The organism is Cryobacterium sp. PH31-AA6 (genome assembly GCF_030063195.1).
Classification (GTDB): Bacteria; Actinomycetota; Actinomycetes; order Actinomycetales; family Microbacteriaceae; genus Cryobacterium.
Map to the genome: position 1 here is coordinate 54,718 of NZ_JASISS010000002.1, position 114,571 is coordinate 169,288.

Consider the following 114,571-nt stretch of genomic DNA (forward strand, 5'->3'; position numbering starts at 1 on the left):
ACCGGGCGAGGCGCGTTCCCTCGACGCATACTGGGCGGCGATCTCCGAACTCCAGCCCGCGTAACCCGGATGCCGCTCCGCTGACTCGGCACGCGGCATCGGCACGCGAAATCTGTATAGTGGTCATCGACCCGCACGAGACAGAATGCAGGGGCCTTTAGCTCAGTTGGTAGAGCGCCACGTTTACACCGTGGATGTCATCGGTTCGAGCCCGGTAGGGCCCACATAATAGATACCCTGGATGGTTCTGAGGTTGTTGCGCTAAAGGGCAGCCACCGCCTGGGTGCAGAGCCGCTCGCACTGAATCGCTGGGCCCCGCCGCAATTGGCGCTGTCCCTAAGCCACGGCGACGAGTATGGTCGGTCCATGAAGCCGAGAATCAGATTCCTGTCCAGCGTCATCGCGCTCGTCCTCACCGCTTCGGGCATTGGTGCCGCCGGTGCTCTTCCGGCTACTGCCGCACCCAGCTCCCCGGTCAACAAATACGTCGCAATGGGGGACTCCTACGCGGCCGGGCAAGGAGGCGGTGACTACGCGAACGACTGCCTGCAGAGCCCGAGCGGCTACCCGGCACTCCTGGACGCGGTCAAGGGCACCAACCTTATACGCAACGTCAGCTGTCGTCTGGCGACGACCCTCGACGTCAACGCCACGCAGACCATGGCTCTGAACCGGGGAACCACGTTGGTCACCCTCACCGTGGGCGGCAATGACCTGAATGTCGCCGGCATCGCGGCGGCCTGTGTCTCCCCGGATGCCCTGGCCTGCGGAAACGCCATCTCCGCGGCAGGAGCCTTGATCTACTCCGGTGTGCTGGCGGGCCGCCTGGCCACAACGTACGCTCAGGTCGCGGTCGCGGCCCCGAACGCCCGCATTGTCGTCACCGGCTACCCGCTCCTGTTCGCCTCCTCGGCCGACCCGCGGATCGCGCAACTCAACGGTGCCACGACGGTGCTGAACCAGACCATCCAGGGCGTCGTCGCCCAGGCCCAGGCAACCCGCCCGAACGTGAGCATCGCCTACGCCGATGTGTCCGCTGCCTTCGCAGGTCACGCGATCGGCGATGTCGATTCCTGGGTCAACTTCGCCGGGCCGGATGCCTTCCACCCGACTCCAGCCGGCTATCGGGCCTACGCGGCGGCCATTGCAGCAGTCCTGTAGCGCCTGGGGCCGAGTCCAGGGCGGCAGCCCCGAGGAACCGCGCCAGGCCGGCTCCTCAACACGGTGGCGGCCAGGCGCGATACGCTGAATCCAGCGCAGTCATTCGTGTCGCTCCCAGCCACTGAGGAAGCCATTCGTTCCCTCGAGGAGCTGAGAGGTCGTGTCGGCCAATGATTCCCTGGCTCCCAGCGTGGAATTTCGCGTACGTCGATGCGCGGGCGGGGGTTCGGTGACGTCATTGGACCGCAGTGCGTTTGCCGCGGCCGCACTGGAGCTCTCCGAAACTGAGGAAAACAAGTCCAGTCTCTGCTGGCCATTCCTTCGTGCCCTCCCGATCACGGGCGCCGCGATTTCGACCCTCGGCTCCCCGTTCGGAACGGAAACCATCTGCGCGAGCGACGAGCAGGCGGCTCGGATCGACGAACTCCAGTTCGACCTTGGCGAAGGCCCGTGCTGGCAGGCACTCTCCACGCATCGGCCCGTGCTCAGCTCTGACATCCGGACCCCATCGGCGGCCTGGCCGATGTTCGCCCAGGCGATCGGAACCTCAGAGGTCGGCGGGCTGTTCGCCTTTCCGATGTTCATCGGATCGCTCAACATCGGAGCGGTCGACCTCTACGCCACCCGACCGGGCAGCCTGTCCGCGTCGCAGATCGATGACGCGACGGTGCTGGTGGCTCTCGCCGCTCGCCAGGTTCTCCGACGAGCCCTGCTGTCCCGTCCGGTCGTCACTGACGAGTCGGACGACGAGGGGTACTCACGTCGGGTCGTGCACCAGGCCACGGGAATGATTCTGGCCCAGCTCGACCTCCCGGCGGCGGATGCATTACTCGTGCTTCGCGGCTATGCTTTTTCTCACGGACGGACGGTGCGCGACGTCGCCACCGATGTGGTGGCGCGGAGAATCACCATTCCTACACAATTCGACGGCCTATAGTGCGGCGTCTATTCAGAACGGGTACATCGTGACCAAGACACGTGAGGGTCAATTAGTCGAGACGTTCGTCACGTTGGCGGACACCCTTGTCGTCGGCTATGACATCGTCGACCTGTTACACACGCTCGTCGACAAGTGCGCCCTCCTGTTCGAGGCCTCCGCCGTCGGCATCATTCTCTCCGCCGGCGAAAACGACGAACTCGAAGTCGTCGCGTCGACCAACGAGCGCAGCCGTCTCGTCGAGATTCTCCAGCTTCGTGCCGGAAAGGGCCCCTGTGTGGAGTGCTATACGACCGGAAAGCCCGTGGCGATCCCCGACCTCGACATCGTCGCCCCCAAGTGGCCACGATTCCGGGCCGGGGCGCTCGAACTGGGATTCATGTCGATGCATTCCGTTCCGCTGCGCCTGCGTCAAACGAGCATCGGTTCCCTTAACCTCTTCTGGGACCGGGTGGGGGGCCTGGGAACGGACGATCTCCTCACCGTCCAGGCCCTGGCCGACACCGCCACCATCGGAATCCTGCAGGAGCGGGCCCTGCGCGAAAGCGGCGTGGCCCGGGCGCAGCTGCAACACGCGCTCAACAGCCGGGTGCTGATCGAGCAGGCCAAGGGCGTTGTCGCATACACCCACAACTCCAACATGGAGGAGGCGTTCGCCGTGCTGCGGACGTACGCCCGCGAGAACGGCCTGCCCCTCGTCGAAGTGGCCGAAAGCATCGTCAGTCGTACGCTGAGTCTCTGAGTCTCTGAGTCTCTGAGTCTCTGAGTCTCTGAGTCTCTGAGTCTCTGAGTCTCTGCGTCTCTGCGTCTCTGAGCCGCGTCCAGGTCCGACCTGGGCCGTTCAATCCGACTTGTCCGGCACCTCAGAATTCCCGGTCAGGCCCTCGCCTTCAGGCTGGGATCGTCATATAATGATGCCGCGCCCCGGACCCCGGCTGCACCTTCTATTTGGTGAACTCGGGAGGCACGACCATGAAACGCATATTCCACCTGGGAGGGTCAGTCGTCACCGGCAGCGAAATCGCCGACGCCGTGATGCATTACGCCCAGTCGCTCAGTGGCCGCAGCCAGATTGGCACGGTGGATATCCCGATCATCACCGATACGGGCGAGCAGGGCAGGGCCCAGTTTCTGATCGGGGCCTCCAGCCAGCTGGTGAGCGTGACGAGCGGGTCGATCCTCTGCGAACTGGTCGAGGCGGCGACGACCGACGATCTGCGCCGACGGGCGCTGGTCGGCACGAATGCGTCGATGGTTGGCTGGACCGGTGACGGTTTCGAGTCCCCTCAGTTCGACGAATTCGACTACTGATCGGCTTCGTCTGCCCGTCGCGCGCCGGTCGTGCACCGAGCGCGCGCTCCGGCCGGGACCTAGGACTCTGGCCCAGGTGGCGCGTCCGGGAGAGCATGATTCCGTTGTAGGGCAACGGAGCCAGGCAGCGGAGGAGCGCGATGAACAAGCGGATTATGGTCGGACTGAGCGGACGTCCGACCGACGAGATCGCCATGCGTTGGGCTCTGGACTTCGCCAGGCCGCGTCGGTTGGACGTCGAGCTGGTCCATGTTGTCGATGAGACCTGGGGCGACATTCCGGCTGGATTTCGGGGAGCTGCCCGGGCCCAGGCGAAGACCGAACTGGCCAGGGAACTGGCCGAGGCGGTCCGCCTCGAACCCGGTCTGGCGGTCCAGTCCGCCGTGCTCGTCGGGTCGCCCACCGCGGCGCTGGCCGAACGGGCAACGGGTGCCGAACTCCTGGTCATCGGCTCCCACGCCCTCGGCCGGTTCCGCGACTATGTGTTCAGCACCCGGGCCGCCCAGATCGCGGCCCGTGCGCCCTGCTCTGTCGTGGTCGTCCCTGAACGCCTCGGGTCCATCGGGCGAGGCGTCGTCGTGGGGGTGGATGGGTCGGACGTGTCGCTGGCCGCTGTGCGGTTCGCCGCGGAGGAGGCCGACCGGCACGGTGAAACCCTGACCGTGGTGTTCTGTTGGACCGCCCCGACCCCGTGGACCGCGGAGACCGCATTGATCGACTGGCCGATGGCACCGGATGATTCCGACCGCCTCGTCCTGGCCGAGGCCGTCGCCGGGTTGGCCGGACAATATCCCGATCTCGACCTTGACCTGCGCCTGGAGCTCGGAACGCCCCCGGAGACGCTGGCCAGGGTCGCCACCGGGGCCAGGCTGTTGGTCGTCGGCAGTCACGGCAGGCACGGACTGCAACGATTTTGGCTCGGTTCGGTCAGTCAGGTGATCGTGCTCACGATGCCCTGCCCCGTGGCCGTGATCAGGCTCGTCGCGAGCGGGCCGGCAGCGGGGTGAGTCGCTCCGGAATCACTGGGCTGAGCGTGCGACGAGCACCGGCACCGTGATGTTCATCAGCACGTCGTGGGTGACCGAACCGATCACGGACCGCGTGATGGCGTGGGGGTGTGAGATCCCCAGTACAAGAAGGGACGCGCCGTTGCCGGCGTCCAGGAGCGCCTCGGCGGGTTCACGACGCACCACCCTGCGGCGCACGGCGACGTCCGGTGCGGTCTGTGCCGCGAGGTCGGCCGCATCGGCGAGCAGATGCTGGGCGGTGCCTGTCGTGCCCGGCAGGTCTGCCGAGGGAAGCGGGTGACTCACCGGCGGGGCGTGGACCAGCAGCAACTCCTGCCCCAGGCGGGCCGCCTCCCGAGCGCCTCGGACAACGGCAGCGGCCGATCCCTCGAATCGGTCAACGCCCACGACGACTCCCCGCCGGGTATCAAAGGTCGTGTCGGGAATGACGGCCACCGAGCAGGCGGCGGCGGATGCCATCTGCACGCTTCTCGAGCCGAGCACTCGCCCGTGCAGGAAGCCGGTCTTGTGGGTGCCGATGACCAGGAGGTCGTGCGCGGTCGGCAGCCCGGCCAGGGTCCAGGCCGGGCTGCCGCGCACGACGCGGGCACCCACGTCCACCCCGGCATGCCGGCGACCGGCCTCGGCCAGTTCGACGTCGAGAACGTCCCTGCCTCGACGCTCTGCCTCGGCCGCATAGCCGCCGCCGAGCAGACCCCATTCATCGTCGACGACGTGCACCAGGACGACCGTGCTGCCGTCTCCGGCCGCACGGGCCAGGGCCCAGCGGATGGCCGCGCGACTCGGTCCGGATCCGTCGGCCCCGACGTAACAGGTGGTCATGGTTCGACCGGGTTCGGCAGGCGATCCGGCCGGGGGATCACCGCCACGGGACAGCGCAGATTGAGGAGGACGTCGTGGCTGACCGATCCGAGGAAGAGGCCGCCGACCGCACCGCGGCCGTGCGTCCCGACGACGACCAGCTCGGACTCCTCCGACGCGTCGACAAGAACCCGTGCCGCGGGACCCTGTTCAAGCACCTCCCTGACCGTCAGCCCCGGGTTTGCGTTGCGCACGCGCCCGGCGGCATCGGCGAGGATCGCGGAGTGCGCCTGCCGAAGGTCGTCAAAGGGGAAGATCGCCCCGTATTCGACCGCGACGGTGGACGGAATCGACCAGGCGTGAACCATGTCGAGGACACGGCCGAGGCCGACCGCCTCGCGCGCCGCAAAGGCGAGTGCACCCTCCGCTGTTGCGTCGTCCTCCAACCCGACCAGGACGTTACCGGGGTGGGGCGACCACTCGGCGGGCACGACTACCACCGGGCAGTGAGAGTGTGCGGCGAGGCGCAGGGGGAGCGTGCCGTATACCGCCCCGGCCAGGGCCCCGGTCTTGTTCGTGCCGATGACCAGGAGGTCCGCGGACGCCGAGGCCCTGATCAGCTCCTCGGCCGGAACACCCCGGCGCACGAAGCTCGTCTTCTTGCAGTGGGGGAGCGCGCGCTCGACCTGCCGGGTTGCTTCGGCCAGCGCCCGTTCATAGATCGGCTGAAAGTCGTCCGTGGGCCCACCGGCGTGAGCCCACCCCAATTCGACGACGGTCGTCAGTTCGAGGGTGATGGGCTTCACCTTCGCCCGTTCGAGGGCCCATGCGAGGGCGGCGGAGCTGGCCGGCCCCCCGTCGATGGCAACGACGACTCTTTCGGTCATGACCGGACTCCGTCTCATTCAGGACTCCCGCAGCACACTCTGGAGTCACCACGGTACGCGGGCTGACTTGTGCCGGAAAAGGGCCGAACGTCCCACCCGAGTAGAATCCACGCTACAGACCGAGAGGCGACCGCGGCCATGCCCCCTGAACGCATCCAGAGCACCTTGACCGATCGGATTTTCCCCACTGACGGGGCCCCCGATGCCGAGGTGCGCCTGCGCAGTCTGATCCAGGCCAGCCAGTCCGTCGTGGAACAGCTCGAACTCTCCGTTGTCCTACGCCGCATCGTGGAGGTGGCGGTCGAACTGGTCGGCGCGCGCTACGGCGCCCTCGGCGTGATCGCGCCGGGCGGTGGGCTGGAACAGTTCATCCACGTGGGAATGGCGGACGACCTCGTGGAACAGATCGGCCATCTGCCGGTCGGGCGAGGCCTGCTCGGTGCCCTGATCGATGATCCGCAGCCGATCCGACTGGCCAAGCTGGGCGACGACGGCCGGTCGGCCGGGTTTCCCCAGGGACACCCCCCGATGGACAGCTTTCTGGGCGTTCCCGTTCGGATTCGCGGGGTCGTCTTCGGCAACCTCTACCTGACCGAACGAACCTCGGGGGCGTTCAGCGCCGAGGACCAGGACTTGCTCGGCGCGTTGGCCGCCACCGCCGGAATCGCCATCGAAAACGCTCGCCTCTTCGACGAGACCCAACGGCACCAACGGTGGTCTGCGGGCACCGCGGAGATCAGCGCGGCACTCCTGGCCGAACGGGCGGACGACCCGCTGGCGCTGCTGGCCGATCGGATGGCGTCGACGGCGGGTGCCGACCTTGTCTGCATCGTCGTGCCGGCAGAGGCCGGCACCCTCCAGGTGAGTACCGCGCGCGGAGTGCCGGCGGATGGGGTTCGGGGCTGGATCTTCCCGGCAGCAGACTCGGTGTCCGGTCGGGTCCTGGAGAGTGGCCAGCCGCTCCTGGCCACGGAAGCCGGCGACTGCTCTGACGCGGCGATCCTGATCGGACCGACGATGGTGATTCCGTTGCGCTCGGCCGGTCGTCCGACCGGTGTCCTCACGGCGTCGCGCGAGGCGGGACGGCCCGCCTTCTCATCCCGGGACCTCGAGATGGCGGCGGACTTCGTCGGGCAGGCCGGGGTCGCCCTCGAATTGGCCCGCGGCCGTTCGCTCCGCCAGCGACTGGCCGTTCTCGAGGATCGGAGCCGGATCGCCCGTGACCTGCATGACCGGGTCATCCAGAGGCTCTTCGCCGCCGGGATGGGGCTGCAATCCATTGCCGGGTCCATCGAGGATCCGGAGCAACGGGCTCGGATTTTTGAGCAGGTGGACGCACTCGACAGTGCGATCTCCGAGATCCGAACGGCCATTTTCGCCCTGTCCGCCCAGGGCCACGCGGACCATCAGACGGTGCGGCACCGCATCCTTGACCTGCTCGCCGAGCTCGGACCGCTCTTCGAACATCCGCCGGGGTTGACCTTCTCCGGACCGATCGACCTGCTCACCCCGGACGAGCTCGCGGACGACCTCGTTGCCGTGCTGCGAGAGGGACTGACGAACGTGCTCCGGCACGCCCGAGCCCGGACCACCTCGGTTGCCCTGGCCGTTCTCGGCGACACCATCACGGTGGACATCACCGACGACGGGATCGGGCCGGCCGGGGCCACCAGATCCAGTGGGCTGGCCAACCTCGCCGTTCGGGCCGGTCGCTGGCACGGCGCCCAGAGCCTGACCGCGAACGACGACGGGGGAAGCCGCCTCCGGTGGAGCGCCATGTTCGACACCGAACCAGAAGGGGTGGCACGATGACCCGGATCTTCTTGCTCGACGACCACGAGGTCGTTCGCCGCGGCATCGCCGACCTGATCAACGCGGAACCCGACCTGGAGGTCGTCGGCGAGGCCGCGACGGCCAGACAGGCGGTGGCGAGGATCGCCGCTACCGTTCCGGACGTGGCCGTGCTCGATGTGCGCCTGCCGGACGGCAGCGGGATCGACGTGTGCCGAGCCGTCCGGTCGAAGAATCCGACCGTGCGGTGCCTGATCTTCACGGCCTTCGACGACGATGAGGCAAGCTATGCCGCCGTGCTGGCCGGGGCTTCCGGCTATGTGCTGAAGGAGATCCGCGGGCAGCGACTGATCGAGAGCATCCGACGGGTGGCGCTCGGCGAGACGCTGCTCAACCGGGTGGTGGCGGACCGCGTGGTCACCGCGCTCGGGGCCGCGCGGAACGAACCGGCGGAAACCCTCACCACCAGGGAACGCCAGGTGCTCGAGCTGATAGCGGAAGGCATGACCAACCGTCAGATCGGCGACCGGCTCGACCTGGCGGAGAAGACGGTGAAGAACTACGTGTCGGGTCTGCTCGGCAAACTCGGGATGCAACGGCGCACCCAGGCTGCCGTATTCGGTGCGGAGCTGCACAACCACCTTCCGGACACGCCGACCCTGAACCGTCCGGTCGGTCCCGCTAGGCTGGCCGAATGAAGCCGGAACGACGCGAGCGAACGGTTCCCGGCCCCGGCCAGGAATCGGTGTGGGACTATCCGCGCCCACCGCGCATCGAGCGGAGTGCGGAGCGAATCGTCGTCAGGCTGGGTGGAATCGTCATCGCGGATACGACCGACGCCGTGCGGGTTCTCGAAACCAGCCACCCGCCGGTCTACTACCTCCCGCGGAGCGCGTTCCGCCCGGGGAGCCTGGAGCCCGCCGCCGGGCGGACGACCTGCGAGTACAAGGGAACGGCGTCCTACCTCTCAGTCGTGACGGCGGAGCGGCGTGAGGAGGCCGCGGCCTGGACCTATCCGGTCCCGTGGACCGGCTACCAGGAACTCGTCGACAGGGTGGCCGTCTACCCGGGCCGGATGGACTCCTGCACCGTGGACGGGGAAACCGTTCGCGCACAGCCGGGTGACTTCTACGGCGGCTGGATCACCTCGAGGGTTGTCGGTCCGTTCAAGGGCGCCCCCGGCACGCGCGGCTGGTGATCGGGTCCACGGTGGGTTCGCCGGCCCCGTTCGTCCGCCGGCCCGGAAGAATGTGAGCATTCGTCGCTAGGATGAGGTCATGCCCGAGTTCGGCTCGACGGGGCAGGACGCCCCCGAACCTTCCGGCATTACCGAATCCGACGGTCGTGCCCAGGACGGTCCAGCCGGAGAGCCCGGCGAGGTCGCGTCCATCGGGGTGGTGACCGGTTCTCAGGCCGTGATTCCGCCGGGGGTGGATGCCGACCTGCCCGACGACGCGGACGATGCGGCTGATGGTGTCCCGCCGCCACGCTCCAGCTCGCGGGTCACCCCGGATGAGGACGTGATCCCGGCGGGCAGGCGCCGGAAGTCGGTGCGCCGCCGCTGGTGGATGCGGCGCTGACGCGCGCCGCCCCCGCGGACCGCTTCTACCGGGTTCACCGGGGGACGGCAACCCCAGCCACCGGTAGGCTGGCGACGTGTCATTTTCGCTCGCCGCCGTTACCCGCACCGTCCACGAGCTGTGGCCGCTGGCCGGGGCAGAAGGCTGGGACGCACCCGGCCTGGTCAGTGGCGATCCCGAACGCGAGGTCCAGACCATTCACCTCGCAGTCGACGCCGTCGCGATCACCGTCGATGAAGCCATCGATGCGGGGGCAGACCTCCTCCTGGTCCACCACCCGCTTCTCCTGCGCGGGGTGACGTCGATCTCCGGCGATCGCTACAAGGGTGCGCTGCTGGCCCGCCTGATCCGGGCCGACTGCGGGCTCCTGGCGGCGCACACCAACGCGGATGTGGTTGCCGACGGAGTATCGGACATCCTCGCCAGGCGGCTCGGACTCGTCGACACCCGCCCGGTCATTGACGGCTCCGTTCCCGGGGCAGGGCTGGGCCGGGTCGGCCGTCTGGAGCAACCGCTCACCCTCGGCGAACTGGCCCGCCGCGTGGCCACAGTCCTGCCCGCGACGGCATCGGGCGTGCGCGTCTCCGGGGAGTATGGCCGCACCGTCGAGACTGTCGCCGTGTGCGGCGGCGCGGGGGATTCCCTCCTCGGCTCCCCGGCCGTGCTCGCGAGCGACGTGTACATCACCGCCGACCTCCGGCACCACCCGGCGTCGGAGGCCCGCGAACAGGCCGGACTCACCGGAAACACCCCGGCCCTGATCGATGTGTCGCACTGGGCCAGCGAATGGCTCTGGCTGGACACCGCCGCCGAGCAGCTTCGGGAGGCGCTCCCGGGGGTGCGGGTGAGTGTCAGCGATCTTCGCACCGATCCGTGGGACTTCGTCATCGTGCAGTAGCCTGCCCAGAACTCACCAACTCGTTCACTCCCATCACCCCCAGCCACTACCCCGAAGGTCAGGACCCCCCGTGAAGGCATCTCCCGCAGAACAGAAGGAGCTTCTCCGGCTTCAGGCTCTCGACATCAGGCTCCAGCAGGTCGAGTACCAAACGAAGTCTCTCTCGCAGCACGCCGAGCTCCGCGAACTTTCCGGAACCATGGAGAAGACGCGAATGACCCTGGGCACCCGAACGGGCGCCGTCGAGGACATTCAAACCGAACTGCACCGGATCGAGTCGGATGTCGACGTGGTCGAGAAACGCATTGCGCGGGACTCCGACCGGGTGCAGCACACCTCATCGGTGAAGGACGTGCAGGCGCTGGAGACCGAGCTCACCTCGCTCCGGAAACGCCTCCTTGCGCTCGAGGAGATCGAGATCGCCGTGATGGAACGGCTCGAGGAGGCCGAGGCCGCCGTCGCCAAGGTCGAAGTGGACCGCGACGCCATCGCGGTCAGTGTCGCCGAAGCGGAACAGGCGAGGGATCTGAGCCTCGCCGACCTCAACCGCCAGCTCGGTGAGCTGCGCCGCGACCGCGCCGCGATCGCCGGCAGCATCGCCGACGACCTGGCCGCCCTGTACGAGAAACGGTTCGTCTCCGGGAGAGGCAATGCGGCGGCGCTGCTCCGCGCCCGCACCTGCAGCGGGTGCACCATCACCCTGACCGGCAGCGACCTCGACGCCGTCCGATCGGCACCGGCCGACGATGTGCTGTTCTGCCCGGACTGTGGTGCGATCCTCGTGCGCACGGAGGAATCCGGGATCTGAGCGGGGAGCGGCCCCTGTAGGCTTGACGTGGAATGGGTCGGCAAGACGGTCGCGACATCCGATGCCCTCGGGCAGCGGATGCCGAGGAACGTCCGGGCTCCATAGAGCAGGGCGGTGGGTAACACCCACCCGGGGCAACCCGCGAGACAGTGCCACAGAAAGTAGACCGCCTCCGGCTTCGGCCGGAGGTAAGGGTGAAACGGTGGTGTAAGAGACCACCAGAGGCCAGGGTGACCTGGTCGGCTTGGTAAACCTCGTCCGGAGCAAGGTCAGACAGGAAACGCTAAGGCGGCTCGCCGAGTTTCCGGGTAGACCGCTAGAGGGCTGCGGCAACGTAGTCCCCAGATAGATGGCCGTCCATGGTGCCTCGCGCACCGGGACAGAACCCGGCGTATCAGCCGGCCCATTCCACCCCCTGTTGTTCCGGGATCAGTCGCGGTTCTTCACGGCGAGGGCGGCGGCACCGAGGATTCCCGCGTTGTTGCGGTGCACGGCGGGGATGATCGGCGTCTGCAGGTTGAGCAGCGGCAGGAAGTGCTGGTGGTGCTTGGACACGCCGCCGCCGACGATGAAGAGGTCCGGGGAGAAGAGCATCTCCAGGGTGGAGTAATACTTCTGCAGGCGGCCGGCCCACTTCTCCCAGCTCAGGTCGTCGCGCTCCTTCGCCGAGAAGGCCGCGCGGGTCTCGTAGTCCACCCCGTCGATCTGGAGGTGGCCGAGCTCGGTGTTCGGCACCAGGATGCCGTCGTTCAGCAGCGCGGTGCCGATGCCGGTGCCGAGGGTAGACAGCAGGACGACACCGGGAACCCCCTTGGCGGCGCCGAATTGGCCCTCGGCGTAACCGGCGGCATCCGCGTCATTGACGAAATGGATCGGGTGGCCGAGGCCCTTCTCGAAGAGCTTTTCCGCCGCAAGGCCGATCCATTTGTCGGAGACGTTCGCGGCCGACATGGTATGACCGTTCTTGACCACGGCCGGGAAGCAGATCCCGACCGGGAGGCCGGAGGCGCCCTCGTTCTTCGACACCGTCTGCAGCAGACTCTTCACCGTCTCGACGATGTCGGCCGGGCGGCCGCCCTTCGGCGTGTGCAACTTCACCCGATCGGAGAGGAGCGCGCCGGTCTCGAGATCGACAACGGCCCCCTTGATTCCGGTACCGCCAATGTCGATGCCAATTGCCGTGGTTGAACTCATGGTTAGAACCTATCGGTTACGGAAGCGTGAGAATTTCGGCACCGTTCTCGGTGACGACAAGGGTGTGCTCGAACTGAGCGGTGATGCTCTTGTCCTTGGTCGTGACGGTCCAGTCGTCGGCCCACATGTCCCAATCGGGCGAACCCAGGGTGAGCATCGGTTCGATCGTGAAGACCATGCCCACCTCCATCACGGTGTCGTACATCGGCGCGGAATCGTAGTGGGGGATGATCAACCCGGAGTGAAATGCTTCGCCGACGCCGTGACCGGTGAAGTCGCGGACGACCCCATAGCCGAAACGTTTGGCATAGGACTCGATGGTGCGGCCGATCACATTGACCTGGCGACCGGGTGCTACGGCCTTGATGCCCCGGGCGAGGGCCTCCCTGGTGCGTTCGACGAGCAGCGTCACATCCTGGCTGGCCTGGCCGACGATGAAGGTCACATTGGTGTCGCCGTGCACGCTATTTTTGTAGGCGGTGATGTCGATGTTGACCAGGTCGCCCTCTTCGAGAACCGTGGTGTCGGGGATGCCGTGGCAGATGACCTCATTGACGGAACTGCACAGTGACTTCGGGTACCCGCGGTAACCGAGCGTTGACGGGTACGCGTCGTTGGCGATCAGGTAGTCATGGCCGACCTCGTCGAGTTGTTCGGTCGTGACGCCCGGGCGGATCGCCCGGCCGACGGCCTCGATGGCCATGGCCGCGATCCGACCGGATTCGCGGATGAGTTCGATCTTTTCCGCGGAGTAGACGTCGGAGCCGGTAAACCGGGTGGGGGACTCCTTTCCGACGTACTCCGGGCGGGTGATCCGGCGGGGCACGGAGCGGGTCGGTGACACCGTTCCGGGGATCAGGTGACGATTGGAATCCTTAGGCATAGGATCAACCCTATGTCCGAAGACACGCGAGAGCAGTTCTGGTACAACATGCGCACCGGCGCCGTGGAAAAGGGTTTCGAGTCCCCATCGATCGACCGGGTCGGCCCGTTCGCCACCCGGGAGGAGGCGGCACACGCCCTCGAGAAGCTCCGCGCCAACAGCGCGAAGTGGGCCGCCGACGACGCGGCAGAGGATCGTTAGCGGCTACTCGTAGCTGTGCTCTGGGCCGGGGTACGCGCCGGTCTGTACGTCTTCCCTGAACCGGTGCACGGCATCCGTGAGCACACTGCGCACGTTCGCGTACTGGCGTACGAAGCGGGGGACCCGGCCGTCGGTCATCCCGGCGAAGTCGGTCCAGACCAGCAACTGTCCGTCGACGTCCGGACCTGCTCCGACGCCGATCGTCGGAATCTCCAGCCTGGCCGTGACCTGGGCGGCCACGGACGCCGGAACCATCTCCAGTACGACGGCGAACGCACCGGCATCCTGCACGGCCAGGGCATCCTCGATCAGGCGCTCGGCCCCGTCACCACGGCCCTGGATCATGTGCCCACCGAGGCCGTGCTCGCTCTGCGGAGTGAAGCCGATGTGGGCCATCACGGGGATGCCGCTGGAGACGATGCGGGTGATCTGCTTGACGCTGCGCACGCCGCCCTCGAGTTTGACGGCGTGGGCCTGGGCCTCTTTCATGAAGCGCACGGCAGTGTGCAGCGCCTCGGTCTGGCCGGTCTCATATGACCCGAACGGCATGTCTGCGACGACGAGCGCCCGGGTCACGGCGCGGGCGACCGCCCGGGTCAGCGGGATGAGTTCATCGACCGTGACCGGGAGCGTCGTCTCGTAACCGAAGACGTTGTTGCCGGCGGAATCACCGACCAGGAGGAAATCGATCCCCGCCTCGTCGAAAATCTGCGCCGTGAGCATGTCATAGCTGGTCAGCCCGGTGATCGGGATGCCCTGCTGTTTGGCATTGTGGAAATGCCTGGTGCGCACACGCTTGGGGCCGGTGGTCTCCGGCACGTAGGGGTTCTGCGGTGTGACGGCCGTTGGCGCGTCGGACGAGGTCGGCTCAGGCATGACTCAAGTGTAGTCAGCGCGGGCATTCCGGCGGCCGGCGGCCCGTTTCGCCGTGGATGCAGCCCTGGATGCCGCGGCAGACACTAGCCTAGAGACCAACAAGAAGGGGCGTGAATGGACAAGCAGCGCGATTTCGTTCTTCGGACCATCGAGGAGCGGGGCATCAAGTTCATTCGGCTGTGGTTCACCGACGTCGTCGGCACGCTGAAGTCCGTCGCTATCGCCCCGGCGGAGGTCGAGGGCGCGTTCGCCGAGGGCCTCGGTTTCGACGGTTCCGCGATCGAGGGTCTGACCCGGTCGTTCGAGGCCGACGTGCTGGCCCACCCGGACCCAACCACATTCCAGATCCTGCCCTGGCGCGGTGAGGTCGACCCGACCGCCCGGATGTTCTGCGACATCACCACGCCGGACGGCCAGCCTGCCGTCGCCGACCCACGCAACGTGCTCAAGCGCACCCTGGCGAAGGCTGCCGAACGTGGCTTCACGTTTTACACGCACCCCGAGATCGAGTTCTACCTGCTCAAGTCCTCCAAGTACGGCAAGAACGGGCCCACCCCCGTCGACAATGCCGGTTACTTTGACAACGTCCCCGGCGGCACAGCGCACGACTTCCGGCGCCGGTCCGTTCGGATGCTCGAGGACCTCGGCATCTCCGTCGAGTTCAGTCACCACGAGGCCGGCCCCGGGCAGAACGAAATCGACCTGCGCTACGCCGATGCCCTCACCACCGCGGACAACATCATGACCTTTCGCACGGTCATCAAAGAGGTCGCGATCGAACAGGGCGTGTACGCGACATTCATGCCCAAGCCGATGTCCGACCAGCCGGGCTCCGGGATGCACACGCACCTTTCCTTGTTCGAGGGGGACACGAACGCGTTCTACGAGGCGGGTGCCCAGTACCAGCTTTCCAAGACCGGCCGGCAGTTCATTGCCGGTCTCCTCAAGCACGCGCCCGAGATCACGGCGGTGACAAACCAGTTCGTCAACTCCTACAAGCGACTCTGGGGCGGGGACGAAGCGCCCAGCTTCGTCTGCTGGGGGCACAACAACCGGTCCGCGCTCATCCGCGTCCCGCTGTACAAGCCGAACAAGGGCCAGAGTTCCAGGATCGAGTACCGGGCAATCGACTCGGCAGCGAATCCCTACCTCGCTTACTCGCTGATGCTCGCCGCCGGCCTCAAGGGCATCGAGGAGGGCTACGAGCTGCCGCCGGAGGCCGAGGACAACGTCTGGGGGCTCAGCGACACCGAACGCCGCGCCCTGGGCTACCGAGCACTTCCCGCGAGCCTCGACCATGCCATCCAGTACATGGAGGACTCCGAACTCGTGGCCGAGACTCTCGGCGAGCACGTGTTCAACTATGTGCTGCTCAATAAGCGCCAGGAGTGGAAGGAATACCGCTCGCAGGTGACGCCGTTCGAGCTCGACAAGAACCTTGAGATGCTCTGAGGCAGGTTGAGGAACGGGACGCAATGAAGCGGGAACCGCTGACCCTGACCGATCTCGCCAAGGTCGGATTCGTCGAACTGGGCGAGGTCAGGGGGCGGCTGGACGAGGTCGAAGAGTTGGGCGGACCCGATTCGTTGGTTGTCCTCCCCATGCTCGCCCTCGTGGCGAGCCCGGATGGTGCGCTCACCGGGCTGCTTGCGCTGCTCCGCCAGGCGCCGGCGGAGGTGAAGGCCCTGATCGCCCGGCCGGGTGCGACGCTGCGCCTGCTCCGGGTGCTGGGCGCCTCCAGCGGCCTGGCGGAGTTCTTCCTTCAGCACCCGGACGAGCTGGGGGTGCTCGCGAGCGCCCTGGTGGAACTACCCGACGCTGCGGCGCTGACAGCCGATCTGCTCGAGTCGGTCGGGGCCGTCGACGGCTTCGCGAACGTCGTCGAGGATGCGGGCTGGATCGCCCTGCGGGTGCGCTACCGCAGGCGCCTGGCCGAGCTGGCGGCATACGACCTCGAGCAGGCCGATCCCGTGGCCGGACTGGATGAGGTCGCCCGGGCACTCGCCGACCTCGCGGCGGCGGCCCTGGAGGCCTCCCTGGCCGTTGCACGCAGCATGACGAGCGGTCCGGTGGCCGGCCCGGGCGTCTTCCCCGTGGCGGAGGTGCGGGCCACCCGGCTGGCCGTGATCGGGATGGGGAAGGCGGGTGCGGCCGAACTCAACTACGTCAGTGACGTCGACGTGATCTTCGTCGCCGAGGCCGATCCGGAAACCGAACTCGAATCGCCCAGGGCGGTCGACATCGCCACCCGGCTGGCCATCCTGATGATGCGGGGACTCAACCAGCCGACGACCGAGGCCGAGCTGTGGGAGGTCGACCCCAACCTGCGTCCGGAGGGCAAATCCGGTGCGCTCGTGCGTTCGCTCGAATCCCACCTGGCCTACTACGAACGCTGGGCCAAGAGCTGGGAGTTCCAGGCGCTACTCAAGGCCAGGCCCCTGGCCGGAAACCTGGACCTCGGCGAACGCTACGTTCAAGCCGTGGCACCCAAGGTGTGGACCAGCGCGAGCCGGGAGAACTTCGTCGAGTCCGTTCAGCGGATGCGGGAACGAGTCACCGACAACATTCCCGACGACGAGGTCGCGGTGCAGCTCAAGCTGGGTCCCGGCGGGCTGCGCGACATCGAATTCACCGTGCAACTGCTGCAGCTCGTTCACGGCCAGGCCGACCCGGACGTGCGGCAGGCCGGGACCCTCCCCGCACTGACCGCCCTGGCCGACAGCGGATACGTTGGACGGGCCGAGGCCGCGGAATTCGCGCAGGACTACCGCATCCTCCGGCTGATGGAGCACCGGTTGCAGTTGGAACGCCTGCGGCGGACCCACCTCATGCCACGCGACGAGGCGAGCCTTCGAATCCTGGCCAGGGCGACGGGGCTGGCCACCAGCGCGGCACAGCTCACCCTGCGCTGGGCTGAGGTCAAGCGGCGAGTCCGCGGACTGCACGAGCGACTGTTCTATCGTCCGCTGCTCTCCGCGGTCGCCGCGCTGCCGGCCGAAGGTCTGAATCTCACGAGCGCTCAGGCGGAGGCGCGGCTGGCCGCGATCGGATTCCGCAATACCAAGGGTGCCCTCGGGCACATCGCCGCACTCACCGGCGGGGTCTCCCGCCGCGCGACGATCCAACGTCACCTGCTACCCGTCCTGCTGCAGTGGTTCTCCGAGGGGGCCGATCCCGACTACGGCCTGCTGTCGTTCCGTCGGCTCAGCGACAGCCTCGGCACCACCTACTGGTTCCTGCGGATGCTTCGCGACTCGTCAGGGGCCGCCCAACGGCTCACCCGCGTTCTGTCCTCTTCTCGGTTCGTGGGGGAGCTCCTGGAGACGATTCCCGAGTCCGTGGCCTGGTTGGAGAACGAGGATGACCTTCGACCCCGCTCGCTCGCGACCCTGCAGGAGGAGGTCCGGGCCGTCCTGGCCCGGCACGGGAGCCCCGATGCGGCGGCGTCGATCATGCGCACTGCCCGTCGGCGAGAGGTCCTGCGGCTCGCCTTCGGTGCGATCCTCGGCCGGCTCACCATCGACGAGCTCGCGACCGGGCTGACCGACGTCACGGCCACGATCATCCAGGGTGTGACGGCCGCAATCCGCGGGACGACGCTCACGGGGGAGCCGGGTGGTCCCTCCGACGGCATCGAATTCGCGGTGATCGGGATGGGCCGCTTCGGCGGTGCCGAACTCGGCTTCGGCTCGGACGCCGACGTCATGTACGTCTTCCGTACCGGCACGCTCGAGGGCTCGGCCGCCCACGACCGGGCGAAGTTCATCGTCAAGGAGCTCAACCGCCTCACCGACGACAACCGGCTCCCGCTTGACCTGGACATGGACCTGCGTCCGGAGGGCAAGAACGGCCCGGTCGCCCGCTCCCTGGAATCGTACGAGGCCTATTACCGGCGATGGTCGTTGACCTGGGAGGCCCAGGCTCTTCTGCGCGGACGGGCCGTGGCCGGCGACGCCGACCTGCTCCACGATTTCGATCGGGTCGCCGACGCGGTGCGCTATCCGGAGAACATCGGCGCGCAAGAGGTGCGCGAGGTCAAGCGGATCAAGGCGCGGGTCGAGAGCGAGCGCCTCCCGCAGGGGGCAGACCCGAACCGGCACCTCAAGCTGGGCCGCGGGTCACTCAGTGACGTCGAATGGTTCGTGCAGTTGCTCCAGCTCCAACACGCGGCCCGCATTCCCGCGCTGCGAACCGAATCCACCCTGGGTGCGCTCAGCGCCGCCGTCGAGGCGGACCTGGTCAGTGAAGCGGATGCCGACATCCTCCGGGCGGCCTGGCTGTTCGCCTCGCGCTGCCGGTCCGCGATCACCCTCTGGACGAACCGGACCGCGGACGTGCTCCCCACCGACCGGGTACAACTCGAGGGCGTCGCCCGGGTGCTGGAGTACCCGCCGGGGTCGGCGAACCGTCTCGAGGAGGACTATCTCGCCGTCACCAGGCGGGCACGAGCCGTCTTCGAGCGTCGCTTCTACGGCCCCGTTGAGCGTGCAGGGCCGTTCGCCGGCTGACCGGCGCCGGGATTGACAACGACAGGGCCGCACTCCCGGAGGAGTGCGGCCCTGTCGTTGTCACCGTCGCGACTGGTTCAGCCGCGGCGGGGTTTCACACCGGAGCGACTTAGACGCCGTAGTACAGCTCGAACTCGAAGGGGTGCGGACGCTGAGCCAGCGGCTTGATTTCCATCTCGCGCTTGTAGCCGATCCAGGTTTCGATCAGTTCGGGCGTGAACACGTTCCCAGCGAGGAGGAATTCGTGGTCTTCCTCGAGGGCCAGCAGTGCGGCTTCGAGGGAGGCCGGAACCTGGGGGATGTTCTTGGCTTCTTCGGGGGGCAGCTCGTAGAGGTCCTTGTCGACCGGCTCGTGCGGTTCGATCCGGTTCTTGATCCCGTCGAGGCCGGCCATCAGCTGGGCGGCGAAGGCAAGGTACGGGTTGCCAGAGGCATCCGGTGCGCGGAATTCGATGCGCTTGGCCTTCGGGTTGGTGCCGGTGATCGGGATCCGGATCGACGCCGAGCGGTTTCCGGCCGAGTAGACCAGGTTGACCGGAGCTTCGAAGCCCGGAACCAGGCGGTGGTAGGAGTTGACGCTCGGGTTTGTGAAGGCGAGCACCGCCGGGGCGTGCTTGAGCAGGCCACCGATGTACCAGCGTGCGACGTCGGAAAGTCCGCCGTAGCCGGCCTCGTCGTAGAACAACGGCTTGCCGTCGGACCACAGCGACTGGTGGGTGTGCATGCCGGAGCCGTTGTCGCCGAAGAGCGGCTTGGGCATGAACGTGGCGGTCTTGCCCCACTCGGCGGAGGTGTTCTTGACGATGTACTTGAACTTGAGAAGGTCGTCGGCCGCATGCACCATGGTGTCGAAGCGGTAGTTGATCTCGCCCTGTCCGCCGGTGCCGACCTCGTGGTGGCTGCGCTCGAGGATGAGACCGGCATCAATCAGCTTGAGGCAGATGTCGTCGCGCAGGTCGGCGTGCTGGTCGACGGGGCTGACCGGGAAGTAGCCGCCCTTGAAGGGGGTCTTGTTGGCGAGGTTTCCGCCCACTTCTGCCTTGCCGGAGTTCCAGGCACCCTCGCTGGAGTCAACGGAGTAGAAGCTGGAGTGCTGGTTCACTTCGTAGCGGACGTCGTCGAAGATGTAGAACTCGGCTTCGGGGGCGAAGAACGCGGTGTCGGCGATGCCGGTCGACGCGAGGTATTTCTCGGCCTTCTTGGCCACCTGGCGCGGGTCCTTCGAATAAATCTCGCCGTTGCGCGGGTTGTAGATGTCGAAGAGCATGATCAGCGTACGCTCGGTGCGGAATGCATCGATGTACGCGGTGGTCACGTCAGGGATGAGCTGCATGTCGGACTCGTGGATCGACGCGAAACCGCGGATCGACGAGCCGTCGAACATCTGGCCGACCGTGAAGAATTCCTCGTCGACGGTTGACGCGGGGATGTTGAAGTGCTGCTGCACACCCGGCAGGTCGGTGAAACGGATGTCAAGGAACTTGACGTCGGTGTCCTTGATGAATTTGAGCACTTCTGACGAATCGCGGAACATGCGGTTTTACTCCAAACGACGGGGGCATTAATCTCGAAAAGTCGCGCACTGCGGCTCCATTGAGGTTAGTGGGGCGGCATTACCCGACAGTGACGCTTATGTTTCACACATGTTACAGCGGGGGCGGCTCGCTAGACTCATCGGGTGTCAGCCGCAGCCGCCAAACCGACCACATTCGGACAACTTCCACCGAGCAGGTGGCCGGGGGAGCGCCTCGGGCTTCCGGACACCGGACCCGGCTCGGTCGGCAGGGTCGGCCGTCGCATCGCGGCCCTGGCCATCGATCAGGTCGTCGCCACGGGGGTGGCTTTCTGGGCGTTCAACTACACGTTCCTGAATTACAGCGGTTTCGTCGTCAGCGGGGTGTTTGTGCTGCTTCAGATCGTCTTCATTCCCACGATCGGCGGCAGCATCGGGCACCGGCTCACGGGGCTCCGCCTCATCTCGCTGACCGGTGGGTGGGCCGGGGTCTGGCGCCCGATCGTGCGTTCGGTTCTGCTGGGTTTCGCGATCCCGGCGCTGGTCTGGGACTCGGACCAGCGGGGATTCCACGACAAGGTCGCCGGAACGGTGCTCATTCGCGGTTGACCCGCGATTGTTACTTGGCGGACAGCGGCGGAGAGCGGCCGACAGCGGCCGACAGCGGCCGACAGCGGCCGACAGCGGTCAGCGGGTCAGTTGCCGCGCTGAGGCCTGGCCTTCATCGGGTCGACGCCCTTGGGGATCGGGAGCTTCTTGGTCATCGACGACAAGCGGTTGTTGACCGCGAGAACCTCGGCCTTGGTCAGGGTCGGCTTGATCCGGGTGAGGCGACGGGCGAGCTTGTGCAGGGGAACGGCGTCGGCGTCGGGACCGACCGAGATGACCGTCACGGCAATACTGCCGCCCAGGCGGGTGACCATGCGGCGTTCCTCGTCGACCATTCGAGTCGTGCGGGTGCGGGGGCCCTCACTGATCAGGACAACCCCGCCCCGGCCAACCGCGCGGTAGACGGCATCCTGGGTCTTGCCGTTGACGGCGACGGGCATTTCACTGCCGACCCAGCCGCGTTTCAGCGAGCTGCGAAGCACGGCGCCGACCGCGCCCGGCTGGCCCTCGATCTGCGAGTACGCGGCCTTCTCGGCGCGGCGGCCCAGGATGATCAGCATCGCGAGCAGGCCACCGAGCACCCCGGACACCGCCCAGAGCACGACGGTGATGACGTTGCCGGGAGACAACAGCAGCGCGAGCAGGAGGCTGACCGCGACCGGGATCACGAACGCCAGAATCATGAACAGGACGATGTTCGAGTCGTAGCGTCTCGTCATCTGGAACACCTGCCACATTTGCTTCAGGCGGCCGGGTTCTTTGGGGGTGCGGGGAGACTTGTCCTTGCTGCGTGCCATGGTTCCAAGACTATCGAGTAGCTTGATCGCCCGGTGACCGTTTTTGGGTCAGCCGACTGCTTGGGCGAAGCCGAGCGTCGCATCCGCGAGGTGGCGGAGTTCGGCAGGGACCTCGCGGCCGGTCGCCAGCATGGACTGAGCCCACAGGCGGCCGGCGCGATAGGACGAGCGCACCAGAGGACCGGAGAGAACCCCGATGAAACCGATGGCCTCCGCTTCCTGCTTGAGTTCGACGAATTCCTCCGGCTTGACCCAGCGGGCGACCGGCAGGTGCCGGGCGCTCGGTCGCAGGTATTGGGTGATCGTGATGATGTCGGTGCCGGCGTCGTGCAGGTCCTGCAGTGCCTGGCTGACCTCCGCCCGCTCCTCACCCATGCCGAGGATCAGGTTCGACTTGGTGATCAGGCCCGCGGCGCGGCCCTGGCTGAGCACATCGAGCGACCGGTCGTACCGGAAGGCCGGGCGCACCCTCTTGAAGATCCGCGGCACGGTCTCGACGTTGTGAGCGAAGACCTCCGGCTCGGCCGAGAAGACCTCACCCAGGTGGTCTGGGTTGCCGGAGAAGTCCGGAACCAGGATCTCCACGCCGGTGCCGGGGCTCTGCTGGTGGATTTGTCGGATGGTCTCGGCGTAGATCCAGGACCCCTCGTCGGGCTGGTCGTCGCGGGCGACGCCGGTCACGGTGGCGTACCGCAGATTCATCTTGACAACGGATTCGGCCACCCGGCGTGGTTCGTCGCGGTCGTACTCGGCCGGTTTGCCGGTGTCGATCATGCAGAAATCGCAGCGCCTGGTGCACTGCGACCCACCGATCAGGAAGGTCGCCTCTCGGTCTTCCCAGCACTCATAGATGTTGGGGCAGCCGGCCTCCTGGCAGACCGTGTGCAGGTCCTCGCTCTTGACGAGGCTCTGCATCTTCTGGTACTCGGGGCCCATTTTTGCCTTGATTTTGATCCACTCGGGCTTGCGCTCGATGGGTGTCTCGGCGTTCCTGACCTCGAGGCGGAGCATCTTCCGGCCCTCGGGTACGGCGCTCACGCGGCGACCGCCACGGTGCGCAGGAAGCCGGCTTTGATCGGTTCGATCAACTCGGCGGTATCAACCTCGCGACCCAGAACGCGTGACATGGTCGTCACGCCGGCGTCCCTGATCCCGCAGGCGATGATCCGGCCGTACGGTTCCAGGGAATTGCTGCAATTGAGGGCGAATCCGTGCATGGTGACTCCTTCGGCGACGCGGATACCGATGGCCGCGATCTTCTCTTCGAAACCGTCTGGGCCGACCCAGACGCCGGAACGACCGTGAACCTGGCGGCCGTCGATGCCGAACTCGGCGAGCACATCGATCAGGATGCCTTCGAGCATCCGCACGTAACCGACGACGTCGATGGGTTCGACCAGGCGCAGGATCGGATAGCCGACGAGTTGGCCCGGCCCGTGCCAGGTGATCTTCCCGCCCCGGTCGACGTCGATGACGGGGGTGCCGTCGGTGGGACGTTCCTCCGGCTCCGTGCGTTTCCCGGCCGTGTACACGGCCGGGTGTTCGAGGAAGAGGACGGTGCCGGGTTTCTCACCCGAGACGACCGAACGGTGGACTGCGCGTTGGAGCTCAAGGCCCTCAACATACGGCACGGAGTTGGCGCTTAGCCCCGCGACGACAAAGTCGAGCATGACGCCAGTCTAGGTCAGCTCGTCCTCGGCATCTGCCGCCACGGACGGTTCTCCACGGCCTGCACGAAAACGCGTCGGAAATCCGTGCAGGGAGGCACTGTGTGGAGGGTGAGAATTCGTTGGCGTCGTCACCGCGATCCGGAATCGGACGGGACCGCCGCTGCGTCGGCCGAGCCGACCGATGACCGCAACACCATCGCTGGGTACCGGGTGGTCCGACGGCTCGGGACCGGTGAGCTGGCCGATGTGTACCTGGGTGTGCCCTCGGTCCGGGAACAAGGCGTGACGCGCGCGCCCGTCGCCCTGAAGATCTTTCGGTCGGAGGCATCGGGGGCCGCGATCGAGCGCGAATTCCGGGTACTCACCGAGGGCGCGGGCGCACGGTTCGCGGCGCTCATCGACGTGGCAACGCTTTCCGACGGGCGGGTCTGTTTCGTGCAGGAACACCTGACCGGGATCCGGCTCAGCCGGTGGCTGGGTGAGGGCAGCCTCCTCGAGCCCGGGGAGGCCGTGACGATTCTCGCGCCGGTCGCGGCGGCGTTGGCGGAACTGCTGGACCTGGGGTACCTGCACGACGGGCCGGGTCAGAGGACCGTACGCTTCGACGCGCGAGGCAGGCCGGTGCTGACCGGATTGGGCCGCCTGCGGGATCTGCCGCCACCCGGCCCCACCAGAAGCAGGGCGACGGAGGAGGCCGCCGACCGGTTCGCGGCATTCGCTCTCGGGGTGCTCGATCGGGTCGGGCCGGCCCTGGTCGGTGCTGGGGGACCCACTCCGGCGGCGTGGCTGGCCTCGGAGACGCCGAGGCTGCCCTTCCGCGGTCTGCTGGACGAGTTTGAGCACCGACTTTTCAACTGGGCGGCCGCGGCGGCGGTGCAGTTGGAGAGCCGGGCTACACAAATGGAGCAGGGGAGAAAATGGGACGCGAGCGAAAGCGTCAGGCGGATTCTGTTGCGCGGCGGCAGCCCGGGGATGGTGAGCACCTCCGGACCCGCCAGGCGCCTCCGACCGCTGTCGGCCGTCCGACCGGTGGCGCAGGCCCGGGATCGCCTCGCCGGCGCTCTGCGGGGGCACCGGAGGCCGCTCCTCGTAGGCTGGCTCGTGGCCGTCGCCGTGGTGGTTCTGCTCCTCACGTTCCTGAATCCGCCTGATTCGCCAGGGGGCGGCACGGAGACCGTCGACGTCCGAAGCCCGACGTCGGCACCCACTGCGCCGCCGCGTGCGCCGCCGCGTGCCGACGATGCGGAGGGCGACGGTGCTGACCTTGAGGGTGATGAGCCGGTGCGGGCGGTGCAGGTGTTGCTGCGGCGACGCGCGGGCTGTCTGGTGGCCGCATCCGTCGCCTGTCTCGACGGCGTCGACCAGGCCGGTTCCGTCGCTCTCGCGGCGGACGCCGAGGCCATCCGCACGGCGCAGCAGTCAGGCTCTGCTGTGGTCCCGGCCAGTGATGGCAACGGCGGCGATCCCGCCCTGCTCGAGCGCAGTGGCGATGTGGCCCTGGTGGGTGTGGTCCTGCGCGGCGGGCAGCCGGGAAAGCGCAAACCGGCCTCGGTCCTTGTGGTCAAGGGCGAGGCCGGCTGGCGGATCAGGCAGGTCTTCGACTACTGATCGTCGATTCTCCCGGACTGATTTCTCAGATGCCCAGGTTGGCTTCGAAGTCTCCGGCCTCGAGGCGCTGCTTCATCATGACGAGGAAACGGGAGGCATCCGCGCCGTCGATGATGCGGTGGTCGTAGGACAGGGCCAGGAAGACCGTGGAACGGATGGCAATCGAGTCGAGGCCGTCGGTGGTGACAACGATCGGCTTCTTGTACACGACGCCGGTGCCCAGAATCGCGCTCTGCGGCAGGAACACGACGGGGGTGTCGAACAGCGCGCCGCGCGAGCCGGTGTTGGTGAGCGTGAACGTTCCGCCGGACAGCTCATCGGGCTTGAGCTTGTTGTCGCGGGTGCGCTGGGCCAGGTCCGCGATCTGGGCGGCGAAACCGGCCAGATCGAGCTCGCCGGCATTGCGCACGACCGGGGTCAGCAGGCCACGCTCGGTGTCCACAGCGATGCTGATGTTCTCCTGGCCGGGGTACACGATCGAGTCGCCGTCGATCGTGGCGTTGATGATCGGGTTGGCCTGGAGTGCCTCGGCCGCGGCCAGGGCGAAGAACGGCAGGAAGGAGAGCTTGTTGCCGGTCGTGCTGTGGAACTCCGCCTTGACCTTGTCGCGGAGGATCGCAACGCGAGTCACATCGACCTCAACCACGGTGGTCAGCTGTGCAGACGACTGCATCGAGATGACCGCGCGCTCGGCGACAACCTTGCGGAGGCGAGACATCGGCACCGTTGTGCCACGCAGGGGCGAGACCTCGACGGCGGGTGCCGCAGCGGTCGCGGTGCCGACGGATGCCGTTGACCTGGCCGCTTCGATGTCTTCCTTGCGGATCCGCCCGCCGACTCCGGTACCGGAGACGGTGGAAAGGTCGATGCCGGCCTCATTGGCCAGCTTCCGCACGATCGGGGTGACGTAGCCGGAGGTGCCGGCGTGCGAGCCGCGGGACGCGACCGGCTCGGCGACCGCTGCGGGCGCTGCCACGGGCGGGGCAACCACTGCGGGCGGCGCTGCCACGGGCGGGGCAACCACTGCGGGCGGCGCTGCCACGGGCGGGGCAACCGCTGCGGGCGGCGCTGCCACGGGGGCGGGCGCTGCAACAGGTGCCGGAGCCTCGGGGGCGGGAGTCGGCTCGACGGGAGCTGCCGGCGCAGCTTCGGCCGGAGCTGCGGGTGCGGGCTCGGCCGGTGCCTCTGCGGCGGGGGCCGCGGCGGGAGCGGCTGCTGCCGAACCGTCGCCGATGGTCACCAGTGGCGTTCCGACCTCGACGGTCTCGTCCTCCTGGACCAGGATGGCCTCGATGATGCCGGCAATGGGGGACGGGATCTCCGTGTCCACCTTGTCGGTCGATACTTCCAACAGCGGCTCGTCGACTTCGACGTGGTCGCCCACGTTCTTCAGCCAGCGGGTTACCGTACCCTCTGTGACACTCTCACCGAGTGCCGGGAGGTTAACGGATTCGCTCATGCGTTTGTCTCCTTCAAAACCATTTGTCTGTAATTTTCTTACTGAGAGTCTGTGCGCCGGGGATTCGGCTACATTGCGTGCAGGGGCTTGCCGGCCAGGGCCAGGAAGGCCTCGCCGAGCGCTTCATTCTGGGTGGGGTGCGCGTGCAGGAACGGGGCGATGTCCTCGGGGTACGCCTCCCAGTTCACAACCAGCTGACCTTCACCGATCAGCTCGCCGACGCGGGCGCCGATCATGTGCACGCCGACGATGGGTCCGTCCAGGACTCGCACGAGCTTGATCGAACCGCTCGTGCCGAGGATGGAGCTCTTGCCGTTGCCGCCGAGATTGTATTCGTAGCTGGAAATCTTGTCTGCGCCGAACTTCTCGGCGGCCTTCGCCTCCGAGTAGCCGACGGAGGCAATCTCGGGGTCACAATAGGTGACCTTCGGGATGTTGAGGTCCTCGACCACGATCGGGTTCAGACCCGCGATTTCCTCCGCGACGAAGATGCCCTGCTGGAACCCGCGGTGGGCGAGCTGCAGGCCGGGCACGATGTCGCCGACGGCGTAGACGCCGGGAATGTTGGTGGCGAGGCGCTCATCGGTGATCACGAAGCCGCGGTCGACGGTGATGCCGACTTCCTCGAACCCCAGTCCGGCGGTCGCAGCTCCGCGGCCGACGGCCACGAGAAGGAGATCGGCCTCGACCGTGGTGCCGTTCTCGAGGGTGACGACGACGCCGTTCTCGTCCTGGCTGACGCTCTGGAATCGGATACCGAGGGAGTATTCGATGCCACGCTTGCGGAAGGCACGCTCCAACTGCTTGGAGATGGATTCTTCCTCGTTGGGAACGAGGTGCGGGAGCGCCTCGATGATCGTGACCTCGGCGCCGAAGGACTTCCAGACGCTGGCGAATTCGACACCGATCACCCCGCCGCCGAGGACGGCGACCTTGCGGGGCACGTAGTCGAGGTCGAGAGCCTGCTCACTGGTGATGACCCGTCCGCCAATTTCGAGTCCGGGCAGAGACCGGGAATACGAACCGGTCGCCAGGACAACGTTCTTGCCGACAATGGTGTCCTCGCCCACCTGCACGGTGGTCGGGGAGATCAGGCGGCCTTCGCCGGCGATGACCGTGATCCCGCGCGCCTTGATCAGACCCTGGAGACCCTTGAACTTGGAGGCGACGATGCCCTCGCGGAACGCCGTGACGGCCTGCATGTCGATGCCCTCGAACTGCGTCTTCACACCGTACTTGGCCGATTCCCGGCTGACGTCCGCGACCTCCGCGGAGTGCAGGAGCGCCTTGGTCGGAATGCAGCCAACGTGGAGGCACGTGCCCCCGAGCTTGCCCTTCTCGATCAGGCCAACGGTGAGGCCCAGCTGGACCGCACGCAGCGCCGCTGCGTATCCACCGCTTCCTCCACCGAGAACGACAAGGTCAAAATTCTGTTCCGACACCCAGATACTCCCTCGTGCATCACTAACTCGGTTGCCGGGCGTCGTGAAAGACGACACCGCAGGCATTCGCTGAGCGGCAAGCTTATCTCGCCACCTCGACTGTACTACGGGCGTGAAAAGTCCTCGGCCAGTCGCAGTAACGCCCGGAGCGAAATCCCGGTCGGCCCGGCATTGGTGAAGCCGAAGGCGCTGCCGGTGTTGTGCGCCGGCCCCGCGATGTCCAGGTGCGCCCAGGGGATCTTCACGGCGTCCTCGCCTTCGCCGCGGGTGCCGACGAATTCGCGGAGGAAAACCCCGGCCAGCAGCATGCCGCCGGCGGAGTTACCGATCTTGGCATTGGCGATATCGGCGACATCCGAGTTGAGCAGAGGACGGAGCTCGTCCGGCAACGGCATCGGCCAGGCCTGCTCGCCAACCGCCTTGCCGGCCTCGAGCACCCGGGCGACCATGGTGTCGTCGCCCATCACCGCGTAGTACCGCGTGCCGAGGGCGACGATGGCCGCTCCGGTCAGGGTGGCCACGTCGATGATGGCGTCGGGTGCTTCCTCACCGGCGGCGACGAGCCCGTCCGCGAGGACCAGGCGTCCCTCCGCATCGGTGTTGAGCACCTCGACGGTCTGCCCGCCGCGGATCCGGAGAACGTCGTTGGGCCTGATCGCGGAGCCGGAGGGCATGTTCTCGGCGATGCAGAGCCACGCCGTCACCTTGAGGTTGAGTCCGAGCCGTGCCGCGGCCAGTGTGGCGGCCAGAACCGTGGCGGCCCCGGTCATGTCGTACTTCATGCCCACCATCGAGGCCGGCGCCTTCAGCGAGAGTCCGCCGGTGTCGAAGGTGATGCCCTTCCCGACCAGGGCGAGATGCCTTGTCGCCCCCGCCGGTGAATAGGTGACCTTGACCAGTCGTGGCGGACGGGTCGAACCCTGTCCGACGCCGGTGATCCCACCGAAACCGTCCGCAGCGAGCTGGTCCTCGTCCCACACCCGCACCTCGATCGGCAGGTCGGCTCTCGCGTCGACCGCTTCGACGGCCAGCCGGGCCAGGGACTCCGGGTAGAGGTCCAACGGGGGAGTGTTGACGAGATCCTTGACCAGGCTCACCGCGTCCGCGATGATGCCGACCCGGGTCGGCGCGTCGCCCAGATCGAGAGCCGTGAACACCGTGATGTGCTCAGCGGGAAGCTTGGTGGCGGCGAGGGAACTGTGGCGGTAGGTCGTGAACGCGTACGCGCCCAGAGCCGCACCCTCCAGGACCGCCTCCGCCTCCGCGGCGGTTTCGGTCGGAAACGCGAAGGCGACCGAGGACACGCCGGTGAGCTGGCGGACGGCGGACCCTGCGGCGTGGCGGAGCGTGTCCGCCGTGGCCTCCGTGCCGATTCCGATGATGGCGATGCTGCGAGCCGCGCCCACCGCGGCCGGCAGCCGCACGAGGTGGTCGCGACCGCCCGAGACGCCGAGATCGGCGAGCACGCCGGCCAGACTGGCAAAGGCTGGGTCGGCGAACAGCACGGCGCTGTCGCCGGAGGACAGCGCCCCGACGACAAGAACGTCGACGGTTGAGTCGAGTGCGGGCTGTGCGGACACGGTAAGGCTGGGAACGGTCATCCCTTGATGCTACGGGGCAGCCTGTTCGCTCTCGGCATCACGGCGAGGTGATCGATTCCCCCGACCCACGGATATTGACGTTTAGAGTTAACGACATGCGCGATCCTGGTGACCTTTATGAGCTGACCGCGGACGCCGAGGGCGTCCCGGAGGGCCTGCACCTCGTCGCGGGTCTGACCGGCTTCGCGGATGCGGGCGGCGCGGTGTCCCAGTTCACAGAGTACCTGCGCAATACCCTCGATCATTCGGTGATCGCGGCATTCGACGCCGATGTTCTCCTCGACTATCGGGCGCGTCGCCCGATCATCTATTTCGACCAGGACCACCTGACCGACTATGAACCGCCGGCGCTCCGGCTCTATCTGGCCAGGGACGAGATCGGCCAGCAGTTCCTGCTCCTGGCCGGCTTCGAACCCGACTTCCGCTGGGAGCAGTTCACGGCGGCGGTGCTTGAGCTTGCCCGGCGTTTCAAGGTCTCGTCGACAACCTGGGTGCACGCGATCCCGATGCCGGTCCCGCATACCCGGCCAATCGGCGTCACCGTGAGCGGCAACCGTTCCGACCTGATCGAGAGCATGTCCGTCTGGCGGCCGCACACGCAGGTCCCCGCCAATGCCCTCCATCTGGTCGAGTTCCGGCTCCAGGAGAGTGGGGCATCCGTCGTCGGCTTCGTTCTGCTCGTGCCGCACTACCTCTCAGACACCGAGTTCCCGTCGACGGCGCTCTCGGCTTTGGAGAGCACGAGCGCCGCGACGGGTCTCATCTTTCCGTCCGACCAGCTCAGGGAACAAAACCGCGATTTCGTGGCGCGGATCGACGAACAGGTGCACGACAATCCCGAACTCGCCAAGCTCGTCGGGACACTCGAGGAACGCTACGACGCCTATATGGAGGGCAGCACCCTCCGGTCGCCGCTGACGGACGAGGCCGGAGAGCTGCCCAGCGCGGACGAGATCGCCGCCGAGCTGGAGAATTTCCTCCAGACCCGCCGCAGCCGGGACGACGGCACGCCCGCATAGCACCGGCCGCCGGAGCGGAGCCCATGCCGGCGCAGGGCTCCGAGCAGGTTGAGGACCCTGAGCAGGTTGAGGACCCTGAGCAGGTTGAGGACCCTGAGCAGGTTGAGGACCCTGAGCAGGTTGAGGACCCTGAGCAGGTTGAGGACCCTGAGCCGGTATGTTAGGGGCAATGAACTCGCGTCGCTCCTGGTTGATCTTCGCGATCGGTTCGTTCGCATACCTCTCGGCCGTCATGCAGCGTTCGTCGCTGGGAGTGGCAGGTGTCGCCGCGACGGAGCGATTCGGCGGCTCGGCCGCGGTGCTCTCCAGCCTCGCGGTGGTCCAGCTGGTCGTCTACGCCGCGGCGCAGGTCCCTGTGGGCGTCCTGATCGACCGATATGGTCCCCGCGTGCTGGTCATCTCCGGAACCGCGCTCATGGTCGGCGGACAGCTCACCCTGGCCTTCGCGCCGACCATCGGGGTGGCCGTGGTCGGCCGCATCCTGGTTGGAGCGGGCGACGCCACCATCTTCATCTCGATGATCCGGCTGGTCTCGTCCTGGTTCACGGGCCGCAAGGTGCCGCAGCTCTCCCAGTGGCTCGGCAACATCGGCCAATTGGGCCAGGTCATGTCGGCCGTGCCCCTGGCCTGGGTGCTGCACACCTGGGGCTGGACCACCGCGTTCGTGTCAGCGGCATCAGTCGCGGTCGTCGCGCTCGTCGTCGTGATCGCGGTCGTGCAGGACCGGCCTCCCGGCAGCACCGCAGAGGACCGCCCGACGAGTTGGGCTGCGGCGCTCGCTCTGCTGAAACACAGCTTCAAGCGGCCGGGTACGCAGCTGGGCTTCTGGTCGCACTACGTCACCCAGTCCTCCGGAACCGTGTTCACTCTGCTCTGGGGCTTCCCCTTCATGGTTTACGGCCTCGGCTATGAGGCCTCGTTCGCGGCCGGGATGCTCATGGTGTTGGTCGGGGCCGGGATGATTGCCGGGCCCATCCTCGGAATCCTGACGGCACGGTATCCGTTGCGGCGCAGCAACATCGTGCTCGGCTGCGTTGCCCTGATGGGCACGGCGTGGGCGGTCGTGCTCCTCTGGCCGGGGACGCCCCCGCTGTGGCTGATCGTCTTGCTGCTGGTCGCGCTTGGGGTCGGCGGGCCGGGGTCGTTGATCGGATTCGATTTCGCTCGCACCTTCAACCCGCAGCGCAGCCACGGCTCCGCCAACGGCGTGGTCAATGTGGGCGGCTTCACCGCCAGCTTCGTCATGGTATTCCTGATCGGCCTGCTGCTCGACCTTCAGGACGGCTGGCGGGTCGCCGCCGGCGGCGCAAGCAACCTCTATTCGCTGGACTCGTTCCGGGTGGCGTTTTCGGTGCAGTACCTGGTGATTGGACTCGGCGTCGTCTTCCTGCTGCGAGCCAGAGCCCGCACCCGCCGCCAGCTCTCGGACGACGACGGAATCGTGGTCGCCCCGATCTGGGTGGCCGTAGCTCGCGCCTGGCACAGGCGACGACGGCCGGAGTAGGTCTATCCTGGCTTGCCTCTTACACAAAGCATGCAATAATTGTCAATAGGGCCCGTTCTGGTCCTGGGAGCACTGACAATCTTGTCTCTGCGATTAGCCCGGGACTTGACATGGGTCCTAGTACTGCCCAAAATCCACACTGCCCAGGTGTCAATCCGGCCGTCTCTACTTGGCCGTGATCGCCCTGGCAGCGCCGCCGGCGACAGCGCCACGGCATGAGAGGTGTTCGAATGGCAACCCGCACAAAATCCGAGCCAAGCGAAGAAACTACAGCGGCCACGCCCGACGTGGCAGCGCCCGATTCTGCGGCCAAGGCGCCGGCCAAGGCGACTGCGGCTAAGACCCCGGCCGTGAAGAAGCCCGTCACCAAGGCCGCCGCCGCGAAGGCCGCTGCCGCCCTGGCCGCAGAGGCCGCCGGAGAGAAGCCCGCACCGCGCAAGCGCGCCGCGGCCACCAAGACCAAGGGCAAGGCGGCGGCGGGGTCCGATGACCACGACGAGCATGCTGCCGGCGAAGACGCAGATTCAGACGACGACGACGCCGAGGAACGCAAGAAGCGCGCGGCCGCGGCCGAACCGCTGCCCAGCGGTGCCCTGGTGCTCTCACTCGTTGACGACGACGACGAAGTCCCGGTCTACTCGAGCGCGATCACCGGCGCGACCGCTGACCCCGTCAAGGACTACCTCAAGCAGATCGGAAAGGTCGCGCTCCTGAACGCGGCCGAAGAGGTCGAACTCGCCATGCGGATTGAGGCCGGACTCTTCGCTGAGGACAAGCTGGCCGTCATGAGCGACGCGGAGAAGAAGAGTGCGCTCGGCCGCGAACTCCTGTGGGTAGCGAAGGACGGCGCCCGCGCCAAGAGCCACCTCCTGGGTGCCAACCTCCGCCTCGTCGTCTCCCTCGCCAAGCGCTACACGGGTCGTGGGATGCAGTTCCTCGACCTGATCCAGGAGGGAAACCTGGGCCTGATCCGTGCCGTCGAGAAGTTCGACTACACGAAGGGCTTCAAGTTCTCCACCTATGCCACCTGGTGGATCCGCCAGGCGATCACCCGGGCGATGGCCGACCAGGCCCGCACAATCCGCATCCCGGTGCACATGGTCGAGGTCATCAACAAGCTGGCCCGCGTGCAGCGCCAGATGCTGCAGGATCTGGGCCGCGAGCCTACCCCCGAAGAACTCAGCCGTGAACTGGACATGACGCCGGAGAAGGTCGTCGAGGTCCAGAAGTACGGCCGCGAACCTATTTCGCTGCACACCCCCCTCGGCGAGGACGGCGACAGCGAATTCGGCGACCTGATCGAGGACACCGAGGCCGTCGTGCCGGCGGACGCCGTCGGCTTCACGATGCTGCAGAAGCAGCTGGAAAGCCTGCTTGACTCTCTGTCGGAGCGTGAGGCCGGCGTGATCCGGATGCGTTTCGGCCTCGGCGATGGCATGCCGAAGACCCTCGATCAGATCGGTGACACGTTCGGCGTGACGCGTGAGCGCATCCGTCAGATCGAATCGAAGACGATGGCCAAGCTGCGTCACCCGTCACGGTCGCAGTCACTACGCGACTACCTGGAATAGGTCGCCGCGTGCGCTATGCACCGGCGATCCTCGTCGGCCGGATCGTTCGTCTCCTGGCCAGATGGCGCAAGCCGGGCGGGGGCTCCGCGGTTCCGGGTCTCGTTGTGAATACGATCGCGCCTGGGTTCCTGGCCCGGACGCTGAACGGTTTTCCCGGTGGCCTGGTCATTGTGACCGGCTCGAGCGGCAAGTCCACCACCACGAAGTTGTTGGTGGCCGCGCTCCGCGCGCACGGTCTGGGCGTATTCACGAACGAGTCGACGGCCAACATCAGCCAGGGACTCACCTCCGCGCTGCTCGAGCAGGCGAGCCTCGCCGGTCGGATCAGTGGCGATGTCGCAGTTCTCGAGATGGATGAGGGCCACGGCGCCCTGATCTCGGGTTCGCTGACGCCACGCGTCGTCGCGCTGACCAATGTCATGGTCGACCAGATCGATCGTTTCCACGATTCCGAGATGGTCGCGGCGATGCTCGCCAAGATTGCGTCCCGCGCCACCGGCACCGTCGTCGTGAACGCTGACGACCAGTACCTGCTCGACCTGGCGGTTCATCTCGACGCCCCCGTCGGGATTTCCCGCTTCGGAGTGTCGGCGGACGTTCTCGCGGCGAACCCGCGGGGCCTGGGCTACAGTGCGACCGCCGTTGCGCGGCTGGGCGCGGCAGAGGGAATGCTCCTGACCGCGGTCGACGGCCGGGAGGCCACCGTCCTGGTGGACGGCGCCCCGTATCCGATGGTGTTGCCGGCCCGAGGAACGCACTACGCCGTCGACGCGGTCACCGCGCTGTGCACTGCCCAGGCGGTACTCGGCGACCGGTTCGACCCCGCCATCGCGGCGGCGGCCATCTCGGCCATCCCGCCGGTCTTCGGCCGCGGCGAAATCGTCACGGTTCGCGGCCGCAAGGTTGAATTCGTGCTCGTACAGAATCCCGCGAGCTTCCAATTGAACGTGGACAGCCTCGCGTCCGGGACCGACCAGATCCTGATCGCAATCGGCTCCGACGTGCGTGACCCGTCCTACTTCTGGCCGGTCGATACCTCCGGCCTCGACCGGGTCGCGATCGCATCCGGTTCGAAGGCGCAGGAGATCGCCCTCCAGTTGGCCTACGACGACGTCACCGTCGACCGGATCGAGCTCGATCTCGGCAAGGCGCTCGACGACTTCCTCGCCTTGCCCGACCCGCAGGTCGGGTTGAAGACCATCATTTTCTCGGCGGACTCGATGCGCCGCACCAGGGCCCATCTGGGACTCGCCTCCAACAAGGCAGGGCGGGACTGATGCGCGCACTCACCATCGTGACGGTGCTCCCGGAGCTGCTCGGAAGCAACGGCGACGCCGCGAACGCCCGGGTGCTCGCCCAGCGAGCACGCTGGGCCGGTTTCGACGCCAGCATCGTGGAGGTGCGCGCTGCCGCGGACCTGCCGGACCAGATCGACCTCGTCGTGGTCGGTTCGGGCTCCGATACCTCACTGATAACCGTGCGGGACATCCTTGCGACGATGACCGAGCAACTGCGCACGTGGTGCACGGCAGGGATCCCCATTCTTGCCGTCGGCACCGGCTGGGAGCTCCTGAGCTGGGGGATCGAGCTGGGCGACGGGACCGTCGTCGAGGGTCTGGGAATCGTGGCCGGCCGGGCCGTTCCGCTGCCGGAGCGTGCGACCGACGACATCGTTGTCGACTCGAAGTTCGGCAGGCTGGTCGGGTTCGAGAACCATGCCCGCGGTTACACCGGCGCGGAAGCGTCTCCGCTGGGGAAGGTGCGCTCCGGCACCGGCAACGGCGCAGTGGCGGCGGGTACAGGTGTGGAGGGCCTCGTGATGGGCAACCTGTTCGGCACCCACCTGCACGGTCCGGTGCTGGCGCGCAACCCCGCCCTCGCTGATCACTTGCTGGCCACGGCCGTGACCCGTGCGGGCGGCGAGTACGTTCCGGGGGAGAGGGCAGCGTCCGTCGATGCGATTGCGAAGGCCGGACGCGATCAGCTGGCCGCGAGGCTCGGGCTCCCCTCGGAGTGACCGACGCGCCTCGGGGCACCGGGGCGCAGAGACAAAAAAGCGGCGCGACCGACCGAAGTCGAACGCGCCGCTGAGTGGTGGCCCGGCGCCTGGCTAGGAGCGCTGGTCCTCAAGGAGTCGGCTCGACTCGTCGTGCCAGCTCTCGGCGATGGCGGCGAGCTTCTCCTGGTGCTTGCGACCGTGGTGGGCGCAGAACATCAGTTCGCTGTTGTTGACGACGACCCGAATGTACGCCTGCGCGCCACACGCGTCACAGCGGTCTGCCGCGGTGAGCTGGTGAGGTGCGCTCTGCCCGTCGACGGAATTCTGGTCGATGGCACCATTTCCGGTTGCGATCTGGGACATGTTTTCCTCCTCCGGACTGATACCAAGTGATACCAATTTTGCTTGTGCTCCATGTAAACACGGTCGGCCCGGCTTTTCGACTGTGTTTGGTTGCATTTCGCTCACCGCGTAGACCATTCCGGCCGGGTGTTGGTGGGGGGAAGGAGGCCCTGCGGCCGGTATTCTTGAGCGTTGTGAGCTCTTCAGACTATTCCGCGCGCCACCTGTCGGTACTCGAGGGGCTCGAAGCGGTTCGCAAACGCCCCGGTATGTACATCGGCTCGACGGACTCCCGAGGCCTCATGCACTGCCTCTGGGAGATCATCGACAACTCGGTCGATGAGGCGCTCGGCGGGTTCGGCTCACGGATCGACATTGTTCTCCACCCCGATGAGAGCGTCGAGGTCCGGGACACGGCGCGCGGCGTCCCCGTGGACATCGAGCCCAAGACCGGACTGACCGGCGTCGAGGTCGTTTTCACCAAGCTGCACGCCGGCGGCAAGTTCGGCAGCGGCTCCTATGCGGCGTCCGGCGGACTGCACGGCGTCGGCGCGTCCGTGGTCAACGCCCTCTCTGAACGCCTCGACGTCGAGGTCGACCGCGACGGAAAAACCTGGGCCATGTCGTTTCACCGGGGCGAACCCGGTATTTTCTCGGACGCGGGGGAGAAGAGCCCCGACGCGCCGTTCACCCCGTTCGAGAAGCAGAGCGAGCTCCGGGTGATCGGCAAGGTGAAGCGTGGCGTCACCGGAACCCGGGTGCGCTACTGGGCCGACCGCCAGATCTTCACCAAGGGTGCCTCGTTCCAGACCGAGGAACTCCTCGACCGGGCCAGGCAAACCGCGTTCCTCGTCCCCGGCCTCGCCATCGACATCGACGACCGGCGCACCGCGGATGCAGCGCGGGAATCCTTCCAGTTCGACGGGGGCATCTCGGAGTTCGTCGACCACCTCGCGACCGACACGCCGATCACCGACACCTGGCGGCTGAGTGGGAATGGCAGCTTCACCGAGACCGTGCCCGTACTGACAGACAAGGGCGCCATGGTGCCGACCGAGCTGACCCGGGATTGCGCCGTCGACATCGCGCTCCGGTGGGGGACGGGCTACGACACCGTCGTGCGCAGCTTCGTGAACATCATCGCCACGCCGAAGGGCGGCACTCACCAGGCAGGCTTCGACGCCGGCCTGTTGAAATTTCTCCGTTCCCAGGTGGAGCTGAACGCCCGCCGGCTCAAGATGGGATCGGACAAGCTGGAAAAGGACGATGTGATGGCCGGCCTGACCGCCGTGCTCACCGTTCGACTTCCCGAACCACAGTTCGAAGGCCAGACCAAGGAAGTGCTCGGAACACCCGCGGTGCGCGCCATCGTGGCGAACGTCGTCGCCCAGGCCATGAACGAGCGTTTCGTGTCCCCGAAGCGCGACGACAAGACCCAGGCGGCCGTCGTGCTTGACAAGATCGTGGCCGAGATGAAGTCGCGAATTTCCGCGCGCGCACACAAGGAGACCCAGCGGCGCAAGAACGCGCTCGAGAGTTCCTCGCTGCCGGCGAAACTGGTCGACTGCCGCAGCAACGATGTGACCACGAGCGAGCTGTTCATCGTGGAGGGCGACTCCGCGCTCGGCACCGCCAAGCTCGCCAGGGACAGCGAACATCAGGCGCTCCTGCCAATCCGGGGGAAGATCCTGAACGTGCAGAAGGCGTCCGTGTCCGACATGCTCTCGAACACGGAATGCGCCTCGATCATCCAGGTCATCGGAGCCGGCTCGGGCCGTAGCTTCGACCTGTCGGCCGCCCGATACGGCAAGGTCATCATCATGAGTGACGCGGATGTCGACGGCGCGCACATCCGCACCCTCCTGCTCACGCTCTTCTTCCGGTACATGCGCCCCATGATCACCGAGGGTCGCGTCTTCGCCGCGGTGCCGCCGCTGCACCGGGTTGTGGTGATGAACCCCGGCAGCAAGCCCAACGAGACGATCTACACCTACTCGGAGACCGAGCTTCAGGGGGTGCTGAGCGGACTGAAGAAAAGCGGAAAGCGCTATCAGGACCCGATCCAGCGCTACAAGGGCCTCGGCGAGATGGATGCCGACCAACTGGCGACGACCACAATGGAACGGGCACACCGCACCCTGCGCCGGGTTCGCGTGGCCGACGCGGAGATGGCCGGAAAGGTGTTCGAGCTCCTGATGGGCAACGACGTCGCCCCGCGTAAGGAGTTCATCATCGACAGTTCGGACAAGCTCAGCCGCGACCGGATCGACGTCTGAGACGAGTCGGCCCCTGAGAGGGTCGGCGCGGGGTCAATCGCCCATCGCGAGGAAGGCCGTGCTCGGCACGTCACGTTCGCCGCCGACGATGGCTTCAACGAGGCGTTGTGCGACGGCGGCGGGCTCATGGCCCGAGGGGAAACGAGGCGCGGTCCCGGATATCGGGTGCGTGGACAGGGCCGTTTCGGTGTGCCCCGGACGTGCGTCCACGATTCGGATCCCCACGCGGCGCAGCTCCCGGGCGGCCGCCTGACCGAACGCCGCGAGACCGGCCTTCGAGGCGGAGTAGGCGGCCAGATTGGCTGTTGGGCTCTCGCTCACGACCCCGCTGATGGTGAGCACAAACGGATCCCGCCCCTGCTCCGCCGAAAGGGTCAGAGCCTCGATCGAGGCCCGCAGGAGGCGGATCGGCGCCAGGGTATTGACGGCGAAAAGCTCGGTCAGCGTGGCATCGCTCAGCGCGGAAGCCGGACCGAAAGCGACGACCCCCGCCGCGTTCACAATGCCGTCAAGGCGGCCGTGCACGCTGACCGCGGCGGCGACGAGGTCCCCGATCGCCTCGGGATCGTTGAGGTCTGCAACCAGAACGGTCCCGGGGATGCCGAGAGCCTCCAGTTTCGTGCGGTCACGCCCACTCAGGATGACGCGGGCTCCGCCGTCGGCGAGCAACCGCGCGATTTCCCGACCGAGACCCCCGGAGGCGCCGACGACAAGAACAACCGAATCCTGGATGAGCGTCATTTCCTCACCGTAGCGCGGTTCAGCCGATCTGCGCGCCGATCGAGCCGATCACGGCATCGAGCATCGCGCCGGATGCGTCCCGACGGGAGCCCGTCTCCGGAAGGGTCCGCGGGGAACCGTCCGGTCCCACGGCGCGAGCCGGAAGTGGTCCGACCCAGGCGACGGACACGTTGTCTTCGCCCTTGAGGAAGCGCTGTGAACGCACCCCGCCGGTGGCCCGGCCCTTGGCCGGGTATTCGGCGAAGTCAGACACCTTGGCGCTGCCCGGGTCTGTGCCGGCAAGCGTCTGGCTGCCGGTGGCGATGGTGGCGACGACCGCGGAATCCGCGCATTCGGGCGCCACGCTGGTGAAGTAGATGATCCGGGCGTCATCGACCAGCTTCATCCCGGCCATGCCGCCCGCGGTGCGGCCCTGCGGTCGAACGGAACCGGCCGGGAACCGCAGCAGCTGGGAATCGGAGGCGATGAAGACGAGTTCGTCGGCCTCCGACCCCTGCACGGCCCCGACGACCACATCCTTCGGCTTCAACGCGATGATCTCGAAGTCGGGTTTATTCGCCCAGTCTCCAGGGGTGACCCGCTTCACGACGCCCAGGCGCGTGCCGAGGGCGATCGCCTTGTCGGAGTCGAGGGAGACCAGGGCGAGCACCTTTTCGTCCCGGTTCGACAGGGCGAGGTAGTCACCGATGCGCACGCCCGCCGCCAGCTGGATCGAGGTCGGCGGCATCACGGGCAGGTCCACCGGCGAGAAACGGATGAGACGACCCAGGCTGGTCACCGCACCCACCTCGGTTCGGCTGGTGGCTGCCAGGCTGGAGAGGATCGCGTCGTGCTTGCTGCGGCGCTGAGCCGGGACGATCCGGTCGGTCTGAGCCTCGTCGGTGGTCGGCAGGTCGACCCGGGCGATCCGGCCGGTCGTGCTCAGGTAGATCCGGGTCGGGGTGTCGGTCACCTCAAGGATGGCGGCCGTGCGCTTGGCGGCCGCGCCGGCGATGCTCGGCCTGGCCTCGGTGAGCACGGTTCGCCGGGGGGTGCCGAATTTCTCGGCCACCGTGGCGAGCTCGTCAGAGACCAGGGTGCGGATGGCCTGCTTGCTGCCGAGCAGCTTTTCGAGCGCGGCGATCTCCGCGAGCAACTGGTCGCGCTCCGTCTCCAGCTCGATCCGGGAGAAGCGGGTCAGCCTCCGCAACCGCAGCTCGAGGATGTACTCGGCCTGGATCTGACTCAGGTCGAAGACGTCGATCAGGCGGGTGCGGGCCTGTTCGCTGTCATCGCTCGCGCGGATGACCTGGATGACCTCGTCGATGTCGAGGATGGCCACGAGAAGACCCTCAACGAGGTGCAGGCGTTCCTTGCGCCTGGCGAGACGATACGCCGACCGGCGTGTGACGACCTCGATCCGGTGGCCGACGTAGACCATGAGGAGTTCGCGCAGACCCAGAGTCTGCGGGCCGCCGTCGACGAGGGCGACGGCGTTGATGTTGAAGGAGTCCTCGAGCGGGGTGACGCGGTAAAGCTGCTCGAGCACGGCCTGCGGGCTGAACCCGGTCTTGATCCCGATGACGAGGCGGAGCCCCTTTGTCCGGTCGGTGAGGTCCGTGACATCCGAGATGCCGCTGAGCTTTTTGGAGTTGACCCCGTCCTTGATCTTCTCGATGACCCGCTCCGGGCCGACGAGATAGGGCAGTTCGGTGACGACCAGGCCGGCCTTCCGGGCGGTGATCGCCTCGACGGAAACCCGGGCGCGGGTTTTGAAACTGCCGCGTCCGGTGGCGTAGGCGTCCTTGATGCCGGCGAGGCCGACAATGGTTCCACCGGTCGGCAGATCGGGACCCGGAACGAATTCCATCAGGTCGTCGAGCGTCGCGTCAGGGTGCGCCAGGAGATGCCTGGCCGCGCCGACGACTTCGATCAGGTTGTGCGGCGCCATGTTCGTGGCCATGCCGACGGCGATGCCGCTCGCGCCGTTGACGAGCAGGTTCGGGTAGGCGGCCGGCAGGACATCCGGCTGGGTGAGCTGGTTGTCGTAGTTGGGCACGAAGTCCACGACGTCCTCGTCGAGGTGCTCCGTCATGGCGAGTGCCGGCGCGGCCAGGCGCGCCTCGGTGTACCGCGGCGCGGCCGGACCGTCGTCCAACGAACCGAAATTGCCGTGTCCGTCGATCAGGGGAACACGCAGGGTGAACGCCTGCGCCATTCGCACCAGGGCGTCGTAGATGGCGGTGTCGCCGTGGGGGTGGAGCTTGCCCATGACCTCGCCCACCACGCGTGCGCTCTTCACATGGCCGCGATCAGGGCGGAGCCCCATTTCGCTCATCTGATAGAGAATTCGACGTTGCACGGGTTTGAGCCCGTCCCTGGCATCGGGGAGCGCGCGCGAGTAGATCACGGAGTACGCGTACTCGAGGAAGGACCCCTGCATCTCGGTCGACACGTCGACGTCTTCGATGCGCTCGGTGATCTCGGCGGGCGGCGTGCTGCTTGAACGGCTCATTCGTGAATTCTGTTGAGGCGTGCCATGCGCTGGGCAGGCACTTTCGGGTGGGTGCTGGAACGTGCGGCCTGGGTCTATGTCAGAATTGGCCGGATGCCCCCCATGCTACCGGCCCGTCAATTCAGCACCCTGCGGCTTGCCGACGTTCTGACAAGTTCACTCTCCGCGATCCTCGACCGGCCCAATGCCCTCAGTCTGGGCTCTGGAGCCAGGACCGTCGTGGTCCTGGCCGACGGACTCGGGGTCGGCCAGCTCCGGGCGCGGGCCGGGCACGCGCGATTTCTCAGCGCACACCTCACCAAAGCCGGTGTGCTCGACGGGGTATTCCCAGCCACCACCGCCGCCGGCATCGCCACCCTCACCACCGGGGTCGAGCCCGGTCGTCACGGATTGGTCGGCTACCGCGTCCGGGATGCGGCACGGGACCGGGTTGTGAACCAGCTCACCGGCTGGGACGACGGCATGGATCCGGCCGTCTGGCAGCGGGAGCGCACGGTCTTCGAGCGCGCCGCGGATGAGGGCGTGCCCAGCTTTGCCATCGGCCCGAAACGGTACACGACCTCGGGCTTCACCCTGGCCGTGCTCCGCGGCGCCCGGTATGTCGCAGCCGAGACTCTCGCCGACCGCTTCGCGGCCGCCCGGGCGCTCCTCGATTCCGAACCGCGGGCACTCGTCTACCTCTACATCCCCGAACTTGACATGGCCGCGCACGCGCACGGCTGGGAGTCGGCGAGGTGGCTGGCTGAGCTGGAGGCCCTCGATTCCGCCATCGCCCGCTTCGCGGCCGGACTCAAGCGCGACGAGGGACTGCTACTCACCGCCGACCACGGGATCATCGACGTTCCCGCCACCCGGCACGTGCTCTTCGACACCGTTCCCGAACTCGTGGACGGTGTCCGCCACATCGGTGGAGATCCCCGGTGCGTGCAGCTTTACCTCGAGCCGGCCAGGGCCGACGAGGCGTCCGCCCTGGCCGAGTCGTGGCGAGACGTCGAAGGTGAACGCGCCTGGGTCTTCACCCGCGACGAGGCAGTGGAGGCCGGGTTGTTCGGAACGGTCGCGCCGGAGGTCGCGCCAAGAATCGGAGACCTGATCGTCGCCGCCCGCAAACTCGTCGCCTACTACGACTCGCGCGAGCCGAACCAGTCGGCACGAAACATGGTGGGCCAGCACGGGTCACTCACCGACGAGGAACTCCGGGTGCCGTTGATCAGGCTCGGCGCCCACGCGGCCTGACGACGTGGGTCCGCCCGGGCGTCCCTCGGGGACACGTATCCGGACGGGCACGGGTGGTCAGGCCGGGTACTGCCCGCGCTTGACCTGCGGTTTCGGCAGACGCATCGGACGCAACTGGAGCGCCCGCATCGCGGCATACCAGCGAACCCGCTCTGCCTTGCTCTCGCCGAATTTGGCCTTCACCTTGCGGGTGAGGCTGAAACCGAGAATGACACCATCGACGACGGCGACCAGGAAGAACGCCCACAGCGCGACGATGCCATAGGTCTGAACCATCGGGTCAGGAAAGAACGTCAGCAGGATGACGAGGAACATGATCGGGATCATGAATTCGCCCACGTTGAAGCGAGCGTCGACATAGTCCCGAACGTAACGCTTCTGCGGGCCTCGTTCGCGCTGCGGCAGGAAACGATCGTCGCCGGCGGCCATGCCGAGTCTGGCGCGGTCCCTGGCCTCTGCGGCCTTGCCCCTGGCCTGCTTGGCGGCGAGCTTGCGGTCGCCGGGCACCAGTGGACGCTTGTTCAACGCCTCCTGCTGTTTGCGGCTGGGCGTCGGTTGCCCTTTACCGGCCGCAAGGCGGGCTTTGGTCTCCTCCACGGACTCCATCGAGGGTTGTGCGTCTGGGTTCACAGGCTTAGCCACATCAGTTCCTTGCAATTGGTTGCCTTAAGATTACCCGATGACCGATATTCCAGAAACAGACCCGATTTCGTCGACCGCCGGCGATGCCGGCATCCGCGCCGCCGTGCTCCAAGGACTGCCATCGACGATCGCGGATCTCTGCGCCCTTGTGCGAGTGCCCTCGGTGTCCTGGGATGCCTTTGACCGCGGCCAGGTGGCCGCCAGCGCCGAGATGGTGGCCGAACTCGCCCGGGGCCTGGGCGTTTTCGACTCCGTCGAGATCAAGCAGGCCGGCGTCCCCGGCGGCACCGAACTGGGTCAGCCTGCCGTGCTCGCCACCCGGCGGGCCAGGAACGGGCGTCCGACCGTCCTTCTCTACGCGCACCATGACGTGCAGCCGCCCGGCAACGACGAGGACTGGGAATCGCTGCCCTTCGAACCGACCGTGCGCGGAGACCGCCTCTACGGGCGCGGTGCCGCCGACGACAAGGCGGGCGTGATGGCCCACATCGCGTCGATCCGAGCGCTCGTCGACTCGGCCGGCCCCGATTTCGACCTCGGACTCGCCCTGTTCATTGAGGGTGAAGAGGAATTCGGCAGTCGTTCCTTCGCGACCTTCCTGGAGGAGAACACCGAGGCGCTGCGCGCCGACGCCATCGTGGTCGCGGACTCCAACAACTGGGACATCGACACGCCGGCCCTGACCATCGCGTTGCGCGGCAACGTGACGTTCAGGCTCACGGTCCGCACGCTCGACCATGCCTCCCATTCGGGCATGTTCGGGGGAGCGGTTCCCGACGCGATGATGGCGACCGTGCGCCTGCTGGACACCCTCTACGCCGACGACGGCTCGGTGGCCGTGTCCGGACTGACCAGCCATGACGCCGCGACACCCGACTATTCGGAGGACCAGCTCCGTCAGGAGACCGGTCTGACAGCGGGGGTGCAGCCGATCGGACACGGGTCCGTCCTCAGCCGGATTTGGTCTCAACCGTCGATCACGATCACCGGAATCGACGCGCCGAGCGTCGCCAACGCGTCCAACACCCTCTCGCCCGTCATCTCTGTGCGGCTGAGCACTCGGATCGCCCCCGGCCAACCGGCAGCGGCCGCGTTCACCGCGCTGGAGAAACACCTGCGGGCCAACGCCCCGTTCGGCGCGCAGATCTCGATCGACGACGTCGACACCGGAGAGGCCTTCCTCGTCGACACCAGCGGCTGGGCTGTCACGGAGACTCGGCTGGCCATGGCAGAAGCCTGGGGACGCGAGCCGGTCGACATCGGCGTCGGCGGATCGATCCCCTTCATTGCCGACCTCGTACGCGTTTTCCCTGAGGCACAGATTCTCGTGACCGGTGTCGAAGACCCCGATTCACGGGCGCACAGCCCCAACGAATCACTGCATCTGGGAGTCTTCAAACGCTCCGTTCTCAGCGAAGCTCTCCTGCTCAACCGGCTCAATCAGAAGGTACGCCCGGAGACTCCCTGATCGCGCCGGAGCGATCGACGACCGGATCGGGAATTTCGGAGGTGCTTTAACCGTTTACCTAGGTACAATCGCGGTGGTGAATCGTGCGTCCCAGCCCAAGGCCGGAACGTGCGACCCCACCGACAGACAGCAGCGCCGTGACGGGACCCTACCGACGCGAAAGTAATGAGGAGCAGCATGACCGACACCATCGCCACCAGCACCGCAGCCCACGGCGTGGGCCTCAGCGACACTGCCGCCCAGAAGGTTCGCAGCCTGCTTGCCCAGGAAGGCCGCGAGGACCTCCGACTGCGCGTCGCCGTGCAGCCGGGTGGCTGTTCCGGCCTGATTTATCAGCTCTACTTCGACGAGCGCGTTCTGGAAGGCGACGCCCTCGTCGACTTCGACGGGGTTGAGGTCGTCGTCGACAAGATGAGCGTTCCCTACCTCGATGGGGCATCCATCGACTTCGAAGACACCATTGCGAAGCAGGGCTTCACGATCGACAACCCGAATGCCGGCGGAAGCTGCGCCTGCGGCGACTCCTTCAGCTGATCGTTCGACCCCGCCCCCTGCCGGATTCCGTGCTTTGATCGCGCGTGATTCCTTCCGGCAGGGGGCGTTGTCGTTTAAAACAGCGACTGGGGGCGAATTCGTTATCCGACCGACCGCGTTCATGCACATCCCGCGGCGTCTCTCGCAGTAGGCTGTGAAACTAGAAATGCACTTCCAGTGAAGTGTCGTCGAGTCTTCCCCGAAAGGTTACTGGTGCGCAAAAACCATCGTCTCCGATGGGCTGCTATTCCGATCGCAGCGTCGTTGGCCATTGTTCTGTCGGGATGCACCCAAGCCCAGCTTCACGGCTTTCTCCCCGGCTTCGAAGAAGGTCAACCGGCGGTGACCAACCAGACCGACCGAATCGGCGGGCTCTGGACCACCTCCTGGATCGTCCTGCTCGTCGTCGGACTGATCACCTGGGGCCTGATCATCTGGACCGTCGTCGTCTATCGGCGCCGGAAGGGGCAGACCGGCCTCCCGGTCCAGCTTCGCTACAACATGCCGATCGAGATCTTCTACACGGTCGTACCGCTCATCCTCGTGCTGGGCTTCTTCGCCTTCACCGCGCGTGACCAGGCCGCCATCGAGGCGCGCTTCGACTCACCCGACGTGAAGATCGAGGTCATCGGCAAGCAGTGGGCCTGGGACTTCAACTATGTCAATGAAGACGTCTACTCTTCCGGCATCCAGGGTCAGCCCGATCTGGAGGGAGCCAAGGGCTCGCTGGTCGAGTCCGAAATCCCCACCCTCGTGCTCCCCGTCGGCAAAAAGATCGAATTGGCACTCGAATCCCGGGACGTCATCCACTCCTTCTGGGTCATCGACTTCCTGTACAAGAAGGACATGATTCCCGGCAAGACCAACTACATGTCGGTCATCCCGGAGCGAATCGGCACCTACTCCGGCAAGTGCGCCGAGTTGTGCGGCGAGTACCACTCCCTGATGCTGTTCAAGGTGAAGGTCGTCTCCGAAGCCGACTACGAGGCCTACATCCAGTCGCTGCGGGTGGCCGGAAGCGTTGGCCAGCTCGACAACGGCTACAACCGCAACCAAAATCTCCCGGGCACGACCGCCCCGACGGTTCAGGAGGGCAACTAGGCCATGAGTACCACCACAGCTCCCACCGCCCCGACGGCTCCGGCCGCGCCCAGACGTGTTTCGGGCGTCGACCGCAAGGGCAACATCCTCGTCCGGTGGATCACCTCCACCGACCACAAGGTCATCGGGTACATGTACCTGATCACCTCCTTCGTCTACTTCTGCCTCGCCGGCGTGATGGCGCTCGTAATCCGGGCCCAGCTGTTCGAGCCCGGCCTGCAGGTCGTCCAGACGAAGGAACAGTACAACCAGCTCTTCACCATGCACGGCACGATCATGCTGCTGATGTTCGCGACGCCGTTGTTCTTCGGTTTCGCGAACTCGCTGATGCCGCTTCAGATCGGCGCGCCTGACGTCGCGTTCCCGCGGCTCAACGCGTTCTCCTTCTGGGCATTCTTCTTCGGCAGCCTGATCGCCGTCGGCGGGTTCCTGACCCCGCAGGGAGCGGCGTCCTTCGGCTGGTTCGCCTATCAACCGTTGGCGAGCACGACGTTCTCGCCAGGGGTCGGCGGCAACCTATGGATGGTGGGCCTGGGCCTGTCGGGTTTCGGTACCATTCTCGGCGCCGTGAACTTCATCACCACGATCATCACCATGCGCGCCCCCGGCATGACAATGTTCCGGATGCCGATCTTCACCTGGAACACGATGGTCACCTCCATCCTCGTCCTGATGGCATTCCCGGTGCTCGCCGCAGCGCTCCTCGCCGCTGCCTCCGACCGCATCTTCCTCTCCCACATCTACGATCCAGCCAACGGCGGTGCCATTCTCTGGCAGCACCTGTTCTGGTTCTTCGGGCACCCCGAGGTGTACATCATCGCCCTGCCGTTCTTCGGCATCGTGTCCGAGGTGTTCCCGGTCTTCAGCCGTAAGCCGATCTTCGGCTACAAGACCCTGATCTACGCGACCATCTCCATTGCCGCGCTGTCCGTAGCCGTGTGGGCTCACCACATGTACGTCACCGGCTCGGTTCTGCTCCCGTTCTTCTCCCTGATGACCATGCTCATCGCGGTACCGACCGGCGTGAAGATCTTCAACTGGATCGGCACGATGTGGCGAGGGTCGTTGACCTTCGAAACCCCGATGCTCTGGGCGCTCGGCTTCCTCGTCACCTTCACCTTCGGTGGTCTGACCGGTGTGATCCTGGCATCTCCTCCGCTGGACTTCCATGTTTCCGATACGTACTTCGTCGTGGCGCACTTCCACTACGTCATCTTCGGAACGGTCGTCTTCGCCATGTTCAGTGGTTTCTACTTCTGGTGGCCCAAGTGGACCGGAAAGATGCTCAACGAGAGCCTCGGCAAGTGGCACTTCTGGCTTCTCTTCATCGGTTTCCACACCACGTTCCTCGTGCAGCACTGGCTGGGAGTCGTGGGCATGCCCCGTCGGTACGCGTCCTACTCGCCCGAAGACGGCTTCACCTGGATGAATCAGCTCTCCACGATCGGCGCGATGATCCTCGCCGTCTCGATGATCCCGTTCTTCCTGAACGTCTACATCACTGCCCGTAGGGCGCCGCTCGTCACCGTGAATGACCCGTGGGGCTTCGGAGCGTCGCTGGAATGGGCGACGTCCTGCCCGCCGCCGCGTCACAACTTCACCTCGATCCCGCGGATCCGGTCCGAGCGCCCTGCGTTCGACCTGAACCATCCCGAGGTGGCCATGCCCGTCGGGATCGGACCGGGCAAGGACGCCCCGGATGCCCCCACGTACGACGCAGCTTCGAACAAGGTGAAGTAAATGAGAGCCAACGTCAACCTGCTCTGGATTCTCTCGGGTTTCTTCGTCGTCGTCTCCGTCGCGTACACCGTGTGGGGTCTGCTTGATCCCAAGCAGCACAGCGTCGAATGGGCGGGCACCTTCGCCCTGGGGCTCTGCGCGGTCTTCGTCAGTTTTGTCGCTTTCTATCTCAGCCGGGTGCACAACGCCCAGGGCGGGGAACTCCCTGAGGACCGACTGGACGCGAACATCGACGACGGCGACCCCGAGGTGGGCTTCTTCAGCCCGTGGAGCTGGTGGCCGATCCTGCTCGCCGGCAGCGCCGCACTGCTGTTCCTCGGCCTTGCCGTCGGTGTCTGGATCTCCATCATCGCCGTGGGTATCGGCCTGATCAGCCTGGTCGGTTGGGTCTACGAGTACTACCGGGGCATGTTCGCCCGTTAGATCCGTACCACGGCCTCGGCCATCTGCACACGGCGCCCGCGACATCGTCCGGGCGCCGTTTGCGTACCCGGAAGACGAACGGAACCAGTGGTCAGTCGCGGCGACGGAAGCCGAGCAGCTCGACGGCAACGGTCACGGGGCGCTCGGCATCGGGCTCGCCCGCCAGGGTGGCGGCATCCGTGTGATGCGCCGATGGGCCCATGCCGACGAGGCTGGAGACCTGGCCGGGGTCGAGGCTGAGTATCCGGGTGGTCGCCTGACGGGTTTCCAGGACGAAGTGCGCGTCCAGGGTCGCGGCCAGTTGAGCACTCTTGTTGGCCTGCACGCCCAGGGCCAGCCCGGCGGCTCGGAGCTCCTGCAAATGCGTCTCCTGGGGCACGACGACCGCGAGAAGACCGCCGCTTCGGAGCATCCGGTGGAACTCGGAGGGATTGCGCGGGGCGAAAACATTGAGGATGACGTCGACCGCGGCGTCGCGAACGGGAATCGGCGACCAGACGTCGGCAACCAGGCCGTCAACCTGGCCCTGGCCGGCGACCGTGCGAGCCACGGCGACGGGGGAGAGGTCCATAGCCAGGGCCCTGGTGTCCGGTAGCCGTTCGAGCACACCGCGGAGGTAGTAGCCGGTACCGCAGCCGATATCGAGCAGCCGGGCGGGCTCTTCCCGCGCGACCAGATCACCGAGGTTGTCCCGCAGGGATTGGTACCAGCCGGCGGCCAGGAAGGTGTCTCTCGCGTCGAGCATCTCCGCGCTGTCGCCGATCAGGCGTCGGGAGGCTCCGGCCAGGGAAACGAAGCCGCGCTTATTGGCGTCGTAGGCGTGACCGTTCGCACAGAGCAGGACCAGGGTTCCCCCGGGCTCGAGGGGGAGAAAACAGATCGGGCACCGAAGCCACTCCGACAGGGTCTGGAGGGACATCGATGCCCGATCTGTGGTTGAGGCTGTTGCCTAGTGGTGGTCGCCGTGGGACCGTTCGAGTTCCGTGGTGCCGACCGGTTCGATCCGATCCTCAAAGAACCAGCGTGACATGCCGGCGCGGAGCTTCTGACCGGTGGTGATCTTGCCCTGCGCGTTCGGGCGAAGCATCAGCGGCTTGTAGTCGGAGTAGCTGACCAGTTTCCAGCGCTCGTACTCGTCGATCGGCTGGTGCACCTCAATGTATTCGCCGCCGGGCAGGCGAACGATTCGACCGGACTCGTACCCGTGCAGGACGATCTCCCTGTCCTTCTTCTGGAGGGCCAGGCAGACTCGCTTGGCGATGAAGAAGGCGATGAACGGGCCGACGAGAGTGAGGAACTGCATCGTGTGGATGACGCCTTCCATCGTGACCTTGAAGTGCGTCGCGATGATGTCCGAGGATGCGGTCGCCCACAGGGCGGCGTAGAACGTGACGCCGGCCGCGCCGATGGCGGTGCGGGTCGGGGCGTTGCGGGGGCGGTCCAGGATGTGGTGTTCCCGCTTGTCCCCGGTCACCCAGGCCTCGATGAACGGGTAGATGAGCACCACGAGGATGAACAGCCCGAGCGCAACGAGGGGGATGAGGATGTTGAACGAGAACGTGTGGTCCAGCCAGACGAATTCCAGTCCCGGCGGGATCAGTCGCAGGGCTCCGTCGGCAAAACCGATATACCAGTCCGGCTGGGTTCCCGCGGACACGGGGGAGGGGTCGTATGGTCCGTAGTTCCAGATCGGGTTGATCGTGAACAACGACGCCATCAGCATCACGACACCGAAGACGATGAAGAAGAAGCCGCCGGCCTTGGCCGCGTAGACGGGGAGTACCGGGTAGCCGACAACGTTCTGGTTCGTGCGGCCCGCACCGGGGTACTGGGTGTGCTTGTGCACGACGACGAACAGGAGGTGCATGGCGATGAGCGCGACGATGATCGCCGGCAGCAGCAGGATATGCAGGGAGTACAGGCGTCCGACAATGGCCTCGCCGGGGAATTCTCCACCGAAGAGCAGGTACGAGATCCAGGTTCCGACCAACGGGATGCCCTTGACCATTCCGTCGATGATGCGCAGGCCGTTACCGGAGAGCAGGTCATCGGGGAGGGAATAACCGGTGAAGCCTTCGGCCATGGCGAGGATGAACAGGATGAAGCCGATCACCCAGTTCAGTTCGCGAGGCTTGCGGAAGGCGCCGGTGAAGTAGATCCGGAGCATGTGCAGGCCGATGGCCGCGACGAAGAGCAGCGCGGCCCAGTGGTGCACCTGGCGCATGAGCAGACCGCCGCGGATGTCGAAGGAGATGTCGAGTGACGACGACATCGCCGCGGACATTTCGACGCCCTTCAACGGCACGAATGAGCCGTCGTATTCGACCGGAGTCATCGCAGCGCTGAAGAAGAACGTCAGGAACGATCCGGACAGCAGGATGATGACGAAGCTGTACAGCGCGACCTCACCGAGAAGGAAGGACCAGTGATCCGGGAAAATCTTCCGGCCCAGTTCCTTGACCGCCGTCGAGATGCTCGTGCGCTCATCAATGTAGTTCGAGGCGGCGGCCGTCAGGCCGCCGGACTTCTTGGTTTCGACCAGATCAGTGGTCGTAGTTGACGTGCTCAATTCCGCTCCCAGAAGCTCGGTCCAACGGGTTCAGTGAAATCGCTCTGTGCAATGAGATAACCCTCAGAGTCGACGGCGATGGGCAACTGCGGCAGCGGGCGCTTGGCCGGTCCGAAGATGACCTCACAGTGGTTCGACACGTCGAACTGCGACTGGTGACAGGGGCAGAGGAGGTGGTGGGTCTGCTGCTCGTACAGCGCGACCGGGCATCCGACGTGGGTGCAGATCTTGGAGTAGGCGACGATTCCGTCGTACGACCAGCCCGCACGCTCCGGCAGCTCATTGAGGTCCTCCGGCTTGAGCCGCATCAGGAGAACGGCGGCCTTGGCCTTCTCCTCCAGTTTGCCGTGCTCGAGATCCTGCAGCCCCTCGGGGATCACGTGGAAGGCGGAGCCCAGGGTGATGTCAGATGCCTTGATCGGGGTGCCGGTCGGGTCAAGCGCCAGCCGGGTGCCCTTCTTCCACATGGTGTGGCTGAGCAGAGCCGCCGGGTTGTCGTCCTGCGGTCCGAGTCCACGGAAGAGGACGACGGCGGGCAGCGGGAAGGCGATGAGGGCGCCGATCAGGCTGTTGCGGATCAGAGTGCGACGTCCGATGCCGGATTCCTCACCGGCCTCCTGGAAGATTTCGACGGCCCGCGCGCGGGTGTCCTCCGACCCGCGAACCGGGTGTCGTTCATCGATTCCCTCGTGGTCGTACATGAGGGCCTTGCCCCAGTGCACGGCCCCGATGCCGATGGCCATCAACGCGAGGCTGAGACCCAGGCCGATGAAGAGGTTGTTCGTGCGAACGGAACCCGGGTCCTCAGGAATGATCGGGAATGCCATGTACGCCGCGATGGCGAAGACACTGCCCACGATCGACAGGTAGAACAACGTGTACACGGTGCGTTCGGCACGGCGCTCCGCGCTCGGCTGGACGTCGGTCACGCGAGGGCGGTGCGGCGGGAAGCCCGGGTTGGCCACGGCGTCCCGGACGACGACGACGGTGCCTGCTGGAGCTCCCTCCTGCCCGACGCCCGACGAGTCAGCAGCGGCCAGATCCTTTCCGCTGTTATCGTCCTTGGCCATTGTTCTCCTTCATCGGCAGTTTCATATTCACGTTAGTCGAGACCGTTCCGGTCAGTTTGATTTCGCCGTGATCCACACGGTCAGGGCGACGATCGTGCCCAGGCCGAAGATCCAGAGGAACAGTCCCTCGGAGACCGGGCCGAGTGAACCGAGCGCGTAGCCACCGGGAGAAGGGTTGTTCTCGAGGTACTTGAGGTAGGTGATGATGTCGCGCTTGCTCTCGGGGGAGATGTTCATGTCGTTGAAGACCGGCATGCTCTGCGGGCCGGTGACCATCGCCTCATAGATGTGCTTGGAGGTCACCCCGTCAAGCGCGGGAGCGTACTTGCCCTCGGTGAGGGCTCCACCGGCGCCGGCGACGTTGTGGCACATTGCACAGTTGATCCGGAACAGCTCCGCGCCGTTGGCTGCGTCACCCTTCTCGTCGAGCAACTTGGCCTCGGGCAACCCGGGGCCGGGGGCCAGGGAGGAGACGTAAGCGGCGAGGGTGGCGATCTGCTCGTCCGTGAACTGAACGGCCTTCTTCTCCGCCTGTGGTCCGTTGACCTGCATCGGCATCCGGCCGGTGCCAACCTGGAAGTCCACCGCGGCGGCGCCGACGCCGATCAGGCTCGGCCCGCTCCCGGTTCCCTGCGCGGCCAGGCCGTGGCAGGTTGCACAGTTGGCGGCGAAGAGTTTCTTGCCCTCGCCGATGGTCTGCTGGGAGTTGGCGCTGGTCTCGGCGCTGGCCGTGCTCGTGCTGAACGCGGCATAGGCACCGCCGGTGAACAGTAGGCCGATGGCGATCAGCGCGACGCTGGACAGAGGGTGGCGGCGGCCGGCCTTGCGTCCGCTGGGACTCTTTGGCTTCTTGATCGTCGTCATATGCGCGTTTTCCACTTTCGAATGTCTATTTGAGAACGTAAATGACGAGGAACAGGCCGATCCAGACGACGTCGACGAAGTGCCAGTAGTACGACACGACGATGGCGCTGGTGGCCTCTTTGTGGCCGAAGTTCTTGACCGCGAAGCCTCGGCCGATCACGAGCAGGAATGCGATCAGTCCGCCGGTCACGTGGATGCCGTGGAACCCGGTGGTGATGTAGAAGGCAGAGCCGTACGCGTTGCTGGACAGGGCGACGCCTTCTGACACGAGGGTGGCGTACTCGAGCACCTGGCCTGACACGAAGATGGCACCCAGCGCGTAGGTGAGGAAGAACCACTCGACCATGCCCCACTGGCTCGGCTTCCAGCCCGTTGACCTGGCCTGCAGACGTTCGGCGGCGAAGACTCCGAATTGGCACGTCACGGAGGACGTGACGAGGATCAGGGTGTTGACCAGGGCGAAGGAGAAGTTGTGCTTCTCCGTCTCGAACTGCCACAGTTCGGGCGATGTCGACCGGAGCGTGAAGTAGATCGCGAAGAGACCGGCGAAGAACATCACCTCGCTACCGAGCCAGACGATGGTGCCCACAGCCACGCTGTTGGGCCGATTAACCACGGGCGCTGTGGCTGAATAAGTAATTGAAGGGCTCGTCACCGTTCCATTATGGCCGATATCTCGCCGCAATTTGCTCAACCGAGGGTGCTTGTCGCACAAATCCGCGATTGGTGACCGGATTGGAACAAAGACGCCCCCGGAGCACCAATTCGGGTGGCCGTCGGATCTCCCTTACGATCGTGCCATGCTCGAATTCCAGTCCTGGCCCAATGTGATCAGCGCCCTCCTCGCCGGAGAGGACCTGAGTGTCTCCGATGCGGCATGGAGCATGGAACAGGTGATGCTGGGGGAGGCCACCCCCGCACAGCTCGCGGGATTCCTCGTGGCGTTGCGGGCAAAGGGGGAGACGGTCGACGAGATCGTGGGGTTCCGGGACGCCATCCTCGAACACGCCGTGCCGCTGGCGGTGAACCCGATGGCGCTGGACATCGTGGGGACGGGCGGGGATCGCTTCGGTACCGTCAACGTCTCGACCATGGCATCCATCGTGTGCGCCGGCGCCGGCGTGCCGGTGATCAAGCACGGTAACCGTGCTGCGAGTTCCGCGTCGGGCTCGTCCGACGTGCTCGCGGCGCTCGGGATCGATCTCACGCTCTCCCCGGACAGGGTCGCCGCCATCCTCGACTCCGCCGGGATCACTTTCGCTTACGCCGCGGCCTTCCACCCGGGGTTTCGTCACGCGGCCACCGCCCGGAAGGAGCTGGGCATTCCCACGGTCTTCAACTTCCTTGGTCCCCTCTGCAACCCGGCGCGACCGGAGGCCTCGGCCGTGGGCGTGGCCAGTCTCGACCGGGTCCCGCTGATTGTCGGCGTCTTCCAGACCCGTGGCGCGACCGCCCTCGTTTTCCGCGGGGACGACGGCCTCGATGAGCTCACCACGACCGGCCACAGTCACATCTGGGAGGTGTCTCGCGGCCTGGTCACCGAACACGACATCGATCCGCGAGATCTCGGCATCAAACGGTCAAAGATCAGCGACCTGGTCGGCGGCGATGCCGAGCACAACGCGGAGGTCGTGCACAGGATGCTTGCCGGTCAGGACGACGCGGTGCGGGACATCGTGCTCCTGAACGCGGCGGCCGGGCTGGTTGCCTTCGATCTTGCCAAGGACCCGGCCCAGGCGCAGGTCAACATTCTTGATCGTTTCCGCCTGAAAATGGCCGTGGCCGCGGAGGCTGTCGACTCCGGTGCGGCCACGGCCAAACTCGCCGAGTGGGTGGCGTCCAGCCGGGTGTGACCCGGCGGGGCTAGTTGACGTCCTCGTCGACCCAGCCGAAGGTCTTGGTGACGGCCTTCTTCCAGTTGCGCAGCAGGCGGTCACGCTCGGCGACGTCCATCTTTGGTGTCCACCGGCTGTCTTCCTGCCAGTTGGCGCGGAGCTCGTCGAGGCTGCTCCAGAAGCCGACGGCGAGGCCGGCCGCGTAGGCGGCGCCGAGCGCGGTCGTCTCGGCCACGACCGGACGCACGACCGGGACACCCAGGATGTCCGCCTGGAACTGCATCAGCGTGTTGTTGGCGATCATCCCGCCGTCGACCTTGAGCTCGGTCAGCGGAACCCCGGAGTCCGCGTTGACCGCGTCCAGCACCTCCCGGGTCTGGAAGGCCGTCGCCTCGAGTGCGGCCCGGGCGATGTGACCCTTGTTCACGAACCGGGTCAGACCGACCAGCGCGCCGCGGGCATCCGAACGCCAGTACGGCGCGAACAAACCGGAGAACGCCGGCACGAAGTACGCGCCGCCATTGTCCTCAACGGTCTTGGCCAGGGTCTCGATCTCCCCGGAGCTGCTGATCATGCCCAGGTTGTCGCGAAGCCACTGCACGAGAGCCCCGGTGACGGCGATCGCGCCCTCGAGCGCGTAGTGCGGCGCCTCGTCGCCGAGCTTGTAGCCGACCGTGGTGAGCAGACCGTTCTTGGAGTGCACGATCTCGGTGCCGGTGTTGAAGATGAGGAAGTTACCGGTGCCATACGTGTTCTTGGCCTCACCCTGGTCGAACGCGGCCTGGCCGAATGTTGCCGCCTGCTGGTCGCCGAGGATGCCCGCGATCGGTGTCTCGCGCAGCAGGCTGTGCTCGTTGACGTGGCCGTAGACCTCGGAGGAGGAGCGAATCTCGGGCAGCATCGACTTGGGCACGTCGAACGCGGCGAGGATGTCGTCGTCCCAGGCCAGGGTCTCCAGATCCATGAACATGGTGCGGCTGGCGTTGGTGACGTCGGTCGCGTGCACGCCGCCCTCGAGCCCGCCGGTCAGGTTCCAGAGCACCCACGAGTCGGTCGTGCCGAACATCAGCTGGCCGGCGTCGGCCTTCTCCCGGGCACCCTCGACGTTCTCGAGGATCCAGACGATCTTGGTGCCGGAGAAGTAGGTCGCCAGGGGCAGGCCGACCTGCTTCTTGAACCGCTCGACGCCGCCGTCGGCGGCGAGCCGGTCGACGATCGGCTGGGTGCGGGTGTCCTGCCAGACGATGGCGTTGTAGACGGGAAGACCGGTGGTGCGATCCCAGACCACGGCGGTCTCACGCTGGTTGGTGATGCCGACGGCGGCGATGTCGTGGCGGGTGAGGTTGGCCTTGGAGAGGGCCTGGCCGATCACCTCACGGGTGTTGTTCCAGATCTCCATCGGGTCGTGCTCGACCCACCCGGCCTGGGGGAAAATCTGCTCATGCTCGAGCTGGCCGGTCGAGACGATCGACCCGGCCTTGTCGAAGATGATCGCGCGGGAACTCGTCGTCCCCTGGTCGATCGCGATTACGTACTGAGCCATGGGTAACTCCTTATTGTGTGACGCGTTGTATGGGCTGACACAAAAAAATCTGGGCCGATCCAGAATCTGAATCGGCCCGTGGGTGCGCTAGTTGAGGAGCGGCAGGAGAAGTGCGGAGGACCAGCCGGCGGCCAGCCCGCCTAGGATCGGCCCGACGACGGGAACCCACGAGTAGGCCCAGTCGGAGGAACCCTTGCCCTTGATCGGCAGCAGGAAGTGCGCGATCCGGGGCCCGAGGTCACGGGCCGGGTTGATCGCGTACCCGGTCGGCCCGCCGAGCGAGGTACCGATCACGATAACCAGCAGCGCAACCGGCAGGGCACCGAGGGCTGCCAAACCACCGTTTTCACCCTGGCGTCCGCCACCGAAGGCGAGCACCACGAACACCAGCACGAAGGTGCCGATGAACTCGGTGACGAGGTTCCAGCCGTAGGACCGGATCGCCGGACCGGTCGAGAACACGCCCAGCTTGTTGGCCGCGTTCGGCTCCTGGTCGAAGTGCTGCTTGTAGGCCAGCCAACAGGCGACGGCCCCAAGGAAGGCGCCCAACATCTGGCCGGCGATGTACACCAGCACCGACAGGAATGTGACGGGCACTCCGGCGCCGAACTCGGTGGCGCCGGAGGCCACCAGGCCGAGCGTGACAGCGGGGTTGATGTGCGCGCCGGAGTTGTAGGCGACGACGACACCGGCGAAGACGGCAAGGCCCCAACCGATGGTCACCATGAGGAAGCCACCGCCGACACCCTTGTTCTTCGCTAGGGCGACGTTGGCGACGACTCCGGTACCGAGAAGGATGAGCATCGCTGTGCCCACAACCTCCGACAAAAACACGACTCCAATATTGTCCACTTTGACCTTCCTTGGTGAGGCTGAAGACGCCGCGGCGTCTCCTCGCGGTGAGCGGTTGGCAACACCATAGCGCGGTGGCAGGATGAACGGAATGGGCAGGTGACCGAGCCATTATTTACCCCTTACCGGTGAACGCTCCAGCGCGTAGGTTGGGAATGAAACCTGCATGCATGCGAACGCGGCTCCTTGTGACGCGTCGTCCAATCACCTCGATCGAAGGAAGAGTAATGAAAAAACTCATCAATGATCCGAAGAATGTCGTCGCTGAGGCGGTGGCCGGATTCGGAGCCGCCCACGCGGATCTCGTCACGGTTTCCAGCGATCCGATCTTCATTGTGCGCAAGGACGCCCCGGTCGCCGGCAAGGTCGGCATCGTCAGCGGTGGCGGCAGCGGCCACGAACCGATGCACGGTGGCCTCGTCGGGCCGGGAATGCTCGACGCTGCGGTTCCCGGTGCCGTGTTCACCTCACCCACCCCCGACCCGATCCTCGCGGCGACGAAGGCGGTCGATGGGGGAGCCGGCGTGCTGCACATCGTGAAGAACTACACGGGTGACGTGCTCAATTTCGAGACGGCCGCCGACCTCGCCGCCGCGGACGGTGTGGAGGTGCGCTCCGTGCTCGTCAACGACGACGTGGCGGTCAAGGACTCGCTCTACACGGCCGGCCGTCGAGGTGTCGCCGGCACGGTCCTCGTCGAGAAGATCGCCGGGGCCGCCGCTGACCGCGGCGACGACCTCGAGTCGGTCGCGCTGGTGGCCGAAAGGGTGATCGCCCAGGTCCGTACGATGGGCGTGGCCCTGACCCCGTGCGTCGTCCCCCACGCCGGGGAGCCGAGCTTCACCCTGGCCGACGACGAGATCGAGATCGGCATCGGCATCCACGGCGAGCCGGGGCGTGAGCGGATCAAGCTCGAACCGGCGGACGCCATCGTCGACCGGATGCTCGGCCCGATCCTGGACGACATTCCGTTCGCCTCCGGCGACAAGGTCCTGCTCTTCGTCAACGGGATGGGCGGCACGCCTCAGATCGAGCTGTACATCGTGTTCCGGCGTGCGGCGGAGGTGCTCGCCGAGCGGGGCATCGAGGTTTCCCGCACCCTGGTCGGCAACTTCACGACCTCCCTCGAAATGCAGGGCATGTCGATCACCGTCCTGAAGCTCGACGACGAACTGACGACCCTCTGGGATGCGCCGGTGCAGACCGCGGCGCTACGGTGGGGACGGTAGAGGGAGAACGAATGAATTTGGATGTCACCTGGGCCAAGGCCTGGATCCGGACCGGCGCGAACGTCATGAGCGAACACCGGGTCGAGTTGCTCGACCTGGACCGTGCGATCGGCGACGGAGACCACGGTGAGAATATGGACCGCGGCTTCCAGGCCGTACTGGCCAAACTCGACGCGGTGCCGGCGGAGGCCAACCCGGGTGATGTGCTGAAGATGGTGGCCACCACTCTCATCTCCACCGTCGGCGGGGCGGCCGGGCCGTTGTACGGCACCGCGTTTCTCAAGGCTGCCATCGCCGTCCAGGACAAGAGCGACCTCGACGGCGCCGCCCTCGTCGCGCTTTTGACCGCGGGGAGGGATGGCATCGTACTCAGAGGCAAGGCCGAGTCCGGCGACAAGACCATGGTGGATGCCTGGACCCCCGCGGTCGACGCCGCCGCGGCAGCGCAGGCCTCCGGAGCGGATGCCCCTGCCATCCTGCTGGCCGCGGCCGAGGCGGCCGAGGCCGGTGCGCTGGCCACGGAACCGCTCATTGCCCGCAAGGGTCGGGCCAGCTACCTGGGGGAGCGGGCCATCGGTCACCGCGATCCCGGCGCTCAGTCCTCTGCCCTGCTGTTGAGGGCCGCGGCCGACACTGCGACGCAGGGCTGAGGATGGCGGACTCGGCCCTGGTGGGTCTCGTCTTCGTATCCCACAGCGTGAAGATCGCGGACGGCCTCGTCGATTTGGCACGCCAGATGGCGCCCCGCACCGTGCTGGCCGCGGCCGGCGGAACCGACGATGGCGGGATCGGCACCAGCTTCACGCTGGTGCTGGCGGGGATTGAGCGGGCGGATGCGGGGGCCGGCGTTGTCGTGCTCTGCGACCTCGGTTCCGCCATTCTCACCGCCGAGACCGCGCTCGACTTCCTCGACGAGTCGGTGCGAGAGCGTGTGCGCGTCGTCGACGCACCGATCGTCGAAGGGGGAGTGGCCGCAGCCGTCGCCGCGGAGATCGGGGGCAAACTCGATGACGTGGTACGCGCAGCGAGGTCGGCGGTGCCGGTGGCCGCCGCCGCGCCGGCCGGCGACGCTTCTGCCGGTCCGGAGACGGTCACCCGCACGGTCACCCTCGTCAACAAGGACGGCCTGCACGCCCGGCCCGCCGCGGACTTCGTGAAACTGGCCAGCACGTTCGATGCCAAGGTCACGGTCAACGGCAAGGATGCCGCGAGCCTGCTCGCGATCATGTCGCTCGGGCTGATCAGGGGCAAGACCGCGGTGATTTCCTCCTCGGGCGCGAATGGCGCCGAGGCGGTCGAGGCCCTGGCGAACCTGCTCGAATCGGGTTTCGGCGAGGAGTAGCGGTGTCGCGACCCGGAGATGTGAGCCCGTTCGGAACGGCCGCGCAGAGTTGTCCAATCCGGTGCGCGCCGGGCGCATTGTCCATGCGCAACACCTCGGCACCCGCCGCCCAGGCACGCGCAACCGCTGAGAGGGACTGCAGATGAACAGGGAGTTCGAGATCGTGGTCGAGGGGGAGTACCCCGGGACTCCGGAGCAGGTCTGGAACGCGGTGACGACGGAGACGGCCGGGTGGCTCTTTCCGGCCGACGGGTTGGTCGGGGTAGACCTCGTTGCGGAACGACCCAGGCACCACGTCCACCGGATGGAAGGCGCGGACGGGTGGTTCAACCAGCTCGAACAGGTCATTGAGGCCCGCGCCGACGGCCGATCGTTCCTGCGCTGGGTGCACAGCGGGGTCTTCACCGACGATTGGGAGACCCAGTACGACGGCGCCAGCCAGCACACCGCCTTTTACCTGCACACCCTGGCCGAATACCTCGAGCATTTTTCCGGCCGCCCGGTGATCTTCGCGGCGGTCGACGGTCCCGCTGCGGCGACCGGTCCCGACGCGTTCGACCGGGTCAAGGCGGCGCTCGAACTCGGCTCCGGAGCCGGTCCGGGAACTCAGGTGCCCGTGGCCCTGCCCGGCGTCGCGTCCTCAACCGCCATCGTCGACTTCTGGGGCGATCATTTCGTCGGTCTCCGTACGAATGACGCTCTCTATCGATTCTTCGGGCGCAACGCCTTCGGCGGGCCGGTCGGGATGACCGTGCACGATTTCGGCGTCGGCGACGCCGCGGAGCTGCAGGCCGCCTGGCAGGACTGGCTGGACCGCATCTTCGACTGACGCGGAGGTGCGAGGACCGCGCGACCGGGGCGGTCCGGTCAGCCGCCGACGTAGGCCGCGAGGTGCTGGCCGGTGAGGGTCGTGCGGGCGGCGACGAGGTCAGCGGGGGTGCCTTCGAAGACGATCCGGCCGCCGTCGTGACCGGCACCCGGACCGAGGTCGATGATCCAGTCGGCGTGCGCCATCACCGCCTGGTGGTGCTCGACCACGATCACCGATTTGCCGGAGTCGACCAGCCGGTCCAGAAGACCGAGCAGCCGTTCCACGTCCGCGAGGTGCAGGCCCGCCGTCGGTTCGTCGAGCACGTAGATGCCGACCTTCTCCGCCAGATGTGTGGCGAGCTTGAGCCGTTGGCGCTCACCGCCGGACAGGGTGGGGAGCGGCTGACCGAGACTGATGTAGCCGAGACCGACATCGGCGAGCCGTACGAGGATGGCGTGCGCCGCCGGGGTGCGCGCCGCGCCGGCACCGAAGAACTCCTCGGCCTCGGTCACCGACATCTCGAGGACCTGGCTGATGTTGCGGCCGTTGAGGTGGTATTCCAGCACCGAGGCGTTGAACCGCTTCCCGTCGCACTCCTCGCAGGTGGTGGCGACTCCGGCCATCATCGCCAGGTCGGTGTAGATGACGCCGGCGCCGTTGCAGGCGGGGCAGGCGCCCTCGGAGTTGGCGCTGAACAACGCCGGCTTCACGCCGTTGGTCTTGGCGAAGGCCTTGCGGATCGGGTCGAGCAGCCCCGTGTACGTCGCCGGATTGCTCCGCCGCGAACCACGGATGGCGGCCTGGTCGATCGAGACCACACCGTCTCCAGCGGGAATGGACCCGTGCACGAGCGAGCTCTTCCCGGAGCCGGCGACCCCGGTGACGACGACCAGCGCGCCGAGCGGAACGTCGACGTCGACGTCCCGCAGGTTGTTCGCTGTCGCGCCCCGGATCTCCAGCTTGCCGACGGGCATCCGCGTCGCCTTCTTGAGCCCGGCCCGGTCGTCGAAATGGCGGCCGGTGAGGGTGCCACTGGTCCGCAGCCCCTCCACGCTGCCCTCGAAGCAGACTTCACCGCCCGTCGCCCCTGCGCCGGGACCGAGGTCGACGACGTGGTCGGCGACCGTGATCATCTCCGGTTTGTGCTCCACCACGAGCACCGTGTTGCCCTTGTCGCGCAGCCGGAGGAGCAGGCCGTTCATCCGCTGAATGTCGTGGGGGTGCAGGCCGATCGTGGGCTCGTCGAACACGTAGGTGACGTCGGTGAGGGAGGAACCCAGGTGGCGGATCATCTTGACTCGCTGTGCCTCCCCGCCGGACAGCGTGCCCGTCGGACGGCCGAGCGAGAGGTAGCCCAGGCCGATCTCCACGAAGGACTCGAGGTTCTGCCTCAATTTCTCGAGCAACGGTGCCACTGACGGCTCCGTGAGGCCACCCACCCACTGGGCCAGGTCACTGATCTGCATGGCGCAGGCATCGGCGATGTTGACGCCCTCGATCCTGGACGACCGGGCACCGTCGTTGAGCCGCGTCCCAGCGCACTCAGGGCACGTCGTAAAGGTGACGGCCCGTTCCACGAAAGCCCGAATGTGCGGCTGCATCGCCTCCTTGTCTTTGGACAGCATCGACTTCTGGATCTTCGGGATCAGACCCTCGTAGGTCAGGTTGATGTTGTCGACCTTGATTTTGGTCGGTTCCCGATAGAGCAGATCATGCAGCTCGCTCTTGGTGAATTCGCGGATCGGCTTGTCGGGGTCGAAGAAACCCGAGCCGCTGAAAATGCGGCCGAACCAGCCGTCCATGCTGTACCCGGGGATGGTGAGCGCACCCTCCTTGAGCGACTTGGTGTTGTCGTACAGCTGGGCAAGGTCGAGATCGGTCACGCTGCCCGTTCCCTCGCACCGTGAGCACATGCCGCCGGTGATGCTGAAGCTGCGGCGCTCCTTGACGGTCTGCCCGCCACGCACCATGGAGACAGCGCCGGCCCCGCTGATCGAGGCGACATTGAACGAATACGCCTTGGGGGAGCCGATGTGAGGGTCCCCGAGCCGGCTGAAAACGATCCGCAGCATCGCGTTGGCGTCGGTCACGGTGCCGACGGTGGAGCGGGGATTGGCACCGAGCCGTTCCTGGTCGACGATGATGGCCGTGCTCAGCCCGTCCAACACGTCCACATCCGGCCGTGCCAGTGTCGGCATGAACCCCTGCACGAAGGCGCTATAGGTTTCGTTGATCATCCGCTGCGACTCGGCCGCAATGGTGTTGAACACCAGCGAACTCTTGCCGGAGCCGGAGACTCCGGTGAACACCGTCAGCCGCCGTTTCGGAATCTCGACGCTGATGTCCTTGAGGTTGTTCTCGCGCGCGCCCTGCACCCGGATGCGATCGTGGCTGTCGGCGAGGTGCGGCCCGGGGGACTGCGTGTCCGTGCTCGTGTCCGTGTCCGTGTCCGTGTCCGTGCGCATCATGACTCCAATCGATATCTGGGGCAGGCCTGGCTGAGCCCCGACGTCATCCGAGACGAGTCAACCAGTTTCCGGCGCTCCGGGAGAAGCGACGCATCATGGATGCGTACCTGAGCCGGAACTTCCCGGCGCTACCGCGGCAGATCACCACGGAATATGCTGGCGCCATGACCAAAGCGCTCCGTACAGGAGACCCCCGCGAATTCGCCGTCAACCGCGATTCTGCGGTGGCACTCGCCGCGGAGAGCTCCGCCCGGTGATCCTCAGCTTCGGCATCGTGCTTCTTGCGGCGATCCTGATCTCCGGCATCGCCCATCGCACGGTGCTCTCCACTGCCGTGTTGTTCCTCGTTGCCGGGTTCCTGCTCGGCCAGGGAATGGCCGGTGTCCTGGTGCTTGAGGCGGGGGATAGCCAGGTCAGCCAGCTCGCGCAGATCGCACTGTTTGTCGTGCTGTTCACCGACGGCCAGCGACTCGCGATCCGCGACCTGGCGAAGGCCTGGCGCCTTCCCGGGCGTGCCCTGCTGCTCGGCATGCCGCTGACCTTCGTGATCACCGCGCTGCTCGGCGTGTGGCTCGTCGGTCTGCCGTGGCCGGAGGCGCTGCTGATCGCGGCGGTGCTCGCCCCGACCGATCCGGTCTTCGCCTCGGCGATCGTCGGCCGGATCGAGATCCCGGCGCGGGTGCGCGGCCTGCTCAACGTGGAGTCGGGGCTCAACGACGGCCTCGCCCTCCCGGTTGTCCTGATCCTCGTCGCGGCAATCGGGGGACCGGAGGTCGACTACGTCGTGCTCGCCCTCGAACTGGTGGGCGGCATCCTGCTCGGAGTCGCTGTGCCGATCCTCGTCACGCTTCTGCTTCGCATCCGGTACCTCGCGGCGACACCGCTGTACGCCGCGCTCGGTCCCGCCGCGATCGCGATCATCATCTACGGCGTCGCCGTCGCCACCGGGGCGAACCTGTATCTGGCCGCGTTCTCGGCGGGCATCACCATTGCCAGCGCCGCACCCGAACTGCGTGATGCGTTCATCGATTACGGGGAGTACATCGCGGAGATCGTCAAGTTGCTGGCCATCTTTGTGTTCGGTGCGCTGATCGCACCGAGCGTGCTCGCCGACGTCTCACCGCTGGGCTATCTCTTCGCCGTTCTGATCCTGGTGATCGCGAGACCGCTCGCCGTCGAGGCCGCGCTCATCGGGAGCAAACTGCCGTGGGAGGAACGCGCAACTGCGGCCTGGTTCGGCCCCAAGGGCTTCGCCTCCGTGCTGTACGGCCTTCTCGTGCTGGAAAGCGGCAATCCCGACGCCGCACACCTGTTCCACCTCATCGTCGTCGCAATCTCGCTGTCGATCATCGCCCACTCATCCACCGACGTACCGATTGCCGGCTACTTCGCCCGGCTCGAGAAGGAAGACCTGGCCTCGAGGTCGGGGCAGCGGTGATCGGCGTACACTATCGGGCACGAGGGTGGAATGCCGTCAACCGGCTGGAGTCCCGCCCGGCGGAGGAGCACAAATGAGCCTCAATATCGACGCGCTGCTGGCGGCGGTCAACGACCATGATCTGCAGCGGATGATTGCGTTCTTCGATCCCGGTTACCGGAGCGTCCAGCCTGCCCACCCTGCTCGAGCCTTCGTGGGGAACGCGCAGGTGCTGGCCAATTGGACGGCGATGTTCGCGGGGATTCCCGACGTGCGAGCGGTGCTCGGGAGGGTGGTCCAGGACGGCGAGACGACCTGGTGCGAGTGGTCCTGGTCTGGCACGCGAACCGATGGGCTGCCGTTCAAGTCCGCCGGCGTGGTCCTCTTCGAGTCACGAGACCGTGTGATCACCGCGGGAACGTTCTACATGGAGGACGTCGAGATCGACGGAGCCGGCATCGATCAGACCGTGCATGGCATGTCGGGGCGCCTTCCCGGTGACGGCGCCCAATTGTGACCAGCCAATGAACCGAGCCGGTCAGGTCACGTCGGTGACCTCTCGCCACGTGCCGGAGAACGTCCCTCGTACGGCTTTGGTGCTCGGCGGTGGGGGATCGACCGGCAACGCGTGGCTGATCGGCATCGTCGCCGGCCTGGTCGATGCGGGGCTGGACGTGACCGAGGCGGACCTGACCATCGGCACATCAGCCGGATCCACGGCGGCGGCCCAGGTTGCCGGCGCGAGCCCGGCCGATCTCCTCGCCGCCATCCTGACCGCCGTCCCCGAGCACCGGGCCGGAGCGGTCGCAGCCGACCGAGGGCGTGTTCCGGCCAGACCGGCGGGGGACCACCTGGACAGGCTGGGCAGGATCATCGCCTCCTCGGAGGATGCGGCCGACCTGCGCCGCAGATTGGGTGCGGCCGCTCTCGATCTGGATGCGGAGTCTGACGGCTCCTGGCAGGAGCGGTGGCGCGCCACCGTCGCCTCACGGTTGCCCAGTCCGAACTGGCCGAACCGAACTGTGCGCATCACGGCGGTCGATGCCCGCTCTGGTGCACCGGTCGTGTTCGATCGCCAGAGCGGAGTCGATCTGGCGGACGCTGTCGCCGCGAGCTGCGCCAGTGGTCTGCCCTACAGGATCGGCGACGACCGGTACATCGACGGCGGCTATCGCTCCAATGCCGACAATGCGGATCTGGCGGCCGGATACGACCGGGTGCTGGTGCTGTCACCCTTCGGCGGCCGGTCGCTGACGCCGGTGCACTGGGGCACACATCTTGCCCACCAGGTCGACGAACTTCGCGCACACGGCAGCAGGGTTGTCACGGTTTTCCCGGAGAAGGGGTCCGAGCACCTGTTCGGCGGCAACGCGATGGATCCGTCGCTGCGTCCCACCGCCGCACGAGCCGGTCGCGACCAGGGCAGAGCCCTCGCCGTCGAGCTCGGCGAATTCTGGCGCTGACGAGGCGAGCGGGGAAGAGGAGAGGAGATGCGTCAGACGTAGCGGAATCGGGGGAGTCGTGCCAGCGTGAATGGGTGCGTCCGCTGCGATATTCGATCAACGTCTCGCTCGACGGCTGCGTCGACCATCTGGCCGGCACCCCGGACGAGGAATCTCACAGCCATGCGGCGCGCACCGTCGCCCGTGCCGACGCGATCATCCTCGGCCGCACCACTTACGAGCTGATGTAGTTTTGGCGAACCGCGAAAGACCTGCCGCCATGGATGCGATCGTTCGAGGAATCGATCAATGCGGCCAAGAAGTACCTGGTGTCGAGCACCCGCCAACCGGACGGCTGGAACACCGAATCGCTGACCGGTGACCCGGTCGAGGCGGTCAGGAAGCTGAAGCAGCAACCGGGCGACGGGCTCTACGTCGCCGGCGTCACGCTGCCCCGGGCTCTGGCCGTCGCCGGGCTCATCGACGAGTACGAGTTCGTCGTGTACCCGACACTCGTTGGCCACGGACCCCGGCTGTTCGAGGGTCTCGCTGAGCCGCTCGACCTGCGGCACGTCGGGACGACCGAGTTCAGCTCGGGGGTGCGGGCCGAGCGCTACGTTCCGGTCGGCAACTCGTAGCCGCGCTGGTCATCGCGTACGGCGTTGTTGACATAATGTGCATTATCGGTCATATCTCGAGAGGGGCGGAGACGAGAGTCTGGACGGTCCGCGCCGACCCGGTTAGCCTGTGCGACACCAGCCTGAATGCCCGGGCTCGGTCGCAGTGCGAACCGAATCGTTTGTGAGGTGTGCGATGGCCAATGGCGTCACGGCGTTCGACTTGACGATCGATCCCCGGAATTTGAGCAAATCTGAGCTAACCGGGGTTCGGGTCGCCATGGCGGTGGCCGGAGTTCTCGCCCTCGCGCTGGGAATCATGGTGTTGGCCTGGCCCGCCGCGACTCTGGCGATCGTGGCCGCCCTGTTCGGACTCTACTTCCTGTTCGGGGGTGTTTCCCGGGTGGCTCGAGGCCTGTTCATGACCGGGACGGCCGGCGGCATCCGGGTGCTGAATATCCTGTTGGGCGTGCTTCTGCTCGTTGCCGGGATCGTCTCGATCAGGAATCCGCTGAATTCTCTCGCCGTTCTCGGCCTGGTGATCGGCATTTCCTGGCTGGTCGAGGGTGTGGCCGCGCTGGTGGAAACGGCCCCGGACGCCAGCAAGTGGTTCGGCACGCTGTTCGGGGCGATCAGCGTCGTGGCGGGGATCTCGATCCTGCTCTCCCCCGTCGGTTCGCTGGCGGTGCTCGTGCTCGTGGGCGGCGTGTTCCTCATCATCTCGGGCGCGAGCCAGATCATGATGGCCGTCACCTTCGGGCGGAGGGCTTCCCGGGCGTGACCGGGAGATACCGGTCCCACCAGTCGAGGATGAGGTGCAGCCGTTGCAGCCGGTGGCGGGGGGTGCCGCCACGGTTGAGCTCGTGGTCCTCGCCGGGGAAGATGGCCAGTTCGGCCGTGACTCCCCCGCGCTTCAACGCGAAATAGTATCGCTCCGCCTGGGACAGCGGACAGCGCTGGTCTTGCTCGGAATGGATCAGCAGGGTGGGCGTGGACACCCGGCCGACCGCTTCGAGCGGGCTCTGGGCGAGGCGGAGTTCCCGCGACCGGCCGAGGTACTCATCCACGAAGAAGTCGCCGATATCGGATGTCCCCAGGAAGGTCTCAGGGTCGAGGAATCCTCGTTCGACAATCACCGCAGCGAATCTCTGGTCGTGGGCGGTGATCCAGGCGGCCAGGAAGCCACCGTAGGAGCCTCCCATCAGCCCCAGTCGTCCTGGGTCCAGTGCGGGGTCCGCGGCGAGGGCGCCGGCCAGGAAGTCGAGGACGTCGGACTGGTCCACCGTGCCGAGCCGGCGTCGGATCGCCCGACCGTGCGCCTGGCCGTACCCGGCCGATCCACGCGGGTTGCACTCCGCAACGGCGTAGCCCGCATCGACGAGGACCTGGATCTCTTCTGACCCGGCGACGGTGGCCTGCGCGAATGGGCCGCCGTGGATGAGGAGCAGGAGGGGATGCGGCCCCCGGCCTGACGGCGAGTACACCCAGCCGTGCACGGGGTAGCCGTCGCCGGCGGGGACGGTCAACTCCCGAGCGGTCGCGAGGCCGGTCTCGCGGAGCGCGGCCGAGAAGTCGGTGAGCCGCCTTGCGTCCATCGGCCCGACGAGGGCGAGGTCGCCCTCGGTCAGGGCGTCCCGGTAGGTCGTGACGACGAGCCCGTCCCGGGAGTCATGGCCGGACACGACGACATCGCCCCGGGTCAGGTGGGTCACGGTACCGTCGCTGGCGACCCGGATGAGCTGGGCCCGTCCCCTGGCCCGATTCACGGCCAGTACGGCACCATCCCTGGTCAGGCTGAGCGCGGCGCGGGCCTCGAGGTCGAACTCGTCCGGATCGGTCAACCGCACCGGCGGGTTCGAGCCCGGGCCCAGCCGGTAGAGCGTACCGCTCCGGGCAACGAAGTCGCGGCCGTCCGGTCCGACGGCCTGGGCGAGGAACACGATGCTCCCATCCTGGCCCCACCCGATCTGGGCAATGGTCAGATCGGCGGCGGCCGCGAGCACGATCTGCTCCCGTGCCCCTGGCCCGCCCGCTACCGGACCTGGCGCGATCACCACCAGTTCCGAGCGCAGGTCTTCGTCCCGACCGGGGTGACGGGCCGAGATCGTGAGCAGCGCGGCGCCGTCGGGCGAGAAGGCGAGACCGGTGTGGTCGAAGTCTCCCCCGGTGAGCTGGCGAACGTTGGCCGCGCCGCGCGGTAGCCCGGACGGCGCCGCACCAGGCTCGGCCGGAACCACCGCGGACGGGACGACGGCGGGAACGGGTTCCGCCCACGGGTCGGGAGCGCGCACCAGGAACACGTGGGCACGGCGGTCGGCGGTGTACCCGATCCCATTGGAGCGGTAGTGCAGGGTCGTGACGATCCTGGGCGGCTCGGCTTCCGCGGCGAGACCCGGAACGGTGCCGTATCGGCCGGCTTCCGGCACGCGGGCGATGTACGCCAGGGAGGTCGAATCCGGGCTCCAGCAATATTCGGTGACGCCAAGCGCCGCATCGGTCACAGGCACCGGCTCGCCGCCGCCGGACGCCATGACGTACAACTGCGCCGGAGTGGCCGGGCTGCTCCGCAGGAAGGCGACCAGCCGACCGTCGGGCGAAAATCGGGGGGCGGCGTCCCGATGCCCGCGGGTCAGCAGCCGAGGCCGTGGCATGCCCGCCAGGAACACCGTCCACAGCTGGCCGACGTAGTCGTCGGCGGCGAAGTCCGGCCGGACGACAGAAACGACCACCCGATCACCCTCCGGGTGGATGGTCGGGTCAGAAACCGAGGTGAGGAGCGGAAGGTCGGCAGCCTTCATCCGTCGTACTTTCTAGTCGGCGACCAGGTCGGTCGTGTCGCCAACATAGCGCGTGTTGTCGGTCGGCAGGGGCTCGACGGCGGCGAGAGCCACCTCGGCGGCGAACTCCTCCACGTTGTACAGGCGTCCGGCCGCGTCCTTGCGGGCGCTCATGGTTCCCGGGCTGGCACGCTCGAGCAGCGTCGCGGTGACGGTGCCCTCGATGATGTCGCCGGAGACGACGACGAAGCCGAGCCCTGCCTCTTCCAGCTCGGGAATGAGGGCGCGGAGAGCGTCCTCGCCGGCGCGCTTGCTGCGGGCAACGGGCACATACTCCGGCATGGTCTCCGCGGTCCCGAAGAAGTGCGCCTGGTGGCTCGTGACGAACACGACCCTGGCGCCCGGTGCGAGCAGCGGCCGGGCGGTGGCGAGCAGGTTGAGCTGCGCATCCCGGTTCAGCTTCATCGCGTAGTCATCGGCCATGCCGCTCTCCATGCCGCCGGAGGCATTCATCACGAGGATGTCGAGGCCGCCGAATTCCGCACGGATGGTGTCGAACATGGCGGTGACGGCATCCGCGTCGGTGAGGTCCGCACCGATCGTGATGGCCGTGCCACCCTGCGCGCGGATGGCGTCGGCGACCTTGATCGCACGCGCCTCCTTGTTGCGGAAGTTGATGGCGACGCTGGCACCTGCCCCGGCGAAGTAGCCGATGGTGGCCGCACCAACCCCTCGAGATGATCCGGTGACGAGCACACGCTTGCCGTCAAGTGATCCTGCTGCAAGTGGATTGGTCACGCGAACTCCTTGAGATAACGAATAGGTCTGGCAGACGACCTTACCAAGAAGCCCCGCTCCCCTACCCGACGCACCTGCTAGTTTCAAGGGAGAGAACAATATGGGAGGGGTCACCATGGATGCGTTCGCAGCGGAATATGCGTGGATTGTCTGGCTGGTTCTGATCCTGATCTTCGTCACCATCGAAATGGTGACGCTCGACCTCACCTTCCTGATGATCGCCGCCGGCAGCCTCGGCGCTCTCCTTTCCGGCCTGCTTGGAGCGCCCTGGTGGCTCCAGCTGGTGATCGCGGCCGTGCTGACGATCACCCTGCTCCTGGCTATCCGTCCGCCTTTGCTGCGCCTGCTCAAACGTGGCGGCGACCCGGCAAGGACCAACGTGGACGCGCTGCTCGGCCTGGACGGTCGGGTGGTCAGCACCATCGGTGCGACCGGCGGTCAGGTTCGGCTCGCGAACGGGGAGACCTGGACCGCACGGCTCTCCCCCGGCACGGACGGCGTCGCCGAACCCGGCGAACGAGTTCTCGTCACCGAAATCGACGGGGCGACCGCAGTGGTCGTCCCGATGGAAAGGAACGTTCCATGACCGACGCAGGCCAGCTCATTACGCAGGTGATCGTCTTCATCGCCGTCGCGGCCCTGATCCTGTTCGTCATCGTCACCCTGGCGAAGTCGATTCGGATCATCCCGCAGGCCAGAGCGGGCGTCGTCGAACGCCTCGGCCGGTACCACAAGACGCTCATGCCGGGACTCAACGTCCTGATCCCGTTCGTCGACCGGCTCCGGCCGTTGATCGACATGCGAGAGCAGGTGGTGTCGTTCCCGCCGCAGCCGGTGATCACAGAGGACAACCTCGTTGTCTCCATCGACACCGTCGTCTACTTCCAGGTGACGGATGCCCGGGCGGCGACCTACGAGATCGCCAACTACCTCGGGGCGGTCGAGCAGCTCACCACGACGACGCTTCGTAACGTCGTCGGTGGGTTGAACCTCGAAGAGGCCCTGACCAGCCGGGACAACATCAACGGGCAGTTGCGGATCGTCCTCGACGAGGCCACCGGCAAATGGGGCATCCGCGTTGGCCGGGTGGAGCTCAAGGCGATCGATCCGCCCGTCTCGATCCAGGACTCGATGGAGAAGCAGATGCGCGCCGAGCGTGACCGCCGGGCATTGATCCTCACCGCCGAGGGAACGAAGCAGTCCGCGATCCTGACCGCGGAGGGCGCACGCCAGGCCGCCATCCTCTCGGCGGAGGGCGACGCGAAGGCGGCCGTTCTGCGCGCGCAAGGTGAGGCCGAGGCCATCACGACCGTGTTCAAGGCCATCCACGACGGCGACCCCGACCCGAAGCTGTTGGCCTACCAGTACCTGTTGACGCTGCCCAAGCTGGCCGAGGGAAGCGCGAACAAGCTCTGGATCGTGCCCAGCGAACTCACTGAGGCGATGAAGGGCGTCGGCCGCGCCTTTGGCCAGGCTCCCGTACCCGGCTCCCATGTCGGTGCACCCCAGGCGGCGCAGAGCCCGACGACAGACACCGCGCCGGGCGCCTAGGCGATCAGCGTGTCTGGGGGTGAGTCCCGGTTCCTGGACGGGCCAGGGCCCCGGGTGTTCGCGCACCGGGGGCTGTCGTTGAACGCCGCCGAGAACACCATTCTCGCCTTCGAGCATGCGCTCCTCGCCGGTGCGACGCACCTGGAAACGGATGTCAGGGCCAGCGACGACGGCATCGCGGTCCTCAGCCACGACGCCGACTTCGCCGTTCCGGGAGCGCGGATCCGGGTAGACAGGCTCAGGATGGCCGAACTCCGCCGAATCAACCTCGGTCATGGCCAACCGTTCGCCGGGCTCGGCGAGGCCCTGGACACCTTTCCGGATGCCCGGTTCAACCTTGACGTGAAGTCGGACGCGGCGGTCGACGCGACGGTCGAGGCGGTCAGGGCGGCGAACGCCACCGACCGGGTGCTGATCACCTCGTTCTCCGACGAACGTCGTGCCCGCACGGTCGGCCAGCTTCCCGGCGTCGCGACTTCCGCATCCGCCTCGATCGTCGTCCGCGCGTTCCTCGCCGCCGAACTCCGGCTCTCCGGCCAGGTGCGGCGAGCAATGTCCGGGATTTCCGCGATGCAGATTCCCGAGACGATGAGGTCCCTGCGCGTGCTGACCCCACGCTTCGTGCGCGCCATGCACGCCATCGGCGTCGAGGTGCACGTCTGGACGGTCAATGATCCGGCGGCGATGCGCCGGATGCTGGATGCCGGGGTCGACGGTCTGGTCACCGACCGTTGCGACCTTGCGGTGGGCGTGATCGCCGCCCGAAGCTGAGAATTGACCCCGAGAATCTTCGTCACGGAAAGATAACGCCCAGCTTGATGGTTTAGACATAGGAGTTGCATCGCGAGAGGAGACCACACAATGGCGGATCGCAGTTTGCGTGGCATGAGGTTGGGCGCACAAAGCCTTCAAAGCGAAGAGGGCGTAACCTTTTCACCACGAGTTAGTCACACGTATCTGTGTGCGACGTGCGCGCGGGAGACGGTGATGATTTTCTCGGCGGAGGCTGAGGCCCCCGACGAGTGGGAGTGCCGTTTCTGCTCACAGACCGCTACGCGTCTGGTGGACTCGAAGCCGGTGATCGTGGATCACTCGGACGAGAAGGTTCCGCGCACACACTGGGACATGCTCCTCGAACGGCGCACCCGCGCCGAGCTCGAAGAACTTCTGGAAGAACGACTGACTTTCCTGCGCGCCCGTCGGGGCCAGCAGAAGATCGGCGCCTGACGTTTCCACACGGTTAAGCCCTGCGCACTCGACTTTGTCGGGTGCGTAGTGCGTTAACGAGGCAGAGGAGGAATCCGGCGAGGCCGAGCCCGGAGACGAACCACTCGAGCGCCCGGCCCCCGATCATCGCCGGGGTGACCGTATCGCTGAGCGGCACCGTGTCGACCATCGCACCGGGTGTCCAGGTCGGCAACCGGTCAAGGGTTTCTCCGTCGGGCGTGATGATGGCGCTCGTTCCCACCGTGGAGATATTCACGACGGTCCGCCCGGCCTCGATGGCCCGGAGTCGGGCGATGGCCAGTTGCTGCACGCTCTCGTCGGTGCGCCCGAAGTCCGCGTTGTTCGTCTGGGCGAGAATGATCTGGGCGTTGCCGGTAATCATTTCCTGTACGAGCTGGTCGTCGGCGATGTCGAAGCAGATCGCGATGCCCGCCTTGATCCCGTCGATGTCGAAGACATTGTCCCTGGTGCCGATCGCGTAGTCCCTGGAGATCAGGTCGATCAGGTCCGGGGCGAACGGCCGCCAGAAGGCGCGGTCGGGCATGTACTCGGCGAACGGCACGGGGTGAACCTTGTCGTAGATGTCAACGGCGCCCTCGCCCGCCTTCCAGAGCAGGGAACTGTTGTAGAACTTGCCATCCCGTTGGGTGATCGTGCCGGCGACGATCGGCGCGTTCATTTCCGTGCCCAGGTAATCGAGCACCTTCGCCGCGTCGGCCGAACGGGTCGGGTCGATGTCGCTGGCGTTTTCCGGCCAGACCACGAAGTCGACCTTCTCCCCGATCAGGGGCAGCGTTGCCGAGGTGTGGTCTGCGAGGATCTGGCCCGGCGAGTACCGGGCGAAGAGGCCGGCATCCGAGGCACCCTGGACGGCGGCGATCCGTGCGCTCCCCGAGGTGACGGTTGGCCAGGCCGGCACGAGGAGCAGGAGCGCCACGGAGGCCACTCCCAGGCTCCACCGGGTGAGGGCGCCGAGGCCCACCTCCCGCACCAACTGAACGGCCAGGACGCTCAGCCAGACGATGAGGAAGCTCAAGCCCGACATTCCGACCCAGGCGACCAGGCCGTTGAACGGGCTCTCGGACTGTGAGATCGCGACGCGGCCCCAGGCGAAGCCACCGTAGGGCCAGACGGCGGAGATGGCCTCACGGGCGGTCCACAGGCCGGCGACGATGACGGGGATGACGCCGAGCCGGCCGAGCCGGCCGGGCCACACTCGCGGCCCCACGTTGAGGACCACGCCGATCAGGGCGAGTCCGACACCGAAGAAGATGGATTCGAGGCCGGCGAGGGCCAGCCAGGGCACCGGCCCCAGGTACAGGGTGAGCCAGCTGATGTGGATCAACCAGAACGACAGCCCGGCGACCATGCCGATCAGCAGCCCCGCCCACGGTCCCCGGCCCAGCAGGGCGACCATCATCAGGGCCACCCCGATCGGCGCCAGGATCCACCAGGACCGGTCGGGAAAACCGGCGTCGAGGATGCCCCCGGTCGCCGCGGCGAGCATGACGGCCGCCTGGAGCGGAAGTTGCCGCCGCGCGGTCTGCTGATTCACCTCAACGGCCTATGCGACGGAGGAATAGGCGACGATGCCGCGGCGGATCGCGTCCATGGCCTGACGCGCGGTGCGTCCGACCGGACCGTCGGCGACAACGGAGAGCTGGTCGAGGAGGTCGATGGTCTGCTTGGTCCAGCGCACGAAGTCGCCGGCGGCCATCTCCGCCTCGTCGAGCACCTCGACGAGAGACCCGTCACGAGCCCATTTCCACATCGCCAGGCTGAGGCCGACCGCGAGCGGGTTGCTGCCGGGAAGCTTGTTGTCGCGCTCCAGATCGTCGAGGCGACTCCACAGTTCCTCGGTCTTGTCGAGGGCCGGCCGGAACGCACCCTTCGGCAGGTAGCGTTCGTCGATCATGCCCTCGTCCCGGCGGGGTTCGAAGACCAGGGCGCACGCCATGGCGGCCAGACCGGCCGGGTCGAGGTCATTCCACAGGCCACGGCGCAGGGACTCCGCGACGAGCAGGTCCCGGTCGGCGTAAATGCGCCGCAGAATGAGCCCACTCTCGCTGAGCGTGACGGATCCCTCGGTGTCTTCCAGCAGGTAGCCGTGGCCGAGGAGAACATCGGTCACGCGGTCGAACACGCGCGCGACGGCGCCGGTGCGGGTCGTGATCTGCTGGGTCAGCACATCCGTGTCCCGTTTCAATTTCCACCAGCGCTGGGCCCACCTGGCGTGCTGCTCACGCTCGGGGCAGCTGTGGCAGGGGTGCGCGCGCATCCGTTTGCGCAGGCTGGCGAGTTCTCGTTGGCGCCGCTCCCTGGCGGCGCGCGCGCCGGTTTCACCGGCCGCACTTTCACGCTCCACATCGGTGAGTTTGCGGCGGATCGCGGAGTATTCGGTGAAGTCGCCGAGGTGGCAGACCATGGACCTGGCGAAGCCGGCCAGGGACTCCTCCTGCTGGCGCACCTTGCGAGCCATGTCGACGACGGCTCGGTCGGCCTGGAACTGGGCGAAGGACGATTCGAGTACGTCCCTGGTGCGTTCCCGCCCGAACTGGTCGATCAGGTTGACGGCCATGTTGTAGGTGGGCTTGAAACTGGAATTGAGCGGGTAGGTGCGTCGTGACGCGAGTGAGGCGACCGCCTGCGGGTCGAGCCCGGGCGCCCATTGGATGACCGAGTGGCCCTCGATGTCGATGCCGCGGCGACCGGCGCGACCGGTGAGCTGGGTGTACTCCCCCGGTGTGATGGGGACGCGTGCCTCGCCGTTGAACTTCTCGAGCTTGTCGAGGACGACGGTGCGGGCGGGCATGTTGATGCCCAGGGCCAGCGTTTCGGTGGCGAAGACGGCTTTGACGAGCTTCTTTTGAAAGAGCTCCTCGACCACCTCTTTGAACGCGGGCAGCATGCCGGCGTGGTGGGCGGCCACCCCGCGCTCGAGACCGTCGAGCCATTCGAAGTAGCCGAGAACGCCAAGGTCCTCATCCAGCAGAGTGCGGCAACGCTCGTCGACGATCTGCCGGATCTGGTCGCGCTCACGCTCATCGGTGAGCCGCACCCCGGCCCGGAGCACCTGGCGAACGGCCTGGTCGCAGCCGACCCGGCTGAAGATGAAGAAGATCGCCGGAAGCAGGTGTTTGCCCTCGAGCAGCCGCACGATCTCCGACCGGTCCATCCGTCCCGCGTCGAAGGAGGACTGCCGGGCAGCCCGATCGCGGCCGCTCCCCCGCCGCCCGCCGCCGCCGGTGCGGATCGGCGTACCGCGACCGCCGGCCTGTGCGAGGCGCACCAGCTCCGGGTTGACCTGATGGGTACCGGCCAGGCCGGTCGAGTCGAACAGGTCGAGCATCTTGCTCTTGACGAGCACGTGCTGTTCGAGGGGCACCGGGCGTTCCTCGGAGACGATCACGTCGGTCTCGCCTCGCACCGCCTGGAGCCAGTCGCCGAATTCCTCGGCGTTGGAGACCGTGGCGCTGAGCGAGACCATGCGCACTGTCTGCGGGAGGTGGATGATGACCTCCTCCCAGACCGCGCCACGGAAGCGGTCGGCCAGGTAGTGCACCTCATCCATCACCACGAAGGCCAGGTTCGTCAGCAGGTCGGAGTCGGCGTAGAGCATGTTGCGCAGAACTTCGGTGGTCATGACGACGATGCGTGCCTGCGCGTTGACGTTCGTGTCCCCGGTGAGCAGCCCCACCTGGTCGGCGCCGTATTCGGCGACGAGTTCCTGGAACTTCTGGTTGCTCAGCGCCTTCATCGGCGCCGTGTAGAAGACCTTCCGGGACGTTCCCTGCATGGCCAGATAGATGGCGAACTCGGCGATCAGGGTCTTGCCTGCCCCGGTGGGGGCGGCCACGAGCACGCTGTTCCCGGCCTCGAGCGAGGCGCAGGCGGCCAGCTGGAAGGCGTCGAGGTCGAATTTCAGTCCGGCGCGGAACGCCTCGAGCTTCGGAGCCCTGGCACGGTTTCTGGAGGCCGAGAAGCGTTCGGCCGGCGACTGCAGTGAGGTCATCGGATGCGCCTAAAGCGCCAGCTCCTGTTCGAAGGCACGGTTGCGCCGGGCGGCGCGACGGTCATGCAGGTAGGCGATGCCATAGGCGGCGAAGTAGAGCACCACCATCGGGATGGCCAGGAGGAACATCGACACCACATCGGCGGCCGGGGTGGCGATGGCCGTGAACAGGACGATCACGAGGATGGCAACCCGCCAGGACTTGATGATCGATTCGGCGCTGATCACGCCCGCGAAGTTGAGCAGAACGATGAAGACCGGCAACACGAATGCGACGCCGATCGCGAAGACGAGTTTCAAGACGAAATCGAAGTAGCTCTGGGCTGTGACGAGCGCCGCGTCCTGAGCCGGGGCGAAGCTGGTCATCAACTCGACCACGTGCGGCAACACGAAGAACCCGGCCGCGCACCCGGCGAGGAACAGGGGCACGGCGGTGAAGAAGAAACCGAAGGTGTACCGCTTTTCGGTGCGGGTGAGGCCGGGCACGAGGAACGCGAAGACCTGGTAGAGCCACATCGGACTGGACACGACGAGGCCGACGTAGAAGGAGATCTTCAGCTTCAGGTCGAAGGCCGAGGTGATGTCCGGGTAGTTGAGCTGGGCGCTGCGATTCTGTGCGGTCGCGATGGTGTAAATCGGCTCCCGCAGGGCGTCCCAGACGTAGTCGGAGAGAAACCACCCGACGATGGCACCGAGCAGGATGCCCGCGGCCGCGAGGAAGAGACGCTTCCGCAGCTCAAGCAGATGCTGCCCGAGCGACATCTTCCCGTCGGCCGACGCGCGCCGAGGAGTGCGCCGTGGCACGGAGCTTAGGACTTCGAGTTGGGGTCGGCGGGGCCGGCGGTCTTCGAGGAATCGTTGGCCGACGTGCCCGCATCAGACCCGGGGGTTTGATTCTCGGGTTCGTCACTCTTGATCTCGCTCTTGAAGATCTTCATCGACTGGCCCAGGCTGCGTGCGAGGCCCGGAAGCTTGGGCGCACCGAAGAGAAGGAGAACGATGACAAGGATGATCAGGAAATGCCATCCGGTCAGGTTGTTAAGCATGAGGTTCCGTCCTCTGGGTGGAAGGGGCTTGCTGCAACAGTTTACCTCGGGCCACCAAGCGATCCCGACGCAGCTGGCGACGGAGCAGCCGTTCGGCGCGGGTGAGCTCGAAGTCGAGCTGGATATCCGCCCTGGTTTCGAACACGGCGGGCCGGAACCGCGGCTCCGGCGGGAGATCGGGCCGATCCCCGAGCTCGGCGACCTGATCGCCGAGTCGTTCGAGCGCATCGGCCGTGCGGATGGCCTTTCGGAAGAGCGCGTAGCCGAACCAGGCCAGCATCGCGAGCAGGCCAAGGACCAGACCGGTCCAGATCAGAATCCAACTCCACCAGGGCATGGGTTACTCGTCCTGCACGGGGACGACCGCGTCATACCGGGCCGCGCCGGCGGCGGCCCAGTCCCTGGTCAGCGCCCGCGCCTCTGACGGACCGACGACGGTGACGACGCCGGCGAGAGCGGCGACCATTCGCTTGAGACCGTGAAAGTGGGCGACCCGGAGGGACTGGAGGACCATGCCGTCTTTCCGGCCGGGGCCCGCGCCCTGGGGTGCGTAGTCGGCGAGCAGCGGAACCGCGGCAGCCGGGAGCTCGACGACGACCTCGAGGTCGGACTCTGACCCCTGGAAGAGCGTGTCGGGCAGCGTCTGCTCGGTGCGGTCCTCGGTGGGAAGATCCGTGACTCGCAGGCCGCTCATCCGGTCCAGCCGGAACGTGCGCATGGCGCCGCGCAGGTGACACCAGCCGCGCAGGTACCAGTCCTGGTCGACCGACTCGATGCGCAGCGGATCGACGTGCCGCGCCTCATGGTCGCCGCGGGAGCTGAGGTAGTCGAACTCGATCTGGACGCCGTTTCCGACCGCGACCTTGATCAGCGCGATGGCCGCCCCCGGTTCGGTGCTGGACACGGCGACCTGGCTGGGGGTGGCCGATGCGCTGCGGGTGAGTTTGGCCATCAGGGAGGCGATGGCCTCGATGTCCGCGTTCTCGGGCAGCGACGACAGATACTGCAGGCCCGCGATCAGCGCCGCCGCCTCCCTGGCGGAGAAGCGCGGAGAGTCGTCGATCGCGACCAGGTGGGTGAGCACGATGTTGTCGTTGGTCTCGAACTCCTCCCAGTGGATGTCGAAGAGGTCGCCGTGCAGGTACTGGCGGGTATCCCCGGGAATCCCCGACATCGCGATCAGGTTGACCGCGTCGCGCACCCGTTCGGGCGAAACCCCGAAGTGGGCGGCGACCGTACTGACGCTGACCCGTTCGTGATCCATCAGGTAGGGAACGAGCGACAGGAGGAACGTCAGTTTGTCGGAGGCCCCCAGGGCCGGTGCCGCGCTCATGCCGTGCCTTCCTGAGCGGGGTCGGTGTGTGCGTCCCTGACCCCGACCAGGCGGGACAGGACGGCTGCGCGAAGCGCGACCGGCGACCGCACGAGTACCTCGGGCCCGTATCCGGCTAGTTCATCGGCGAGGATGTTGAGGTCGGTGTAGTGCAGCGCCACCATCGATTCCCCCGCGAGCAGGCCGGGTTCCAGGGCCTGGCGTTTGGAGAGGCGAACCCCGGCGTCGCTGCCGGGTTCGACCGTGATCTCGGCCAGGTTCGCGCGCCAGAGCGCGTCGAGCTCGGCGAGGGCCTCCTGGCCCTTGCCTTCGCCGTCGGGCACGAACGTGGCCCCCGGAACGTTGGTCACCGGGCCGACGATCCGGGACAGGAGGAAGGTGCGCGTCGCCTGGGATTCCTGGTCGGTGCCGAAGAGGTGCCAGCGCCCTTCGTGCAGCACCACGGCCTGCGGGGCGACCCGGCGACGCCGCGGGGCGCCCTCCCCCGGCTTGAGGTAGTGGAAGGCGACGATCTGGCCTCGGTCCATCGCCTTGCTCAGCGGCTCGAAGGACGCGTCCCGAACGCGCAGGGTCGGCGAGTAGCCGAGCACGGGGTCGGTTGAGTCGACGCCGAGGGAATTGAGCTTGGTGAGCGCGCGTCGGGACTCGCCTGAGAGCGAGCCCTCGCGCCACACGGTGGCGGCGAGTTTCAGGAGCATGAGCTCGTCAGCCGAGAAACTCACATCGGCCGGGAGCTCGTAGAGCCCCTTGGGGATGCGGTAACGCAGATGATGGTTACTTCCCGGATCGTCCGGCGGTTCGACGGTCTCGAGCGGAATGCCCAGTTCGCGGATGTCGTCCTTGTCGCGCTCGAACTGGCGCTCCAGGCTGGCATTGTCGCCACCGACCGCGTAGCGCTGCCGATAGCCCTGCACGGTGGAGAGAATCTCGGACTTGGACAGGCCGATCTCGGTCGCGATGAGCGCGAGAACGAGGCTGAACAGGCGTTCTTCAACCGAGATACGGCTGGGCTTCTCCGGGATGGTGGACACGGTGCGAGTCTACCGAACCGTTGCCCGAGGCTCTCGCCTAGTCGGTCCCGAGAATATCGGCCACGAAGATGAGCGTCGAACCCGCGGGGATCGACCCTTGGGCGGTGTCACCGTAGGCCAGGTTCGGCGGGATCACGGTGACGATCTGCGATCCGACGGTCTGGCCGATCAGCGCGTTGGCGAAGCCGGGAATGATCCCGCCCTGGGTCTTGGACCCGTCCGCGGCGAGGAACTGTACCGGACCGTTCTTGGCCCAGCTCGAGTCGAAGACGGTCTTCTCGGACCAGAGCACCCCCGTGTAGTGCACGGTCACGGTGTCGCCCTCGGCAACCTTACGGCCGGTGCCCTTTTTGAGCACGCCGATCTGCTGCTTGGTCGGAGCGGCGCCGGACGGGACGGAGATGCCGGGCGTGCCGTCTGCGGCGAGCACGACTCCGGGCAGTCCGTTGGCGACGGGCTGGCCAGCGCCGTCTGCGCGAGGCAGGTAGGACTTCACCACGTCGATCACGAAGACCAGGGCGTCGGTCGCGGCCACGCCGATCTGATCGTTTCCGCCCTGCGGGCCGAATGCGTCGTCGGGCGTGACGACCACGGCGACCCGCGACCCGACCTGGGCGCACTGGAGGCCCTCGGCGAGGCCCTTGATCGTCTTGTCGTTGAGCACGAATGACGTGGCGCTGGTGCCGTCATACTTGCTCGCGTCGATGACGGCGCCGGTCGTGCCGTTGTACACGGAGAGTTCGATCTTGACCTGTTGTCCGGAGACGAGGCCGGGGCCCGTGCCGGGCAGGATCTCGCTGCGCTGGGTGGTGCCGGACTTCAGCGGGGTCGGAAAGCTGACCGTGGGAGCACTGCCGGCCTCGCCGGTGACCGAGACCAGTTTGGCGGCCGCGCCATCCGTGACCGGCGACTGGCAGGACGCGGCGGCTGAGCCGTCGGTGCTGCAACCGCTGAGGACGGTCATCAGCAGCGCCGCGGTTGCGACGAGTACAGGAGCTCTGCGCACGGGTTCTCATTTCTGGGGGAAGTCCGGGTGGTGCGGGAAGTTTGCGGCGATTCGCGGCCGGAGCCAATCCTAACCGGCGCCGGTCGCGGCCGCCGCCTGTCCAGGCCGGCCCGGCCCGGGGATCAGTCTTCGGGTTCGCCGGAGTCCGCTTCCCGGGGCTCGATCTCGTCGCCGGCCAGGTTGCGTGCCTTGGAGAGCGCCGCTCCCGTTTCGGCGATGCGGATCCTCTTGCGCATCACCTTGGGGCTGATGCTGCGTTCGCCGAGGGCGCCCGGGGTCCAGGCCTCCACGTCGGCGTCGGAGAAGTCGGTCTTGGACGGGCGGCGTTTGAGCTCCGGCAGGATGGTGTCCGGGGCGAGGCGCCGGGCCGTGATCAGGAATCCGGTGTGCCCGATCATCCGGTGGTCGGGGCGCACGGCCAGTCCTTCGACGTGCCAGCCGCGCACCATGGTCTCGTGCGAGTCGGGGTTCGTGTACTGCCCGGTTGCGCGGATGGCCTCCGCAACCCGCGAAAGCTGGGTCACCGTAGCCACGTAGCAGAGCAGTACTCCCCCGGGTTTGAGGGCGGCGGAGACGACCTCGAGGCATTCCCACGGCGCGAGCATGTCGAGAACGACCCGGTCGACACTCTGGTCGGGCATGGTCTCCGGCAGGGTGGCCGCGAGGTCGCCGAGCGTGATCGACCAGTTCTGCGGGTCGGAGCCGAGGAACGTGGCGACGTTGTCGCGGGCGACATCGGCGAATTCCTCGCGGCGTTCGAAGGAGGCCAGCCGGCCGGCGGGACCGATGGCCCTGAGCAGCCAGATCGAGAGGGCGCCGGAGCCGACGCCGGCCTCGACCACGGTGGCGCCGGGGAAAATATCGGCCTGCGCGAGGATCTGGGCCGCATCCTTCGGGTAGATGATGGCGGCGCCGCGCGGCATGGACATGACGAAGTCGATCAGGAGCGGTCGCAGGGCGAGGTGCTCGACGCCGACGTTGTTGGTCACGACGGAGCCGTCCGGCAGGCCGATGATGTCGTCGTGGGCCAGGATGCCGCGGTGCGTGTGGAAGACCTTGCCCGGCTCGAGGGTGATCGTGTTCAGCTTGTTCTTGGGGCCGGTCAACTGCACCCGGTCGCCGATCCGGAACGGACCGCTGTTCTGGATGACCTGGTTGTCGCTCATACGCTGCTTACGTCCTCGTGGTTGGCCGATTCGGGATCGGGCTGAATCGGTGTTCGTTCGGGTCGGCCGCGCCGCTCACCGAAGACGGCGGTGAGTCCCGCCAGGGTCCGCCCGGAGAGGGTCGGCCACAGATCGTAGTGTGCGCTTTCCGGGAGGGAGACAATGTGGGGCACGCCGATGACGACCGCACCGGAGGCGACGGCAGCAGCGATCCCGGGCAGGGAGTCCTCCACGGCGAGGCACCACCCGGGGTCGACGCCCAGGTGGCCGGCCGCGGAGAGGTAGGCCTCCGGATGCGGTTTGCTGTTGGTGACCATATCCCCCGCGACGATCGTGTCGAAGGCGGAGAATCCGACGAGGTCGGCGACCTGGCGCGCCATCCGTTCGGTGGACATGGTGACGAGCGCCATGGGAACGCCGGCCGCCTTGAGTTCGGTGAGCAGGGGCAGTGCGCCGGGGCGCCACGGCGGTCCGAGGTCACGCAGCAGCTCCTGCACCCGGTCGGTGAGCCGGTTCACGATCGCGTCTGCGTCGAGGTCGACCCCGCGCCCCTGCAGGATCGACGCGGACCCCCACAGGCCGGAGCCGACGAGCAGCATGCCGTCGCTGTGGGTCCAGGCGCCGCCGAACGACTCGACGAGCTCGGTCTCCGCCCGCATCCAGTACGGCTCGGAGTCGACGATGGTCCCATCCATGTCCCACAGCACGGCCGCAGGCAGGAGTGTTTTGGAACGGATCGGGTGCACGGAGTCCAAGTGTAGAGGGCACCGCCTATCCTTGACTGATGGTGCGCCGGGTGGCGCGCTCCCGGGATCGAGGTTTCACGCAGTGACAGATGGCAACGGATTCCTCAGCGAACGCCTCCTTGTGGTCGCGTTCGAGGGCTGGAACGACGCAGGCGAGGCGGCCACCGGGGCGGTCGGCACGCTCAAGGACCTGCTCGATGTGTCCCCCCTGGCGGAGATCGACCCGGAGACCTACTTCGATTACCAGTTCAACCGGCCGACCATCTCCGCCGGCGAAGACGGCATCCGGGTGCTCGAGTGGCCCAGCGCGGTCATGTACGGGCCGACGACCCCGGGAGACTCTGCGGTGCCGTTGGCCGACGATGCACAGCTGCAGGTGAGCGGCACCAACGCCGGCAACATCTATCTGCTTCTCGGCACCGAACCCTCGCGCAGCTGGAAGAGCTTCGCGGCGGAGATCCTGGACGCGGCCCTCGCCGCGGACATCGGCGGCATCGTCTTCCTCGGGGCGATGCTCGCCGACGTGCCGCACACCCGCCCCATCTCGATTTTTGTTTCCAGCGACAACCCGCAGGTGCGGGCCGAGCTGCAGATCGAACGCAGCTCCTACGAGGGCCCGGTGGGCATTCTCAGCGTGCTCGCGATCGCTGCGGAGGCGCTGGGCATCCCCACCCTCTCGATCTGGGCATCCGTGCCTCACTACGTGCACAATGCGCCGTCGCCCAAGGCGATGCTGGCGTTGATCGACAAGCTCGAAGAGATCATCGACGTGGTCATTCCCCGTGGAGACCTGGTCAACGAGGCCTCGGAATGGCAGAGCGGGATCGATCTTCTGGCCGCCGAGGACGAGGAGATGGCCGCCTACATCGCCCAGCTGGAGCAGGCCAGGGACACCGTTGATTCCCCGGAGGCCAGCGGCGAGGCGATCGCCCAGGAGTTCGAGAAGTACCTTCGCAAGCGCGGCGACGGCAGGGACGGCCGCGGCGACGGCCGGGCGGACGGTCGACCCGGCCCCGAGGGGCCGCGCCAGCCCTGATCCGGTCCGGCTACAGGGTCACGCCGAGCAGCGCGTCCACGGCCAGCGCCACGGACGCCGGATCGTCGACGGCACCGGCAGCGGCGGCGGCGTCGAGCACGGCCAGCGCACCCGGGGTGTCCAGGTCGGCGACCAGGGCGGCACGGAGCGCCTCGATCACCGTGCCGGAATCCGCCTGCCCCGGACGTGCGTCGACGCCGAACGCGGCGATCCACGCCGCCAGCCGGGCGATCGCGGCGTCGAGGTGCGCGTCCGTCCATTCCCAGTCGGTGCGGTAGTGCTGGCCCAGTAGGGCGATGCGGATGGCCCGCGCGTCCACTCCGGCGGCGCGCAGTCCGGAGACCAGCACCAGGTTGCCGAGTGACTTGCTCATCTTCTCGCCCTGGTAGGCGACCATGCCGGTGTGGCTGTACACCCCGGCGAGCGGATGGCCGGACAGCGCCGCAGCGTGCCCGGCGCTCATGTCATGGTGCGGGAAGACCAGGTCGCTCCCACCGCCCTGCACGGTGAAGTCGGTGCCGAGCTCCTTCAGCGCGATCACGGAGCATTCGATGTGCCAGCCGGGGCGTCCAGCGCCGACCGGTGAGGGCCAGAACGGTTCGCCGGCCCGCTGGGCACGCCAGAGCAGCGGGTCGAGGGGGTCCCGCTTGCCGGGGCGCTCCGGGTCTCCGCCGCGCTGGGCGGACAGGGCGAGCATCTCCGGCCTGGCCAGGTTGCTCTCGTCGCCGAGGGTCCACGGCGCGAGGCGCTCCGCTGCGGCGATGTCGAAGTAGATATCCGAACCTGCGGTTTCGACCGTGCCGAGTCGAGCGGTGTCGACGATGGAGTCATCGGTCGGCACCGTGTAGGCCATGCCGGCGTCCCAGAGCTGGGCGACGGCCGCGGCGATCTCGTCGACGACGTCGGTGACGGCGACGTAGTCGTTGGGCGGGATGATGCCCAGGGCTTCCATGTCCGATCGGAACAGGTCGACCTGACTGGCGGCGAGTACCTGCCAGTCGACCCCGGTCGCGGTGGCGCGCTCGAGCAGCGGATCGTCCACATCGGTGACGTTCTGGGCGTAGTGAACCCGGAAGCCGGCGTCGAGCCAGACCCGCTGGAGCGTGTCAAAGGCCAGGTAGGTGGCCGCGTGGCCGAGATGAGTCGCGTCGTACGGGGTGATGCCGCAGACGTAGAGCCGGGCGGCGGCCTCGGGGCGCGCCTCCACGAGCGCCTGCGTCGCGGTGTCGTAGAGCCAGGGTGCGGCTGACTGGCCGGGGAGTTTCGGGATTTCGGGTCGTTGCCAGGCGCGCATCCAACCAGCCTAGCTAGCCGGGATGGTGTTGGTCGCCAGCAGGGCGAAGAGCCCGAGTCCGAGGGCGATCCGGTAGATCACGAACGGCAGGAAGCTGCGCTTGGAGATGTAGTTCATGAAGAAACCGATCACGAACAGGGCCACGACGAACGCGATGACCGTGGCGACCAGGGTTTCGAACGGGCTGAAGACCTCGGGGGCGCAGTTGGCGGCGGCGGCGATGCAGGGGTTCGCGATCGACTTGTACATCTGGTAGAAACCGCTGCCCAGGACCGCGGGGATGGCGAGCAGGAAGGCGTAGCGGGCGGCGGCGCGGCGCTCATACCCCATGAACAGGCCGGCGGTGATGGTGCCGCCCGACCGGGAGACCCCGGGGATCAGGGCGAGAGCCTGGGCGAACCCATAGATGACGCCGTGGGTGACGGTGATGTCCTTGAGCCGGCGCTTCTTGGCGCCGACGTAGTCGGCGATGCCGAGCAGGATTCCGAAGGCGATCAGGACGCTCGCGGTGATCCACAGGTTGCGGAGCGACGATTCGATCTGATTCTGGAAGAGCAGCCCGAGCACGACGATCGGCAGGGAGCCGAAGATGATCAGCCAGCCCATCCGGGCATCCGGGTCGGTGCGCGGCACCTTGCCGACGAGCGACCGGGACCATTGGCCGATGATGCGCACGATGTCGCGCCAGAAGAAGATGACGACGGCGGCCTCGGTGCCGATCTGGATGATGGCGGTGAACTGGGCGCCCGGGTCTGCCCCGGTGCCGAGGAAGACGCCCACGATGTGGATGTGGGCGCTTGAGGACACCGGCAGGAACTCGGTCAGCCCCTGGACGAGTCCGAGGATGATCGCGTTGATTAGATTCACTTGCCGCTCGCTTCGCTATCAGTAGTTAGAGAGCAGGTCGGTCAGCACCTGCCTGCCAAACACTAACGCGTCGAGCGGGACTCGCTCATCGACCCCGTGGAACATCGCCGGAAAATCCAGATCTGCTGGGAGTTTCAGCGGAGCGAAGCCGTACCCTTTGATCCCGAGCGTGCTCAGCGCCTTGTTGTCGGTGCCCGCCGAGAGCAGGTACGGCAGTACCGGAGCCCCCGGGTCGTGCCGGCCGAGCGTGTCGACGACGGCGTCGACGAGCGGTCCGCCGAACTCGGTCTCCAGCCCGATGTCCCGGTGCATGATGACAATCTCGATCTCGGGCCCGACGAGCTCGGCGATCTCGGCCAGCACGGCGTCTTCGTCGCCGGGAAGGGTCCGGATGTCAATCAGCGCCTCGGCGCGGTCAGGGATGACGTTGTGCTTGTAGCCGGCGTGCAGCACGGTCGGGTTCGTCGTGGTGCGAAGGCTCGCCTGAATGAAACCGGACGCCGTGCCGGTGGCGAGGGCCAGTTCGTCGGGACCGACCCGCTGCGGATCCACGTCGAGCACCCGGGCCAGTTCGGCCAGGAGGGCAGTGGTGGTGTCGGTGAGCCGGATCGGCCACTCGCGCCGGCCCACCTTGGCGACCGCCTCGGCCAGGCGGGTGACCGCGTTGGCGTGGATGAGCCGGGAGCCGTGGGCCGCGTCACCCCGGGCGATGAGCTTGATCCAGATGAGAGCTTTCTCACCCGTTTGCAGCAGATAGGCGCGCTGGCCGCCGAGGGTGATCGAGTAGCCGCCCACCTCGCTGATGGCCTCGGTGGCGCCCGTTAACAGGTCGGGGTGCGTGTCGACGAGGTAGTGCGAGCCGAGGACTCCCCCGGCCTCCTCGTCGGCGAAGAACGCGACAATCAGGTCTCGGGCAGGCTGCTGACCCGAGCCGAGGATGTCCTTCAACGAGGCGAGAATCATCGCATCCATGTTCTTCATGTCCACGGCGCCGCGGCCCCAGAGCAGCCCGTCCTTGATCACTCCCGCGAACGGGTCGACCGACCAGGCTTCAGGGTCCGCGGGAACGACGTCGAGATGCCCGTGCACCACGAGCGCACCACGACTCGAGTCGCGACCCGGAACCCGGGCGACGACACTCGTGCGGCCGGGCTCGGAGTCGAACAACTTCGGGGTGAGGCCGAGGGAGCGGAGGTTGGCGGCGACGTACTCCGCGGCATCCGTTTCGCCGTTGGAACGCCCCTCCCCGTAGTTGGACGTGTCGAAACGGATGAGGTCGCGAGCGATCTCAGCAGTCAGGTCCAGTGGGGCGTCGGCCGAGGCGTTTTCAGCGGAGGAAAGCATGGCCTTCACGCTACCGGGCCGCGTCGGATACCGGGGACGGTGGGAGCGGCCGGACGGCGTGGAAATCCGTGCTAGATTATCTATTCGGCGGCCGGTGAACGGCTTCCGAAGCACCAGCCCGGGTGGCGGAATGGCAGACGCGCTAGCTTGAGGTGCTAGTGCCCTTATGGGCGTGGGGGTTCAAGTCCCCCCTCGGGCACAGAGAGAGGTTCGGAGTATTCCGGACTTCCGTTTGGGAAATAGGTCGAGACAACCGATATCGGTTGTCCGGCCTATTTTTTTGCCCGAAATCGGGCGCGCAGGACTCCGAGCTCAGCGGCTCGCCATCGGGTTAAACACAAAAAAGGCGTACCTGAGAATTTCAGGTACGCCGAAGTGAATCGATGGTGCGTTGTAAGCGGGGGTGATTGCGATGCCGGCGGTTTCTAGCCGGGCGGCTGCAGGTCTTCGTCGATGATGAGGGCAGGTCCAGCGCTTTGCCAGAAGGTACCGGGGAGTTCTCGGTTCTTCGCCGTCACCGACTTGATCGCGAGTTTGCGTTTGTAGAAGCTCAACATCTGGCGCATGTTCTCGACGACGGAGGCAAGCGCGACGACAAGGTACGTGAAGGTGTTGCCGCGAACGGCACGTTTGTCCGGGTTGGCGATGTCTTCATACTGGCTGCGTTTCAGATTCCGGTTGACCGATTCGACCCCATTGCGCATTCCATATGTGGTCCGCCACTGCTCGCTGCCGTATGGGTAATACTGCTCGTGTTTGAGGCCGCCGGCGTTGGCGGTCGCAGCGTCCTTACCGCTGGGCAGCTTCATGAGCACACTGTCACCCTGGTGAGCGAGCGGCTTCGCCTTCCAGAGTTCATAGCCCGGCGCATCCGTGGGGATCATGTAACGGCGCGTGCCATCCGCGCTCATGCGCCCCTTGCTCTTGAGTCGGAACAGCTCCCGACGCTTCACCTGCTGGGAGTACAGGGTTTCCGCACGGCCCAGAACGCGTGCGCTGCTGCCGTACTTCTGTCGAGCGGCTCGATGGTCAACGTGAGTTCCTCCTGGTCCTCCTCGTTCTCAACCAGGTTGCGGAGAGATCCTGCATCGTTGGGCCTTTGCCGTGCACACGCCAATTTTAGACCGCGGAGGCTCAGACGCGAGAACTCTGTCGGCGAGTGACGGCGGTTCGGATGAGGACTGGCACCACGGAAACGACGACAATTCCGATCAGGACGAGGTCGATATAGCGTGCTGCGAACACGGCAACGCCCGGAATATGAGCCAGCCCGAAGCCGAGGAGAACGATTCCCGTCGTCCACAGCAGAGCGCCGACGACGTTGAACATCGTGAACACGCGCCGCGACATCTTGCCGACGCCGGCCGCGACCGGCGCAAAGGTGCGTACTACGGGTACGAAGCGGGCGATCATCACGGCCGCCGGGCCGAACCGGTCGAAGAAGCGTTGGGTTCGTACGACATTCCGCTGGCTGAAGAGGCCGGAGTCGCGGCGGTCGAAGATCCGCCGGCCAGACGTGAGCCCGATGATGTAGCCGAGCTGGTCCCCCAGCGCGGCCGACAGGGCAATGGCCGGGATGACGACCCAGAGAGGCTGGCTGATGACTCCGCTGAGGGTGAGCACGCCGGTGAAGAACAGCAGGGTGTCTCCGGGGAGGAAGAACCCGACGAGCAGGCCGGTCTCGACGAAGACGATGACGCAGACGACGGCCAGGCCCCAGACGCCAGCGCCCGCGATCACCGATTGTGGATCGATGAATCCGGATGTGGATAGTGCGGTGGCGATCATGGTTTTCATAGTGCGAGGCTTTCTAGGAGCTTTCCGAGAGGTTCCGAGGATCCGTTGCCGCGCGCGGGAGAGTTGAGGTCATGTCCACGAGCTCGCCCGGCAATGCGGTCAATAGAACCAGCGAACACTGCGGCCTCTAAGACTCTTCACAGACGGACTTCCACAGACGCGATCTCCGGCAGCAATTACCAATCCTGCGATCACTACTGTGAAGCCCCGATTCCCTGGTCACGGCCCTGGTCTTTACTCGGAATTTCCCGGGACAGGGAGGCGGCCCCGGGGAAAAGTCAGCCTGATGGCCGTGCCCGCGCTGGTGCTCTCGACGACGCTCACGGATCCGCCGTATCGCACAGCGATCTCCCTCACGAGCGAAAGTCCGATGCCAAAACCGGTTCGGGCGTTCCCGCTGTCGTCTGCAACGGCCCCGGAGTGAGCAAAACGATCAAAGATGCGGGCCGGGTCGATACCGTGGATTCCGGGACCGCGGTCACGCACGGTGACCGACACTGACTTCTTGTCCACTCCCACGCCCACGGAGATGACAGATCCGCGGGGAGCGAACCGCAACGCGTTGTCCAGCAGAGCTACTACGCACCGCGTCACGCTGGCTGCGGGAACGCGAGCGGGCGCGGATTCTGGAGCATCCAGATCGAGCGTGATCTGCTTTTCGACTGCGATGAGTTCGATTGACTGCACGGCGGCACTCACTGCGGGCTTCACATCGACGACAACGGTGTCGTTCACAGCGACGCCGCCTGCCTCCGCCGATTCCAGAAGATCATTGACGATGTGGATGAGGTCCTTCGCATCGCCGCGGAGGTCAGCGACGACCAAGGAAGAGGGGTCGCCTGCGGGCAAGGCGCGTTGCAGAACTTGTAGGCGGGCGTCGAGCACTGCGAGCGGGGTCCGGAGCTCATGGCTGGCGTCGGCGACGAAAGCGCGTTGCATCCGCAGCACCTCGCCGAGAGGCTGAACGGCCCGCAAGGTGACCAGCCAGCTCATCACGCCGGCAAGAATGATCAAGGCCACACCCAAAACAGTGGCGGCGCGCAAGAGCCCGCTGGCGCTGACCGTCAAGTTCTCGGTGTCCGGCAGCGGGCCGAACAATTCACCAGCGGATATCTCGGAAAGAATGTAGACAAACATGGCAACGATGACGAGCGCGACAACGGCGGCGCACACGAGCGCAATCCGGGCTCCGACAATACGGGAGGCTCGCCGGATGGCGAGGGTATCGCTGTCGACCATTGAATGATTGCTGCGGGTCATGGTTGTCCTAAGCGGTAGCCCTGGCCGCGCACGGTGAGGACGATGTCGGTGTCTGTTTTGCGACGGAGGTAATGCACATAGGTATCCACCGTTCCGGCCGTGTCCGCGGCGCTGAACACAGCCGTCAGAATCTGTTGGCGGGAGAACGTGCGCTGTGGTGCTTCAGCCAGGAGTTTGAGCAGCTCGTTCTCCTTGTCGGTCAAGAGGATGCGCCCGTCGTACGGTGAATAGATCGTGCGGCTGTCTGGGTAATACTCCCAACCGCCCACCAGCAAGGTACGGCCCTCGCCGGTGAACACGCGACGGATGGCTCGCAGCCGGGCGAATAGCTCGTCGAACTCGAACGGCTTCACAAGGTAATCGTTTGCGCCGATGTCGAGCCCCGCGACTTTGTCGTTGGTGGTGCCTAGTGCCGTGAGGAGAAGAATCGGGGTGGTGATCAGCTTGCGGCGGAGGGCCTCAACGACTCCCAATCCATCCAGCACCGGCAGTCGCCGATCGATGACCATCACCTCGAATTCGCCGCCCAGGCCTGCGGCCAGACCTTCCGCCCCGTCGACGACGAGAGTGACATCGTAAATCTCCGTGAGCACATCCCTGATCATCGGACCAAGCTTCGCATCGTCTTCGATCAGCAACAGTCGGGCTCGAGTCGTGCGCTCAATGGGCACCCTGGGCTCCTCCGTGGGCGGCTCCGGCGTGGGGGCCGGAGCGACGTTTGGTCCAGTGTGACATCATCAGCGTCCATGAAGCGTTTGCGAGGGTCACGGCGGCGATCGCATACACGATCGACGCCACCACGTCGGACGGGTAATGCACCCCCAGGTAGACCCGGGAGGCTGCGGTCCCCAACACGACAACAACGGCAACGCCGATCAGCAATGGGCGCCGCCCGTGATGAGCCGTCACGACGATGAGGCCGAGGAGGATGCTGGCGGCGAAACTGGTGTGTCCGCTGGGAAAGCTGAGCCCACCCGGTTCGAGGACCAAGATGTGGGTGAGCGACGGGATGTCAGGGCGAGGGCGGTGCACGATCAACTTGATCACGGCCGCGCCCAGAGTGGGAATAACGACGATCAGCAGGAACTGGATTGCCGTCCGCGGCCGCCGGGTATCGAAAAGAATCCAGCCGGTCGCGAGCAGCACCACTACCGTCGCAACCTCCGGAGCGAACAGCCAGTTGATCCCCAGCGCGATCCAGTCGAGGACAGGGGTATGCGCGATATTCACCTGGCGGAGCACGTCCATCTCCGCTGACGTCCACCCGGCCGACGATCGCAACAGTATCCCGCAGGCGATAACCGCGACAATGACCACGGCAGCGGGGATAGCGGTCCGTGCGAAACGGATGTGCGGTCGGGTCTCGGTTTCCATGTTCCCAGAGTCGACCGGCCCGACACAGAACCTTCTAAGAAACTGCTCTCGCTAGTCCACGCTGGGGAATGTCAGTGTCACGACCGTCCCGGCGAGGGATCCCGGCCGGACGCCGATCGTGCCCGAGTGGGCATCACAGATTTGTTTGACGAGGGCAAGGCCCAGACCGTGGCCTGCCACGGTACGGGATCCATCGCCTCGCCAGAAGCGTTTGAAGGCGTGGCTAGCCTCATTCGGGGTCATTCCGATGCCGTCGTCGATGACTTCGATGACGGCGGCATCCGCTTGCCTGTCCAGCCGGATGGTGACGGAACCGGATTCCGGGGTGAACTTGATGGCATTGTCGACGATGTTGCCGACGGCCCGAATAAGAAGTTCGGGGGAACCGGAAATGGCAACGAGGTCCCGAAGTTCGACGTGGAGGCTCGGCCCATTGCCCGTTGTCGCGAGGTAAGGTCTGACCGCTCGCTCGATCACCATGTTGAGTAGCGTCGGTTCGAACGTTGCGGTTATTTCCGCGTCGGATCCACGCGCCAAGAGGAGAAGGTCGGTGGTGAGGGTGGCCAGATCGTTCACGACCTCGAGGGTCTCGTCAATGGCGGCCTGATAGTACGCGGCGGACCGGGGCCGGGACCGCGCAAGTTCCAGTTCCCCCTGGATAACACTCAGCGGGGTTCGGAATTCGTGCGACGCATCGTCGACGAAACGTTGTTGTGCGTTGTAGCTTTCCCGGGCGGGGCGAAGGGCAACCCGCGCCATCAGGTAGCTGATGACGGGGACGATGATCGTCAGTACGGCGGATCCAACGAGAAGTCCGATCCGAAGGTTCGCGAACCCCTGTTCGGCGGCATTGACCGCGCTGACGCCGTCCGCCTGGGCGGAGTCGAAGTCGAAGGTTCCGGTGACGTAGACGTAGATGCCGAACGCAAACGACCAGAACAACAGTAGTTGGATGAGGGTGAAGGCGATCGTCAGCCGCCTGACCGCACTACGGAAGATCATGCGGGGCGGCAATCAGGTAACCGAATCCTCGGACCGTCTCGATGATGTCCGATTCCCCGGGGAGGGTGAGTTTCCTTCGCAGGTAACGAATGTAGGTCTGCACGACGTTGCTGAATCCGTCGTAGTTGTTGTCCCAGGCGTGGTCGATCAGTTCGCTGGAGCTGACCACGGTCCCTGCATTGCGCATCAGGTACTCGAGTACTGAGAATTCCTTGGCTGTCAACGGGATGACCCGATCGGCACGTTTCGCCGATCGGGTCGCGGGGTCCAGGCTGAGGTCCCCGACCTGGAGGATAGGGGCCGTCGCGTGGGGTGCGCGCCGCAAAAGGGCGCGCACCCGAGCGAGCAATTCGACCAGGTGGAACGGTTTGACGAGGTAGTCGTCGGCACCTGCGTCCAGGCCCTCGACCTTCTTCCGTGGTGAGTCCAGTGCAGTCAGCATCAGGATCGGAACGGAGTTGTCCGTGGCCCGCATGATCCGGCAGACCTCCATCCCCCCACCTGGCAAGCCAGGCAGGAGCAGATCGAGGATCACGAGGTCGTAGGAGTCGATCTCGAAGGCAGTGATTGCTGCCGGCGCCGAGTGGACGACGTCCACCGCGTAGCTGGCTTCGGTGAGTGCTCGCCGAACAACATCTGCAATTCGGGTATCGTCCTCGACGACCAGGATCCTCATCGTGTGGTTCCCCTAGTCGACTTTCTCACCGGTACCGGGTGACTTCTTCGCTGTTGCGGTCGCGAGTTTCATTCCGGTAGCGCTGGCCTCGATCGTGAAATCGACCTGGTTGGTGGAGCTGCGGTAGATACTGAACTTGTTTTCAGGATAGTGGCCGACACCACCCTGGTTGTCGAAGTAGACGGTGGTTTCGGAATTCGGCGCGAGGGTGAGCGGGTCGAGTTTCTGGTAGTAGGCCTCCCTTTTGCCGGTCGTGGCGTCCGTCTGCTGGTAGTAGATCTCCAGGCCGGTCAGCGTTTGACTGGTGGCATTCTTCAAAGTGAGTTGCAACCGGTCGGCCATTGCGGTTCCGGTAGCTGGGTCGACGTTGTCTTCGACCATCGCACTGGTGATGCTGAGGCCGGGGGTGGTGCTGGTGTTCGTAATCGGGTCCGACGTCACCGGGAGCACGGTGCCCGCCGTGGAACTGACAGCGGCCGGTGCGGCAGCCCCGGGGTTGTTGCTGGGGCTGCTACTGAATTGCCAGATGGCGAGCCCGCCGATGACGAGGGCGAGGATGGCCGCGATGGGAATGATCTTTTTCCAGTTCATGATTCTCTCCTGAGTAGTGCGCGTTTGGTAGTGGCCAGGGCCGTGAAGCCGACGGCGCCCATGAAAGCGAGGGTGAGGGTGATTGTGTAGGGGAGCATGCTCGCCCAAACGTCACCGACGGGTTGTTGGTTGTATTGATCCTTGATGCCGAGAAGGGCGAATGCCGGGCGTTCGAAGTGTTTGGTGATCGAGGACACTTCCAATCCGTTTCGAATGTCGTCGAAGCCGGCGAAGTTCGCCATCACCGCCTTTTCGTCAGGTTTGGCGACGGCGAGGCTCTTGAACAGTCCGCCGGGAACCTGGTTGTCGGGATCCATCGTGTCGCCGATCTGGGGAATGATCAGCACCACCACGAGCCACGCGACGAGAGCGACGATCAGTCCCGTGCTTGCCCTCCGTGCGCGGGCGGCAAGGCCCATGGCGACGCAGCTCCACAACATCAGATAGAGCCAGGCGATGATTGCGGTCAGGGCGAGTCGCTCGAAGTCGATGAGCTGGAGCGGGGCATTACCAATCACGAGCAGCGCCGCAATCATGGCGACGAAGACGCCGGCGGTCACCACAGCCCATGCCACAGCGAAAGCCAGAACCTTTCCACCGGCCACCGTGAACCGGGAAACCGGGCGGGTAAAGATCAGGTGAAGCGTTCCATGCTGCTTCTCTTTTGCCACGGTTCCGTAACCGATGATGATGGCGAAGAGAGCGCCGATGAGCTCCAGATACTCGATGCTTCCGCGCAGCAACTGCAGCGGGAACAATTGTGGTGCAGGCGGTGTCTCGGTGCTCCCGCTTCGTCGAAGGGTGTCCAGGTAGAGGTTGTAATCACCGATTTTGGCCCGGAAGTCAAAGGAGGCGACGATCACGGAGAGAATCATCACCACGGCGAGGAAGCCGAAGAGGATGAGGTAGAAGCGTGTTCGTTTGAGGTCGGTGAGTTCCCTGCGGGCAATCACCAGGAGGCTATTCATCAAGGGGGCTCCGCATCCGGTCGCGCTGGGTTGTGAGTAAGACGACGAGCATGCACCCGGCGAACGCCACCATGACGACCAGGCTCAGCAGAGGGCTGCCGGTCGTCGCGGTGTCGCCGAGCACGAATGCGCTGGCCTGTTTGAAATGCTCGGTCAGCGAGAGCGGCCCGAGCACAAGATTCGCGAGTTGAAAGACCCCGCCCTGCGAGGCGATAGCCGGCACGGGGTTCAACAACGACACCGGGTGCGCTGCAGTTCCCAACTGAGGAACCACAAAAGTCACCACACTCCAGATCACGATTGGAACGAGGAGCGCCGTAGTTTCGCGTCGACTGTAGACGCCGGTCAGCATCCCCAGAATGATGAAGGGCAGAAGGAACAGCCACGCGAGGGCGTAGAAGCCGAGCAGACGAGCGGTGTCGCCCGGCGACAGGACGCTGCCGACGATCGCACTGATGCTGGTCCAGCTGATGAGCGCCGAAAGAGCGAGGATTCCCGCCACCCAGCACAGCAGACCGGCGAGCTTCGCCCCCAGATACGAGGCCGGGCGAACCGGGCGACTCAGCACCAGGTCAAAGGTATGGGCCTTACGGTCCCTGATCGTTGATTGCACGCCCAGCACGATGGCCAGCAGCGCCCCGATCAGAATGATGTAAATGACGGTGTTCTTCGCGTAATAGAGAGGCGAGACCGCCGAGAACGGATTCGGTTGAGTGGTCAGGCCCGCGGCAAAGGTTCGGTCATACACGCTGGTCACGACCTGATTGGTCAGCCACCCGATCACGGACGACGCCGTCACCATCCCGACAAATACGGCCAATAGGACCTGCGGCATCCGCTCTCGCCGGGAGCTGAGCAGTTCCTGCCGTGCGCCGGCGGTAAAGGTTGTCACCGTTCCGGCCGAGCTTCGATGTGGAGGTAAATGTCTTCCAGCGATGCCTCATCCGGGAACGCAGTGAGGGTGGCAGCCAACGAATCCTGGTAGACCAGTTCGCCCTCCCGCAACACCCCAATGCTCGTGCAGGTTTGGGTCACCTCGGCGAGCAGGTGCGTGTTCATGAAAATCGTCATTCCGAAATGCCGGTTCAAGTTCAGGATGATTTCACGCAGATTACGCACACCCTGCGGGTCGAGTCCCGACGTGGGCTCGTCCAGAAAGAGCACCTTCGGGTTGTGCAGGATGGATTGGGCAATCCCCACCCGCTGCCGCATTCCCTTGCTGAACGTAGACAGCCGCTCGGATTCGTGACCGGTGAAGTCGAGAAACTCCAGAACCTCCCGAATCCGCGCGTCCGGTTTGTCCAAACCTGACAGCCGGGCGAAGAATCGCAGATTTTCCAGGAGAGTGAGATTGCCGTAGAACTGCACGTTCTCCGGCAGGTATCCGATGGTCCGACGAACTTCGTCAGCATCGGCGTGGATATCGAGCCCCAAGATCGTCGCGGTCCCCTCGGTAGGCGGGATCAGCGTGGTCAGCAAGCTGACCGCCGTGGTCTTTCCTGCGCCGTTGTGGCCGAGCAGACCGAAGATCTCTCCCTCCCCCACGCTCAGGTTGAGTCCTTTGAGGGCGGCCTTGGGCCCGTAGGAGTGCGAGAGCTCAGTGGTCTTTATCGCTGTGTCGTTCATAAGGTTCAGGCTACGAAATGACCGATGAGATGAAGATGAGAGAGCCGATGTTGGTCTCTCACCTTCCTCTCACGCCCAAAAACCTAACCTCTATATGTGGCAATCCAATGCCGGAATACCGGAGAGTGAAGATGCGGAACGAGCGCTGCAACGGCACGTTTCCCATCCGCGCCCACCGGCCGCCGCGCACGGCGCAGCTCGCGGCGATCTCGGGTGTCGCCGGCACCCTGGTGTCCCTGCTCGGTTCATGGGTGCCATCATTGTGGGGCGATGAGGCGGCCAGCTTGATGTCCGCGACTCGCCCACTGCCGAGCCTCTTCGCCATGCTCGGCAACGTCGATGCAGTGCACGGAACGTACTATCTGGGACTCCACGCGTGGATTTCCCTCTTCGGCAGCTCACCCTTCTCTCTCCGATTCCCCAGCGCTATTGCCGTCGGGCTCGCCGTCGCGGCGCTGGTTCTGATCGCCGCACGCCTGAGCACCCCCCGGGTTGCTGTGATAGCCGGCGTGATCGCCTGCCTGCTGCCACGGGTCACCTACATGGGCGAGGAGGCTCGGCCGTTTGCCTTCAGCGCTGCCATCGCCGCCTGGACCACCCTGCTCCTCATCGAACTGCTCCGTCATCACAGTCCCCCGCGCCGCCTCTGGATCGCGTATGGCCTGATGTTTACGCTCGGAATCTATGTCTTCCTCTACTTCGCGTTGTTCGCACTTGTGCACGCGATCATCCTGTTCCGCACCCGACCCACCCGACTCTTCATCAAGCGGTGGTTCTGGGTGATCACGATCGCCGCGGCTGCCTCCTCCCTGGTCATCTATTGGGCGGTCCGGGAACGAAGCCAAATCGCGTACCTCGGCAACGGCAACCAAGTCACGATCCACTCGATCCTGGTCTCCCTGTGGTTTGGCACGCCCTGGTTCGCTGTCCTCGCCTGGCTCCTCATCCTGGTCGGGCTCGCGGCGAGCGTGCACCGCCGGTGGGGCCGGAAAAGGGTTCGCATTGCACGGGCGGCCGCAGCTTCGCCTGAGCTGCCCAGCCTGGAATTCGTAGCCGCCGCCTGGCTCCTCGTCCCCACGGCAGTGCTGGTCGCCGGCGACATTTTCTGGGCAGGTTTCACAGCCCGCTACGCCTCGGACAGCGCTCCCGCTGCCGCACTCTTGATGGCATCCGGCTTGGCGTGGATCGGCGCCCGGAGGCGATGGATCGTCGCCGCCGGCACCCTCCTCGTCCTCGTAGCCTCCCTTCCTATCTATGCTTCCCAGCGCGAACCGCACTCGAAGAACAACAGCGATTGGGCCGACATCAGCAGGGTCTTAGGTGCCCAGGCATCGGTGTGGGATGCGGTCGCCTTCGATGAACAGGTTCGCCCATCGCGACGCCCCCGTTTGGCACTGCACACCTATCCGGCCGGCTTCGAAGGACTCATCGACGTCTCTCTGCGCACCCCCTTCTCGCAGAGTTCAACCTGGTACGACCGCAGCTACAGCATCGACGAGGCGGCGGCGCTGGGACGTCTGGACAAGGTGCACCACCTGTGGCTCGTCGAATACGCCACCCCAACGCACACGGACACGTACGGAATTGCCGCCTTGGAGAACCTTGGATTCTCCAAGTCAGCCCAGTACGCTACCCACCGCAGCGTCATCTACGAATTCACCCGTTAGTAGTCCCCGGCAATGACCCACCAATCTCAGGAAACGAGTTCCACAGAACACCCAGAATCAGCAACTACCCTCAAACGGGTGACAGGGCAACTCGCAATCGTTCGACCGCCGTCGACCACGCCCGCGCCGGCCCGACGCCTGAGCGCCCTGGACGGCCTCCGGGGCGTCGCGGCCCTGATCGTCATGTTCCACCATGTCTATCTCGTTGCGGTCCCTGCGCTCCGCAGCGGGGGCGGATCCGCCCCGGGCAGCATCTACTGGTGGGTGTCCGAAACGCCGGTGAAAATCCTGACCGCGGGGTCCGAAGCCGTCCTGGTCTTCTTTGTCCTGAGCGGACTCGTCGTCGCCCTGCCCGCACTGCGCGCGCCTCGATTCTCCTGGCCGGGATTCCTGAGCGGCCGAATCGCACGGATCTACCTCCCCGTGTGGGCCTCACTGGCCATCGGCACCGCGCTCATCTGGTTCTTCCCCCGCAACATCCGGGTCGTAACGCCCGGCTCCTGGGTTGCCGACACAAACGCGACCTCGACCACGGCGGCAGCTCTGCTCAACCAGGCGAGCCTCACTACCGCATCGTACGACGTGAACAATGTGCTCTGGTCTTTGCGGTGGGAACTCGCCTTTTCAGTCTTGCTCCCCCTGTTCGTTCTCGTCGCCGTCCTGGTTCGACGCCATTGGCTGCTCGCCGTGTTCGCCGCGTTCGCCCTCGGCTTGCTGGGGCTGCTCACCAACATCGACGCGCTCCGTTACCTGCCGGTGTTCTTCATCGGAACGCTCATGGCCGTGCGCTTGGAGTCAATTCAGGACTGGTCCAGGCGATGCCTGTGCCGCCCGAACGCGCACCGCTGGGGCGTTGCCCTTGTTGTCGGATCCCTTGCCCTCCTTGTCGGACACTGGTGGGCCCAGCCGCTCGCGGCACCCGGATCGCTCCTCGGCAAGGTTCTGACTCAGCTGGCGGTGCTCGGCGCCGCCGGCCTCGTTCTCTCCGCCATCATCGTTCCGTTTCTGCGCCGAGCATTGGACTCAAGACCGAGCCAGTGGCTGGGGCGAGTGTCCTTCAGTCTCTACCTCGTTCACGTCCCCATCCTGGTCACCCTGACCTTTATCTTCGGGGACGATAAGTGGTGGCTGGTCGCACTTATCACCGTGCCGCTCGCGCTCGTGATTTCTTGGGGATTCCACGTAGCCGTCGAGCGTCCCTCGCATCGGCTGGCGCGGCGCACCGCCCACACTGTGGCCGCGGGCGCCACGAGAATCGTCGAGCGTGTGACCAAACGGTAGGACTCCGATGCGGACTGTCCGTGCTCCTCGGGTCAGGAGCCCAACAGCCCTCCCGTGGGGGCGAGCGGAAGCCGCACCACGAAGACCGCACCGGCCCGGCCGTCGGACCGATCCTCGATCGTGATCGTGCCGTGGTGATCCTGAACGATCTGCCTCACGATGGACAGGCCGACCCCGGCGCCACCACCGCGGGCCGTGCGACTGCGAGCGTCATCGAGTCGGGTGAAACGCTCGAAGACTCTCTCCCGGTCCTCCGCACGGATGCCGTCACCATCATCCGTGATCGAAAATTCCGCCTCATTCGGGGTAGCCGTCAGCCGAATCGAAACGAGAGAGCGGGAGTGCTCACGGGCATTGTCACCGAGGTTGCGCAAGAGGCGGGCCAAATCGCGCTCCGAGCCTTGTACCCGTGCCGCACGAACTCCACCGAGATCAACGGCCCGCCCGCCGAGCCCCCGCAGGCGATGCAGTTCCGACAGGACAAGATCGTCAAGATCGACAAGAGCCGTCGGCCCCCGCGGCGTGCCCTCCGCGCTGCGCGCTAGGAACAGCAGATCGTCCGTCAACGCTGCCATCCGGACAACCTGCCCGTGAACGTCGTCCAAAACGAGGGCCGAACCGGGGTCCTCCGGGTGCGCCAATGCCACCTCCACCTGAACCTGCAGCGCCGCCAACGGACTGCGCAGTTCATGCGACGCATCGCCCACGAATTGGCGCTGGCGAAGCGCCGCCGCCTCCAGCCGCTCAAGCATTTCGTTCATCGTTACCGCAAGGCTCGCGATCTCATCGGAGCTGTCGGGCACAGGGACGCGCTGTGACAGATCTTCCCCACCGATAACCGCAGCCCGTCGACGAATGGCGTCGACCGGACGGATCACCTGACCCGCAGCGCGCCACAGCGCCCACACCACAATCAAAAGAATGAGGGGAAGTCCGACTCCGAAGAGGCCGGCCAGGTTGCCGACTGCCACATCGACCTGGCTCGTCGACGTGGCAACATAGATCCAGCCGTTCCCGGTGGACAACTTCACGGGCGTCGCGACCACCCGAAAGGGACCGTCCCCGGCGGGCATCCGATCCACACTCAGCACCGTCGTCACTCCAGTCGATGGAGGCTGCGGGAGGATCGGCTCCTCCCCGTCAATGTTGCTGGTCGCCGCAATCACCGAATTCGAGGAGTCGACGACCTGCACGAGCGAGTTCTCGGAGCCAGTGTTGGTCACTGTGGGCCCCAAGTCCCCTCCGACGGCAAGCGACGCAACCGCCTGCGCTCGGTCCGCGGCCACAGTATCGAGGCTGGCGATCAGTGACTGGTGCAGAAGCAGGACAAGCGTGATGCCGCTGGCCAACAGTGTGAGGGCCACAACCGCCGATGCGGTGACGGTTACCCGAAATCGGATCCCTGAATACCACCGCCGGGGCGTACGCAGTTTGATGGGCATCGGTCACTCCCCGGATGTTTCCACGAGCCGGTACCCGATTCCTCGGACCGTTTCGATGAGGCCCTTGGTGCGGCCCTCGTCGAGTTTGCGACGCAGGTAGCCGATGTACACCTCGATCACGTTGGAGTCGATGTCCAGCTCCGAATCCCACACATGCTCAGCGATCGTGTTGCGGCTCACCACCTGACCCTTGCGGCGGATCAGGAACTCCGCAAGGGAGAATTCACGGGTCGTCAGCATGATCTCCGTCTCCCCGCGCCAGCAACGCCTGGCTGCAGGGTCGAGGCGGATGCTGCCCGCCGTGAGTACTGGCTCGCGATCAACCGGCGCCCGCCGCAGAAGCGCTCGGAGGCGGGCGAGCAAGACGATGAACGAGAACGGTTTTGACAGGAAATCATCCGCGCCCAGATCCAGGGCATCCGCTTCGTCGAATTCGCCGTCCTTCGCCGTCAACATCAGGATCGGCACCGTCGAACCACCCGCGCGCAACCTCCGGCACACCTCGTAACCGGATAGCCCCGGGAGCATGATGTCGAGGATGATGACATCGAAATCGTTCTCTTGGGCCATCCAGAGGCCGTCAACCCCGTTCATCGCGGCGTCGGTCACAAATCCCTCCGCCGTGAGCCCGCGCTGCAACGCGTCGACCATCGCGGCTTCGTCTTCGACGAGAAGTACTTTCATGGGATTCCCTCACCTGACGCACCGGGCTGCGCGATCGACACGTTCAGCATCCCATCACCAAGATAAGGAGACGCTAAGCCGCGCCCCTCACCTCCTCGTGAGTGTCGCCCCAATCGCGCTTTCGAACTCGTCCAGCGCCTCGGCGTTATAGGCCTGGTCGTCGAATTTTACGGTCGGAACAGATCCGGACAGGTATGCGCTCATACCCGCTGCCAGCCCCTGATCTGTGGTCGGCACGATGAGTCCGGTACCTTCCGGGAGAGCGTCCCGGGCAGAACCGAACGCGACCGTGATGATGGGGAGGTCAAGGATGCGCGCTTCGAGGAGAACCATCGGCTGGCCCTCATAGTCGCTCGAGAGCACGAAACAGTCCGCAGCGGCCATGATCGCATACGGGTTATACCGGTGCCCGGTAAGTGCGACCGATTCCTCGACACCCACTTCACGGATCAGACCCTCCAAGGTCGTCCTCAACGGCCCGTCGCCGACGATTACCAATCGGGTGTCTGAACGCTGCTTGTGGAGCTGCGCAAAGGCACGAATCAGCCTCACCTGGTTCTTTTCGGACGACAAACGCCCAACGGTGACGAAGTGCACGAGCGAGGACTCCCCGGCAAGACTGTCCAGCCAATCAGGTGCCGTGTCCGTCGGATCGTCGAGGACAGCCTCCCGGAGGTCGACGGCCGCAGCACGGCGGATGCGTGCGGAATCAACAAGATTGCGCGCTGAGACGAACTTCTCTCGGGGTGCAAAGCGGGCGAGTTCGCGGGCGTTGACTTCTTCGAGGGCCGGGGAAACGGAGACGAGATTGTCGTACTCACGGTACAACGAAAAGACGCTCGAGAGGCTCTTCAGCAGCCGGCGGCGCCCGTCGTTACTCCGTTGCGCGTCCGCAACCATGTCGTTGTGCAACCAAATAGACCGTTTGGCCAGCGGCGCGTGCAACATCAACGTTGCCCAGAATGGTCCGTACCCGCTGAAATCGATGACGTAGTCGAACCGGCTGTCACCAAAGCAGCGCGTCCATTCCTCATCCCACAGCCTCTTCTGCCGGGAATCGCGCGAGTGCGCACTGAGGTCGCCTCGATACCAGTGGAGCCGTCGCTTGAGGTGGTCGACTTTTGAACCGTTCATTCCCCCGACCCGGACGAATTGTCGGACCGAGGGATGGATCTGCGCCTGATTCTCCAAGGCGACGGGCACTCGACTGTTTGAGAACACGGCAGACACGTCGTACCGCCGATGATCGATCGAGTTCAGGAGGTTCAGGGCAGAAGTCGTAATGCCGTTCGGCTTCATGCTGCCGACATGGACGAGCACGGATTGTCGCTCGTCGCGGGCCACCGGCGCGACAGTGTAGCCGTCACGTCTGCCCCGAAAGACGATGTCGATGATCCGCTCAGTTGCGCGGCCGTCCTCGTGCCCGGAGTATTTGTTCCGCATGGCGATGTAGTTCTGAGTGATCTCAGGTCGCGGCCCGGAGCGGGCGATGAAGTTCAATTCGGTGGCGAGTTCACTGACGGTGTGAACGACTGGCCCTGGCCATTCCTCAGGTTCCATATAGAGCCCGCGGTAGCCGGCGTAGTCGCGGATGTCCGGTGTCAGGAACACGATGGGTCGCCCCGTTGCCAGGAAGTCGAAAAAAGTACTTGAGTAGTCAGTGACGAGAATGTCAGTCGCGGCCAGGACCGCGTTCGTCGGAATTTCGTTGGGGACCAGACTGCCGCGAAAGTCTGCGCGTGCGGCGGCGAATCTGTAGACCACCTGGTGGACCTTGAGCAGAACGACGTACCGGGTCGTGTCGATCAATGATTCGAGCTCGGTCACCCGGCCGAGCAGCTCGTCCGCATCGTCACGAGGGTGGGCGAACGATTCACCCTTCCACGTCGGCGCGTACAGGATGATCTTCCGTCCGGCAATGGGCAGGCCGGCCCCTTCGAGGGTTTCTATCATCGACGCGACACCGCTCGAATCAAGGAACTGCCGGTCGATCCGGGGATACCCTTCCTCGATGATCTCGCCGCGGTAGATATTACGCAGCAGGTGGGCAGATTCATACATTTGTTCGGTCATGAACCGGTTTGCCGCGAGCAGATAGTCGGCAGCCAGGAAGTTCCGGATCACATTGCCTACGCGAGATGCGGGATCACCGATGTCGAAGCCCATGCGTTTCAACGGGGTGCCATGCCAGGTATTGAGGTAGACCTGACCTTCGCGTTTGTTGAACTGCACCGGAAAGGTCGCGTTGTTGATGAGAAATCCGCTGGTGGCCAAGGCCCTGTAGTAGCCGAGGGAGTTCGGGCGAACGAATCGGACTGACGAATCCCGAGCGAATTCGTGAACGACGGTCGGGTTCTCGTCTTCCCTGGCGAGCACCCACACGTGCTTGAGATGCGTGAAATCTGGTGCCTCACGCAATCCCCGGAAGATCGCCTCAGGGTTGCACAGCATCCCATTGCCCGAGAACGACTCATAGAGGACAACGTTGCGATCCACCGGCCGTCTGCTCCAGAACGCGTACATTTCTGAAGCTGCAGCCCGACGAAGCCTGCTCACAACTCGTTTCACCCGAACAAGAACCGCGCGCGGCAACATCTGCATGCCTTCATGCTATCCAGCCAGCCCTCACGATCACCGGGACCACTACCGAATGTCCACATGAGGCGGCGGCGAGGAACGCGCCCGCTTTCGACGTTCCGCGCACGATCTCAGCCTCCTGCCAGTCGCACTTACCGCGCTCTTACCCAGCATTGCGAGAGTCGTACTTGTTCCCCCATCCAACCGAACCTCAAGGAGACCTCATGAACAAGAAAAAGATCGCCGCCGCAGCCATCGTCGTCCTCGCCCTGACCGGCATCGGGAGCGGCGCCGCATTGGCCGCAACTCCCGCAGCGCCCGCGTCCGGCACCGCCGTGACCAGCACGGCCACGCCCGGCACCACGGAAGCGCCCGACTCCGAGTCCGCAGACGAAACCCCGGGTACCGAGGCGGCTAATCCGGGTGACGGAAACGACGGAGGCCACGCGGACCCCGAAGGCGTCGACGTAAACCACGAGGGTGGAGCCGACGAGAAGTAGCCCCCAGAGCGGCCATGGCCGGCACCACCGTGCGAACGGCCATGGCCTCTCGGCAACACTCCCTCCGACGAACCAAAGGAATCCACACGTGAATACGCACATTCTGCCGGCGGTCGCAGCTATCACCGTCCTCGTGACCACGGCCATGTGGGGCTTCGTCACGCTGCTCTCTGAAATTGCCCAGCAGCAAGCCGATGCGGATGCGTAAAACGCGGTTGCACGAGCCAGCTCTCTCGTGGACCCCGGGGCTGCTGCCGACCCCGACACATGTGTGAACGACCGAAACCAACGAGGCGCCCTGCACCATGAAACCGATCCGTCTCAAGAACATCCCCTCACGAGCAAAGCGCTTCGTCAATTCCCAGTTCCACGCCCATTGGCGCAAAGAGCCAATCAGAGCGGGGACAGTTCTCTACGAGTCCTTCGCCGGCAACGGCATGCTCTGCAATCCTGAAGCCATCTTCCGCCAGCTACTGGTGGCGCCCGACATGCAGCGGCTCCACCACATTTGGGTTCTCTCAGATCTACGCCACTATCGCCAGACGGTCGCGGAGTTCGCGGCAACGCCCAACGTCACGTTCGTGCGCCATGGCACCCCGTCGTACTACCGTGCCCTGGCCACGAGCGAATACCTCATCAACAACGCGACGTTCCCGGCCCAGTTCAGCAAGCGACCCGGCCAGACCTATCTGAACACCTGGCATGGCACCCCGTTGAAACGCATGGGCTACGACATCATCCGTGGCGCGCTCGGCACTGCCAACATCATCAGGAACTTCGTTGCCGCTGACTATCTGCTGGCCGCTAACCCGTTCATGGCCGAGCAGATGTATGAGACGGCATACAAGCTCAGCGGCATCTCCCGAAGCCTGATCATCGAGGAAGGGTACCCGCGGATCGACCGGCAAACCCTCGACGTTGGCGGCGTTGAGGCTGGACGAGCGCGCTTGACTACCGCCGGTATCCCTCTCGGTGACCGCACGATCGTGCTCTACGCGCCGACCTGGAAGGGTGCGTCCTTCGCTCGGCCCGAGGACGACATCGACCAGCTTCTCGATCACGTCGCCCGGCTGACGGCACGGATCGACACGAGCAAATACGTGGTACTCCTCAAAACCCACCAGATTGTTCACGCCTTCGCGGCGTTACGGCCCGAGTTGGCTCGCGTGCTTGTGCCGAACGATATTCCCACAAATGTCGTCCTGGGGCTCAGCGATGTCCTGATCACAGACTATTCGAGCATCCTCTTCGACTTCCTGGCCACTGGCCGCCCGATTCTCTTCTTCACCCCGGACCTTGACGACTACTCTGGCACGCGAGGTCTCTATTTCGACCCCGAGAACTGGCCCGGCCCGGTCTGCCTGACCGTTGACCAGTTGGCGGTCGAGCTCGTTGGGACCCTCACGACCGGCGATCTCCCGGCTGAGTCGGCCGAACGCTATCGCACCAGCCAGCAGCAGTTCTGCGGTGTGGACGATGGGCGCGCCAGCGCCCGGATAGTCGACATTGTCTTCCGCGAAAATGCCCGACACCATCATGTTCGCCCCGTCGTATCCCTGAACCGCCCATCACTCCTGGTGTACCTGGGCGGGATGCGCTCAAACGGCATAACCACGTCCGTCCTCAACCTCCTCAATAGCATCGACCACTCGCGGTTCGACGTATCAGCCTGTTTCGACCAGAGCAAAGCGCCCGCCGCGATCGAGAACCAACTCGCGATCAATCCCGCCGTGCGCCAGTTCCCCCGCGTTGGCGGAATGAATGGCTCCGCGTTGGATCAGCTGAGAAGGCGCCTCGACTTCCGGCGCGGCAGAATCAACCGGCACCAGACTGAGCCGGCCCAGAAGACGCTCTGGGATGACGAGTGGACGCGATGCTTCGGAGATAGCCGCTTTGACTTCGTTGTGGATTTCAGTGGTTATGGTCCGTTCTGGGCGGCACTACTTCTCCATTCCCCGACGGCAATCCGTTCGATCTGGCTGCACAATGACCTGGCCGCCGACGCCCATCGCGAGATCAACGGCAAAAAGAAGATGTTGCACAGCCTGACCGAGGTCTTCACCCTATACCGGCAATACGACCACCTGGTTTCCGTCTCGCCGACACTGTCGACCATCAACCGTCGTAAGCTTTCCGCATACGCGGACCCGGAGCAATTCACGTTCGCACTCAACGCTGCGGACGCCAAGCACATTCTCCGTGCCGCAAGCCAGGACCTGCGCGAAACGGTTCGAGACCCGGACACAGGAATAACTCCCCCATGGGCCGACGCCCTCCTCGCCGACGACACGGTCACTACGTTTGTGTCGGTGGGGCGCCTCTCGCCCGAAAAGAATCAGGCACGCCTCATCCGTGCCTTCAGCAGAGTCCACAGGACAACACCGACAACGCGACTCGTGCTCGTTGGAGACGGCCCGCTGAAGAGCGAACTGGAGGCACTGATCGCGAGCCTCGGGCTCGAGGGGTCGGTCATTCTCACGGGTGAGCAACGCAACCCCCACGCGATCATGGCTGCGGCCGACTGCTTCGCCCTCTCGAGTGATTACGAGGGCCAGCCCATGGTCATCCTCGAGGCGTTGGTACTCGGCCTGCCAATCGTCACAGTCGAATTCGAGTCGGTGAAGAACGCACTCCCAGCGGGCTTCGGATTGGTCGTGCCGCAAACCGACCAGAACCTCGCGCAGGGGTTGACCGCATTTCTCAACGGAGAAGTGCCCACGGGAACGTTCGATCACGCCGCCTACACTCGACGTGCCCTCAACCAATTCCACACTGCAATCGGCGCTGCCTCCGTGCTGACGGATGCTACGGGTTCAGGGTTCCGAACAGGCCTTGCCCCAGCTCGGTGAGTGCGTTGAAGGCGTCTTCGTAGCTGTCGGGAACCGGGTCGGCGGAGTTCCCGAACTTCGTGATCAACAGCCCGAGCAGTCCCGTGGCGGGGTTGCTGAGCTTCTTCGCCTTGTTTTGTTCAGCTTTCGGATCCATCTCCCCATCGATGTCTGCGGGAACATAGGCCGCTTGGGTGATCGTCCACTCCGCAAGCGGCCGCGCTGAGGTGCGGTTGATGGCGTCGAACATGTCCGGCCCCTCCGCATCGCGGTGGGTCAGCGGCTCAAGGCCATGTTGCCGGGTGAGGGTGGCGATCAGCGACCCATGATGTTTAGTCTCGTTGACGATCGTGTTCCGTGCCGTGTAGGCGGAGATCAGGATGGCGGGCACGCGAGGACCGAGCCGGTCGAACGCGAATCCAATCTCGCCCTTCTCCCCGGTGCCCGGCGGTTCCTCGCCGGCGCAACGCCCCGCGACGCGTTCGGAACGGGCATAGCGGTCCTGATCATCGCGTGCCCCTGCGCACTCGGGCTGGCAACCCCCACAGCATTGATGGTCGGCATCGGCCGGGGCGCGCAACTTGGCATCCTAATTAAGGGACAGGACGCCCTGGAAGCCAGCGGGACGATCGACACAGTTGTCCTTGACAAGACCGGTACCGTCACGACCGGCGACATGAGGATCACCACAATCACCGCCCTCGGCTCGATGACCCGCACCGAGATTCTGCGCATGGCCGCGTCCCTTGAGACCGGCTCTGAGCACGCCATTGCCGCAGCGATAGTGAAAGCCGGCAGGAAGGACTCCCTCCCACTCGATGACGTCACCGATTTCACGGCGCTGCCCGGCCTCGGGGCGCGCGGAACGATTGACGGCAGCAGCATCATTGTCGGCAGCCCCCGCCTCTTCACTGAACAAGGCTTTCCGGCCACCGCCTCCCTGCAGGCGGCCATAGCCGATCACACCCGCGCCGGGGAAACCGTAGTCCTGCTCGGACGCGGTGGCACCGTCGAGGCCGTCATCTCGGTCGCTGACACCATCAAACCCTCAGCCGGGCCGGCAATCCGCTACCTGAAAGACTTGGGGCTGACCACCATTCTGCTCACCGGGGACGGAGAGCAGGCCGCCCGCCGGGTTGCCGACGAGGTCGGCATTGAGAAAGTTCTGGCGGGCGTGCTCCCCGCCGAGAAAGCCGCCGCCATCAAAACGCTTCAGGATGCCGGGAAACGAGTCGCAATGGTTGGTGACGGAATCAATGATGCGGCCGCCCTCGCGACCGCGAATCTGGGCCTGGCCATGGTCCACGGCACTGACATTGCGATGCGGTCGGCCGACATCATCCTCGTTCGTGACGATCTCCACGTCATCGGCGATGCCGTGTCCCTGTCCCGACAAACGCTCCGAACGATCCGCAGCAACCTCCTCTGGGCCTTCGGCTACAACGTTGCAGCTATCCCCCTCGCCGCGGCCGGCCTCCTCAACCCCCTGATCGCAGCTGCAGCCATGTCCCTGTCGTCAGTTCTCGTTGTTTCCAACAGTCTCCGACTCCGAAACTTTGAAACCCGTCATGAAACGTCCACCAGCGACGAGTAACGACATCGACCACGACCGGTTGCTAAATACAACAGCAGCGCTTTCGGGCCGCATCGGGACTACAAGTCGGGTACTCCCGCGCCGAACGTTGCGGTCACGGAATACCGCTCGCCCAGAATATGGCTGCAGCGAACTTCAACGGCGATTCCGCGGTGGTAGCCAATTCTCTGGATCCGAAACATGGGGGCACCCAGAGCGCAGTCAAGGCGTTCGACGTCCACGGCCGAGGCGGTATCGGCGCGTAGCTCCTCGAGCCCGCCGTCCACCGTGATGCCGCACCGTTCTCTCAGCTCCTTGTAGAGCGCCGTTTCAGCGAAGTCGACATCGAGGAGCGGACGGACGCGATCAGCGGGCAGCCAGACGTGATCGACCGCGAACGGTTCCTCGTCGGCGAGACGCAAGCGAGACAGTTTGAGCAACTCCTGGGTCGGAGGGAGCGAAAGGAGTCCGGCGATGACCGGATCGGTGACAAGCCGGCGCTCCAATACCACGCTGCGCTGGGTCATCCCAGATTCCTGCACGGACGCGAACAGGCTGTACACGGGGCCGAAGGCGCTGCCCATACCGCCCACAATCACCCGAGGCTTCTTGCCTCTCTGAGCGGTAACGGACCCCTTCTCTCTGAGGGGGCGCAAGGCGCTGCGGATCGTACCCCGGCTGACGCCGTAGGTGTCAGCCAGTTCCAACTCGCCAGGGAACCCGTCGGGGAATTCTCCCCTGGCAACGCGATCCGCGAGGTCCGCGCCGATGCTCTCCCACAACGGCCTGCGTGGGTGCGACTCAACGGCGGGTGCGCCGACCTGAGTATGTGCTGCCACGGCTGTCCTTTCTCGCAAAATGTCTATACATTAGAATTGTCTCTGTAAAAACCCCGGAAGGTCGAAAGCCATGGCGCCTGTGCAACCGAAGAACGCGTCGTCGGGCTCTCCCCGCCGCGGCCGCGTCTACTTGATCGCTAGTGCTGTCGCGATTGTAGTCGTGCTCGGCGTCGGGTTCGCGGCGCAGTCCGGAACGGCGGAACAGGGTTCGACGGCAGGGGGCACCAGTGAGCAGGGCTCCGATGAACCCACCATCGACATGTCTCGTCGCATTGACGGCGATCCGACGGCGTTTGGCAACAGAAATGCCCCGGTTGTCCTGGTGGAGTATTCGGACTACCGGTGCCCATTCTGTGGAGTGTACGCACGGGACACCCTCCCGGTTCTCATTGACGAGTACGTGAAATCGGGGAAGGTGCGCATCGAATGGCGAGACTTCACGGTCTTTGGCCAGCAGTCCATTGACGCGGCCGTCGCCGGCAGGGCCGCAGGCAACCAGGGCTTGTTCTGGGAATTCAACGCGGCTGTTTACAAGGACGCTCCCGAGCGGGCGCACATTGACCTTCCGCGGGAGCGCCTGCTCCAAATCGGCAGGGACATCGGGGTTCCTGACATGGCTCGCTACGAGGGAGATCTGAGCAGTCCAGCTCTCCTCAAGCTCGTTACCGCCGACACGGCGGAAGCCCAGGCGATCGGCGCGACGGGCACGCCGCTCTTTCTCGTCAACAGCACTCCCATTTCCGGTGCCCAACCCGTCGACGCCTTCCGTCAGGCCGTTGATCGAGAACTCGCCAAAGCGGCGAAGTAATGGATATCGGTTACACGGGCGCCCTGATCGGCGGGGTACTGACTTTGCTCAGTCCGTGCTCGGTCATGCTCCTCCCGGCGTTCTTCGCCTACGCATTCTCGACGCCCACGAAACTTCTCGCCCGCACCGGACTCTTCTATCTGGGGCTCATCACTACGCTCGTGCCGATCGGCGTTCTCGCTGGCACGCTCGGCGCGTTTCTCACCCAGAACCGAGCCGGGTTCGTAGCCGTCGCCGCGTCACTCGTGATCGCACTCGGCTTGGTCCAGCTCATCGGCATCAAGCTGCCGGCGTTCGCCAGGGGCGGCGGAGCTGAGGGCACCTCCTCAGCCTCGGTATTCCTCTTGGGATCTGTTTACGGGGTCGCCGGGGTGTGTGCGGGCCCCATTCTCGGGTCCGTCCTCACTGTCGCCGCCGTGGGCGGAAACGCCGCATACGGCGGCATCCTGCTGGCCATCTATGCGCTCGGGATGACCGTCCCCTTGTTCGCCCTGGCGCTCGTCTGGGACCGACTCAGGATCACGGAACGAGGCTGGCTGCGGCCGCGAATGGTGCGCATCGGACGCTGGCAGAACTCGTGGCTGCTGATCGTGTCCGGCCTGCTCTCGATCGGAATCGGAGCGCTCCTCCTCCTGACCGACGGCACCGCCGGACTAGGCGGCGTCTTGACCATCGGCGATCAGTTCGCCGCCGAGTCCTTCGTATTGAACGTCTCCTCGGGCGTCTCCAACCTCCTCTTCGGTCTCGCGGCGATCGGCGTACTGATCGTCATCGCCGTGATCTACTTCGTGCGCGGTCGACAACCAGGAGGTCCAGGGCGACCGGCAGGGCGGGTCGAGCAGGGGCAGTCAGCAGAGTCGATCGACCGGCGATGACTGCGGGCCGCGTCACCGCCGCCCGCTGCGCCGTCGTCATCCTTGCGTCGACGCTCACCGGGTGCACGCCCACCGCCCACACACTCGGGGCCCGGACGGTGCGGCCGCAGTCCGTCACCGTCAACAGCGCCGCAACGACGACGAGAGTCACACCGGGCCTCACCACTTCGAGCACGGTCGAATTGGATCGTGCGCCCGCCGCCTCCGGAGGTGTCTTCGTGTCGATGGTCTTTCCCAACAAGCGACACGGACAGTTGAGCTTCGTCGGTGCAACGGACGCCGGCATCCGCTAGCAGATTGAGACGAACCCGTCGTGCGTGGGTTCGGCGCACACCCGGGTGGGCGAGGAGGAGATGATCGTCGTTCTGGATTCGGATGCTCAGGTTGCCGGTGGCCGCCTCGCCACACACACGGTGGCCACGGCATTCCGCACCGACACCGGCAAACAGGTGTGGGGGCCAGTCGAGGTGCCCGGCCCTATCCAAGGCCTCGGACTAATCTTCGCCGACACTCCCAAAGCGATCGTTTCGGTCGATGCCGCCTCTCGCGTGATGCTCAACGCTTCTGACGGTTCAGTCGTGGCGGACGAAAGCACGACCGGCGACGTTCAGATCGACTACGAGAGCAACGGTGTCGGCCTCATCCGCATCGACGGCGAACTCCAAGCCATGGACACGCGCACGTCACTCACGCTCTGGAATTCCACCTCCCTCCCTCGGCCGGACGGGACGGACTCCACCTGGTCAGCCGGCGTCGACGAAACCGTGGAGACGTCGCGAGGAGACGTGGTCTTCCTTCGATGGACCGCTCCCGATGGCGAGTGGGTCACGGCAGCGCACAATGCACGCACCGGTAATTTCCTCGGCTCGATCCCAGGCGGACTCATCCCGGCAACCGTCGAGAGTCCCAGCCGGAACCGGATCGTCGAGGCATCCATGCCGGCACCTGCGACAACGATCCTCACTGCACTCGATCCCGACGAAGGCATCCTGTGGGCGAAGAATGTCTCCGGCACGGTCACCTTGGAATCGGCGTCCGACAACAAGCTCTACCTGCGCAACGGCGCACAAGGCGTAGCCCTGACCTTGGATAGCGGGGACGAACTTGCCCGCGGTGACTTCGCCGTACCTCGTGCCGTTCTTGCCGACGGAACAGCGATTCTGCCCACCGGAAACCAATCTAAGTACCTGCTTGCCAGACCAACACCGAAGGATCGTCAATGAACAACACGGGACTACTGCTGCACGTTAGCGGCGCCGATGCAATTCACATTCAGGCCGGCATCCGGGCCGCCATCAACGCTCGGGCGCAGTTGCCGACAGTCTCCATTGAACTCGTGATCCAGGGACCGTGCGTCACATTCCTGGCGACCGGATCCGTCCTCGAATCCGAACTGGCCGCACTCGGAGATGGGCTCGTACACATTCTGGCCTGCAACAACAGCATGCGGTCGGCCGGGCTGCAAGCCGACCAGCTGCCTGGCGCCGTGAGCGTTGTCCCGGCCGCCGTCGCCCATCTGGCCGCGCGGCAGTTCACCGGCTGGGCCTACGTTCGAGTGTGAATGTCAGCGTCACCGCAGACGAAACTGCCTTAGGGGATAACGGATGGCACATCACATTCGATCCGTGTTCCACTCGGATTTCCACTGCGATAATTTACACCGCAATCCACCGGGCGACACCGCCTGCCAATTCCGGCCCCGCGCCATCCGCCGCCGCCATCAGAAATGGAGTCGATGGCCCCAGTTGGGCTGATCCCCGGCGACGACTGCCGCTTCACAGTTGACGTCTCCTACTTCACTACTGGCATGGTTCATGTTCGGGCCGCAAACAGCAATACTTCAGCGGGATAATGGACGGTTGACGACGAGCGGCCGCATATTCCGCCCCAGGGCGTGATGGCACGAGTTGCGGTCGAACTGGCCCGCCAAGAGGCCGAGAAGGATCTAACGAGGCGGGTTGATCCTGACGGTGCCGACTCGACCCTCGATGTGTCGGATGCAATCAATAGATCGAAGACCAATTACACATGAAGCCTGACTTGACCGGCCGGCCGACCATCGACCCATGACGGAAGAGCAGGGGGATGACGGCACCGAGTTGGCCCTCTGTGCCACAAGACGGTATGGCGACTGATCCCGCTCCGAGGCGCCGGCATCGCTCTCTCACCTGTGGGCGGGAAAGCGATTGTTATGGCCGTGAAGAACTTGCGCTTGGGCATCTTCGCGCGTATCCGTGACTTGCTCCAGCCGGGGTTG

At 65.8% G+C, this 114,571-nt stretch carries 110 protein-coding genes, 2 tRNA genes, 1 other RNA gene and 1 pseudogene (1 of these 114 cut by a window edge); 58 read left to right on the plus strand and 56 right to left on the minus strand.

The features are described from left to right. The 7 genes from QMG61_RS02065 to QMG61_RS02095 form a co-directional block, all read left to right on the plus strand. Positions 1–64, plus strand: the final stretch of a protein-coding gene (locus QMG61_RS02065) for a peroxiredoxin (protein ID WP_283492679.1). It extends 404 nt beyond the left edge of the window; only the last 64 of its 468 coding nucleotides appear in the window; the start codon falls outside the window, past its left edge; its stop codon occupies positions 62–64. An 87-nt stretch (positions 65–151) separates the two neighbouring features. Then, a tRNA-Val gene (locus QMG61_RS02070) sits at positions 152–224 on the plus strand. 142 nt (positions 225–366) lie between these two features. Further along, positions 367–1,161, plus strand: coding sequence for an SGNH/GDSL hydrolase family protein (locus tag QMG61_RS02075; protein WP_283492680.1), 795 nt, complete (start codon positions 367–369; stop codon positions 1,159–1,161). A gap of 229 nt (positions 1,162–1,390) precedes the next feature. Then, positions 1,391–2,098, plus strand: coding sequence for a GAF and ANTAR domain-containing protein (locus QMG61_RS02080; protein WP_283492681.1), 708 nt, complete (start codon positions 1,391–1,393; stop codon positions 2,096–2,098). Positions 2,099–2,126: 28 nt separating this feature from the next. Then, positions 2,127–2,840 (plus strand): ANTAR domain-containing protein, encoded by a 714-nt coding sequence (locus QMG61_RS02085; RefSeq protein WP_349357737.1) that lies wholly within the window; start codon positions 2,127–2,129, stop codon positions 2,838–2,840. Positions 2,841–3,070: 230 nt separating this feature from the next. Next, complete coding sequence (locus tag QMG61_RS02090) at positions 3,071–3,409, plus strand: hypothetical protein (protein WP_283492682.1); 339 nt, start codon at positions 3,071–3,073, stop codon at positions 3,407–3,409. 140 nt (positions 3,410–3,549) lie between these two features. Next, positions 3,550–4,416 carry a universal stress protein gene (locus QMG61_RS02095; RefSeq protein WP_283492683.1) on the plus strand — a complete coding sequence of 289 codons (867 nt, stop codon included), beginning with the start codon at positions 3,550–3,552 and terminating at the stop codon, positions 4,414–4,416. A 12-nt stretch (positions 4,417–4,428) separates the two neighbouring features. Here the strand turns inward: QMG61_RS02095 and QMG61_RS02100 are convergent, their stop codons facing one another. Further along, entirely contained in the window at positions 4,429–5,259 is an 831-nt protein-coding gene (locus QMG61_RS02100) for a universal stress protein (protein ID WP_283492684.1), read from the minus strand. Continuing rightward, positions 5,256–6,125, minus strand: a complete 870-nt coding sequence (locus QMG61_RS02105) for a universal stress protein (RefSeq protein WP_283492685.1) — start codon at positions 6,123–6,125, stop codon at positions 5,256–5,258. Before QMG61_RS02105 ends, QMG61_RS02100 begins: the two co-directional genes overlap by 4 nt. Before the next feature lie 138 nt (positions 6,126–6,263). On the opposite strand from QMG61_RS02105, the gene QMG61_RS02110 reads away from it, so the two are divergent. From QMG61_RS02110 to rnpB, 7 genes are all read left to right on the plus strand, one after another. Continuing rightward, positions 6,264–7,937: a sensor histidine kinase gene (locus QMG61_RS02110; protein ID WP_283492686.1), complete on the plus strand. Its 1,674-nt coding sequence runs from the start codon at positions 6,264–6,266 to the stop codon at positions 7,935–7,937. Beyond that, positions 7,934–8,614, plus strand: a complete 681-nt coding sequence (locus tag QMG61_RS02115; protein ID WP_283492687.1) for a response regulator — start codon at positions 7,934–7,936, stop codon at positions 8,612–8,614. The genes QMG61_RS02110 and QMG61_RS02115 overlap by 4 nt, the downstream gene beginning before the upstream one ends. After that, on the plus strand, positions 8,611–9,114 hold the full coding sequence (locus QMG61_RS02120) for a DUF427 domain-containing protein (RefSeq protein ID WP_283492688.1): 504 nt from the start codon (positions 8,611–8,613) through the stop codon (positions 9,112–9,114). Before QMG61_RS02115 ends, QMG61_RS02120 begins: the two co-directional genes overlap by 4 nt. A 79-nt stretch (positions 9,115–9,193) precedes the next feature. After that, positions 9,194–9,496 carry a hypothetical protein gene (locus QMG61_RS02125; protein WP_283492689.1) on the plus strand — a complete coding sequence of 101 codons (303 nt, stop codon included), beginning with the start codon at positions 9,194–9,196 and terminating at the stop codon, positions 9,494–9,496. A 76-nt stretch (positions 9,497–9,572) separates the two neighbouring features. After that, positions 9,573–10,394, plus strand: coding sequence for a Nif3-like dinuclear metal center hexameric protein (locus QMG61_RS02130; RefSeq protein ID WP_283492690.1), 822 nt, complete (start codon positions 9,573–9,575; stop codon positions 10,392–10,394). Between the two features lie 70 nt (positions 10,395–10,464). Then, positions 10,465–11,202 carry a zinc ribbon domain-containing protein gene (locus QMG61_RS02135; RefSeq protein ID WP_283492691.1) on the plus strand — a complete coding sequence of 246 codons (738 nt, stop codon included), beginning with the start codon at positions 10,465–10,467 and terminating at the stop codon, positions 11,200–11,202. Positions 11,203–11,235: 33 nt separating this feature from the next. Next, positions 11,236–11,612, plus strand: an RNA gene (rnpB, locus tag QMG61_RS02140) — RNase P RNA component class A. A 19-nt stretch (positions 11,613–11,631) separates the two neighbouring features. Here rnpB and ppgK read toward each other — a convergent pair. Then, positions 11,632–12,396, minus strand: a complete 765-nt coding sequence (gene ppgK, locus QMG61_RS02145; RefSeq protein ID WP_283492692.1) for a polyphosphate--glucose phosphotransferase — start codon at positions 12,394–12,396, stop codon at positions 11,632–11,634. 16 nt (positions 12,397–12,412) lie between these two features. Continuing rightward, positions 12,413–13,279, minus strand: a complete 867-nt coding sequence (gene map / locus QMG61_RS02150; protein ID WP_283492693.1) for a type I methionyl aminopeptidase — start codon at positions 13,277–13,279, stop codon at positions 12,413–12,415. Between the two features lie 12 nt (positions 13,280–13,291). Between map and QMG61_RS02155 the strand changes: the two genes are divergently transcribed. Continuing rightward, positions 13,292–13,480: an SPOR domain-containing protein gene (locus QMG61_RS02155; protein ID WP_283492694.1), complete on the plus strand. Its 189-nt coding sequence runs from the start codon at positions 13,292–13,294 to the stop codon at positions 13,478–13,480. A gap of 3 nt (positions 13,481–13,483) precedes the next feature. On the opposite strand, the gene panB is transcribed toward QMG61_RS02155, so the two are convergent. Further along, positions 13,484–14,356: a 3-methyl-2-oxobutanoate hydroxymethyltransferase gene (gene panB / locus QMG61_RS02160; protein ID WP_283492695.1), complete on the minus strand. Its 873-nt coding sequence runs from the start codon at positions 14,354–14,356 to the stop codon at positions 13,484–13,486. 114 nt (positions 14,357–14,470) lie between these two features. Between panB and QMG61_RS02165 the strand changes: the two genes are divergently transcribed. Continuing rightward, the gene (locus tag QMG61_RS02165; protein WP_283492696.1) at positions 14,471–15,808 is read left to right on the plus strand and encodes a glutamine synthetase family protein; all 1,338 of its coding nucleotides are present in this window, start codon (positions 14,471–14,473) and stop codon (positions 15,806–15,808) included. A 23-nt stretch (positions 15,809–15,831) separates the two neighbouring features. Continuing rightward, the gene (locus tag QMG61_RS02170) at positions 15,832–18,864 is read left to right on the plus strand and encodes a bifunctional [glutamine synthetase] adenylyltransferase/[glutamine synthetase]-adenylyl-L-tyrosine phosphorylase (protein WP_283492697.1); all 3,033 of its coding nucleotides are present in this window, start codon (positions 15,832–15,834) and stop codon (positions 18,862–18,864) included. A 109-nt stretch (positions 18,865–18,973) separates the two neighbouring features. Here QMG61_RS02170 and glnA read toward each other — a convergent pair whose 3' ends face one another. Beyond that, entirely contained in the window at positions 18,974–20,398 is a 1,425-nt protein-coding gene (gene glnA, locus QMG61_RS02175; protein WP_283492698.1) for a type I glutamate--ammonia ligase, read from the minus strand. Between the two features lie 144 nt (positions 20,399–20,542). On the opposite strand from glnA, the gene QMG61_RS02180 reads away from it, so the two are divergent. Continuing rightward, positions 20,543–20,986, plus strand: a complete 444-nt coding sequence (locus tag QMG61_RS02180; RefSeq protein ID WP_283492699.1) for an RDD family protein — start codon at positions 20,543–20,545, stop codon at positions 20,984–20,986. An 86-nt stretch (positions 20,987–21,072) separates the two neighbouring features. Here QMG61_RS02180 and QMG61_RS02185 read toward each other — a convergent pair whose 3' ends face one another. The 3 genes from QMG61_RS02185 to lipB are packed head-to-tail and all read right to left on the minus strand — an operon-like array spanning position 21,073 to position 23,453. Then, positions 21,073–21,783: a DUF4191 domain-containing protein gene (locus QMG61_RS02185; RefSeq protein WP_283492700.1), complete on the minus strand. Its 711-nt coding sequence runs from the start codon at positions 21,781–21,783 to the stop codon at positions 21,073–21,075. Positions 21,784–21,831: 48 nt separating this feature from the next. After that, positions 21,832–22,821: a lipoyl synthase gene (gene lipA, locus QMG61_RS02190; protein ID WP_283492701.1), complete on the minus strand. Its 990-nt coding sequence runs from the start codon at positions 22,819–22,821 to the stop codon at positions 21,832–21,834. Further along, positions 22,818–23,453 carry a lipoyl(octanoyl) transferase LipB gene (gene lipB, locus QMG61_RS02195; RefSeq protein WP_283492702.1) on the minus strand — a complete coding sequence of 212 codons (636 nt, stop codon included), beginning with the start codon at positions 23,451–23,453 and terminating at the stop codon, positions 22,818–22,820. The genes lipA and lipB overlap by 4 nt, the downstream gene beginning before the upstream one ends. Positions 23,454–23,735: 282 nt before the next feature. Here lipB and QMG61_RS02200 point away from each other — a divergent pair, with 282 nt between their 5' ends. Next, positions 23,736–25,061 (plus strand): hypothetical protein, encoded by a 1,326-nt coding sequence (locus QMG61_RS02200; RefSeq protein WP_283492703.1) that lies wholly within the window; start codon positions 23,736–23,738, stop codon positions 25,059–25,061. 25 nt (positions 25,062–25,086) lie between these two features. On the opposite strand, the gene QMG61_RS02205 is transcribed toward QMG61_RS02200, so the two are convergent. The 3 genes from QMG61_RS02205 to QMG61_RS02215 form a co-directional block, all read right to left on the minus strand. Continuing rightward, positions 25,087–26,520 (minus strand): 2-oxo acid dehydrogenase subunit E2, encoded by a 1,434-nt coding sequence (locus tag QMG61_RS02205; protein WP_283492704.1) that lies wholly within the window; start codon positions 26,518–26,520, stop codon positions 25,087–25,089. Between the two features lie 68 nt (positions 26,521–26,588). Beyond that, positions 26,589–27,962, minus strand: coding sequence for a dihydrolipoyl dehydrogenase (lpdA, locus tag QMG61_RS02210; protein WP_283492705.1), 1,374 nt, complete (start codon positions 27,960–27,962; stop codon positions 26,589–26,591). 104 nt (positions 27,963–28,066) lie between these two features. Continuing rightward, complete coding sequence (locus QMG61_RS02215) at positions 28,067–29,563, minus strand: leucyl aminopeptidase (protein WP_283492706.1); 1,497 nt, start codon at positions 29,561–29,563, stop codon at positions 28,067–28,069. Positions 29,564–29,658: 95 nt separating this feature from the next. On the opposite strand from QMG61_RS02215, the gene QMG61_RS02220 reads away from it, so the two are divergent. The 5 genes from QMG61_RS02220 (at position 29,659) to QMG61_RS02240 (ending at position 35,674) form a co-directional block, all read left to right on the plus strand. Further along, positions 29,659–30,582, plus strand: a complete 924-nt coding sequence (locus QMG61_RS02220) for a proteasome assembly chaperone family protein (RefSeq protein ID WP_283492707.1) — start codon at positions 29,659–29,661, stop codon at positions 30,580–30,582. Positions 30,583–30,751: 169 nt separating this feature from the next. Continuing rightward, positions 30,752–32,086 carry an MFS transporter gene (locus QMG61_RS02225; protein WP_283492708.1) on the plus strand — a complete coding sequence of 445 codons (1,335 nt, stop codon included), beginning with the start codon at positions 30,752–30,754 and terminating at the stop codon, positions 32,084–32,086. Between the two features lie 230 nt (positions 32,087–32,316). Next, positions 32,317–33,657 carry an RNA polymerase sigma factor gene (locus tag QMG61_RS02230; RefSeq protein WP_283492709.1) on the plus strand — a complete coding sequence of 447 codons (1,341 nt, stop codon included), beginning with the start codon at positions 32,317–32,319 and terminating at the stop codon, positions 33,655–33,657. A gap of 8 nt (positions 33,658–33,665) precedes the next feature. Next, the gene (locus QMG61_RS02235) at positions 33,666–34,934 is read left to right on the plus strand and encodes a MurT ligase domain-containing protein (RefSeq protein ID WP_283492710.1); all 1,269 of its coding nucleotides are present in this window, start codon (positions 33,666–33,668) and stop codon (positions 34,932–34,934) included. After that, entirely contained in the window at positions 34,934–35,674 is a 741-nt protein-coding gene (locus tag QMG61_RS02240) for a type 1 glutamine amidotransferase (RefSeq protein WP_283492711.1), read from the plus strand. The genes QMG61_RS02235 and QMG61_RS02240 overlap by 1 nt, the downstream gene beginning before the upstream one ends. A gap of 93 nt (positions 35,675–35,767) precedes the next feature. Here QMG61_RS02240 and QMG61_RS02245 read toward each other — a convergent pair whose 3' ends face one another. Then, complete coding sequence (locus QMG61_RS02245; RefSeq protein ID WP_283492712.1) at positions 35,768–36,019, minus strand: DUF7455 domain-containing protein; 252 nt, start codon at positions 36,017–36,019, stop codon at positions 35,768–35,770. A gap of 173 nt (positions 36,020–36,192) precedes the next feature. Between QMG61_RS02245 and QMG61_RS02250 the strand changes: the two genes are divergently transcribed. Further along, positions 36,193–38,274: a DNA gyrase/topoisomerase IV subunit B gene (locus QMG61_RS02250; RefSeq protein ID WP_283492713.1), complete on the plus strand. Its 2,082-nt coding sequence runs from the start codon at positions 36,193–36,195 to the stop codon at positions 38,272–38,274. 33 nt (positions 38,275–38,307) lie between these two features. Here the strand turns inward: QMG61_RS02250 and QMG61_RS02255 are convergent, their stop codons facing one another. After that, complete coding sequence (locus QMG61_RS02255) at positions 38,308–39,015, minus strand: SDR family NAD(P)-dependent oxidoreductase (protein ID WP_283492714.1); 708 nt, start codon at positions 39,013–39,015, stop codon at positions 38,308–38,310. A gap of 19 nt (positions 39,016–39,034) precedes the next feature. Beyond that, entirely contained in the window at positions 39,035–41,509 is a 2,475-nt protein-coding gene (locus tag QMG61_RS02260; RefSeq protein WP_283492715.1) for a DNA gyrase/topoisomerase IV subunit A, read from the minus strand. A 93-nt stretch (positions 41,510–41,602) separates the two neighbouring features. On the opposite strand from QMG61_RS02260, the gene QMG61_RS02265 reads away from it, so the two are divergent. Further along, the gene (locus tag QMG61_RS02265; RefSeq protein WP_283492716.1) at positions 41,603–42,745 is read left to right on the plus strand and encodes an alkaline phosphatase family protein; all 1,143 of its coding nucleotides are present in this window, start codon (positions 41,603–41,605) and stop codon (positions 42,743–42,745) included. Positions 42,746–42,802: 57 nt separating this feature from the next. Here QMG61_RS02265 and QMG61_RS02270 read toward each other — a convergent pair whose 3' ends face one another. Beyond that, positions 42,803–43,387, minus strand: coding sequence for a DUF3043 domain-containing protein (locus QMG61_RS02270; protein ID WP_349357750.1), 585 nt, complete (start codon positions 43,385–43,387; stop codon positions 42,803–42,805). A gap of 37 nt (positions 43,388–43,424) precedes the next feature. Here QMG61_RS02270 and QMG61_RS02275 point away from each other — a divergent pair, with 37 nt between their 5' ends. From QMG61_RS02275 to QMG61_RS02295, 5 genes are all read left to right on the plus strand, one after another. Further along, on the plus strand, positions 43,425–44,855 hold the full coding sequence (locus tag QMG61_RS02275) for a dipeptidase (RefSeq protein WP_283492717.1): 1,431 nt from the start codon (positions 43,425–43,427) through the stop codon (positions 44,853–44,855). Positions 44,856–45,032: 177 nt separating this feature from the next. Beyond that, positions 45,033–45,389, plus strand: a complete 357-nt coding sequence (gene erpA, locus QMG61_RS02280) for an iron-sulfur cluster insertion protein ErpA (protein ID WP_283492718.1) — start codon at positions 45,033–45,035, stop codon at positions 45,387–45,389. A gap of 213 nt (positions 45,390–45,602) precedes the next feature. Continuing rightward, positions 45,603–46,490: an aa3-type cytochrome oxidase subunit II gene (ctaC, locus tag QMG61_RS02285; protein ID WP_283492719.1), complete on the plus strand. Its 888-nt coding sequence runs from the start codon at positions 45,603–45,605 to the stop codon at positions 46,488–46,490. A gap of 3 nt (positions 46,491–46,493) precedes the next feature. After that, positions 46,494–48,230: an aa3-type cytochrome oxidase subunit I gene (gene ctaD / locus QMG61_RS02290; protein WP_283492720.1), complete on the plus strand. Its 1,737-nt coding sequence runs from the start codon at positions 46,494–46,496 to the stop codon at positions 48,228–48,230. After that, on the plus strand, positions 48,231–48,653 hold the full coding sequence (locus tag QMG61_RS02295) for a cytochrome c oxidase subunit 4 (RefSeq protein ID WP_283492721.1): 423 nt from the start codon (positions 48,231–48,233) through the stop codon (positions 48,651–48,653). 91 nt (positions 48,654–48,744) lie between these two features. Here the strand turns inward: QMG61_RS02295 and QMG61_RS02300 are convergent, their stop codons facing one another. From QMG61_RS02300 to ctaE, 5 genes are read right to left on the minus strand one after another with little or no spacing between them, the layout of a single operon-like run. After that, positions 48,745–49,572 carry a methyltransferase domain-containing protein gene (locus QMG61_RS02300; protein WP_283492722.1) on the minus strand — a complete coding sequence of 276 codons (828 nt, stop codon included), beginning with the start codon at positions 49,570–49,572 and terminating at the stop codon, positions 48,745–48,747. Between the two features lie 30 nt (positions 49,573–49,602). Then, positions 49,603–51,222 (minus strand): cytochrome bc1 complex cytochrome b subunit, encoded by a 1,620-nt coding sequence (gene qcrB, locus QMG61_RS02305; protein WP_502846991.1) that lies wholly within the window; start codon positions 51,220–51,222, stop codon positions 49,603–49,605. Further along, complete coding sequence (gene qcrA, locus QMG61_RS02310; RefSeq protein WP_283492723.1) at positions 51,219–52,292, minus strand: cytochrome bc1 complex Rieske iron-sulfur subunit; 1,074 nt, start codon at positions 52,290–52,292, stop codon at positions 51,219–51,221. The genes qcrB and qcrA overlap by 4 nt, the downstream gene beginning before the upstream one ends. 51 nt (positions 52,293–52,343) lie before the next feature. Continuing rightward, entirely contained in the window at positions 52,344–53,156 is an 813-nt protein-coding gene (gene qcrC / locus QMG61_RS02315; RefSeq protein ID WP_283492926.1) for a cytochrome bc1 complex diheme cytochrome c subunit, read from the minus strand. Between the two features lie 25 nt (positions 53,157–53,181). Next, positions 53,182–53,811 carry an aa3-type cytochrome oxidase subunit III gene (ctaE, locus tag QMG61_RS02320; RefSeq protein ID WP_502846992.1) on the minus strand — a complete coding sequence of 210 codons (630 nt, stop codon included), beginning with the start codon at positions 53,809–53,811 and terminating at the stop codon, positions 53,182–53,184. 145 nt (positions 53,812–53,956) lie between these two features. On the opposite strand from ctaE, the gene trpD reads away from it, so the two are divergent. Then, positions 53,957–55,009, plus strand: a complete 1,053-nt coding sequence (gene trpD / locus QMG61_RS02325; protein WP_283492725.1) for an anthranilate phosphoribosyltransferase — start codon at positions 53,957–53,959, stop codon at positions 55,007–55,009. A gap of 10 nt (positions 55,010–55,019) precedes the next feature. Here the strand turns inward: trpD and glpK are convergent, their stop codons facing one another. Together glpK and QMG61_RS02335 are read right to left on the minus strand one after the other, a co-directional pair. Continuing rightward, the gene (glpK, locus tag QMG61_RS02330; RefSeq protein ID WP_283492726.1) at positions 55,020–56,534 is read right to left on the minus strand and encodes a glycerol kinase GlpK; all 1,515 of its coding nucleotides are present in this window, start codon (positions 56,532–56,534) and stop codon (positions 55,020–55,022) included. Positions 56,535–56,621: 87 nt separating this feature from the next. Then, complete coding sequence (locus tag QMG61_RS02335) at positions 56,622–57,386, minus strand: MIP/aquaporin family protein (protein WP_283492727.1); 765 nt, start codon at positions 57,384–57,386, stop codon at positions 56,622–56,624. Between the two features lie 227 nt (positions 57,387–57,613). Between QMG61_RS02335 and dhaK the strand changes: the two genes are divergently transcribed. From dhaK to QMG61_RS02355, 4 genes are all read left to right on the plus strand, one after another. After that, positions 57,614–58,615, plus strand: a complete 1,002-nt coding sequence (gene dhaK / locus QMG61_RS02340) for a dihydroxyacetone kinase subunit DhaK (RefSeq protein WP_283492728.1) — start codon at positions 57,614–57,616, stop codon at positions 58,613–58,615. Positions 58,616–58,626: 11 nt separating this feature from the next. Further along, on the plus strand, positions 58,627–59,265 hold the full coding sequence (gene dhaL, locus QMG61_RS02345; RefSeq protein ID WP_283492729.1) for a dihydroxyacetone kinase subunit DhaL: 639 nt from the start codon (positions 58,627–58,629) through the stop codon (positions 59,263–59,265). Positions 59,266–59,267: 2 nt separating this feature from the next. Further along, positions 59,268–59,957, plus strand: a complete 690-nt coding sequence (gene dhaM / locus QMG61_RS02350) for a dihydroxyacetone kinase phosphoryl donor subunit DhaM (protein WP_283492730.1) — start codon at positions 59,268–59,270, stop codon at positions 59,955–59,957. Between the two features lie 142 nt (positions 59,958–60,099). Further along, positions 60,100–60,786, plus strand: coding sequence for an SRPBCC family protein (locus tag QMG61_RS02355; RefSeq protein ID WP_349357758.1), 687 nt, complete (start codon positions 60,100–60,102; stop codon positions 60,784–60,786). Positions 60,787–60,824: 38 nt separating this feature from the next. On the opposite strand, the gene QMG61_RS02360 is transcribed toward QMG61_RS02355, so the two are convergent. Beyond that, the gene (locus tag QMG61_RS02360) at positions 60,825–63,233 is read right to left on the minus strand and encodes an ATP-binding cassette domain-containing protein (protein ID WP_502846995.1); all 2,409 of its coding nucleotides are present in this window, start codon (positions 63,231–63,233) and stop codon (positions 60,825–60,827) included. Between the two features lie 256 nt (positions 63,234–63,489). On the opposite strand from QMG61_RS02360, the gene QMG61_RS02365 reads away from it, so the two are divergent. From QMG61_RS02365 to QMG61_RS02385, 6 genes are all read left to right on the plus strand, one after another. After that, on the plus strand, positions 63,490–64,674 hold the full coding sequence (locus tag QMG61_RS02365) for a cation:proton antiporter (RefSeq protein ID WP_283492732.1): 1,185 nt from the start codon (positions 63,490–63,492) through the stop codon (positions 64,672–64,674). Positions 64,675–64,747: 73 nt separating this feature from the next. Continuing rightward, positions 64,748–65,170, plus strand: a complete 423-nt coding sequence (locus tag QMG61_RS02370) for a nuclear transport factor 2 family protein (protein ID WP_283492733.1) — start codon at positions 64,748–64,750, stop codon at positions 65,168–65,170. A 7-nt stretch (positions 65,171–65,177) separates the two neighbouring features. Continuing rightward, positions 65,178–66,116 carry a patatin-like phospholipase family protein gene (locus QMG61_RS02375; RefSeq protein WP_502846993.1) on the plus strand — a complete coding sequence of 313 codons (939 nt, stop codon included), beginning with the start codon at positions 65,178–65,180 and terminating at the stop codon, positions 66,114–66,116. A gap of 74 nt (positions 66,117–66,190) precedes the next feature. Continuing rightward, positions 66,191–66,346 carry a dihydrofolate reductase family protein gene (locus QMG61_RS17405; protein WP_349357761.1) on the plus strand — a complete coding sequence of 52 codons (156 nt, stop codon included), beginning with the start codon at positions 66,191–66,193 and terminating at the stop codon, positions 66,344–66,346. Positions 66,347–66,379: 33 nt separating this feature from the next. Continuing rightward, complete coding sequence (locus QMG61_RS02380) at positions 66,380–66,733, plus strand: dihydrofolate reductase family protein (protein WP_349357763.1); 354 nt, start codon at positions 66,380–66,382, stop codon at positions 66,731–66,733. A gap of 223 nt (positions 66,734–66,956) precedes the next feature. Further along, positions 66,957–67,493 (plus strand): HdeD family acid-resistance protein, encoded by a 537-nt coding sequence (locus tag QMG61_RS02385; RefSeq protein ID WP_283492735.1) that lies wholly within the window; start codon positions 66,957–66,959, stop codon positions 67,491–67,493. Here the strand turns inward: QMG61_RS02385 and QMG61_RS02390 are convergent. Continuing rightward, positions 67,462–69,510, minus strand: coding sequence for a S9 family peptidase (locus QMG61_RS02390; RefSeq protein WP_283492736.1), 2,049 nt, complete (start codon positions 69,508–69,510; stop codon positions 67,462–67,464). The two genes, QMG61_RS02385 and QMG61_RS02390, sit on opposite strands and share 32 nt — an antisense overlap. Positions 69,511–69,522: 12 nt before the next feature. After that, positions 69,523–70,287 (minus strand): SDR family oxidoreductase, encoded by a 765-nt coding sequence (locus tag QMG61_RS02395; RefSeq protein WP_283492737.1) that lies wholly within the window; start codon positions 70,285–70,287, stop codon positions 69,523–69,525. A gap of 115 nt (positions 70,288–70,402) precedes the next feature. Here QMG61_RS02395 and QMG61_RS02400 point away from each other — a divergent pair, with 115 nt between their 5' ends. The 4 genes from QMG61_RS02400 to QMG61_RS02415 all read left to right on the plus strand — a co-directional run bounded on the left by QMG61_RS02400 (position 70,403) and on the right by QMG61_RS02415 (position 73,065). Beyond that, the gene (locus QMG61_RS02400) at positions 70,403–70,873 is read left to right on the plus strand and encodes an NfeD family protein (protein WP_283492738.1); all 471 of its coding nucleotides are present in this window, start codon (positions 70,403–70,405) and stop codon (positions 70,871–70,873) included. Then, on the plus strand, positions 70,870–71,838 hold the full coding sequence (locus QMG61_RS02405; protein ID WP_283492739.1) for an SPFH domain-containing protein: 969 nt from the start codon (positions 70,870–70,872) through the stop codon (positions 71,836–71,838). The genes QMG61_RS02400 and QMG61_RS02405 overlap by 4 nt, the downstream gene beginning before the upstream one ends. A 9-nt stretch (positions 71,839–71,847) precedes the next feature. Then, a complete protein-coding gene (locus QMG61_RS02410; RefSeq protein ID WP_283492740.1) occupies positions 71,848–72,609 on the plus strand; it encodes a glycerophosphodiester phosphodiesterase family protein in 762 nt (253 codons plus the stop codon). 90 nt (positions 72,610–72,699) lie between these two features. Beyond that, positions 72,700–73,065, plus strand: a complete 366-nt coding sequence (locus tag QMG61_RS02415) for an RNA polymerase-binding protein RbpA (protein ID WP_134524827.1) — start codon at positions 72,700–72,702, stop codon at positions 73,063–73,065. Between the two features lie 13 nt (positions 73,066–73,078). Here the strand turns inward: QMG61_RS02415 and lnt are convergent, their stop codons facing one another. The 10 genes from lnt to QMG61_RS02465 form a co-directional block, all read right to left on the minus strand. Beyond that, entirely contained in the window at positions 73,079–74,620 is a 1,542-nt protein-coding gene (gene lnt, locus QMG61_RS02420) for an apolipoprotein N-acyltransferase (RefSeq protein ID WP_283492741.1), read from the minus strand. 9 nt (positions 74,621–74,629) lie between these two features. Next, positions 74,630–77,077 (minus strand): DEAD/DEAH box helicase, encoded by a 2,448-nt coding sequence (locus QMG61_RS02425; RefSeq protein WP_283492742.1) that lies wholly within the window; start codon positions 77,075–77,077, stop codon positions 74,630–74,632. Positions 77,078–77,086: 9 nt separating this feature from the next. Next, the gene (tatC, locus tag QMG61_RS02430; protein ID WP_283492743.1) at positions 77,087–77,839 is read right to left on the minus strand and encodes a twin-arginine translocase subunit TatC; all 753 of its coding nucleotides are present in this window, start codon (positions 77,837–77,839) and stop codon (positions 77,087–77,089) included. Positions 77,840–77,886: 47 nt separating this feature from the next. Beyond that, on the minus strand, positions 77,887–78,123 hold the full coding sequence (tatA, locus tag QMG61_RS02435; RefSeq protein WP_283492744.1) for a Sec-independent protein translocase subunit TatA: 237 nt from the start codon (positions 78,121–78,123) through the stop codon (positions 77,887–77,889). After that, a complete protein-coding gene (locus tag QMG61_RS02440) occupies positions 78,116–78,460 on the minus strand; it encodes a hypothetical protein (RefSeq protein WP_283492745.1) in 345 nt (114 codons plus the stop codon). The genes tatA and QMG61_RS02440 overlap by 8 nt, the downstream gene beginning before the upstream one ends. Positions 78,461–78,463: 3 nt before the next feature. Next, the gene (locus QMG61_RS02445) at positions 78,464–79,456 is read right to left on the minus strand and encodes a helix-turn-helix transcriptional regulator (protein ID WP_283492746.1); all 993 of its coding nucleotides are present in this window, start codon (positions 79,454–79,456) and stop codon (positions 78,464–78,466) included. Then, positions 79,453–80,487, minus strand: coding sequence for a helix-turn-helix transcriptional regulator (locus tag QMG61_RS02450; protein ID WP_283492747.1), 1,035 nt, complete (start codon positions 80,485–80,487; stop codon positions 79,453–79,455). Before QMG61_RS02450 ends, QMG61_RS02445 begins: the two co-directional genes overlap by 4 nt. A gap of 37 nt (positions 80,488–80,524) precedes the next feature. Continuing rightward, positions 80,525–81,493: an FKBP-type peptidyl-prolyl cis-trans isomerase gene (locus QMG61_RS02455; protein WP_283492748.1), complete on the minus strand. Its 969-nt coding sequence runs from the start codon at positions 81,491–81,493 to the stop codon at positions 80,525–80,527. A gap of 122 nt (positions 81,494–81,615) precedes the next feature. Further along, positions 81,616–82,659 (minus strand): tRNA (adenine-N1)-methyltransferase, encoded by a 1,044-nt coding sequence (locus tag QMG61_RS02460; RefSeq protein ID WP_283492749.1) that lies wholly within the window; start codon positions 82,657–82,659, stop codon positions 81,616–81,618. After that, entirely contained in the window at positions 82,656–83,405 is a 750-nt protein-coding gene (locus QMG61_RS02465) for an HAD family hydrolase (RefSeq protein ID WP_283492750.1), read from the minus strand. Before QMG61_RS02465 ends, QMG61_RS02460 begins: the two co-directional genes overlap by 4 nt. An 82-nt stretch (positions 83,406–83,487) precedes the next feature. Here QMG61_RS02465 and QMG61_RS02470 point away from each other — a divergent pair, with 82 nt between their 5' ends. Continuing rightward, a complete protein-coding gene (locus QMG61_RS02470; RefSeq protein WP_283492751.1) occupies positions 83,488–84,441 on the plus strand; it encodes a PAC2 family protein in 954 nt (317 codons plus the stop codon). 10 nt (positions 84,442–84,451) lie between these two features. On the opposite strand, the gene mshC is transcribed toward QMG61_RS02470, so the two are convergent. Genes mshC through QMG61_RS02485 form a run of 3 tightly spaced genes read right to left on the minus strand, consistent with a single transcriptional unit; the run spans position 84,452 to position 87,946 of the window. Then, entirely contained in the window at positions 84,452–85,735 is a 1,284-nt protein-coding gene (gene mshC / locus QMG61_RS02475) for a cysteine--1-D-myo-inosityl 2-amino-2-deoxy-alpha-D-glucopyranoside ligase (RefSeq protein ID WP_283492752.1), read from the minus strand. Between the two features lie 9 nt (positions 85,736–85,744). After that, the gene (locus QMG61_RS02480; protein ID WP_283492753.1) at positions 85,745–86,602 is read right to left on the minus strand and encodes an undecaprenyl-diphosphate phosphatase; all 858 of its coding nucleotides are present in this window, start codon (positions 86,600–86,602) and stop codon (positions 85,745–85,747) included. 18 nt (positions 86,603–86,620) lie between these two features. Then, a complete protein-coding gene (locus tag QMG61_RS02485) occupies positions 86,621–87,946 on the minus strand; it encodes a M20/M25/M40 family metallo-hydrolase (protein WP_283492754.1) in 1,326 nt (441 codons plus the stop codon). Positions 87,947–88,062: 116 nt separating this feature from the next. Here QMG61_RS02485 and QMG61_RS02490 point away from each other — a divergent pair. Beyond that, a tRNA-Leu gene (locus QMG61_RS02490) sits at positions 88,063–88,145 on the plus strand. A 226-nt stretch (positions 88,146–88,371) separates the two neighbouring features. On the opposite strand, the gene QMG61_RS02495 is transcribed toward QMG61_RS02490, so the two are convergent. The 11 genes from QMG61_RS02495 to QMG61_RS02545 all read right to left on the minus strand — a co-directional run bounded on the left by QMG61_RS02495 (position 88,372) and on the right by QMG61_RS02545 (position 97,240). Next, on the minus strand, positions 88,372–88,899 hold the full coding sequence (locus tag QMG61_RS02495; protein ID WP_283492755.1) for a hypothetical protein: 528 nt from the start codon (positions 88,897–88,899) through the stop codon (positions 88,372–88,374). A 181-nt stretch (positions 88,900–89,080) separates the two neighbouring features. After that, positions 89,081–89,743, minus strand: a complete 663-nt coding sequence (locus QMG61_RS02500; protein ID WP_283492756.1) for a DedA family protein — start codon at positions 89,741–89,743, stop codon at positions 89,081–89,083. 234 nt (positions 89,744–89,977) lie between these two features. Further along, positions 89,978–91,003, minus strand: coding sequence for a sensor histidine kinase (locus QMG61_RS02505; protein ID WP_283492757.1), 1,026 nt, complete (start codon positions 91,001–91,003; stop codon positions 89,978–89,980). Next, on the minus strand, positions 91,000–91,674 hold the full coding sequence (locus QMG61_RS02510; protein WP_283492758.1) for a response regulator transcription factor: 675 nt from the start codon (positions 91,672–91,674) through the stop codon (positions 91,000–91,002). Before QMG61_RS02510 ends, QMG61_RS02505 begins: the two co-directional genes overlap by 4 nt. Then, a complete protein-coding gene (locus QMG61_RS02515) occupies positions 91,664–92,377 on the minus strand; it encodes a phosphatase PAP2 family protein (RefSeq protein WP_283492759.1) in 714 nt (237 codons plus the stop codon). Before QMG61_RS02515 ends, QMG61_RS02510 begins: the two co-directional genes overlap by 11 nt. 51 nt (positions 92,378–92,428) lie before the next feature. Beyond that, the gene (locus QMG61_RS02520; RefSeq protein ID WP_283492760.1) at positions 92,429–93,379 is read right to left on the minus strand and encodes a sensor histidine kinase; all 951 of its coding nucleotides are present in this window, start codon (positions 93,377–93,379) and stop codon (positions 92,429–92,431) included. Beyond that, positions 93,366–94,055, minus strand: a complete 690-nt coding sequence (locus QMG61_RS02525) for a response regulator transcription factor (RefSeq protein ID WP_283492761.1) — start codon at positions 94,053–94,055, stop codon at positions 93,366–93,368. The genes QMG61_RS02520 and QMG61_RS02525 overlap by 14 nt, the downstream gene beginning before the upstream one ends. Positions 94,056–94,067: 12 nt before the next feature. Beyond that, a complete protein-coding gene (locus QMG61_RS02530; protein WP_283492762.1) occupies positions 94,068–94,646 on the minus strand; it encodes a hypothetical protein in 579 nt (192 codons plus the stop codon). After that, complete coding sequence (locus QMG61_RS02535; RefSeq protein ID WP_283492763.1) at positions 94,643–95,614, minus strand: ABC transporter permease; 972 nt, start codon at positions 95,612–95,614, stop codon at positions 94,643–94,645. The genes QMG61_RS02530 and QMG61_RS02535 overlap by 4 nt, the downstream gene beginning before the upstream one ends. Further along, entirely contained in the window at positions 95,607–96,506 is a 900-nt protein-coding gene (locus QMG61_RS02540; RefSeq protein ID WP_283492764.1) for an ABC transporter permease, read from the minus strand. Before QMG61_RS02540 ends, QMG61_RS02535 begins: the two co-directional genes overlap by 8 nt. Beyond that, a complete protein-coding gene (locus QMG61_RS02545; protein WP_283492765.1) occupies positions 96,503–97,240 on the minus strand; it encodes an ABC transporter ATP-binding protein in 738 nt (245 codons plus the stop codon). The genes QMG61_RS02540 and QMG61_RS02545 overlap by 4 nt, the downstream gene beginning before the upstream one ends. Before the next feature lie 131 nt (positions 97,241–97,371). On the opposite strand from QMG61_RS02545, the gene QMG61_RS02550 reads away from it, so the two are divergent. Next, positions 97,372–98,907, plus strand: coding sequence for a glycosyltransferase family 39 protein (locus QMG61_RS02550; protein ID WP_283492928.1), 1,536 nt, complete (start codon positions 97,372–97,374; stop codon positions 98,905–98,907). A 78-nt stretch (positions 98,908–98,985) separates the two neighbouring features. Further along, a complete protein-coding gene (locus tag QMG61_RS02555; protein WP_283492766.1) occupies positions 98,986–100,188 on the plus strand; it encodes an acyltransferase family protein in 1,203 nt (400 codons plus the stop codon). 32 nt (positions 100,189–100,220) lie between these two features. Here the strand turns inward: QMG61_RS02555 and QMG61_RS02560 are convergent, their stop codons facing one another. From QMG61_RS02560 to QMG61_RS02570, 3 genes are all read right to left on the minus strand, one after another. Then, positions 100,221–101,411 (minus strand): sensor histidine kinase, encoded by a 1,191-nt coding sequence (locus tag QMG61_RS02560; RefSeq protein WP_283492767.1) that lies wholly within the window; start codon positions 101,409–101,411, stop codon positions 100,221–100,223. A 222-nt stretch (positions 101,412–101,633) separates the two neighbouring features. Continuing rightward, positions 101,634–102,314 carry a response regulator transcription factor gene (locus QMG61_RS02565; protein WP_283492768.1) on the minus strand — a complete coding sequence of 227 codons (681 nt, stop codon included), beginning with the start codon at positions 102,312–102,314 and terminating at the stop codon, positions 101,634–101,636. An 87-nt stretch (positions 102,315–102,401) separates the two neighbouring features. Then, on the minus strand, positions 102,402–104,915 hold the full coding sequence (locus QMG61_RS02570) for a CDP-glycerol glycerophosphotransferase family protein (protein WP_283492769.1): 2,514 nt from the start codon (positions 104,913–104,915) through the stop codon (positions 102,402–102,404). Positions 104,916–105,115: 200 nt separating this feature from the next. Here QMG61_RS02570 and QMG61_RS02575 point away from each other — a divergent pair, with 200 nt between their 5' ends. Both QMG61_RS02575 and QMG61_RS02580 read left to right on the plus strand, forming a co-directional pair. Beyond that, entirely contained in the window at positions 105,116–105,391 is a 276-nt protein-coding gene (locus tag QMG61_RS02575; RefSeq protein WP_283492770.1) for a hypothetical protein, read from the plus strand. A 305-nt stretch (positions 105,392–105,696) separates the two neighbouring features. After that, entirely contained in the window at positions 105,697–108,240 is a 2,544-nt protein-coding gene (locus QMG61_RS02580; protein ID WP_283492771.1) for a CDP-glycerol glycerophosphotransferase family protein, read from the plus strand. On the opposite strand, the gene QMG61_RS02585 is transcribed toward QMG61_RS02580, so the two are convergent. Continuing rightward, positions 108,197–108,799, minus strand: coding sequence for an alkaline phosphatase family protein (locus QMG61_RS02585; RefSeq protein ID WP_283492772.1), 603 nt, complete (start codon positions 108,797–108,799; stop codon positions 108,197–108,199). The two genes, QMG61_RS02580 and QMG61_RS02585, sit on opposite strands and share 44 nt — an antisense overlap. Between QMG61_RS02585 and QMG61_RS02590 the strand changes: the two genes are divergently transcribed. Continuing rightward, positions 108,752–109,813 (plus strand): heavy metal translocating P-type ATPase, encoded by a 1,062-nt coding sequence (locus QMG61_RS02590; RefSeq protein ID WP_502846996.1) that lies wholly within the window; start codon positions 108,752–108,754, stop codon positions 109,811–109,813. The two genes, QMG61_RS02585 and QMG61_RS02590, sit on opposite strands and share 48 nt — an antisense overlap. Positions 109,814–109,872: 59 nt before the next feature. Here the strand turns inward: QMG61_RS02590 and QMG61_RS02595 are convergent, their stop codons facing one another. Next, a complete protein-coding gene (locus QMG61_RS02595; RefSeq protein WP_283492930.1) occupies positions 109,873–110,319 on the minus strand; it encodes a GntR family transcriptional regulator in 447 nt (148 codons plus the stop codon). A gap of 93 nt (positions 110,320–110,412) precedes the next feature. Then, positions 110,413–110,631 (minus strand): annotated as a pseudogene (locus QMG61_RS02600) (GntR family transcriptional regulator); the annotation flags it as partial. A 70-nt stretch (positions 110,632–110,701) separates the two neighbouring features. Here QMG61_RS02600 and QMG61_RS02605 point away from each other — a divergent pair. Genes QMG61_RS02605 through QMG61_RS02625 form a run of 5 tightly spaced genes read left to right on the plus strand, consistent with a single transcriptional unit; the run spans position 110,702 to position 113,875 of the window. Beyond that, the gene (locus QMG61_RS02605) at positions 110,702–111,439 is read left to right on the plus strand and encodes a DsbA family protein (RefSeq protein ID WP_283492773.1); all 738 of its coding nucleotides are present in this window, start codon (positions 110,702–110,704) and stop codon (positions 111,437–111,439) included. Further along, the gene (locus tag QMG61_RS02610; protein WP_283492774.1) at positions 111,439–112,314 is read left to right on the plus strand and encodes a cytochrome c biogenesis CcdA family protein; all 876 of its coding nucleotides are present in this window, start codon (positions 111,439–111,441) and stop codon (positions 112,312–112,314) included. The genes QMG61_RS02605 and QMG61_RS02610 overlap by 1 nt, the downstream gene beginning before the upstream one ends. Then, positions 112,311–112,607: a hypothetical protein gene (locus QMG61_RS02615; protein WP_283492775.1), complete on the plus strand. Its 297-nt coding sequence runs from the start codon at positions 112,311–112,313 to the stop codon at positions 112,605–112,607. Before QMG61_RS02610 ends, QMG61_RS02615 begins: the two co-directional genes overlap by 4 nt. 60 nt (positions 112,608–112,667) lie before the next feature. Beyond that, the gene (locus QMG61_RS02620; RefSeq protein ID WP_283492776.1) at positions 112,668–113,537 is read left to right on the plus strand and encodes a PQQ-binding-like beta-propeller repeat protein; all 870 of its coding nucleotides are present in this window, start codon (positions 112,668–112,670) and stop codon (positions 113,535–113,537) included. After that, on the plus strand, positions 113,534–113,875 hold the full coding sequence (locus QMG61_RS02625; protein WP_283492777.1) for a DsrE family protein: 342 nt from the start codon (positions 113,534–113,536) through the stop codon (positions 113,873–113,875). The genes QMG61_RS02620 and QMG61_RS02625 overlap by 4 nt, the downstream gene beginning before the upstream one ends. Positions 113,876–114,571: the final 696 nt, after the last annotated feature.

Coding starts and splice junctions, on each gene's coding strand:
- QMG61_RS02125 (WP_283492689.1), top strand. CDS start 9,194: ATGCCCGAGTTCGGCTCGACGGGGCAGGACGCCCCCGAACCTTCCGGC.
- QMG61_RS02220 (WP_283492707.1), top strand. CDS start 29,659: ATGCGCGATCCTGGTGACCTTTATGAGCTGACCGCGGACGCCGAGGGC.
- QMG61_RS02605 (WP_283492773.1), top strand. CDS start 110,702: ATGGCGCCTGTGCAACCGAAGAACGCGTCGTCGGGCTCTCCCCGCCGC.
- QMG61_RS02415 (WP_134524827.1), top strand. CDS start 72,700: ATGGCGGATCGCAGTTTGCGTGGCATGAGGTTGGGCGCACAAAGCCTT.
- QMG61_RS02515 (WP_283492759.1), bottom strand. CDS start 92,377: ATGGAAACCGAGACCCGACCGCACATCCGTTTCGCACGGACCGCTATC.
- QMG61_RS02100 (WP_283492684.1), bottom strand. CDS start 5,259: ATGACCACCTGTTACGTCGGGGCCGACGGATCCGGACCGAGTCGCGCG.
- QMG61_RS02120 (WP_283492688.1), top strand. CDS start 8,611: ATGAAGCCGGAACGACGCGAGCGAACGGTTCCCGGCCCCGGCCAGGAA.
- glnA (WP_283492698.1), bottom strand. CDS start 20,398: ATGTTCCGCGATTCGTCAGAAGTGCTCAAATTCATCAAGGACACCGAC.
- tatA (WP_283492744.1), bottom strand. CDS start 78,123: ATGCTTAACAACCTGACCGGATGGCATTTCCTGATCATCCTTGTCATC.
- QMG61_RS02575 (WP_283492770.1), top strand. CDS start 105,116: ATGAACAAGAAAAAGATCGCCGCCGCAGCCATCGTCGTCCTCGCCCTG.
- QMG61_RS02225 (WP_283492708.1), top strand. CDS start 30,752: ATGAACTCGCGTCGCTCCTGGTTGATCTTCGCGATCGGTTCGTTCGCA.
- QMG61_RS02165 (WP_283492696.1), top strand. CDS start 14,471: ATGGACAAGCAGCGCGATTTCGTTCTTCGGACCATCGAGGAGCGGGGC.
- QMG61_RS02215 (WP_283492706.1), bottom strand. CDS start 29,563: ATGACCGTTCCCAGCCTTACCGTGTCCGCACAGCCCGCACTCGACTCA.
- QMG61_RS02260 (WP_283492715.1), bottom strand. CDS start 41,509: ATGAGCCGTTCAAGCAGCACGCCGCCCGCCGAGATCACCGAGCGCATC.
- QMG61_RS02275 (WP_283492717.1), top strand. CDS start 43,425: ATGACCGATATTCCAGAAACAGACCCGATTTCGTCGACCGCCGGCGAT.
- QMG61_RS02520 (WP_283492760.1), bottom strand. CDS start 93,379: ATGATCTTCCGTAGTGCGGTCAGGCGGCTGACGATCGCCTTCACCCTC.
- erpA (WP_283492718.1), top strand. CDS start 45,033: ATGACCGACACCATCGCCACCAGCACCGCAGCCCACGGCGTGGGCCTC.
- QMG61_RS02545 (WP_283492765.1), bottom strand. CDS start 97,240: ATGAACGACACAGCGATAAAGACCACTGAGCTCTCGCACTCCTACGGG.
- trpD (WP_283492725.1), top strand. CDS start 53,957: ATGCTCGAATTCCAGTCCTGGCCCAATGTGATCAGCGCCCTCCTCGCC.
- QMG61_RS02105 (WP_283492685.1), bottom strand. CDS start 6,125: ATGACCGAAAGAGTCGTCGTTGCCATCGACGGGGGGCCGGCCAGCTCC.
- dhaM (WP_283492730.1), top strand. CDS start 59,268: ATGGCGGACTCGGCCCTGGTGGGTCTCGTCTTCGTATCCCACAGCGTG.
- ppgK (WP_283492692.1), bottom strand. CDS start 12,396: ATGAGTTCAACCACGGCAATTGGCATCGACATTGGCGGTACCGGAATC.
- QMG61_RS02265 (WP_283492716.1), top strand. CDS start 41,603: ATGCCCCCCATGCTACCGGCCCGTCAATTCAGCACCCTGCGGCTTGCC.
- QMG61_RS02425 (WP_283492742.1), bottom strand. CDS start 77,077: ATGACCTCACTGCAGTCGCCGGCCGAACGCTTCTCGGCCTCCAGAAAC.
- QMG61_RS02580 (WP_283492771.1), top strand. CDS start 105,697: ATGAAACCGATCCGTCTCAAGAACATCCCCTCACGAGCAAAGCGCTTC.
- QMG61_RS02615 (WP_283492775.1), top strand. CDS start 112,311: ATGACTGCGGGCCGCGTCACCGCCGCCCGCTGCGCCGTCGTCATCCTT.
- glpK (WP_283492726.1), bottom strand. CDS start 56,534: ATGGCTCAGTACGTAATCGCGATCGACCAGGGGACGACGAGTTCCCGC.
- QMG61_RS02375 (WP_502846993.1), top strand. CDS start 65,178: ATGAACCGAGCCGGTCAGGTCACGTCGGTGACCTCTCGCCACGTGCCG.
- mshC (WP_283492752.1), bottom strand. CDS start 85,735: ATGCGCGCCTGGCAACGACCCGAAATCCCGAAACTCCCCGGCCAGTCA.
- map (WP_283492693.1), bottom strand. CDS start 13,279: ATGCCTAAGGATTCCAATCGTCACCTGATCCCCGGAACGGTGTCACCG.
- QMG61_RS02460 (WP_283492749.1), bottom strand. CDS start 82,659: ATGAGCGACAACCAGGTCATCCAGAACAGCGGTCCGTTCCGGATCGGC.
- QMG61_RS02230 (WP_283492709.1), top strand. CDS start 32,317: ATGGCAACCCGCACAAAATCCGAGCCAAGCGAAGAAACTACAGCGGCC.
- QMG61_RS02300 (WP_283492722.1), bottom strand. CDS start 49,572: ATGTCCCTCCAGACCCTGTCGGAGTGGCTTCGGTGCCCGATCTGTTTT.
- QMG61_RS02355 (WP_349357758.1), top strand. CDS start 60,100: ATGAACAGGGAGTTCGAGATCGTGGTCGAGGGGGAGTACCCCGGGACT.
- QMG61_RS02570 (WP_283492769.1), bottom strand. CDS start 104,915: ATGCAGATGTTGCCGCGCGCGGTTCTTGTTCGGGTGAAACGAGTTGTG.
- QMG61_RS02295 (WP_283492721.1), top strand. CDS start 48,231: ATGAGAGCCAACGTCAACCTGCTCTGGATTCTCTCGGGTTTCTTCGTC.
- QMG61_RS02115 (WP_283492687.1), top strand. CDS start 7,934: ATGACCCGGATCTTCTTGCTCGACGACCACGAGGTCGTTCGCCGCGGC.
- QMG61_RS02550 (WP_283492928.1), top strand. CDS start 97,372: ATGCGGAACGAGCGCTGCAACGGCACGTTTCCCATCCGCGCCCACCGG.
- QMG61_RS02525 (WP_283492761.1), bottom strand. CDS start 94,055: ATGAGGATCCTGGTCGTCGAGGACGATACCCGAATTGCAGATGTTGTT.
- QMG61_RS02505 (WP_283492757.1), bottom strand. CDS start 91,003: ATGACCCGCAGCAATCATTCAATGGTCGACAGCGATACCCTCGCCATC.
- QMG61_RS02155 (WP_283492694.1), top strand. CDS start 13,292: ATGTCCGAAGACACGCGAGAGCAGTTCTGGTACAACATGCGCACCGGC.
- dhaL (WP_283492729.1), top strand. CDS start 58,627: ATGAATTTGGATGTCACCTGGGCCAAGGCCTGGATCCGGACCGGCGCG.
- QMG61_RS02405 (WP_283492739.1), top strand. CDS start 70,870: ATGACCGACGCAGGCCAGCTCATTACGCAGGTGATCGTCTTCATCGCC.
- QMG61_RS02170 (WP_283492697.1), top strand. CDS start 15,832: ATGAAGCGGGAACCGCTGACCCTGACCGATCTCGCCAAGGTCGGATTC.
- QMG61_RS02245 (WP_283492712.1), bottom strand. CDS start 36,019: ATGTCCCAGATCGCAACCGGAAATGGTGCCATCGACCAGAATTCCGTC.
- QMG61_RS02595 (WP_283492930.1), bottom strand. CDS start 110,319: ATGACCCAGCGCAGCGTGGTATTGGAGCGCCGGCTTGTCACCGATCCG.
- QMG61_RS02095 (WP_283492683.1), top strand. CDS start 3,550: ATGAACAAGCGGATTATGGTCGGACTGAGCGGACGTCCGACCGACGAG.
- QMG61_RS02240 (WP_283492711.1), top strand. CDS start 34,934: ATGCGCGCACTCACCATCGTGACGGTGCTCCCGGAGCTGCTCGGAAGC.
- QMG61_RS02390 (WP_283492736.1), bottom strand. CDS start 69,510: ATGAAGGCTGCCGACCTTCCGCTCCTCACCTCGGTTTCTGACCCGACC.
- ctaD (WP_283492720.1), top strand. CDS start 46,494: ATGAGTACCACCACAGCTCCCACCGCCCCGACGGCTCCGGCCGCGCCC.
- QMG61_RS02255 (WP_283492714.1), bottom strand. CDS start 39,015: ATGACGCTCATCCAGGATTCGGTTGTTCTTGTCGTCGGCGCCTCCGGG.
- QMG61_RS02360 (WP_502846995.1), bottom strand. CDS start 63,233: ATGCGCACGGACACGGACACGGACACGGACACGAGCACGGACACGCAG.
- QMG61_RS02090 (WP_283492682.1), top strand. CDS start 3,071: ATGAAACGCATATTCCACCTGGGAGGGTCAGTCGTCACCGGCAGCGAA.
- qcrA (WP_283492723.1), bottom strand. CDS start 52,292: ATGGCCAAGGACGATAACAGCGGAAAGGATCTGGCCGCTGCTGACTCG.
- dhaK (WP_283492728.1), top strand. CDS start 57,614: ATGAAAAAACTCATCAATGATCCGAAGAATGTCGTCGCTGAGGCGGTG.
- qcrC (WP_283492926.1), bottom strand. CDS start 53,156: ATGACGACGATCAAGAAGCCAAAGAGTCCCAGCGGACGCAAGGCCGGC.
- tatC (WP_283492743.1), bottom strand. CDS start 77,839: ATGTCGCTCGGGCAGCATCTGCTTGAGCTGCGGAAGCGTCTCTTCCTC.
- QMG61_RS02610 (WP_283492774.1), top strand. CDS start 111,439: ATGGATATCGGTTACACGGGCGCCCTGATCGGCGGGGTACTGACTTTG.
- QMG61_RS02075 (WP_283492680.1), top strand. CDS start 367: ATGAAGCCGAGAATCAGATTCCTGTCCAGCGTCATCGCGCTCGTCCTC.
- lipB (WP_283492702.1), bottom strand. CDS start 23,453: ATGCTCGACTTTGTCGTCGCGGGGCTAAGCGCCAACTCCGTGCCGTAT.
- QMG61_RS02380 (WP_349357763.1), top strand. CDS start 66,380: ATGCGATCGTTCGAGGAATCGATCAATGCGGCCAAGAAGTACCTGGTG.
- panB (WP_283492695.1), bottom strand. CDS start 14,356: ATGCCTGAGCCGACCTCGTCCGACGCGCCAACGGCCGTCACACCGCAG.
- QMG61_RS02440 (WP_283492745.1), bottom strand. CDS start 78,460: ATGCCCTGGTGGAGTTGGATTCTGATCTGGACCGGTCTGGTCCTTGGC.
- QMG61_RS02485 (WP_283492754.1), bottom strand. CDS start 87,946: ATGCTTTCCTCCGCTGAAAACGCCTCGGCCGACGCCCCACTGGACCTG.
- QMG61_RS02625 (WP_283492777.1), top strand. CDS start 113,534: ATGAACAACACGGGACTACTGCTGCACGTTAGCGGCGCCGATGCAATT.
- QMG61_RS02110 (WP_283492686.1), top strand. CDS start 6,264: ATGCCCCCTGAACGCATCCAGAGCACCTTGACCGATCGGATTTTCCCC.
- QMG61_RS02530 (WP_283492762.1), bottom strand. CDS start 94,646: ATGAACTGGAAAAAGATCATTCCCATCGCGGCCATCCTCGCCCTCGTC.
- QMG61_RS02445 (WP_283492746.1), bottom strand. CDS start 79,456: ATGAGCGCGGCACCGGCCCTGGGGGCCTCCGACAAACTGACGTTCCTC.
- QMG61_RS02620 (WP_283492776.1), top strand. CDS start 112,668: ATGATCGTCGTTCTGGATTCGGATGCTCAGGTTGCCGGTGGCCGCCTC.
- QMG61_RS02500 (WP_283492756.1), bottom strand. CDS start 89,743: ATGAAAACCATGATCGCCACCGCACTATCCACATCCGGATTCATCGAT.
- QMG61_RS02535 (WP_283492763.1), bottom strand. CDS start 95,614: ATGAATAGCCTCCTGGTGATTGCCCGCAGGGAACTCACCGACCTCAAA.
- QMG61_RS02370 (WP_283492733.1), top strand. CDS start 64,748: ATGAGCCTCAATATCGACGCGCTGCTGGCGGCGGTCAACGACCATGAT.
- QMG61_RS02185 (WP_283492700.1), bottom strand. CDS start 21,783: ATGGCACGCAGCAAGGACAAGTCTCCCCGCACCCCCAAAGAACCCGGC.
- QMG61_RS02400 (WP_283492738.1), top strand. CDS start 70,403: ATGGATGCGTTCGCAGCGGAATATGCGTGGATTGTCTGGCTGGTTCTG.
- QMG61_RS02565 (WP_283492768.1), bottom strand. CDS start 102,314: ATGAAAGTACTTCTCGTCGAAGACGAAGCCGCGATGGTCGACGCGTTG.
- QMG61_RS02205 (WP_283492704.1), bottom strand. CDS start 26,520: ATGAGCGAATCCGTTAACCTCCCGGCACTCGGTGAGAGTGTCACAGAG.